The organism is Pseudomonas sp. NPDC087185, from assembly GCF_044744955.1.
Classification (GTDB): Bacteria; Pseudomonadota; Gammaproteobacteria; order Pseudomonadales; family Pseudomonadaceae; genus Aquipseudomonas.
The window spans coordinates 114568-227983 of the sequence record NZ_JBIUZK010000001.1 but is presented as its reverse complement, the minus strand read 5'-3'; the positions used below and the strand labels follow the sequence as shown (position 1 = coordinate 227983).

Genomic DNA, 113416 nt, shown 5'->3' with positions numbered 1-113416 from the left:
ATTACGCCGCCGACTACTGCGCGTACCCCGTGGCTTCGCTGGAGACCGCCAGCCTTGCCTTGCCGGCGACCCTGACGCCGGGCGTCACCCTATAACAACAGGTCACGGAGCCTAGCCGATGAAATCCTATGAAGTGAATTTTGATGGCCTGGTGGGGCCTACCCACAACTACGGCGGCTTGTCCTACGGTAACGTGGCATCGCAGAGCAACAGCCAGCAGGCGTCCAACCCGCGTGAAGCGGCGCGCCAGGGCCTGGCGAAAATGAAAGCGCTGGCCGACATGGGCTTCCAGCAAGGCGTGTTGGCGCCGCAGGAGCGCCCGGACGTTGCCGCCCTGCGCCGCCTGGGCTTCAGCGGCAGCGATGCCGAAGTGATCCAGCGTGCCGCCAAGGAGGCCATGCCGCTGCTGGTCGCCAGCTGTTCGGCGTCGAGCATGTGGGTGGCCAACGCCGCCACCGTCAGCCCCAGCGCCGACACCGTCGATGGCCGCGTGCATTTCACTGCCGCCAACCTCAACTGCAAGTACCACCGCAGCATCGAGCACCCGACCACCAGTCGTGTGCTGGCCGCCATGTTCAACAACGAAAAACACTTTGCCCATCACCCGGCGCTGCCTGCCGTGGCACAGTTTGGCGACGAGGGCGCGGCCAACCACACGCGCTTCTGCCGCCATTATGGCGAGGCCGGCGTCGAGTTCTTCGTCTATGGCCGCAGCGCCTTCGACAGTCGTTACCCTGCGCCGCAGAAGTACCCGGCCCGTCAAACCCTGGAGGCTTCCCAAGCGGTGGCAAGGCTGCATGGCCTGCGTGATGACGGGGTGGTCTACGCTCAACAGAACCCGGCGGTGATCGACCAGGGCGTGTTCCACAATGATGTGATTTCGGTGGGCAACGGCGAGGTGCTGTTCTACCACGAAGATGCTTTCCTGGAGACCGACACGGTGCTTGGACAGCTGCAAGCTAAACTGGCCAGCAAGGGTGGTAACTTCCAGGCCATCCGTGTGCCGCGGGCAGCGGTGGCGGTAGAGGATGCGGTGCGTTCCTACCTGTTCAACAGCCAGCTGCTCAGCCGCGACGACGGTTCGATGTTGCTGGTGGTGCCGGAAGAGTGCCGCAACAACGAGCGCGTCTGGGGGTACCTGCAGCAGCTGACCAGCCAGGGCAGCGCAGTGAAGGAGGTCAAGGTGTTCGACCTCAAGCAGAGCATGCAAAACGGCGGTGGCCCGGCTTGCCTGCGCTTGCGCGTGGCCTTGAAAGAATCGGAACTGGCGGCGGTCAATCCAGGCGTTATCATGACTGCCCCGCTGTACGACACGCTGCTGCAGTGGGTCGACAAGCACTACCGCGACCGCCTGGGCGAAGCGGACCTTGCTGACCCGCAGTTGCTGGTCGAATGCCGTACGGCACTGGATGAATTGACCCAGATCCTGAAGTTGGGTTCGGTCTATCCGTTCCAACGCCAACCTTGAAGAGAGAATTTGTAATGACCGACGCCCTGCGCCTGATCCTCGAAGATGATGACGGCACCCAGCTGGAAACCTCCTGCACCCGGTTTGCGGTGGTCTGGCAAGGCAAGGAAGTGTGGATTCAGCAGGACGGCCGTGGCCAGCTGCTGATCGGTGTCGACGTCGACGAGAACGATGCCGAGTACGCCAACTTGCTGCTGCGCCCGATGGCCACCAACCTGGTCAGCCTGCAGCTGGAGATGGAGCCGGCAGAGGTCGGCGAAGACGATGATCACGTGCATGGCCCCGACTGCGGCCACCACCACTAAGGAAGCGCCTATGCTCGCCCTTGGCAAATTGCTTGAGCTGACCCTGACCGATCACGAGCCGGCCGAGAAGACCCAAGTGACCCCCAAGGGCGCGCGTTTGCGCTGGCTGGGGGAGGGGGCACTCGAAGTGCGCCCACCCGAGGGCGAAGATGGTGGGCTTGACCTGCTGTTGTCGGCCGGTATCCATGGCAACGAAACGGCACCTATCGAACTGCTTGAGCGCCTGCTGCATGGCGTTGCCAACGGCAAGATCAAACCCAAGGCACGGGTGCTGTTCCTGTTCGGCAACCCGGCGGCCATCCGCAAGGGCGAGCGCTTCATCGAGCAGGATATCAATCGACTGTTCAATGGCCGCCACGAGCTCTCCAGTGGTTTCGAAGCCTTGCGTGCCGCCGAGCTTGAACAGTTTGCCCGGGTGTTCTTCAACAAACCGGATCGCACCCGCCTGCATTATGACCTGCATACCGCCATCCGTGGCTCCAAGATCGAGCAGTTCGCCCTGTACCCTTATAAAGAGGGGCGCAAGCATTCCCGTCGCGAGCTGGCTCGCCTGGCGGCGGCCGGCATGGAAGCGGTGCTGCTGCAAAGCAAGTCTTCGATCACTTTCAGTGCCTTCACCTATGAGCAGCTCAATGCCGAGGCGTTCACCCTGGAGCTTGGCAAGGCGCGGCCGTTCGGGCAGAACGAGCAGGTCAACCTGGACAAGCTGGAGGAGCGGCTGATCCAGATCATCGAAGGCACCGAGCCCGAAACCGAAGGTTCGCTGGATGGCCTGAAGCTGTTCAGCGTTGCCCGCGAGATCATCAAGCACAGCGAGGGCTTCCGCCTGCACCTCCCGGCGGACATCGAGAACTTCTCGGAGCTGAGCAAGGGTTACCTGCTGGCCGAGGACCTGGCCGAGATGCGCTGGGTGGTGGAGGAGGAGGGCGCGCGCATCATCTTCCCCAACCCGAAGGTCAAGAATGGGCTTCGCGCCGGGATCCTCATCGTGCCGGATTCGGGCCAGCGCCTGGGTTGAGAGCAGCGGCGCCTGCTAAACGGGCAAATCCCCCTAAGGCAGGCGACACTATTCTGGATCCCATCACTTGATGAAAACCTTTTAATTCACCGTCTGTTCCATTTTCCCTTCCCTTGGGCGGTAATTGGCTTGCCAGTGGCGAAAGGCTGCATTTAGCATCCAGTCATGTCATTTTCATTTGCATGAGCCTGAAAAGCCGTCCCATCGACGCTTTCGATCGCATAAACACACTGCACCGAGATTGCAGGACCGATATAATGCGGCCCTTTGCCGTCGTTTCGTCGACGCGTTTGCCCTCAGGGGCCGCCGTTTCCGTGGAAGAACCTATGAAAAGCGCAGAAATCCGTGAAGCCTTCCTTCGCTTCTTCGAGGAGCAGGGACACACCCGAGTCGCCTCCAGCTCCCTGATTCCGGGCAATGACCCGACCCTGCTGTTTACCAACGCCGGCATGAACCAGTTCAAGGACTGCTTCCTCGGCCAGGAAAAGCGCGCCTACACCCGCGCGGTCAGCAGCCAGAAGTGCGTACGCGCCGGCGGCAAGCACAACGACCTGGAAAACGTCGGCTACACCGCGCGTCACCACACCTTCTTCGAAATGCTGGGCAACTTCAGCTTCGGTGACTATTTCAAGCGTGATGCGATCACCTTCGCCTGGAACTTCCTGACCTCCGACAAGTGGCTGAACCTGCCGAAGGAAAAACTGTGGGTCACCGTCTACGCCAGCGACGACGAAGCCTACGACATCTGGACCAAGGAAGTCGGCGTGCCGGCCGAGCGCATGGTGCGCATTGGTGACAACAAGGGCGCCCCGTACGCCTCCGACAACTTCTGGACCATGGGCGACACCGGCCCGTGCGGCCCTTGCACCGAGATCTTCTACGACCACGGCGCCGATATCTGGGGCGGCCCACCCGGTTCCCCGGAAGAAGACGGCGACCGTTACATCGAGATCTGGAACAACGTCTTCATGCAGTTCAACCGCACTGCCGACGGCGTACTGCACCCGCTGCCAGCGCCGTCGGTGGATACCGGCATGGGCTTGGAGCGCATCAGTGCGGTCATGCAGCACGTGCACTCGAACTATGAGATCGACCTGTTCCAAAACCTGCTGATCGCCGCGGCCAAGGCCATCGGTTGCAGCAACGACGGCCAGGCTTCGCTGAAGGTCGTGGCTGACCACATCCGTTCCTGTGGTTTCCTGATCGCCGACGGCGTGTTGCCGTCCAACGAAGGCCGTGGCTACGTGCTGCGCCGCATCATTCGCCGTGCTTGCCGTCATGGCAACAAGCTGGGCGCCAAGGGCAGCTTCTTCTACCAGATCGTCGCGGCCCTGGCCGCCGAGATGGGCGAGGCGTTCCCGGAGCTGAAGAGCCAGCAGGCGCACATCGAGCGTGTGCTCAAGGCCGAGGAAGAGCAGTTCGCCAAGACCCTGGAGCAGGGCCTGCGCATCCTCGAGCAGGACCTGGCCCAGCTCAAAGGCAACGTGGTGCCAGGCGACGTGGTGTTCAAGCTATACGACACCTACGGCTTCCCGATGGACCTGACCGCCGATATCGCCCGCGAACGCGAGCTGACCATCGACGAGGCCGGCTTCGAGCGCGAAATGGACGCCCAGCGTGAGCGTGCGCGTTCGGCCAGCGCCTTCGGCATGGACTACAACAGCCTGGTCAAGGTCGATACCGCCACCGACTTCCTCGGCTATGACGCCACCGAAGGCCAGGGCAAGATCATTGCCTTGTACAAGGACGGCCAGGCCGTCGACCAGCTGGGTGAAGGCGAGCAGGGCGTCGTGGTCCTGGACCGCACCCCGTTCTACGCCGAGTCCGGTGGCCAGGTCGGTGACACCGGCTACCTGCAGTCGGGCGCCGCGCGCTTTGACGTGCGTGACACCACCAAGACCGGTGGTGCCTTCCTGCACCATGGCGTGGTTGCCAGTGGTGCGCTGGTCATCGGTTCGCCGGTCGAGGCCAAGGTCGATGCCGAGGTGCAGCACGCCACTTCGCTGAACCACTCCGCCACCCACCTGCTGCACGAAGCTCTGCGCCAGGTGCTGGGTGAGCACGTACAACAGAAGGGCTCGCTGGTCGACAGCCAGCGTCTGCGTTTTGACTTCAGCCACTTCGAGGCGGTGAAACCGGAGCAGATCAAGGCCCTGGAAGACATCGTCAACCGCGAGGTGCGCAAGAACACCCCGGTGCAAACCGAGCTGACCGATATCGAAACCGCCAAGCGCAAGGGCGCCATGGCCCTGTTCGGCGAGAAGTACGGTGATACCGTGCGCGTGCTGAGCATGGGTGGCGATTTCTCCGTCGAGCTGTGTGGCGGTATTCACGCCAAGCGCACCGGCGATATCAGCCTGTTCAAGATCATCAGCGAAGGCGGCGTGGCCTCTGGCGTGCGCCGTATCGAAGCGGTTACTGGCGCTGCTGCGCTGGCCTACCTGAACGCTGCCGAAGAGCAGGTCAAGGAAGCCGCGCAGCTGGTCAAAGGTAACCGTGACAACCTGATCGACAAGCTGTCGGCTGTGCTTGAGCGCAACCGCCAGCTGGAGAAGCAGCTGGAACAGCTGCAGGCCAAGGCCGCCAGCGCCGCAGGGGATGATCTCTCCAACGCGGCCGTTGAGGTCAAGGGCGCCAAGGTGCTTGCTGCCCGCCTGGATGGGCAGGATGGCAAGGCCCTGCTGGCGCTGGTCGATCAGCTGAAGAACAAGCTCGGCCACGCAGTGATCCTGCTGGGCAGCGAGCATGAGGGCAAGGTCGTGCTGGTGGCCGGCGTGACCAAGGACCTCTCCAGCCAACTCAAGGCTGGTGACCTGATGAAACAAGCCGCTGCGGCGGTGGGTGGCAAGGGCGGTGGCCGTCCGGACATGGCTCAGGGTGGTGGCGTCGACGTCGCTGCGCTGGACCAGGCCCTGGCGCTGGCCGTGCCGTTCGCAGAGCAGGGACTTTGAGATGAAGGGGCGGGTGGTCTAGTCACTTGCCCCTTCATGTTGGATGGTTTTTTTGGGGCCCTTTGTGGGCTGAGGCACCATTGAAATGGCGTTGATCGTACAGAAATTTGGCGGCACCTCTGTCGGTTCCATCGAGCGGATCGAGCAGGTTGCCGACAAGGTCAAGAAGCACCGTGAGGCGGGCGACGACCTGGTGGTTGTGCTGTCGGCCATGAGCGGCGAAACCAATCGCCTGATCGAGCTGGCCAAGCAGATTACCGACCAGCCGGTTCCGCGTGAGCTGGATGTGATCGTCTCCACCGGTGAGCAGGTCACTATTGCCCTGCTGACCATGGCCTTGATCAAGCGTGGCGTGCCGGCGGTGTCCTACACCGGCAACCAGGTGCGTATCCTCACCGACAGCTCGCACAACAAAGCGCGCATCCTGCAGATCGACGATCAGAAGATTCGTGCCGACCTGAAGGAAGGGCGCGTAGTAGTGGTGGCCGGTTTCCAGGGTGTCGACGAACACGGCAGCATCACCACCCTCGGCCGTGGCGGTTCCGACACCACCGGCGTGGCCCTGGCGGCCGCGCTCAAGGCTGACGAGTGCCAGATCTACACCGACGTTGATGGCGTCTACACCACCGACCCGCGTGTGGTGCCGCAGGCTCGCCGCCTGGAGAAGATCACCTTCGAAGAGATGCTGGAAATGGCCAGCCTCGGTTCCAAGGTGCTGCAGATCCGTTCGGTCGAGTTCGCCGGCAAGTACAACGTTCCGCTGCGCGTGCTGCACAGCTTCAAGGAGGGTCCGGGTACCCTCATTACCATTGATGAAGAGGAATCCATGGAACAGCCGATCATTTCCGGTATCGCCTTCAACCGTGATGAAGCCAAGCTGACCATCCGTGGCGTGCCGGACACCCCGGGCGTTGCTTTCAAGATCCTCGGCCCGATCAGCGCCGCGAACATCGAAGTGGACATGATCGTGCAGAACGTTTCGCACGATAACACCACCGACTTCACCTTCACCGTGCACCGCAACGAGTACGAGAAGGCCCACAGCGTGCTGGAAAACACCGCACGTGAAATCGGTGCCCGGGAAGTGATCGGCGACACCAAGATCGCCAAGGTGTCGATCGTCGGTGTTGGTATGCGTTCGCACGCAGGTGTTGCCAGCCGCATGTTCGAAGCCCTGGCCAAGGAGAGCATCAACATCCAGATGATCTCCACCTCCGAGATCAAGGTTTCGGTGGTCATCGAAGAGAAGTACCTGGAGCTGGCCGTACGCGCGCTGCATACCGCGTTCGAGCTTGATGCTCCTGCCCGACAGGGCGAGTAAGGCGTTGCCTTGAGGGGCGCGGCTTGCCGCGCCCTTCGCGTTTCTGCTCGTTATACAGGCCTTGTCCTGCCGGTGTGACGCGCTTCAAGGCCCTGCGTCGTCGTCCGCGACCAGGTCCGGTTGTTCCCAGACTGTTATCCCTGAATGTTTGCGTAAGGAGAAAGCTATGTTGATTCTGACTCGTCGGTGCGCCGAGAGCCTGATCATTGGAGACGGCGAGATCACCGTGACGGTGCTTGGCGTCAAGGGAAACCAGGTGCGTATCGGCGTCAGCGCCCCTAAGGAAGTGGCCGTTCACCGCGAGGAAATCTACCTGCGGATCAAGAAAGAGAAGGATGAGGAGCCAAGCCTTTAATTCTTTTGAAGTTTTTTTCAAAAAAAGGGTTGCAAACGAGGAAGAGCCTGTTTAATATTCGCCTCGTGTTGCGGTGAGGTGGCCGAGTGGCCGAAGGCGCTCCCCTGCTAAGGGAGTATACCTCATAAGGGTATCGGGGGTTCGAATCCCCCCTTCACCGCCATTATTCGCTTAGGGCGCTGTAAACGGTAAGAACGCTAAGTAGTTGTTTTTAAACGAAAAGTTCTTGCAAAAATGTTTCAGCGACCTATAATGCGCAGCAAGACACGGACTCATAGCTCAGCTGGATAGAGTACTCGGCTACGAACCGAGCGGTCGCAGGTTCGAATCCTGCTGAGTCCGCCATTTTTGAAGTGGCTTTGCTTGCAAGGTTGCTTCAATCAACCAGTGGTAATCTGGTCTAAAACTACCAACCACGGACTCATAGCTCAGCTGGATAGAGTACTCGGCTACGAACCGAGCGGTCGCAGGTTCGAATCCTGCTGAGTCCGCCACTTTTGAAGTGGCTTTGCTTGCAAAGGCGCTTCAACCAATCAGTGGTAATCTGATCTAAAAATACCATCACGGACTCATAGCTCAGCTGGATAGAGTACTCGGCTACGAACCGAGCGGTCGCAGGTTCGAATCCTGCTGAGTCCGCCACTTTCGAAGTGGCTCTGCTTGCAAAGACGCTTCAACCAACCAGTGGTAACCTGGTCTAAAACTACCACCACGGACTCATAGCTCAGCTGGATAGAGTACTCGGCTACGAACCGAGCGGTCGCAGGTTCGAATCCTGCTGAGTCCGCCATACATCAAGAAGCCCGCTCATTTGAGCGGGCTTTTTGTTTTCTACCGCTCACTGATTTATCAGTGATGCCCGCTAAACTCCAAGTAAACCGGCCCGACAACCTTTTGCGCGGTGCATGTGTTTTTTCTTTCGCTCTAGCCGTCGCACAGAAAGCTTCGAGCGTTGTCCTAGCTTTATCGCGCAAACGATTGTTCTGGCCAAAAATTTAAGCGATCTGACAGCTTAGGCAGTGTATGATTGCGCCCGTCAGCCCCGCCGGGGCTTGTGGAATACCACCATGGACTTACCCAGTAGTTACTCCTTAACACGATTCATACAGCTTGATCTGACCGATTGATTCCCCCGGCGTGCTCCGCTGCTGGGAGTGGAGTTCGCCTATGACTGAAGTAGAAGTAAAGAAAGCGCAAGAGAGCCTGCAGGATCGCCTGGCCCAGGTGGTCGAACTGCTGCAGCGCCAGCGCGTGGTGGAAGACCTGACCCATCGTCAGGAAGGCCATCATCACGACCTGGTGGAAAACCTCGTCCACCGTCAGAACCTCGTCGAATTGCAGCGCAAGCTCGACGACCTGCACCCTGCAGACATCGCCTACATCCTCGAAGCCTTGCCCCTGCAAGACCGCCTGACGGTCTGGCAGTTGGTGCGCTCGGATCGTGATGGCGACATCCTGCTTGAAGTCTCCGATTCGGTTCGCCAATCGCTGATCGCCGACATGGATGATCACGAATTGCTCGCTGCGGCCAAGGAAATGGACGCTGACGAGCTGGCCGACCTGGCGCCGGAGCTGCCACGCGACGTCGTTCACGAGCTGATGGAAACCCTCGATGCCCAGCAGCGCGAGCGTGTGCGTTCGGCGCTGAGCTATGACGAGGAGCAGGTCGGTGCGCTGATGGACTTTGAGATGGTCACCATCCGCGAAGACATCAGCCTGGAAGTGGTGCTGCGCTACCTGCGCCGCCTGAAAGAGTTGCCCAACCACACCGACAAGCTGTTCGTGGTTGATTACGACGGCATCCTCAAAGGTGTGCTGCCTATCAAGCGCTTGCTGGTCAACGACCCGGACAAGAAGGTAGCGGAGGTCATGGCGACCGACCCGGTGTCCTTCCACCCTGAGGAAGATGCCTACGACGCTGCGCAGGCTTTCGAGCGTTACGACCTGGTTTCGGCGCCGGTGGTAGACAAGAGCGATCGCTTGATCGGCCGTTTGACCATCGATGAAATGGTCGACCTGATTCGTGAGGAGAGCGAAAGCGAAGTCCTCAACATGGCCGGTCTGCGTGAAGAGGAAGATATTTTCGCTTCGGTCTGGCGTTCGCTGCGCAACCGTTGGGCGTGGCTTGCGATCAACCTGATTACCGCGTTCCTGGCCTCCCGGGTGATCGGCCTGTTCGAGGGGTCGATCGAGAAGCTGGTAGCCCTGGCGGCGCTGATGCCGATCGTGGCAGGGATTGGTGGCAACTCCGGTAACCAGACCATCACCATGATTGTTCGCGCCATGGCGCTGGACCAGGTATCGCCGGGCAATACCAGCCGCCTGATGCGCAAGGAGTTGGCGGTGTCGCTGCTCAATGGGCTGATCTGGGGGGGCGTTATCGGGATAGTAGCGTTCTGGCTCTATGGCAGCTGGTCTTTGGGTGTGGTGATGACCGCAGCGATGACCCTGAACCTGTTGCTGGCCGCGCTCATGGGGGTGTTGATCCCGATGACCCTGGCAAGATTGGGGCGTGATCCGGCCATGGGTGCCAGCGTGATGATCACGGCGGTGACCGACAGTGGTGGCTTCTTTATCTTCCTGGGTCTGGCGACGCTGTTCCTGCTCTGACAAGGTTATCGCATGGGGCTGCCAGGCAGCTTCCAGAGCGATTGCAGGTGTCTAGCCCTGAAATAGGTTTACACCTGTTCAGGTACGCCGACAGGCCTCAAAACGCCCGATGCACCGCATCGGGCGTTTTGTTTTTCAGGGTCATATGAGGCCGTTCTGTGCTTTAAAGCTGCACTGCCTCGTCAACCATCTGCCTCGCTTGCTCCGGATCCTCAGGGCTGCTCAACAGCAGCTCCATCTTGAGGATTGCGTAAGTTGGGATAGCGGTAGAAGTGATGGGCCTGTCTGTAGGTGTCTAGTCCTGAAATAGGTTTACACCTTTTCAGGTAGGCCGATAGGCCTCAAAACGCCCGATGCACCGCATCGGGCGTTTTGTTTTTCAGGGCCATATGAGGCCGCTCTGTGTTGTAGATTTGCACCGCCTCATCGACCATCCGCCTTGCTTGCTCCAAGTCTTCAGGACTGTTCAATAGCAGCTCCGTCTTGAGGATTCCGTTGACTCGCTCGGCCAGTGCGTTCTGGTAGCAGTCATACCCATCTGTCATCGAGCACTGAACCCCATGCCGCTGATGAAGTGACTGGTATAGCGCCGAGCAGTATTGGATACCTCGATCGGAATGATGGACGAGTGGCTGGCGACGACCTCGCTTCCGTAATGCCTGCTTGAAAGCTTGCGCCACCGATTCGGCATGCAGGCTTTCATGGACGTGGTGGCCAACAATTTTCCTAGAGTACGCATCCGTTACCAGGCTCAGGTACAGCGGGCCATTACGTGCGGGCAGGTAAGTAATGTCGGCAACCCAAACATGCTCCGGCCTTGTCGGAACGATCTGACTTGGGCCAGGCTTGAGAAGGTTGGGATGGCGATAGAAGTGATGAAAGCTCTGTGTCGTCTTGTGGTAGGCGCGCTTAGGTAGCACTAGCAAACGACGCTCTCCCAAGACCTGGAACAGCCTATCTCGGCCAACCTGGAAGCGTCTGTCAGGTTGGCAATGCAGCAGATAGTGCAGCTTGCGTGTACCCAGCCGAGGCTGGCGCATCCGGACTTGCTGAACAAACTCAACCACCCGATCTGCCTCAAGCGCTTTGCTGTCAGCGGCCCGGTTGCGCTTGTAGTAAGCCTGTCGACTGATGCCTAGAAACTGACAAGCCCTGGCAATGCTCAGTCCTGCGACTTGACCTTGCGAGAGGACTTGCCGGATCGCTTTTTTACGACCGAGACACCATAGTCATTTTTCAGAACATCAACGACCGTCTCGAAAAACTGAGCCTTCTGGCTCATCAGCTCAAGCTGCTGCTCAAGCTCTTTGATCCGCTGCTCTGGAGTAAGCGTTTTGGGGTCAGACATCGCGCAGCTCCTCTCGTCTCGGATCTACGCCCCCTGGCTCCAATCCTGCCGACCGTGCTTACGCAACCATACCAGAACTGTCGACCGACCCTGGATGCCATACCGCACCTGGGCCTGCTTGTAGGTCAGTTCGCCTTTTTCAATCTGATCAACCACCGCCAATTTAAAAGACAGTGAGTAATCTCGCTGTGTGCGCTTTACACCTTGCTCCATCTGACTCTCCGGAAATTCGGGATGGGAGGTGTAAACCTTATTCAGGACGGGACAGGGCAATGAAAAAAGCCAGCTTACGCTGGCTTTTTTTGTGCTCGCTACACGCCTCAGGAGGCGTCGGCGGCCATTTCCACATCGTGAGCGATGAGGGCGACCAGCGCATTCTGCTGGCGGTGGGACAGCTGGCGGAAGCGCTGCAGCAACTCGCGCTCATGCAGGGACAGCTCAGGGCTGTCCAGGCGCATGCTCAGCTCGTCACCCAACGCACCTTCCTGGATAAGGCTCTGCTCCAGGCGCGCGATGATTTCGGAGTTCATGCTGCGGTGATGGTTGCGCGCTACCTCGGCAATGCGCTCACGCATCCCGTCTGGCAGGCGGACGACGAACTTGTCAGCGGTGCGGCTCGAATAAATAGCCTGTTTCATTGGGCGCATATAAATTGACCGGTTTTTGGTTCAGGGGAAGCGGTTCTCAAATTGGCCGCACGGGATGGTGGTACGACCGTGGCGACGACAAAATGTTCAACCGACAGGAAAATTTGGTGCTCATCTTGCCTCAAGGTCGCCGTTTCCTTGGCGTCAATTCTGTGACAAATAGTGATCCCGATAAAGGCTTTTTGCCAGTACCAATTATCAGAAATGAGCACTGGTTTGAAAAGTTTTGCATTACCAGGTTCACCATGCCGTCAGACCTTTGCCGTCAAAAACCTGTAAAACGCAGCAAAGGTCACAGAAAAACCCTAAAATGCGTGGGTTTCCTTTCATAGAGCATAGTGGCTATGCAACATGACGCAAGCAGCCAACAAAAAGCCTCAGGCCACCTGATATTTCTGATAGGACCTTCAGGTTCGGGAAAAGATTCCCTGCTCGACGCAGCTCGCCAGGACCTGATGGCGGCCGGGGTGCTGATCGCTCGCCGGGTCATTACCCGCTCCGCCGAGGCGAAGGGCGAAGCGGCGCAGGGCGTCACCCCGGAACGTTTCGCGGCAATGCGCGCAGCTGGCGAATTCGCCATGCACTGGCAGGCCAATGGCCTGCAGTACGGCATCCCTGCACAGGTAGATCACTGGCTTGCGCAAGGGCGATCGGTGTTGGTCAATGGCTCCCGGGCCTATCTGCCTGAAGCACGCAAGCGTTACCCCGACCTGTTGGCAGTGTGCCTGCAGGTCAAGCCCGACGTCTTGCGCGAACGCCTGCTCGCCCGAGGCCGAGAGACGATAGATGAGGTTGAACAACGCCTGGCGCGCAGCGCCCGGCTGCAGGTCGACCCCGACGTGACGGTGCATTGGTTGGATAACTCGGGGTCGCTGGTGGCGGCAGTGAGCGCGTTGCTCGATCTGCTTCGCCAGGAGGGGCTGCTCGTTTGAATGCATCAGAAACGCCCTACATGCAAAAAGCCTGAGAGATGCATGACAAACGGCAGCCTGCTGGTTAACATGCTCGCCGTCCAGCTGTGCAGCGTTCGCTGCCGGTTCTTGTGTCTCAGTAGCTCAATTGGATAGAGCATCCCCCTCCTAAGGGGAAGGTTGGCAGTTCGAACCTGCCCTGGGACGCCATATTTCTGCTACTTGCAGTTACCCGCCTTGCGATACCCCGCCGCCTGTGCCTCGGCCTCAGAGCCAAAAGCCACCTGATTCTTCTGCGCAACCTGGCTGTACCCTGGGCAACCACTGGCCAGGTGATAGACATGGCTGTTGATGTTGCCAATGATTGCGCCATCGATCGACGCGCTTGCCAGGGTGGGTTTGGCCACATCCTTGACCCCGGTTTTCGGGGCCGCGGGTGCGACGCCGTCGGCAGCGCCCACAGGCTTGTAGCCCAGTGTCCACGCCCGCTCGCCCGTCACGAAGGGGTTGGAGTGGCCCATGATCGCGGCAATGCGCTGGTCCCGCTGTTTTTCCCACGCCGACACCGGGTGCTGCTTGTCCCAGGCCATCAGCAACTGTTGCTGCTGGCGCGACATGCTCAGCTTGTAGCGGTCGAACATGTAGAACGTGGTGCGTGCAACCAGGCCTTTTACCTCATCACGCGGTTCGGCAACCTTCTGCTGGAAGTCGACCTTGGTGGTGCACTGGCCGTATTGCGGGGCGACGCCCGACACCATGCCGTAATTGAAGTTGCTGCGGTCACCGTTCACTTCACCCACGGATGGGTAGAGGTTGAACAAGTCGGCTTCCATGGCGCGGAAGGTCGGGTCTTCACTGACGCAATGCTCGCGTCCGCCGTCCTGCCAGCACTGGCGCTGATGGCCAAAGGTCCAGGCCGGCACGATGTGCTCCCACTCGGTCCGCTCGGCACGGGTCTGCAACTTGCGGGTTTCGTAACCGCAGGACTTGGCATCGACTCGGCCACCGGACTTGCCTACCCAGGCCCATTTGCAGCCACAGTACAGCTCGCCCATGGGGCTGTCGGCCTGGTCGAGGTAGATTTTCTGTTTGGCGACGAACTTGGCTTCGGTAAAGGTCGCGGGTGGGTTGGCGAAGGCACTGGGGATGGCAGCGAGGGCGAGGGTTACGACGTACAGCAGTTTCTTCATGAGAAAACATCATCGGATTTCTGGGGGCCGCGATTATACGGCGTGCCAGCGTCGATTAATGCCCTATCATTTTGGCACCACGCCTACAGACTCAGATGCTTCAGCCCCCCATAGCGTCGCCATGCCAACGCCCAGGGGCGGCAACGTGTACTCGATTGACTTGCTGCAAGCCTGCTGGGGGCCGGTGTGCTGATCGGGCGCAAAAGCCTGGTGCAGCCTTACCTGGACAGCGGCGAGCGGGTGGTGGCAATCGATCAGCCGGAGCCGCTCGGCCTACCATCGCGCCATGGCGGCTGCCGGGTGCGGTTGGCAACCCGCAGGTAGCAGCGGTGGAAGAGGCGCTGTTGCAGGTGGGGTGAGGCCACCCCGGTGCAGGGGTGGCCTTGTACTCAGAGTTGGCCGGTCTCCAGGGCCTTCTCGCGTTCATCCGTGCCCTGTGAAGCCGCAATGTCCGTACCCTGGCGAACTTGCTCGGCACGCACTGCCTGCTCCTGCACTTTTGCCTGGGTTTTCAGCGCAATGTCTTCCTTGATGCGCTGGGCGATCTGCTCGCCGATCTTGGCTTTTTGTTCCGGTGGCAGCGCCTCGAATTCCTCTGGCGTCATGCCCAGTTCAGCGAGCACTTTTTCCTGGATTTTCTGCTCGGGGGTCTTGGCCATGTACTCGCGGAAATCCTGCACGGCGCTGCTGGTTTCCTGGGTGCTGGCGCCGGCCTGCTGGCGTGCGGCAATGTCGGGGTTCTGTAGCAGCACCTTGAGCTTGGCGAAGGCTTCTTCGCGGGCGTCCTCGGCATTCTGCTGTGACGTGCTGCCTTGGTTGTTCTGTTGCGCCGTGGTGTTGCTGGCGGCCAGCGGCGCACGCAGGGGCAGCACCTGCGCCAGAGGCTGTTCAATGTTGATGCGGTTCTGCTGCTGGAGCGCGGGCTGCCAGCCTAAGCCATTAAGTGTGATCACGGTGTCTCCTCCTTCTCCCTGGAAGTCTTGAATGGGCCAGGGACAGGGGCAAAAGCCATGCCAGCCAGCTAAACCGGGAAAATAGGGCGTCTGGGCTATTCCGGTAACCGTGCGTACGGAATATGCTCGCCCGGCAGGGGAACGATCTTGCCGCTTACGGCAATGACGAGCACAGTCGGCAGCACCTTGACCGGGCGCAGTTGCTGGACAACAGGGAGAGCGTCCATGAGTCAGGAATCAAGGCCGGTGCCGCCCGGCTTCAGTGAACAACAGCTGCATATGCTGTTCGAGTTGATCAGCGATGGTATCTGGGACTGGAATGCCAATACCGGCTACGTCTATCGCAACCCCGGCTGGTACGCCATGCTCGGCTACGCCAGCCATTCCATGGCCAACAGCGTGCTGACCTGGGAGAGTGTGATCCACCCCGAGGATTACCCGCGGGTGATGGCGCATTTCGAGGCCTACATCAACCAGCGCAATGAGCGCTACCTCATCGAATACCGCTGCCGCTGCCAGGATGGCAGCTACGTGTGGATCGAGGACAGCGGCCACATCATCGCCCGCAACGAAGATGGCTCGGTGGCGCGCATGCTGGGTGCGCACCGCAACATCGATGCCGGCAAGCGCCTGGTGGCCCAGCTCGAGCAGAAGAACCAGTCGCTGGAGGCCCAGGTGGCCGAGCGCACGCGCGAGCTGTCCTGGGTCAACCAGCAGCTGCAGCGCCAGCTGGACGAAAACCGTGAGCTGGCCGAGCGCGATGCATTGACCCGCATCGCCAATCGCTACCGGCTGGAAAAGGCGCTGCAACAGGAGTGCAGGCGCGCCCAGCGGTTCCGTGAGCCGTTGGCGGTGATCGCCATGGACGTGGATGACTTCAAGCCGATCAACGACCGTTTTGGCCACGCCCAGGGCGATGCAGCTTTGGTTCACGTCGTCGAGTGCTTGCGTCCGTGCCTGCGCGACCAGGACCTGCTGGCGCGCTGGGGCGGTGACGAGTTCGTCATGGTGTTGCCGCAGACCACGCTGGTTGAGGCACTGCAGGTGGCAGCCCGGTTGCGCCAGGCGATGGTGCAGGTCGAGCAGGTTGGCGAGTGCCGCCTGACTCTGAGCTACGGCGTGGTGCAGTGGCAGGAGGGTGAAGACCAGCATGACCTGCTGGGGCGTGCTGACAAAGCCTTGTACCGAGCCAAGGGGGCGGGCAAAAACAGCATCTGCGAGTGAGTGGACGCCGGCGCTGAATGAAAAAAGACCCGCGGCGCCTAAGGGGCGCCACGGGCCAAATCGGCCTTGGCCGCTTCAGTGTCAGATGTGCAGGGCGTGGCCCAGCGCGCGCAATGCCGCTTCCTGCACCGCCTCGCCCAGGGTCGGGTGGGCGTGGATGGTGCCTGCGATATCTTCCAGGCGGGCGCCCATTTCCAGGGACTGGGCAAAGGCCGTGGACAGTTCCGATACTGCTGCACCCACCGCCTGCCAACCCACGATCAAGTGATTGTCACGGCGTGCCACCACGCGCACGAAGCCAGTTTTCGACTCAAGGCTCATGGCCCGCCCGTTGGCGGCGAACGGGAACTGCGCGACGATGCAGTCCAGCCCTTGTTGACTGGCCTGTTCCGGCGTGGTGCCGGCCACCACCACTTCCGGGTCGGTGAAGCACACTGCGGCAATCGCGCTGGGCTCGAAGCGCCGCGCCTTGCCGGCAATGATTTCGGCAACCATCTCACCTTGCGCCATCGCGCGGTGGGCCAGCATTGGTTCGCCGGCCACGTCACCGATGGCCCAGACGTTGCGCATGCTGGTCTGGCAGCGTTCGTCGATGGCGATGGCGGTACCGTTCATTTTCAGTTCCAGGCTTTCCAGGTTGTAGCCCTGCGTGCGCGGGCGACGGCCCACCGCCACCAGTACCCGGTCGGCCTCCAGGCGCAACTGCCCGCCCTGGCCGTCGCGGGCCAGCAGGCAGCCGTTGGCATAGCCCTCGACGCTGTGCCCCAGGTGTACGGCGATGCCCAGCTTCTTCAGCGATTCGGCCACCGGTGCGGTCAGCTCGCTGTCGTAGGTCGGCAGGATGCGCTCGCGCGCTTCCACCACGCTGACCTGCGCGCCCAGCTTGCGATAGGCGATGCCCAGTTCCAGCCCGATGTAGCCGCCGCCCACCACCACCAGGTGGTTGGGCAGCGTCTGCGGGGCCAGGGCTTCGGTGGAAGAGATGATCGGGCCGCCCAGCGGCAGCATCGGCAGTTCGACGCTGTTCGAGCCGGTGGCCAGCAGCAGGTGCTCGCACTGGATGCGCTGGCCATCGACGTCGACGTGCTTGCCGTCGAGGATCTTCGCCCAACCGTGGATCACCTTGACCCCGTGCTTTTTCAGCAGCGCGGCGACGCCGGTGGTCAGGCGGTCGACGATGCCGTCCTTCCAGGCCACGCTCTGGGCGATGTCCAGGCGCGGCGAGGAAACGCTGATACCCAGCTCGGAGGGTTCGGTGAAGCGCGAAGCCTGGTGGAACTGCTCAGCCACATGGATCAGCGCCTTGGACGGAATGCAGCCGATGTTCAGGCAAGTGCCGCCCAGCGCCTGGCCTTCCACCAGCACGGTGGGGATGCCCAGTTGCCCGGCGCGGATGGCAGCCACGTAGCCACCGGGGCCGCCACCGATGATCAGCAGGGTGGTGTCGATAGTCTGTTGCATGCTTACTCCACGAACAGGCAGGCGGGTTGCTCAAGCAGGCCGCGCACGGCCTGGATGAACAGCGCGGCATCCATGCCATCGACCACCCGGTGGTCGAACGAGCTGGACAGGTTCATCATCTTGCGGATCACGATCTGGCCATCGACCACCATCGGCCGCTCGACCATGCGGTTGACGCCGACGATCGCTACCTCCGGGGTGTTGACCACCGGTGTGCTGACGATACCGCCCAACGCACCGAGGCTGGTCAGGGTGATGGTCGAGCCGGACAGTTCCTCGCGGCTGGCCTTGTTGTTGCGCGCGGCATTGGCCAGGCGGCCAATCTCGCTGGCATTGCCCCACAGGCTGCCGGCCTCGGCGTGGCGCAGCACCGGCACCATCAGGCCGTTGTCGCCTTGGGTGGCGATGCCCACGTGCACCGCGCCATGGCGGGTGATGACCTGGGCTTCGTCGTCATAGGTGGCGTTGATCTGCGGGAAGTCACGCAGCGCCACGACCAGGGCGCGCACCAGGAACGGCAACAGGGTCAGCTTGCCGCGGCTGTCACCGTGCTTGCTGTTGAGTTGCTGGCGCAGGGCTTCCAGCGCTGTGACGTCGATTTCCTCGACATAGCTGAAGTGCGCCACGCGGCGTTTGGCATCCTGCATGCGCTGGGCGATCTTGCGGCGCAGGCCGATCACCTGCACCTGCTCGCTGTCGGTGCGCTTGGCATAGCCGCCAGGTGCCTGGCCGGCAGGGCTCTGCGGTTTGCTGATGAAGGCATCGAGGTCTTCGTGCAGGATGCGCCCGGCGGGGCCGCTGCCATGCACGTAACGCAATTCGATACCCGCATCCAGGGCGCGCTTGCGCACGGCGGGGGAGGCCAGCGGCTTTTCGTCGGCCTGGCGCGGCACGATCGGGGCGGCACTGTGCGACGTGGTTGCCGGGCAGGCAACCGGTTGTGCTTCGACACGGGGTTCCGGTTTGGCGGCGACCGGTGCGGCCTGCGGCTCGACCGGCTTGGCCTGCGGCACATCCACGTGGTTGCCGCTGCCTTCGACTTCGATGCGGATCAGCTCGCTGCCTACCGCCATCACTTCACCTGGCTGGCCACCGAGGGCCAGCACCTTGCCGCTGACCGGCGAAGGGATTTCAACGGTGGCCTTGTCGGTCATGACGTCGGCCACCACCTGGTCTTCGGCGATCACATCGCCGACCTTTACAAACCACTCGACCAACTCGACCTGCGCGATGCCTTCGCCAATGTCCGGCATCTTGATGACGTGCGTGCCCATTCAGACCTCCATGACCCGTTTCAATGCCGCACCTACCCGCGAAGGGCCTGGGAAGTAAGCCCATTCCTGTGCGTGGGGGTAGGGGGTGTCCCAGCCGGTGACGCGCTCGATGGGCGCTTCGAGGTGGTGGAAGCAATGCTCCTGCACCAGCGACACCAGTTCGGCACCAAAGCCGCAGGTACGGGTGGCTTCGTGCACGACCACGCAGCGGCCGGTCTTTTTCACCGAGGCGACGATGGTGTCCAGGTCCAGCGGCCAGAGGCTGCGCAGGTCGATGACTTCGGCGTCGACGCCGGTCTCTTCGGCGGCCACCTGGGCCACATAGACGGTGGTGCCGTAAGTCAGCACGGTCACGTCGTTGCCGGGGCGGGTGATGGCGGCCTTGTCCAGCGGCACCGTGTAGTAGCCGTCCGGCACCGCGCTGTGCGGGTGCTTGGACCACGGGGTTACCGGGCGGTCGTGGTGGCCGTCGAACGGGCCGTTGTACAGGCGTTTGGGTTCGAGGAAGATCACCGGGTCGTCGGATTCGATCGAGGCGATCAGCAAGCCTTTGGCGTCATACGGGTTGGACGGCATTACCGTGCGCAGGCCGCACACCTGGGTGAACATCGCCTCCGGGCTCTGGCTGTGCGTCTGGCCGCCGTAGATGCCGCCACCGCACGGCATGCGCAGGGTCAGCGGGGCGATGAACTCGCCGGCCGAGCGATAGCGCAGGCGGGCCATCTCGGACACGATCTGGTCGGAAGCGGGGTAGAAGTAGTCGGCGAACTGAATTTCCACCACCGGCCGCAGGCCATAGGCGCCCATGCCGACGGCGGTGCCAACGATGCCGCTCTCGGAGATCGGCGCGTCGAACACGCGCGATTTGCCGTACTTGTTCTGCAGGCCTTCGGTGCAACGGAACACGCCGCCGAAGTAGCCGACGTCCTGGCCGTAGATCACCACGTTGTCGTCGCGCTCAAGCATGACATCCATGGCCGAGCGCAGGGCCTGGATCATGGTCATGGTGGTGGTGGCCATGGCGGTTTCCGGGTTGATGCTGTTGTTGTGGTCGTTCATCTCAAACCCCCAGTTCCTGGCGCTGACGGCGCAGGTGGTCGGGCATTTCCTTGTACACATCCTCGAACATCGAGGCCGCGCTCGGGATGTGGCCGTTGGCCAGGGTGCCGTACTGTTCGGCTTCCTTCTGTGCGGCAATCACTGCGGCTTCGAATTCGGCGGTGACGGCTTGGTGTTCTTCCTCGGACCAGTGGCCGATCTTGATCAGGTGCTGCTTCAGGCGGGCGATCGGGTCGCCCAGCGGGAAGTGGCTCCAGTCGTCGGCAGGGCGGTATTTGGACGGGTCGTCGGAGGTCGAGTGCGGGCCTGCGCGGTAGGTGACCCACTCGATCAGGCTCGGGCCAAGGCCGCGGCGGGCGCGTTCGGCGGCCCAGCGCGAGGCGGCGTACACGGCGACGAAGTCGTTGCCGTCGACGCGCAACGAGGCGATACCACACCCCACGCCACGGCCGGCGAAGGTGGTCGATTCACCGCCGGCGATGGCCTGGAAGGTGGAGATCGCCCACTGGTTGTTGACCACGTTGAGGATCACCGGGGCGCGGTACACGTGGGCGAAGGTCAGCGCGGTGTGGAAGTCCGATTCGGCGGTGGCGCCGTCACCGATCCAGGCCGAGGCGATCTTGGTATCGCCCTTGATGGCCGAGGCCATGGCCCAGCCGACCGCCTGCACGAACTGGGTCGCCAGGTTGCCGCTGATGGTGAAGAAGCCGGCCTCGCGCACCGAATACATGATCGGCAGCTGGCGGCCCTTGAGCGGGTCTCGCTCGTTGGACAGTAGCTGGCAGATCATCTCCACCAGCGACACGTCGCGGGCCATCAGGATGCTCTGCTGGCGGTAGGTGGGGAAGCACATGTCGGTGCGGTTGAGCGCCAGCGCCTGGGCGCTGCCGATGGCTTCTTCACCCAGGCTCTGCATGTAGAAGGACATTTTCTTCTGGCGCTGGGCAACCACCATGCGGCTGTCGAAGATGCGCGTCTTGAGCATGGCGCGCATGCCTTGGCGCAGCACCTGGGGGTCGATGTCCTCGGCCCAGGGGCCAAGCGCATCGCCATGCGCGTCGAGCACGCGCACCAGGCTGCCGGACAGGTCGGCGGTGTCGGCAGCGTCGACATCGATCGGGGGTTTACGGACTTGACCCGCGTCGTTGAGGCGCAGGTAGGAAAAATCGGTCTGGCAGCCTGGCCGGCCGGTGGGCTCGGGCACATGCAAACGCAGGGGGGCGTACTCGTTCATGCTTTTTACGCTCGCTCGGATGTTGTTTTTGTGAGCTCTGAAGCGGCCGCCGCTGACTACCGGCTTGTGACTGGCAGGTCAGCGTCAATTACATAGTAGTGACACGGCAGGAGAATTTTTCTCTCAAGTTGATTGCCTTTATCCAGGCGTGCAGATAAACATTCCGCATAAACACAAAAAACCGGTGAATTTGTCTCATGCGCAAACTCGATCGTACCGATATCGGCATTCTCAACAGCCTGCAGGACAACGCCCGCATCACCAACGCCGAGCTGGCGCGGTCGGTGAACCTGTCGCCGACGCCCTGTTTCAACCGGGTCAAGGCCATGGAAGAGCTGGGGGTGATCCGCCAGCAGGTGACCTTGCTGTCGCCGGAAGTGCTGGGGCTGGATGTGAATGTGTTCATTCATGTCAGCCTGGAGAAACAGGTGGAGCAGGCGCTGCACCGCTTCGAGGAAGAAATTGCCGAGCGGCCCGAGGTGATGGAGTGCTACCTGATGACCGGCGACCCGGACTACCTGCTGCGGGTGCTGTTGCCGAGCATTCAGGCGCTGGAGCGGTTTCTCGATTACCTGACGCGGTTGCCGGGGGTGGCCAACATTCGCTCGAGTTTTGCGTTGAAGCAGGTGCGGTACAAGACCGCCTTGCCGCTGCCTTCCAATGGGATGACCCTGCGGGAATGATAGTTGCTCATTCCGGCCTGTTCGCGGGACAAGCCCGCGAACAGGCCGGCACCGCCCCTTCACCGGGTGCTTGATATTTTAAACACCCCCAGCCTATGTTGTGGTCAGCCTATAACAACAAGGACAAGCGTCATGACCACCGCAGCCCCGCGCTCGCTCGCCGAGCACCTCCAGGGCATCGACCAGATCGAATGCGTCACCCCCGACCTCAATGGTGTGCCCCGCGGCAAGGTGATGACCGCCGAAGGCTTCCTTGAAGGCCGCCGGCTGCAGATGGCGCGCGGCGTGCTGCTGCAGTGCATCATGGGGGGTTACCCGCCGGCACGCTTCTATGGCAGCGACGACGGTGACCTGGCGCTGGTGGCAGAAGCTTCGCAGATCCATCGCCTGCCTTGGAGCGACGAAGGCCTGGCCCTGGCCATCTGTGATGCCAACGAGCTCGATGGCCGCCCTTCAGGCCTGTCCACCCGTGGGCTACTGAAGGCGGTGATCGGCCGTTACGCCGCCTTGGGCCTGGCGCCCGTGGTGGCGACCGAGCTGGAATTTTTCGTCTTCGCGCCCAACAGCGACCCGCTGCAACCTTTTCAGCCACCACTGGGCAAGGACGGCCGCCGTGAACTGGGCCACTCGGCCTTCAGTGTCAGCTCCAACAACGGCCTGCGGCCGTTCTTCCAGGAGGTCTACGCGTGCATGGCCGCACTGGGCCTGCCGCGCGATACCTTCATGCACGAAATGGGCGTCAGCCAGTTCGAGATCAACCTGCTGCATGGCGACCCGTTGCTGCTGGCCGACCAGACGTTCCTGTTCAAGCACCTGCTCAAGGAGGTGGCGCTCAAGCATGGCCTGACCGTGGTGTGCATGGCCAAGCCGCTGGCGCATACGCCAGGCAGTTCGATGCACATCCACCAGAGCCTGGTGGAGATCGCCACGGGCAGAAACGTGTTCAGCGATGATCAGGGCCAGCCGACCGAGGCCTTCCACCACTTCATCGGTGGCCTGCAGGCCTGCATGGCTGACTTCACTGCGCTGTTCGCGCCCAACGTCAATTCGTACCAGCGGCTGTGCCATCCCTATGCTTCGCCGAACAATGCCTGCTGGTCCGAGGACAACCGCGCCGCAGGCTTGCGCATCCCGGCCAGTGCGCCGGTGGCTCGACGTGTCGAGAACCGCCTGCCAGGCGCCGACGCCAACCCCTACCTGGCCATCGCCGCCAGCCTGGCCGCCGGCCTGCATGGCATCGAGCAGCGCCTGCAGCCGGCGCCGGCCATCCAGGGTGAGTTCGAGGTGCCCGAGCCGTTGAGCCTGCCGTGTACGCTGCACGCGGCGCTGGAGCGCCTCAAGCGCAGCGCGCTGGCACGGGAACTGTTCGGCAACGAGTTCATCGAAGGCTACGTTGCCAGCAAGACCCTGGAACTGACCGATTTCTTCGACGAGATCACGCCGTGGGAGCGTAGGGTGCTGGCGGCCCAGGCCTGATCGCGACATGACCGCTACTGGACGCGCCCCTGTTCGGCTATTTCGCTGGCGGGGGACTGCGCCGCGGCCCATTTGCTTTTATGCTTGCCAGGCCAACGCCACCTGACCAGGGAGCCCGAGGGGACGTATGCGAAACATCTGGAAGCCGTTTCAGTCGCTGTATTTCGCTGCCTTGATGATGCTGATCGGCTCGGGCCTGCTCAGTACCTACCTGGCATTGCGCCTGGCGGCCGAGCATGTCGACAGCCTGTGGGTCGGTGCGCTGATGGCGGCCAACTATTTCGGCCTGGCCGTGGGCGGCAAGGTCGGCCACCGGCTGATTGGTCGGGTAGGGCATATCCGCGCCTATACCACCTGCGCCGGCATCGTCTGTGCGGCGGTGCTTGGCCATGGCATGACCAGCTGGCTGCCGGCCTGGGTCGGGCTGCGGATGATCGTCGGCCTGGGGATGATGTGCCAGTACATGGTCATCGAGAGCTGGCTCAACGAGCAGGCCGACGCCAAGCACCGCGGTGCGGTGTTCAGCGGCTATATGATCGCCTCCTACCTGGGGCTGGTGCTTGGCCAGCTGATCCTGGTGGTGCACCCCGAGCTTGGCCCTGAGCTGCTGATGCTGGTCGCCATGTGCTTCGCCCTGTGCCTGGTGCCGGTGGCGATGACCCGGCGCATTCACCCCGCACCGCTGCGCCCGGCGCCGATGGAGCCGAAGTTCTTCATCAAGCGTGTGCCGCAGTCGTTGAGCACGGTGCTCGGTTCGGGCTTGATCGTCGGTTCGTTCTACGGCCTGGCGCCGCTGTATGCCTCAAGCCAAGGGCTGACCACCGAGCAGATTGGTCTGTTCATGGGTAGCTGCATCTTTGCCGGCCTGCTGGTGCAGTGGCCGTTGGGCTGGCTGTCCGACCGCTACGACCGGGCGGTGCTGATTCGCAGTGTGGCGGTGGGCCTCGCGCTGGCGGCGGCGCCGCTGGCCATCCTGCCTAGCGTGCCACTGGAGTTACTGTTCGGCATCGGGTTCCTGATCTCGCTGCTGCAGTTCTGCCTGTATCCGCTGGCGGTGGCGTTCTCCAACGACCATGTGGAAAGCGAGCGGCGTGTCTCGCTGACCGCGATGCTGCTGGTCACCTACGGCGTCGGGGCGTGCATCGGGCCGCTGGCGGCGGGGGTGCTGATGAAGGTGCTGGGTTCGCAGATGCTCTACGCCTTCTTCGTGTTCTTTGCGCTGGTGCTGGTGTGGCGCATCCGGCCTAAGGCCGTTACCGGCCTGCACCAGGTGCAGGATGCACCGCTGGGCCACGTGGCCATGCCGGCGGCCGGTTCGCCATTGTCGGCGGCACTCGACCCGCGGGTCGATGAGCAGACCGTGCAGGAGGTGATGCAGGCGCCAGTGGCGGCTGAGGATACCGAGGTGGAAGAGAAGGCAGAGCAACCTGCAGAGTCAGGGGCAGCGCGGCCTTAGTCGGCGTAGCCGGTGTGAAATGAAAACGCCACCCATTGGGTGGCGTTTTCACATGCAGCAAGCGATCAATAGTCGTCTTTGTCGAACCGCCGCGCTTCACGCTGCAGCTGGTACACGAAGCTTTCGATCTTGCGCTGCGCCTGGCCATTGAGGTTGTGGAAGCGCACACCCGCGAAGGTGGTGTTGATGCGTTCTTCGTGGTGCAGGTGGCGCAGCTCGACCATGGTGTCGACTAGGCCCAGCGGGTTGCCGGCCTTGAAGCGCTCGTACACCTGGCCCAGTTGCAGGCGGTCTTCGACATTGCCTTCAAAACGCAGCTTGCAGCCGGTGGCGGAAATGTCCAGCAGCTTGCCGCGCAGGGCGCCGTTGCCCTTGAGGTGGGTGCCGTCGAGGATCACATCGACCAGCTGCGACAGCTTCAGCGCAGCGCGGAAGGCATTGCGGCGCTGGTGGTAGGTCATTTCTTCCGGCATTGCACCGCGGTAGGAGCGGTGGCCGTCGACCTCGGTGATCTTCAGCTCGTGGTTGCATTCCCAGGCGATGCGCACACCGTCGTGGAAGCCTTCGACGCGGAACGCTTCGCCGTTCTCGATGAATTTTTCGCCATCGCGCGGGATCATCTCGTCCAGTGCCAGGGTGTTGCTGTCACGGTCCACATGAACCACGTAGCTCTGGAACCGCTGGCTGCGCTCATGGAAGGTGATGATCAGTGGGTCGTGGCTTTCCTGCAGCTGGCGCAGGTTGGCCGCGATCTCCAAAGGAGTGTTCAGCACCTTTGGTGGCTGCGGCGCATCGGTTTCATTGAACACGGGTTATCAATCTCCAGGCAAAAACGACACACGCAAGTAACGGCATTTTGCCAGTATGTTCCGTGCCTTGATACAACTAATCACACTTGGCTGAGCGCCCGGGGCTTGGCCAGTGGTGAGGTGGCGCCACGGCTGTCATAGAGCGACGGCGAATCGCCGCCCATGAGGATTCTGATCTGGTTGGCCGTGACGTGCTGCTGCACCTGGATGATCCGGCCGTTGGTCTCGTTGACCTTCTGGCAGGCGTCCATCAACTGGGTCAGTACATCGAGCTGTTGCATGATCACTTCACCGTTTGGCGATTGCGCAGCCACAGCCTGCACCCCGGCACGGTCGGCGCTGAGGCCGAGGCTGGTGAGCAGGTTGTTGCGGCGGATGCCTTGCTGCTCGAGCAGGACGATCAGCGACTGCTTGCGGGCCAGGATGCCCTCCAGCGGCGTCATGTCGCGGCCGTGCAGGGCGACTGCCTCCTGCTGAAGCAGGTCGAGCAGTTCCTGGGTCGGGGCGATGTCGTCTTCGATCAGTTGCAGCAATGTGATGTCGTGCATGGCTAACTCTTGGCTTTTATAGCGTCCGTGAAGTCAGCGCGCCGAACGGTCAGCGCTGGGCTTCGAAATCGAGCAGTTTGCTGGCGACCCGGCCGGCATCGACCTGGTAGCTGCCATCTGCGATCGCCTGTTTCAACTGCGCCACGCGGGCATTGTCGACAACGGGCTGGTCGCGCAGCTTGTCGCTGATCTTCTGCAACTGCTGGGCCTCTTGGCTGAGATGTACTGCTTCTCCGCTGGCGCTGGCGCTTTTCGGCGCGTCACTGGTTTCGCCGGGTTTGTCGGCGTTGCCTGGCGCGGCAGTGCCGCGAACGCCGCCTGTGATGGACGGAGAGTTATTCAAACGACTGAAGTCGATGACCATGATCAGAAACCTCTGGGTATTTGGACGCTTGCCTTGTTTTCGGCCATCCCGAAAGAAACTTTAGGCACAAATGCATAGCCGCCTGTCGGCAAGCCCGCGAACCCGTTTCTGGCACAGTTTAGGAAAAGCAGTTGCACACCGCCAGCTCAAATTACATGGCAACCTCGACCTGTCCGGGGCCCGTGACCCGGGCCTTCACCACCCGTTGCGAATTGAGGTTGCGCACCCGGATCTGCTCGCCCTGGCCGCCCTTGCTCAAGGCCTCGCCGGGCATGCGCACGCTGAGGCTGCCGCTGCGGGCGGTGATCACCACATGGTCGCCCTTGCGCACCACTTCGGCCTGCTCCAGGTGCTGCGGGGTGAGCACCTGGTCGATGACGGTGGGGCGCAGCATCTTCATGCCCACGGCCTGGTCCAGTTCGGTGAGAAAACCCTGGGTGAGGGTGCCAACGTCGCGTTCGCGCAGGGCCACGTCGCCTTCACCCACGATGTTCTGCCGCTTCAGTGGGCGGGTCACCACCACCACGTCGCGGAACAGCCGCACGGTTGCCGGCACGAAGATCGTCCACGGCGCGCTGCCATCGCAGCGTACCCGCACGGTCACCCGGCCCAGGGGCTGCGCCGGGCTTTCCAGCGAAGCGTCCAGCGGCTGGCTGCACAGCGGCATGCGCAGGCGCGGGTCGAGCGGGTTTACCTGGATCTCGTAGCGCCCGGCGGTCTGGGTGGTTGCCAGGTAATCCTCGACGGTGAATTCAAGAAACCCTTGGGTGACACCGATAAGCTGTTCAGGCAAGGTAACCGCGTCCGCCAGCGTACGCGCGCCGGGTGCCAGCAGGCAGAGCACGGCCAGCGAGCCGCTCAGCAGGCGCGTCAGTCGTCGGAAAATTGTCGTTTTCATGTGCATGGCGCTCAAAAAAGCAAAGCCCGTGCCGACTTGCTATCTGAGTGGCTACGAAAAGCGCTTTGAAAAGGCAGAAACCATAAGGAGTCAGGCATGGCGGGGGTAATGGATTCAGTCAACCAGCGCACACAGCTGGTTGGGCAGAATCGCCTGGAATTGCTGCTGTTCCGCCTCAATGGCGAACAGCTGTACGGGATCAACGTGTTCAAGGTCCGCGAAGTGCTGCAGTGCCCGGCGCTGACCGTGATGCCCAGATCCCATCCGGTGGTGCGCGGCGTGGCCAACATTCGCGGGGCGACCATTCCGATCCTCGACCTGTCGATGGCCACCGGTTTGCCTGGGCTCAAGGAAGAAACGCGCAACAGCTTCGTGATCATCACCGAGTACAACACCAAGACCCAGGGCTTCCTGGTGCACTCGGTCGAGCGCATCGTCAACATGAACTGGGAAGCGATCCATCCGCCACCCAAGGGCACCGGCCGCGACCACTACCTGACCGCGGTCACCCGGGTGGATAATCGCATGGTCGAAATCATCGACGTGGAAAAGGTGCTGGCCGAGGTGGCGCCATCGTCCGAGTCGGTGTCGGCCGGCGTGGTCGATGCCGAAACCCAGGACAAGGCCGTGCTGCTGCGGGTGCTGACCGTCGACGATTCGTCGGTGGCGCGCAAGCAGGTCAGCCGTTGCCTGCAGACCGTGGGTGTGGACGTGGTGGCGCTCAACGACGGCCGCCAGGCCCTGGACTACCTGCGCAAGCTGGTGGACGAGGGCAAGAAGCCGGAAGAAGAATTCCTGATGATGATTTCCGACATTGAAATGCCGGAAATGGACGGCTATACGCTGACGGCGGAGATTCGCAGCGATCCGCGCATGCAAAAGCTGCACATCTGCCTGCATACTTCGCTGTCCGGGGTATTCAACCAGGCAATGGTGAAGAAAGTCGGTGCCGATGACTTCCTGGCCAAGTTCAAGCCGGACGACCTGGCCCAGCGCGTGGTCGACCGGATCAAGGCAACGCATTGAAGCGGCCGGGGGCGCAACCCCCGGCACCAGTGATTGAAAAGAGGCCGCAGTAGTGTCTACGGGTAATTTGGATTTCGAACAGTTCCGGGTCTTCCTGGAGAAAGCCTGTGGCATCCTGCTGGGCGAGAATAAGCAGTACCTGGTCTCCAGCCGTCTCAACAAGTTGATGGAGCAGCAGGGCATCAAGAGCCTGGGTGAACTGGTGCAGCGCATCCAGGCCCAGCCGCGTGGCGGCCTGCGCGAGCAGGTGGTGGACGCGATGACGACCAACGAAACCCTGTGGTTTCGCGACACCTACCCGTTCGAAGTGCTGAAGAACAAGGTCATCCCGGAGTTCATCAAGAACAACCCGGGCCAGCGCCTGCGCATGTGGTCGGCCGCCTGCTCGTCGGGGCAGGAGCCGTACTCCATTTCGATGGCGATCGACGAGTTCGAGCGCAGCAACCTCGGCCAGTTGAAGATGGGGGCGCAGATCGTTGCCACCGACTTGTCCGGCTCGATGCTGAACAACTGCAAGACGGGCGAGTACGATAGCCTGGCAATCGCCCGCGGGCTGTCCCAGGAGCGTCTGCAGCGCTACTTCGACACCAAGGGGCCGGGGCGCTGGGCGGTCAAGCCGGCCATCCGCAGCCGCGTCGAGTTCCGCTCGTTCAACCTGCTCGACAGTTATGCGGCGCTGGGCAAGTTCGACATCGTGTTCTGCCGCAACGTGCTGATCTATTTCTCGGCACAGGTGAAGAAGGACATCCTGCTGCGTATTCACAGCACCCTTAAACCGGGTGGGTACCTGTTCCTCGGCGCCTCCGAGGCGCTCAACGGGTTGCCGGACCATTACCAGATGGTGCAGTGCAGCCCGGGCATTATCTACCAGGCCAAATAAGGCGCTGGTGAGAAGGCCGGTATCGCCAGATGCCGGCCTTTTTTTGCCCGTGCGTTTGACGTCAATTTTTTGTTTTGCCGCTTTTGCCGCCCGGCAATTGCCGCTTTCCTTTCGCCAGGCGGAAGCACTTTGCCGCTTTTCTGGCATCACCCCGCCAACGCTGCCCGCTCCAGCCCAACGTTTTCGGGCTTTCAGGATATTGGCACAGCCTTTGCTATAGCTTGGCCAAAGAGTTTCCGGTCAACCTTCGAAGGTTTCCCCGACATGAGCATCAGTTTCGACAAAGCGCTTGGCATCCATGAAAAGGCCCTGGGCTTCCGCGCCCAGCGCGCCGAAGTGCTGGCCAACAACATCGCCAACGCCGACACGCCCAACTACAAGGCGCGTGACATGGACTTCTCTTCGGTGCTCGCTGCCGAAAGCCAGAAGCAGCAAAGCACGGGTCGCTTCGCAATGGACCGTACCAACAGCCGTCACATCGAGGCTGAAGGCCTGGCAATGGCCGACGACACGCTGCAGTACCGCACGCCAACGCAGCCGTCGATCGACCAGAACACCGTGGACGCCCAGATCGAGCAATCGAACTACACGGAAAACGCCATCGGCTTCCAGGCCAGCTTCACCCTGCTCAACAGTAAATTCAAAGGGCTGGTTTCGGCCCTGCGCGGAGAATGACCATGTCCCTGTCCAGTGTCTTCAACATTGCCGGTAGCGGCATGAGTGCGCAGAACACCCGCCTCAACACTGTCGCCTCCAACATCGCCAACGCCGAGACCGTCTCGTCGAGCATCGACCAGACCTACCGTGCGCGCCACCCGGTGTTCGCCACCACGTTCCAGAATGCCCAGGCCGGCGGTAGCCAGTCGCTGTTCGAAGACCAGGGCGAAGCGGGGCAGGGTGTGCAGGTCAAGGGCATCATCGAAGACCAGAGCAACCTGGAAGCGCGCTACGAGCCGAATCACCCGGCGGCGAACAAGGACGGCTACGTCTATTACCCGAACGTCAACGTGGTCGAGGAGATGGCCGACATGATCTCCGCCAGCCGGGCGTTCCAGACCAACGCCGAGCTGATGAACACCGCCAAGAACATGATGCAGAAAGTCCTGACCCTGGGTCAGTGATAAGGAATCCAGACCATGGCAGTCGATAGCACCAGCGGTGTGAACCTCAACGACGTCCTGACCGCGTCAGGCGTCGGTGGCACCACCAAGAAGACCACCGATACCGCGTCCAAGACCGGTACCGACACGCTCGGCAAGGACGCGTTCCTGCAGTTGCTGGTCACCCAGATGCAGCACCAGAACCCGCTGGACCCGCAGGACAACGGCGAGTTCGTGGCACAGTTGGCACAGTTCAGCAGCCTCGAAGGCATCACCACGCTGAACGAATCGGTCAGCAGCATCACCAACGCCATGGCCTCGTCCCAGGCCCTGCAGGCCTCGTCGCTAGTCGGCCGCTCGGTGGTCGTGCAGAACGACAAGGCCGTGGTCGACACCGCCGAGAGCTTCAATGCGCAGTTCGTGGTACCGCAGGCGATCAGCGAAGCGAAGGTCACCATCAAGGACAAGGACGGCAACACCGTCAAGACCATCGAGCTGGGCGAGCAGAAAGCCGGTTATGCCGACTTCATCTGGGACGGCACCAACAACAGCGGCGAGAAGGTCGACCCAGGCACCTACACCTTCACCGCCAGCACCACCGTGGATGGCCAGTCGGTGCAGATGAACACGCTGCTGCCGGCCAAGGTGACCAGCGTCAGCTTCAATGCCACCGGCGAAATGGTGCTGAACCTCGCGGGTGTCGGCAAGGTTTCCCTCTCCGACGTACAAACCATCGGTATCTAAGGCCCGCTAGCGCGGCACAGGAGCGAATTCATGTCTTTCAATATCGGCCTTAGCGGTCTGTACGCAGCCAACAAGCAGCTGGACGTTACCGGCAACAACATTGCCAACGTCAACACCACCGGTTTCAAATCGTCGCGCGCCGAGTTCGCCGACGTCTACGCTGGCGCCAACCGCCTGGGCGTGGGCAAGAACCAGATCGGCAACGGTGTGCGCCTGGCGGCGGTCTCGCAGCAGTTCACCCAGGGTGACGTCAACACCACTGGCAACGTGCTGGACATGGGCATCCAGGGCCAGGGCTTCTTCGTCCTGTCCGACAACGGCTCGCGCGTCTATACCCGTGCCGGTGCCTTCCAGGCCAACAAGGATAACTTCGTGACCACTTCGGACGGCCTGCGCCTGCAAGGCTATGCCGCCGATTCGACCGGCAAGATCCAGAAAGGCGTGCTGACCGACCTGCAGATCGATACCTCGGCACTGCAGCCCAAAGCCACTAGCCTGATCGATCAGGGCATCAACCTGAACTCGTCAGCCGCCGACATTCCGCTCGAAGTCTATGACGACAGCACGCCGCCGGTGCTGGTGCCCAACAAAGTGTTCGACCCCTCTGACGAAACTACCTACACCAAGTCGTTCCCGACCAAGGTGTACGACAGTCAGGGTAACGAGCACACCATGGAGCAGTTCTACCGCAAGACCGGCACCAACGAGTGGACCATGTACACCCTGGTCGACGGCCGCAACCCGTTCGACCCAAGCTCCACCACGCCGCTGACCGGCACCATCAGCTTCAACAGCGATGGCTCGGTGAAAACCATGGCGGCCGACAACACCGGCCACCCGGCGGGTTCTTCGTTCACTGTGACCAACAACACCTTCACCCTGAACGGTTGGGTGCCTGCAGTGGAAGACTCGTCGGGTAATTGGGCGTCCAATGGTGCCATCGGCAATACCGACGGCATGAAGCTGTCGATGAACAGCACCACGTCCTACAACACCGAGACCGCGCGCATGTCGCAGTCCCAGGACGGTTACGCCACTGGCATTCTGTCGAGCCTGAGCATCGACTCCACCGGCGTGCTGTTCGCCAGCTTCAGCAACCAGCAGTCGCGTGCCATCGGCCAGGTGGCCCTGGCCAGCTTCGCCAACGAGCAGGGCCTGCAGCAGATCGGCGGCACCCGCTGGACCGAGACCTACACGTCGGGCATCCCCGGCATCGATGCGCCGAAGACCGGTACCTTGGGCGGCGTCGAGTCCAACGCGCTGGAAGGCTCCAACGTCAACCTGACCCAGGAACTGGTCGAGCTGATCAAGGCGCAGAGCAACTACCAGGCGAACGCCAAGACCATCTCCACCGAAAGCACCATCATGCAGACCATCATCCAGATGACCTGATGGTTGCGGGTTGATGGCGTGAAGACGAACCCCTTTGACGTGAAGGGGTTTGTCGTTTTTGCAGGAGCGTTTATGAAAAGGTTGCTCGTTGTGTTGCTCGCTGCCTTCTGCCTCTATCAGGCGCAGGCGGGCACGGCGCCCTGGTGGCGCTGGGAAAGCCAGGCGGATGGGCGACTGGTGTGCTCGCAATGGCCGCCGGGGGAGGGCTGGAAGAAATTCGCTGGGCCCTACAACAATGGCGGTTGCCGCGACCGATGAATGCGGTGCCGGCCTCTTCGCGGCTGAAGCCGCTCCTGCAGGTCAAGCGCAGGCTTCGGGCACGCCGAGGTCCCTGCAGGAGTGGCTTTCGCCGCGAAGAGGCCGGGGCCGACGATGCAGGGCTTTGCCGCTACCGGCAACTCGGCGCCGGATAACCGGCGTTCGCTTCCCTGGCGATTCCTTCAAATGCCCGTATTCAGGGGCTTTTTCGCGATTTCAGAAAGTTGGTTCGGAACTTGCTTTAGTGCCTGCACAGCAACGGCGAGCGGCAAACGATCGCCAGTGCAGCGGAGGATGACTGTGGACAAGATGCTTTACGTGGCCATGACCGGCGCCAGCCAGAACGCGCTGGCGCAGAAGGCCCACGCCAACAACCTGGCGAACATTTCCACCAATGGTTTCCAGCGTGACCTGGAGCAGGCGCGCTCGATGCCGGTGTTCGGCGACAGCTTTCCGTCGCGGGCGTTTGCCATGACCGAGCGGCCCGCCACCGACTTCAGCGAAGGGCCGATGGTCGAGACCGGGCGTGACTTGGACGTGGCCGTGTCCGGCCAGGGTTTCATCGCCGTGCAGGCGCCGGATGGCAGCGAAGCCTACGTGCGCACCGGCAGCCTGAACATCGATGCCCTCGGCGTGCTGCGCGCCGGCAATGGCATGCCGGTGATCGGCAATGGTGGCCCGATCGCCATCCCGCCAGAACAGAAAGTCGAAGTTGGCTCCGATGGCACCATCAGCATCCGCTCCATGGGTGAAGACCCGCGGGTAATGGCCGAGGTCGACCGCATCAAGCTGGTCAACCCGGATACCAAAGGCCTGAACAAGGGCCTCGACGGGCTGATCCACACCAGTAATGGCCAGCCAGCGGCGGCCGACGTCAACGTCAAGGTGGTGTCGGGCTTCCTGGAAGGCAGCAACGTCAACGCCGTCGAAGAGATGACCTCGGTGCTGGCGCTGTCACGCCAATTCGAACTGCACGTGAAGATGATGAACGCGGCCAAGGAAGGCGATGAAGCCATGGCGCGTGTTTTGCAAATCGGCTAACCACACTTGAACGGGTGCCGTAAAACAGGCGCACGAGGAGAATACTGATGCTTCCGGCTCTTTGGGTCGCTAAAACCGGCCTGTCCGCCCAGGACACCAACCTCACGGTCATTTCCAACAACCTGGCCAACGTTTCGACCACCGGTTTCAAGCGCGACCGCGCCGAATTCCAGGACCTGCTGTACCAGATCAAACGCCAGCCAGGCGCGCAGTCCACCCAGGACAGCGAGCTGCCGTCGGGCCTGCAGGTCGGTACCGGTGTACGCATCGTCGGCACCCAGAAAAACTTCCAGACCGGCAGTCTGCAGACCACCGAGAACCCGCTGGACATGGCGGTCAACGGCCGTGGCTTCTTCCAGATTCTGCAGCCGGACGGCACTGTTTCGTACACCCGTGACGGTACCTTCCACCTGAACTCCGACGGCCAGATCGTCAACGCCGACGGCCTGGCGCTGGAGCCGGCCGTCGTCGTGCCGAACGACGCCCAGACCTTCACCGTCGGCCAGGACGGCACCGTGTCGATCACCACCGCCGGCAACCCGGCTGCGCAGGTCATCGGCAACCTGCAGACCGCCGACTTCATCAACCCGGCCGGCCTGCAGGCGATCGGCAACAACCTGTTCCTGGAAACCGCTGCCAGCGGCGCGCCACAGGTCGGTACTCCGGGCCTGAACGGCTTCGGCACCACCCTGCAGCAGACCCTGGAAAACTCCAACGTCAGTACCGTGGAAGAGCTGGTGAACATGATCACCACCCAGCGTGCCTACGAGATGAACTCCAAGGTCATCTCCACCGCCGACCAGATGCTGTCGTTCGTCACCCAGCAGCTGTAAGCCCAAGGCTCTAGTCCCTGTTACACCGTGAGGTAAGCGTCATGAATCGTCTGTTGTCCGTATTCGCCCTGGGGGGGGCGGTGTTGCTGGCTGGTTGCGTCGCGCCGACGGCCAAGCCCAACGACCCGTACTACGCGCCGGTACTGCCGCGCACCCCGTTGCCGGCAGCGGCCAACAACGGTTCGATCTACCAGGCCGGTTTCGAGCAGAACCTGTACAGCGACCGCAAGGCGTTCCGCGTGGGTGACATCATCACCATCACGCTCAACGAGAGAACCTCGGCCAGCAAGAACGCCGGTTCGCAGATCCAGAAGGACAGCAACGCCAACCTCGGCCTGACCTCGCTGTTTGGCGCAACGCCGAGCACCAATAACCCGTTCGGCGGCGGCAACCTGTCGCTGGAAGCGGGTTACAGCGGTGAGCGCGCCACCAAGGGCGACAGCAAGGCCACCCAGGGCAACACCTTGACCGGCTCTGTCACCGTGACCGTCGCCGAGGTGCTGCCCAATGGCATCATCGCCGTGCGCGGCGAGAAGTGGATGACCCTGAACACCGGCGAGGAGCTGGTGCGCATCGCCGGCCTGATCCGCGCCGACGATATCGCCACCGACAACACCGTGCCGTCCACCCGCGTGGCCGATGCGCGCATCACCTATTCGGGCACCGGCTCGTTCGCCGATGCCAGCCAGCCCGGTTGGCTGGACCGCTTCTTCCTCAGCCCGCTTTGGCCTTTCTGAGTACGGATGAACATGTTCAACGTCAGGCAGCTGATTGCCGCAACCTTGCTTCTGTCCTGTGCGTTCGGTGCCCAAGCCGAGCGCCTGAAGGACATCGCCAGCATCTCTGGCGTGCGTTCCAACCAGTTGATCGGTTACGGCCTGGTGGTGGGGCTCAACGGCACGGGTGACCAGACCACCCAGACGCCGTTCACCCTGCAGACCTTCAACAACATGCTGTCGCAGTTTGGCATCAAGGTGCCGGCAGGTTCCGGCAACGTGCAGCTGAAAAACGTCGCTGCAGTGTCGGTGCATGCCGACCTGCCGGCGTTCGCCAAGCCCGGCCAGGTGGTGGACATCACCGTGTCGTCGATCGGTAACTCCAAGAGCCTGCGTGGCGGCAGCCTGCTGATGACCCCGCTCAAGGGTATCGACGGCAACGTCTATGCAGTCGCCCAGGGTAACCTGGTGGTCGGCGGCTTCGACGCCGAAGGCCGCGATGGCTCGAAGATCACCGTCAACGTTCCGTCGGCCGGTCGTATCCCCGGTGGAGCCTCGGTCGAGCGTGCCGTGCCGAGCGGTTTCAACCAGGGCAACAGCCTGACCCTGAACCTCAACCGGCCCGACTTCACCACGGCCAAACGCATCGTCGACAAGGTCAACGAGCTGCTCGGCCCGGGTGTCGCCCAGGCGGTGGATGGCGGCTCGGTGCGCGTTAGTGCGCCGATGGACCCGACCCAGCGCGTGGACTACCTGTCGATCCTCGAGAACCTCGAGATCGACCCGGGCCAGGCTGTGGCCAAGGTGATCATCAACTCGCGTACCGGCACTATCGTCATTGGCCAGAACGTCAAGGTGTCGCCGGCGGCGGTGACCCACGGCAGCCTGACCGTGACCATCACCGAAGACCCGATCGTCAGCCAGCCGGGGCCGTTCTCCAATGGCCAGACCGCCGTGGTGCCGCGCTCGCGGGTCAATGCGCAACAGGAAGCCAAGCCGATGTTCAAGTTCGGCCCGGGCACCACGCTGGATGAAATCGTCCGCGCGGTGAACCAGGTCGGCGCGGCGCCCAGCGACCTGATGGCGATCCTCGAAGCCCTGAAACAGGCCGGCGCCTTGCAGGCCGACCTGATCGTCATCTGAGGACGCCACGCATGAATTCGAAAAGCCTGGTTTCCAGTACGGCCGACAGCGGCGCCTACACCGACCTCAACCGCCTGAGCTCGCTCAAGCACGGCGACCGCGACAGCGACGGCAACGTGCGCAAGGTGGCCCAGGAGTTCGAGTCGCTGTTCATCAGCGAGATGCTCAAGGCCTCGCGCAAGGCCAGCGATGTGCTGGCCGACGACAACCCGATGAACAGCGAGACGGTCAAGCAGTACCGCGACATGTACGACCAGCAGCTGGCCGTGAGCATGTCCCGCGAGGGTGGCGGTATCGGCCTGCAGGACGTGCTGGTGCGCCAGTTGTCGAAGAACAAGAGCGCGCCGGTCAACACCAGCCCGTTCCCGCGCATCGAAGGCAATGCCCCGACCCTGTGGGGCAACAAGGTCGCCGAGCCGGTGCATGCCGCCCAGTCGGGCAGCCGCAACGACGTTGCCGCGCTCAACTCGCGCCGCCTGGCCTTGCCGGGCAAGCTGACCGACCGTTTGCTGGCCGGCATCGTGCCGTCGGCCACCAACGCCGCTGCAACCACCAACACCGCCGCTGTGCCGGCCCGCGAGGGGCAGCAGGTTGCGCAGAGCTTTGCCGTGCCCGAGCGTGGCCTGCGCATCACCGGTCGCGCCGTGGCGCAGCCGCCGCTGGCGCCGAACAAGGCCTTCAGCGACAGCGACGCATTCGTCGCCACCATGCTGCCGATGGCCGAGCAGGCCGCCAAACGCATCGGTATCGACCCGCGTTACCTGGTGGCGCAGGCGGCCCTGGAAACCGGCTGGGGCAAGTCGGTGATGCGCAACAGCGATGGCAGCAGCAGCCACAACCTGTTCGGCATCAAGGCCAGCGGTAATTGGCAGGGCGACTCGGCGCGGGCGATCACCAGCGAGTTCCGTGACGGCCAGTTCGTCAAGGAGACTGCGGCGTTCCGTTCCTACGATTCCTACCAGGACAGCTTCCACGACCTGGTCAGCCTGCTGCAGAACAATTCCCGCTATCAAGATGCGGTGAAGGCAGCCGATAAACCAGAACAGTTCGTGCAAGAGTTGCAAAAGGCCGGGTACGCCACCGACCCGAATTACGCCAGCAAGATCTCGCAGATCGCAAGACAGATGCAGTCGTACGAGCAATACGCAACGCTCGGTACCACAACGAAACTTTAAGGGCATGGAACCATGGCGAGTCTGATCAACATTGGTATGTCGGGGCTTGGCGCCGCGCAATCGGGGATGTACACCCTCGGTAACAACATCGCCAACGCCGACGTCGAGAGCTACTCGCGCCAGCAGAACGTGCAGAAGACCAAAGGCGGCCAGCAGGTCGGCCAGGTCTTCATCGGCAGCGGCACCACGCTGGCCGACGTGCGCCGGGTGTACAACGCGTTCCTCGAGAACCAGCTGCGTACCACCACTTCGCTGAGCAGCGAGGCTTCCTCGTACCTGGACCAGATCACGCCGTTGGATACCGCCCTGTCCAGCAGTGACACCGGCATCACCGCTGCGCTGCAGAGCTTCTTCACCGCCATGCAGGACGCCGCCGCCAAGCCGACCGAGGATGCCTCGCGCCAGCTGCTGCTGACCAGCGCACAGTCCCTGGCCAAGCGCTTCAATACCCTGTCTGCGCAGCTGAACCAGCAGAACAGCAACATCAACAGCAACATGGCATCGATGGCCGATCAGGTGAACAGCCTGACCAAGACCATCGCCGACCTCAACGACCAGATTTCCCGTGTCAGCGCCGTGTCCGGCCAGCCCAACGACCTGCTCGACCAGCGCGACGGTGCGGTGCGCGAGCTGAGCAAGCTGATCGGCACCGACGTGGTCGAGCGTGACGGCAACTACGACATCTACCTGAAGAACGGCCAGGCGCTGGTGCTGGGCAAGACCACCCAGACCCTGGGCGTGCAAGCCAGTGCCACCGACCCGACCCGCATGAGCCTGATTCTCAACCGCGGCTCGACCAAGATGGACATCACCAGCAGCGCCACCGGCGGCGAGCTGGGCGGGCTGATCCGCTACCGCAGCGAAACCCTCGACCCTGCGCTCAACGAGCTGGGCCGCGTGGCACTGGTGGTGGCCGACGCCATCAACAGCCAGCTGGCCCAGGGCATCGACAAGAACGGTGAGTTCGGCGCCACGCTGTTCGGTGACATCAACAGCCTCAAGGCCATCAGTGAGCGCAGTGTGCCCAAGCAGGGCAACAGTGCCGGCTCCGGCAACCTCGATGTGACCATCAAGGACACCGGCAAGCTGTCCACCAGCGACTACCAGGTGACCTTCACCAGCGCCACCGGCTACAGCGTGCGCAAGCTGCCGGAAGGCACCGACATGGGCAGCTTCGACCTCACCGACAACCCGCCGCCGGTGATCGACGGTTTCACCCTGTCGCTCAATGGCGGTGGCCTGAGCGCGGGTGACAGTTTCAAGATCACCCCCACGCGCAACGCCGCGGCCAGCATCGACACCGTGCTCACCGACCCCAAGCGCCTGGCGCTGGCCTCGCCGCTGACCGCCACCAATGGTGCCGGCAACAAGGGCACGGGGGTCATCACCCAGCCGACCCTGACCTCGGAGATGGACATCTACGATGCCGCCCAGCGCACCCAGTTGCAGAACGGCCTGAAGTATTCGACCCCGGTCAAGTTGGTGTTCGGTGACGACACCACCTCGCCCCAGGCGTACAAGATGTACGACGCCAAGGGCACCGAGATCGGCAGCGGCACCATCGTGCCGGGCCAGGAAAACAAGCTGCAGCTGTCGGTGCCGATGGTCGATGCCAATGGCAACTCGCTGGGCAGCAACTTCACGTTCGAGATGAGCGTCTCCGGCGCCCCGAAGAATGGCGACAGCTACACCGTGGCGCTGACCGGCGCAGGCTCGGCGGATAACCGCAACGGCCAGTCGGTCATCGACCTGCAGACCAAGTCCACCGTCGAAGTCGGCGCCGACGGCAAGGGCATCAGCATCTCCGATGCCTACGCCAAACTGGTCTCCAATGTCGGCGGCAAGGCCGGCCAGGCGCAGATGGACAGCGATGCCACTACCGCGCTGCACACCTCTGCGCTGGACAGCCGTAACGGCTTGTCGGGTGTGTCTATCGATGAAGAGACCGGCAACCTGATCAAGTTCCAGCAGTACTACACCGCGTCGTCGCAGATCATCAAGGCGGCCCAGGAAACCTTTGCCACCCTGATCAACAGTCTTTAAGGAGCCGTAGATCGTGAGCGTACGCATCTCTACTTCGCAGTTCTACAACACCAACAGCGCCAACTACCAGAGCAACTTCGCCAAGACGGTGAGGACCCAGCAGGAGGCCAGCGATGGCATCCGTGTGCGCTCGGCCAAAGACGACCCGGTGGGGGCTGCGCGGTTGCTGCAGCTGGAGCAGCAGCAGAACATGCTGAAGCAGTACAGCGGCAATATCGTCAATGTGCGCAATGCGCTGGGGACTGCCGAGAGCACCCTGAACGCTATCGGCAACGTCCTGCAGCGCGTCAACGAGCTGGCCGTCAGCTCCGGCAACGCCTCGTTCACCGATTCCGATCGCAAAGCCAATGCCGACGAGCTCGCCTCGCTGGAAGACCAGCTGTTCTCGCTGATGAACAGCAAGGACGAGAACGGCAAGTACATCTTCTCGGGCTCCAAGGGGGATACCCCGCCGTACGTGCGTAACGCCGATGGCACCTACAGCTACCAGGGCGACCAGGGCAAGTTGAACCTGCAAGTGGGTGACATGCTCAGCCTGGCGGCCAACGAGACCGGCTACGACGCCTTCGAGCAAGCGCTCAACACCAGCCGCAGCGAGACCAAGCTGACCGCGCCGGCCACCGATGATGGCCGCGTCAGCCTGTCCAACGGCCAGGTCTCGGGCAGCGCGACCTATAACGACCGCTTCCGCGGCGGCGAACCCTACACGGTCGAATTCGTCAGCAGCACCGAGTTCAAGATCACCGACGCCGGTGGCAATGACGTCACCCTGGAAGCCAGCCAGGGCGGCAAGTTCGACCCCAATGGTGCCAACACCACCATCAGCTTCCGCGGTGTCGACCTGCGCCTGGACATCAGCTACAAGGATGGCGACAAGGGCAACGAAGATGCCGTGATCGCCGGCCACACCTTCACCTTGAGCTCCAAGGCCGACGAGGTTTCCGGTACCCGCAGCCCGGGCAACACCTCCTCGGAGCAGGTGACAGGTGCGACCATCACCGACCAGGATGCCTACAAGGCGGCGTTCCCGGCCGGCGGCGCAGTGCTCAAGTTCACCGGGACCAATACCTTCGAGCTGTATGCCTCGCCCGTCAGTGCCGACAGCCGTCCCGTGGCCTCGGGCACGCTGGGTGGGCCGAACGGTACCACTGCCACGGCGGCGGGCGTGAGCTTCGAGCTGTCCGGCGCGCCGGTTGCGGGCGATTCGTTCTCGGTCAAGGTCGATACCCACCAGACCCAGAACGTGCTCGACACCATCAGCCAGCTGCGCAAGGCGTTGAGCACGCCACAAGACAGCGATCCGGTGGCCAAGCAGAATTTCAAGGCCGCGCTGGATTCGGCCATCGGCAACGTCGGCAGCGCCATCAACCAGGTGTCCTCGTCGGTCAGTGCCATCGGTGGCCGCGGCCAGGCGCTGGATGTCCAGGCCGAGACCAACGAAGCACTGAGCACCGAGAACACCAAGACCCAGAGCTCGATCCGCGAAAGCGACCCGGCCGAGGTGATGGTGCGCCTGCAGATGCAGACCAACATGCTGCAAGCGTCGCTGCAGGCCTACGCCAAGGTCGCCGGGCTTTCGCTGGTCAACTACATCTGATTCACCTGGCCCTTCCCCGGGCCATTCACAAGGGCACCCCGGCAGCGGCTGACAACGCCAGGTCAGGGTGCCCTTGTTTCGTTATCGGTTTGCAACCGGCCCGTTCCCCAGGCGAACCGCGCCACCGCTATCAAGGTCGTCATCGTGACTGAGCAGCCTCTCGTCAGCATCGCCATTCCAGCTTTCAATGCCGAGTTCTTTCGCGGCACCCTGGCCAGTGCGTTCGCCCAGGATTACCCGAACCTGGAAATCATCGTCTGCGATGACAGTGCCGACGGTGAGATCGAGGCCATCTGCGAGGCTTTGAGCAAGGATGGCGAGGTGCGCTTGCGCTATGTGCGCAACCCGTTGCGCCTGGGTTTTGCGCGCAACCTGCAGGCTTGCCTGGCGCAGGCGAGCGGTGAACTGATCAAGTTTCTCTGCGACGACGACCTGCTGCTGGACAGCTGCATCAGCCGCCAGGCCAGGGTGCTGACGCAGTGGCAACAGGTCAGCATGGTCATCGCACAGCGGCTGATCTGTTCCGCTGATGACATCCTGCTGCCGTCCCGCGCACTCAATAGCGTGATCGCGCCGCAGAGCGCCGTGCTGATCGGCACGGACTTGCTGGCCAGTATTGCCGACAACGTGCCCAACCTGTTTGGTGGGCTGAGCCACGCGCTGTTCCGTCGCGCTCAGGTCGAGGATTTTCTGGCGCAACTGGTGCTCGACGGCCAGGGCTTCGCGGCACGTCTGGACCTTGCCTTGTACGCCTGCCTGTTGCGCCGGGGGCACCTTGCCAGCCTGGAGCAGGTATTGAGTGTCGAGCGCATTCACGCCGGCCGGCTCAGCCATCATGTCAGCATGACCGAGGCCTACAAGGTCGAGACCGAGTGGCTGCAGCAGATGCTGGCGGCGCGCACCGGTGAGTCGGCGCCTGCCAACGGATGGGTGCGTTACCTGCCACTGGCTGCCTACACCGCCGAGCCCGATCAGGTCTGGGAAGAGTTCGATATCCGACGGTTCTACGCCGGGCAAGTGGCCAACTTCATACAGCAGGTCGGCAGCCACGCGCTGAGCTTTGCCGAGCTGTACAGCGAGTGGCTGGAATGTCGAAACCTGTCGGCCGGGCAACTGCGCTTGCTGCCCAAACGGATCGAGCAGTGGCCTGTTCAGCCCCGTATCGTGCCGATCGTGTCGTGCCAGGCTGGCGATGAGCGGGCCCTGCGCAGCACCTTGGACAGCTTGGCCGTGCAGTCCTACCCCACGGCCCAGGTGCTGGTGCTCGCACCACAAGGGTTCGATACCGTGGATGCGCCTGGCGTGCAGTACCTGACCTTGCACGGCAGTGGCTACGGGCAAATCAATGAGTGGCTGGCCAGCCCGACGACCGCCGACTGGATTGTGCTGATGCGTGCCGGTGACCAGCTGCAGCCACATGCCCTGGTGATCATGGCCGAGCGCATGGCGCTGCGTGCCGAGAGCCTGTGCCTGTACACCGACGAGGACACCTTCGACGGCCTCGCACCCGGCAACCCGATCTTCAAGCCCGATTTCAACCTCGACCTGATGCGCAGCGTGCCCTACGTGGGCCGGATGTTGGCGTTCGACCGTGCGGCGCTGCACGCGTTGGGCGGTTTCGATACCCAGTTCGAGCGTCTGGCGCCGCACGACCTGCTCTGGCGGATGGTGGAAGCCCATGGCCTGCATGTGGTGGAGCATATCGCCGAAATGCTGGTGCACTGCCAATACGGCTATGCCGACTGGCTCGGCGACCCGCTCGGGCAATTGGAGGCACCGCGGGTGGTCGAGGCGCACCTGCAACGCCTTGGGGTTGATGCGACGGTGGAAGGCACGGGCAGTAACCTGGTTTCACACGTGACCTACCGGCACGAGGGCGTGGCGAGCGTATCGATCCTGATTCCTGCCGGTACGCATCTGCAGGCGCTCAGGCGTTGCGTCGAGTCGTTGTTCCAGCACACCGACTACGGCCATTTCGAAGTGCTGGTGATCGCTGACGGGGAGGAACCCGCCGACCTCGGTGACTGGCTGACGGCCATGCGTGGCCTGGGCGGTGACCAGTTGCGCATCATCGACGTGCAGGCGCAGGGCAGGGCGGCGGCCTTGAACCAGGCCAGCCAGTACGCGCGAGGCGACTACCTGCTGCTGTTCGACCCGGGTTGTGCGGTGTTCGAGAAGCACTGGCTTGGTACGCTGATGAGCCAGGCCCAGCGCCCTGAAGTCGGTGTTGTCGGCCCGATGCTCTGCGCGGGTGATGGCAAGATCGTCTCGGCCGGCTTGGTGCTTGGCCTCAATAACGGCACGGCCGGTATGCCGTTTCTGGGCAGCAAACTGGGCGCCGAGGGCTACATGGGCCGCCTGCGCCTGGTGCAGAACTGGAGCGCCTTGAGCCTCGACTGCCTGGTGGTGCGTCGTGAGCTCTACCAGGCGTTGGCTGGCCTGGACTGCAATGCCCTGCAGGCGGGGCTATTCGACGCCGACCTGTGCCTGCGCACCCGTGACAAAGGCTACCTGGTGGTCTGGACGCCGTTTTCCCGCGTTGCCAAGTTGTCTGGCGAAGTGGCAAGCGCCCCGTCTGATGAGGTGGCGCAAGCCGACAAGGATACGTTCCATGAGCGCTGGCTGGCGCGGCTGGCGCGTGATCCGGCCTACAACGACAACCTCAGCCTGCGGTTGGCCAATTTCAACCTCGAGCCAGGGTTGCGCGCGGGCTGGGACCCATTCATCGCGCGGGCGATGCCGTCGGTGCTGGCCTTGCCGACCAACACCACTGCGATCGGCCATTACCGGGTGATTCAACCGTTCACCGAACTTGAGCGCGCAGGCTGGATCCAGGGCCGGATCAATCATACGACGCCAGGGTTGATCGAGCTTGAGCGAGAAAAGCCCGATGTGATGATCCTGCAGTGCCGCTACACGCCGACGAACCTCAAGGAAATGGCGCGCTTCAAGCGGTTTTCCAACGCGCGGCGCATCTACGAGCTGGACGATTACATCATCGAACCGCCGAAAAAGAACGACCATGCCCGTAACCTGCCCAGCAACATTGCCGAGCTGGTCGCCCAGGGCATTGCGCTGTGTGATCGCGTGGTCTGCTCCACCCAGCCCCTGGCCGATGCGCTGTCGAGCATGCACCACGATATCCGTGTAGTGCCCAACATGCTGTCGGCGCAGTTGTGGGCGGGGGTTGCCAGCCAACGCCAGACCAGCGCCAGGCCGCGGGTCGGCTGGGCTGGGGGCACCAGCCACCGGGGTGATCTGGAGCTTCTGCAGGAGGTGGTCAAGACCCTGGCCAACGAGGTCGACTGGGTGTTCTTCGGCATGTGCCCGGAGGCCCTGCGCCCCTACGTGAAAGAATTCCACGGGGCGATTCCGATGGCGGATTACCCGCGCAAGCTGGCCAGCCTCAACCTGGACCTGGCATTGGCGCCGTTGGAGCAGAACCTGTTCAACGACTGCAAGAGCAACCTGCGCCTGCTGGAATACGGGGCATGCGGGTTCCCGGTGATCTGCACGGACGCCAAGGCCTATGCCGGCTATCTGCCCTGCACCCGGGTCAAGGACAACACCACCGAACAGTGGCTGGATGCAATCCGCATGCACCTGGCCGACCCGCAGGCCAGCTACCGCCAGGGCGATGCCCTGCGCGAGGCGGTGCTGCACGACTACATGCTGATGCCGCACCATTTGCAGCATTGGGCCAACGCCTGGCTGGCGGACTGAACGTTGGCGCCGGCTCACGCCTGCGCCGCATTGACAACTGAACAGGTGCTTTATGATGGAAACCGCAATCGGCTCGCGCAAAGATGTGACCGTTGTACTGCTGGGGCAGGGGCAAGCGGAAAGTCGTGCCCGCGCACTGCACTACTATCGTCAGGCCGGTGTGCCTTGCGTAGCCCTTGAGCCGTTGTCCGGTTCGCTGACCGAACCCTTGCTGCACGTGCTCGGCAACCTGGCGACAGCGTTCGTGACCTTGGCCCTGGATACCGATTTCGTGCTGGCCGGTGCGCTGGACGGTGCGGCGACTTGCCTGGCCGCACAGCCCTTGGCAGTGGCCAGCCAAGGCTATGCCCTGGGTTACGCCGCAGGCAACGGGGAGGTCAGCTACTGCCGGATGGGGTCGGCGTTCGCTGCGCTGGGCGACAGTGCGGGCCGTGGCAGGCTTGAGCAATACGCCAGTGCCGGGCAGCAGGCCTGGCGCGCGGTCATGCGCGTGTCGACCCTGCAGGCCGCATTGGCTACGCTGCCAAACGAACTTGACGACGCGGCATGGCGTGTGGCCCTGTCGTACGCCGTGCTGGCCCAGGGGCTTGTGGCCCACTTGGCGCAGACCGACGTGGTCGTCGAGCAGGCGCCTGCCGCGCTCAGCCCGGTGGCCCGCGAGGAACGCCTGACCCAGCTGGTGCGCACGCTGCGCCAGTGGGACACCGAGCAGTACCAGCTGTGTGCCGACGAGGATGGCTTCGCGGTGCTCAACCTGTTCGTACGCAACAGCTATGAGCCAGACGCCGCGTTGATTTTCACTTCCCGCTGGAGCAGCGTGATCGATGAGCCGGAGCGTATTTTCGAACCCCGCCAGGATGTCGCGCTGCCCTACTACAACGGTGCCTTGTTCGCGCAGCTGACGACACTCGAATTCCTCTGCCACGCCTGGCCCACCAGCGCGCAGCACCAGCATGCGCTGGAAGGCATCTGGGTGCGCCAGCGTGCCCTCCTGCTGGAGCACCCCAACGACACCGCCGAGAGTCAGCAGCATCGTTACTGGCAAGCGCTTGCGCTGGGCCTGTTCAATGTCGAGGTGTGCCAGCGCCTGCTGTCGATGCTGAGCGGCGGCGACGACACCGCGCGTGCCCGCGAGCTGGTGGACTGGCTGGCGCGTCTTGAGCAAGTTCCAGGTGGCGACCTGCAGCAGCGCCTGCAAGGCACCGCATCTGGCCAGGTGATCGACGCCATTGCCGCCGGTACCCCGGATCAAGTCGGCCGCCAGCGCGCACTTGCGCATCTGGCCAAGCATCCGGCTGCACAGATTGCGTTCGTGGTGCTCGACCTTGGCAACGACGACCTGGCACTGCAAGCCACGTTCGACAGCTTGCTCAACAGTGGCCTGCGCAATTTCAAACTGTTGGTGCTCAAGGCCGGCAAGCCGCCTGCCATCACCACGCCGCGCGATACCCTGCACTTCATTCAGGTCAGCGAAAGCAACTGGGTGACCCACCTCAACCAGGCGGTTCGCCAACTGCCGAGCGAGTGGCTGCTGTTGCTCCAAGCCGGCGACGAGTTGCTGGCTGGCGGCTTGCTGCGCCTGTCGGTGGAGTTGAGCGAAGCGCCAGGCTGTCAGGCCATTGCGGCCAATGAAGTGCAGCGTGACGGCGACGGGCGTCTGCACAGTGTCGTACGTCCGGGTGCCGACCTTGACCTGCTGCGTAGCCAGCCGGGGCTGATGTCGCGGCATTGGCTGGTACGCCGTCAGGCGGTGCTCGACCTGGGCGGCTACAGCGAAACGAACCGTCAGGCCCTCGAGCTCGACCTGCTGCTGCGCCTGGTCGAGACCCAGGGGCTTGGCAGCCTGGCACACATGGATGACTTCCTGGTGGTCGCTGATCAGCCTTCACCGGCACTGGCCGAGCAAGCGCAGGCGGTTCTCGGCCGGCACCTGACGCAGCTGGGCTATCGCAGCCAGGTCAGCGACCAGGGCGACGCTGGCCTGGCGGTCGACTTCCGTCATGACAGCACACCGCTGGTCAGCATTCTGTTGGCTTTCGAGGGCGATACGGCGCAGTTGCAGGCCTGCCTGTCGGCCTTGCTGCAGCGCACCCGCTACCCGCGCTATGAAATCCTCGTGGCCTGTGCCCATGGCCAGTTCGACCTGGACGGTGCGTATGGCAAAGCCTTGAGCGGGCGCGTCCAACTGCTGGCCGGTGAGCCAGGTGCTTCGCGTGAACAGCTGTTGAACCTGGCCGCCAGCCACGCGCGCGGCGAGTATCTGGTGCTGCTGTCCGAACGTTGCAATGTGCTCACGCCGGCTTGGATCGAGGGCCTGCTGAACGAAGCCCAGCGCCCTGAAGTCGGCATTGTCGGGGCGCGCCTGCAGGCCGCTGACGGTACGCTGGCGCATGCAGGTTATGAGCTGCTCGCCGGCCCGCAGGTGTTCTCGCCGTGGCAGGGGCTGTCGGTCGAAGAAGCCGCCAAGGCTCATTGGGCATCGTCCGTTCGCAGCTGTGCGGCTGTGTCCGCCGATTGCCTGATGGTGCGTAAAGCGGTGTTCGACCACTGTGGCGGTCTGCAGGCGCTGCAAGGTGCCGACATCGACTTGTGCCTGGCCGTCCGCGAGGCCGGCCTGATGGTGCTGTGGACGCCTCGTTCGCAACTGCTGGCCGCTGCTGCCGGCGTAGCTGCCGCCAGCGCGAGTGATGCACTGGCTGCGCGGTGGCCGGCGGCGTTTGCAGGCCAGCTGCCATTTGCCGGTGGTGATGCGCCAGCTGCCCGGTTGCAATGGCTGTCGCAGCTGGCATAGCTCACGTAGCTGGCTCGGGTTTTGCACTAGCTGGGCCAATGGCCCAGCTTTTTTATGCCGGGCGGCGACTTATTGACAGGTCAGGGCTGCCTTCTCTTGCCCTGGATTGGGGCTAGCGATGGCAAAGAAAGTGGCTGTTCTGCAGTCGAATTACATACCCTGGAAAGGCTACTTCGACCTGATCCGAAGTGTCGATGCGTTCGTGTTCTACGACGATGTGCAGTACACCCGTCGCGATTGGCGCAATCGCAACAAGATCAAGACGGCCCAGGGTGAGCACTGGCTGACCGTGCCGGTGAAAAACAAAGGGCGCTTCGATCAGCTGATCAACGAGGTGGAGATCAGCGACCCGAACTGGGCCGAGCAGCACTGGAAGACCATCGCCATGAGCTACCGGCGTGCGCCCTGTTTCGCCGAAATGGAAGGCAAGGTTCGCGCCCTCTACGAACACGCTGGCGGCATGACTCACCTGTCGGCCATCAACCAGTCGTTCATCGCCGGCCTGTGCCCGCTGCTGGGCATCCACACGCCCCTGTACCGCTCCGAAGACCTTGGCCAGGCAGAAGGCCGCAATGAGCGGCTGATCCACTTGTGCCAGGCGGTGCAGGGCAGTGATTACCTGTCTGGCCCGGCGGCCAGCTGTTACCTGGACGAAGCCGCTTTTGCCGCTGCAGGTCTCGGGCTGTCGTACATGAGCTACGCAGATTACCCCGAGTATCCGCAGTTGTTCGGCGAGTTTCAGCATGCGGTGAGTGTGATCGACCTGCTGTTCAATACCGGCGCCGATGCCATGGCGTTTCTGCAGCGACAGGCTGCCTGACGCGGCCTGGGCCGTGACTGCCCGATTTGTGACCTGAACGGAGTTCACCGATGTCGAATCCTGCGCAGCCAGACCTGCTATTGCACGAACAGGCGCTGGCGCGTTTGCGGCTGATGTTTGCCAAGCCGGAACATCCCTACTACATCTATGCGCCCGATTACCGCGAGACGTCTTCCGGGATCGTGTCGCTGCACTACCTCTGCCACTTGCTCAATCTCAATGGCCGTGAGGCCTACCTGTGCGGCACACAGATCGTCAACCCAGAGCTCAAGACGCCAGTGCTCGAGCCGGCAACCGCCGAGCGCCATCGGGTTGCGGGCAAGGTGCCGATCGCGGTGTACCCGGAAGTCACGTCGGGCAACCCGCTCAACCTGCCGGTGGTGGTGCGTTTTCTGTTGAACTTCGAAGGGTTCATCTCCGGCAAGAGCATGAATGCCAGGGCCGATGACCTGTTCTTCTATTACGCGCCGCGGCTGGCCGAGCATCATGGCAACCCTGGCGGCGATCTGCTGTGCCTGCCGACCGTCGATATCCAGATGTTCTGCGCCGACCCTTGCGACAGCGTGCGTCAAGGCCGCTATCTGTACCAGAACCGCCACCCGCTGGAGCGGGTCGACTATGGGCAGCTGCCCGCCGACATCCAGCTGCTGAGCATTGCCAAGGCACTGACGCTGCCGGAACTTGCCGCCGTGCTGCGCGAGGCAGAAGTGCTTTACACCTACGAATGGTCGATGACCTGCGTGATTGCAGTGTTGTGCGGTTGCCCGGTGATTTTCATGCCAGGCCAGGGCATCGACCGGACCTTCCTGGAAAACAGTTTCTTTGGTTGCATCGGCTTTGCCATGCTCGATGAGCCCGATGCGCTCGAGCTGGCCAGGGCCAGTCTTGACCAGGCGTTGCCGCGTTACGTCGAACGCACGGCGCCGTTCTGGCAGCAGCTTGAAGTGTTCATCGCCAAGACCCAGCTGGCCGCGCGGCGGGAGGCTGCCGGCAACCGCTTGGGTATGCTCGATTGGTTACGCCAGCGCTACCCGCAGCCCGAGCAGTTGCGCGTGCTCGATGAGCGGCTGGCATCGCCGACCGCGCCAAGCCTTGACGTACTGGTGCTCGATCACGGTGATCCACTGGCCTTGGCCGCTACCCTGGACAGCCTGGCGCGCGGCCTGTACCGGCGCGCCGAAGTGACAGTGCTGGGCCGACAGTCGCCGGGCCGTGCCGGGGTGCAGTGGTTGCCGGGCGATCCGCAGCAGCCTGTGGCCGCCATCAATGATTGGTTCAGTTCGGCTGACGGTACCTGGTTCATGCTGGTCGAGGCGGGGGCCAGCTTCAATGCCAGCGGCCTGCTGATGAGCGCGGTCGAGTTGTCGGAGGCGCCGGCCAATTGCCTGGCGATGTATGCCGATGAGGCACTGCGCCGCGAAGATGGCACGGTCGAGCTGGCGTTGCGCCCCGGGCTCAACCTGGACCTGTTGCTGGCTTACCCTGCCGGTCTGTCGCGCCATTGGTGGTACCGACGCGAGGCGGTGCTCGGTTTGCATGGCTTCGATCATGCGGGCGGGCGCGCTTTCGAGCTCGAGTTCCAGCTGCGTCTTCTGGTGGAACGTGGCCTTGGCTGCGTGGCGCATGTCAGCGAGCCGCTGCTGATTGCCGACACGGTGGCTGCCGAGCACTGCATCGACCAGCAAGCCGTTATCCTTGCCCACCTGCATGAGCGCGGCTACACCGCTGCCCGGGTGATTCCCGCGCAGGTGGCTGCGGGAAGCTACCGCATTGATTACGGCCACCCGCAGAAGGCGTCGGTCAGTATCCTGATCTATCTGGAAGGGCAGTTGGCGCAGTTCCAGCGCTGCCTGGAAAGCCTGCTGGCGCACGCACCCGCTGTCGACTACGAGGTGCTGCTGATCGAGCCGGGTAACCAGGACCCCGCCTTGCTGGCATGGCTGGAGCTGCTCGGGCTGCTGGAAGGGGTCCGGCTGCAAGTGTTTCGCTTCATGCCCGGCCAGCCGCGCGCCGCCATGTGCAATGCGGCGGCGCAGGACGCCACAGGCGACTACCTGGTTTGGCTCGATGCCCGCAGCAGCGTCCTCGAACGCAACTGGCTGGAGGCGTTGCTCAACCACGCCCAGCGCCCTGAAGTGGGTGCGGTGGGCGGCAAACTGCTCGATAGGGACGGCAACGTGCGCCAGGCCGGCCTGGTGCTGGGGCAGGGCGGCACGGTTGGCCCGGCGTTCCAGGGGTTGCCGGCGCAGGCGTTGGGCTACATGGGCCAGTTATGGCTCGAACGCAACTGCCAGGCTGTCGGGGTGCAATGCCTGATGGTGCGGCGCGAGCTGTTCATCGAGGCCGGGGGCTTCGATGCCGATCCGCTGCTGGCGCCCTGGATCGACGCCGACCTGTGCCTGCGACTGTCGCGCGGTGGCTACCTCAACGTCTGGACGCCCTACGCGCGGTTGTTGTTGGACGAGCAATCGCAGCCCATGCCCAGCGCCGAGCAGGCAGATGCCCTGTACGCGCGCTGGCTGCCCCAGCTGGCGCACGACGCTGCCTACAACGGCAATTTCTCGCTGCGAACCGGTGAGAGTTTCAGCCTGGACAGCAACGGTTTCAGCTGGCGGCCCCTGCAGGGCCGTGCGCCAAGCGTACTCGCCTGCGCGGCCGACCAGCAGCTGGCGGGGCGCACGCGGCTGATCCTGCCATTCAAGGCATTGCGCGAAAGCGGCAGTATCGAGGGGGTAGTGACCGCAGGTGTGCTGACCCCCGTGGACGTCGAGCGTGTGCAGCCGGCGAGCGTCATTTTGCAGCGTCCCCTTGCGGACGCGGGGCTGTTGGCCATGCGCCGCCTGCGGGCCTTCTCCCAGGCCTTCAAGGTCTATGACCTGGACGGTTACCTGCCGGAAATGAGCCTGCCTGGGGAATGGGGCGCCGAAGAGATCGTACAGCGCATGCGCCAGGGGCTGATGCAGGCCGACCGGGTACTGGTCGCCAGCCCTGCGCTGGCCGAGCTGCTGCGCGGCGAGCATGACGACGTGCGCTTGCTCGAAGCCGCACTGCCCGATAGCTGGGGTGCCCTTCGCGGTCAGCGGGGCAAGGGTACCAAGCCGCGTCTGGGTTGGCTGGGTGGCAAGGATTCGGACCTGCTCGCCGAGGTCGTGCCGGCATTGGCCGGCGAGGTCGAGTGGGTGGTGCTGGGTGACTGCCCGACGCCATTGCGGCCGTTCCTGGCCAAATGGCAGCCGGAAGTCGACCACCCGCACCTGGCGTCGGCCCTGCTGGGGCTGGACCTTGACCTTGCGCTGGTACCGATGGCCGAGACGCTAGGCAATGCGTGCTCCGGCGACCTGCGCATCCTCCAGCATGCGGCCTGCGGTCACCCGGTGATCTGCAGCCGGGTGAGTGGTTTTGTCGGCGGTGACTCGCTGCCGCTGACGCGGGTCAACAATCTGGCCGCCGACTGGATAGCGGCGATCCGCATGCACCTGCAGGATCGTCAGGCATCCGCGTGCCTGGGCGATACCTTGCAGGCCAGGGTGCGTGAGGACTGGCTGCTCAAGGGTGAGCGGCTGCAAGCATGGCGGCGTGCCTGGCTGGCGGATTGAGCCACGCGGCATCTGAATTCGAACCACGGCGGATCTTGATCCGACTCAACGCTGGAACTGGGCAAACATGAACAACACTCTCGATACCTTCATCGGCGCGTACAGCGACAGTTTTGGCTACGCCTATGACAACAACATCATGCTCAACTGGTACCCGCGGCGGATCATGGAGTTGTGCGGCCAGGAGCTCGACCTGCTCGAACTCGGCATCGGTCATGGGTTCTCCACCAATCGGTTTTCCCGGTACTTCCGTTCGCACACTGTCATCGACGGTTCGCCGTCGGTGATCGCGCAGTTCCAGGCCCAGTACCCGGACAGCCCCGCGCAGATCGTCGAGGCCTATTTCGAACACTTCGACACAGACCAGCGCTTCGACCTGATCGTCATGGGTTTTGTCCTTGAGCATGTCGAAGACCCTCAGGTGGTACTGCGCAGGTTCAAGCAATTCCTCGCTCCGGGAGGGCGCTGCTTTGTCCTGGTGCCCAATGCGCAGTCGCTGCACCGGCGCTTCGGCCATGCTGCCGGGTTGCTCGATGACATGATGGTATTGGGCAAGGGCGATCACGAACTGGGCCACCTGCGTGCGTATTCGTTGCAGACCCTGACCGAGGAGCTTGAGCAGGCTGGCCTGCGTGTGCTGCGCAAGGAAGGGCTGTTCCTCAAACCGTTCATGACGTCGCAGATGAAAGCCCTGGACCTGAGTGATGCAATCACCACCGCCATGTGCACTGTGGCGATCGATTATCCCGAGCTCAGCTGCGCGTTGATGCTGGAAGCGACGGTCGACACGCTATGAAAAGCCTGGTGATCGGCAGCACCTCGACCATCGGCAAGGCCGTCGCCCGGTCATTGTCACGCCTGGGGCCGGTCAAGCTGGCGGGGCGTCGCGAGGCCGACATCCTGTTCGATCTGAGCCAGCCCGTGTTACCCGCAGGTGGCGAGGCGTTCGATGTGGTGGTGCATGCTGCTGCCGATTTCGGCGGCGGGGCGCCTGATGACCTGATTCGCACCGAGCAGGTCAACGCTGTGGGCGCCCTGGAGGCCTGCCGCCTGGCCGAACACTGCGGGGCGCGGCATTTCATCCTGCTGTCTTCGCGTTGGGCGGCCCATCAGCCGGGCGATCCTTATTACGGTATCTACGCAGTGTCCAAGCGCCATGCCGAAGAATTGGTCAGCCTGTATTGCCAGGCGCGTGGCATGGCCTTGACCATCCTGCGCATCAGCCAGGTCTACGACAGCCAGGCGCAGTGCCGCGTGCACCAGCCGTTGCTGTACGCCATCGCCGACAGTGCCGCTGCCGGCGAACCGGTGCATCTGTACGGTAGTAACGACGCGCGGCGCAGCTACCTGCACGTCGATGACCTGGCAGAAATGTGCGCGCGGGTTGCCGAGCACTGCGTCGAGGGCCTGCATAACTGCGGCCATCCGCAGGACCCGCGGTTGTCCGAGATTGCCGAGGCGGCCTTCGCGGCCTTCGGCACGCTGACGGACGTGCGCTTTGTGCCAGAGAAAAACGATATTCCAGACCTGCCGGCCTTTGTCTGCTCCAGCGACTTGTTCGCGCGCATTGGCTACACCCCCCGGGTCGATATCCGCACCGGCTTCGAGCTGATCAAGGCGCATCGGGAGATACACACATGAGAACGGTCATGGTAACCGGCGTCGGCGCGATCATGGGCTATGGCCTGCTGAAGTCGCTGCGCGAGGCAGACCCGTCGCTTCGCCTGGTAGGCACCGACATCTACGACGATGCGGCGGGCCGGGCCTGGTGCGATGTTTTCGAGCAGGCACCCCTGACCGCCGAGAAGCGTTACGCCTCGTGGTTGCTGGAGGTGATCGCCAGGCATGAGGTCGACCTGTTGATTCCGGGCATCGAGCAGGACGTGCACTGGCTTTGCGATAATCGTGCCTTGCTGCAAGGCACCCCGTGCCAGGTAGCGCTCAATGACCCGCAGTTGATCGACCTGTCTCGCGACAAATGGGCAATGGATCAGGCCCTGATGGCGATGGAGGAACCCTGCCGTATCCCCAGTGTGCTCAGCGGTGACTTCCACGCGCTGAAACAGGCACTCGGCCTGCCGTTTCTGCTCAAGCCACGCAAGGGTTATGCCTCCAAAGGGCTGGTGTGGGTGCACCAGGAACAGGACTTCACCGGCAATGCCGGGCAGTTGGGCGACGTGCTGATGGCCCAGCCGGTCATCGGCAGTGCCGCACAGGAGTTCACCGTAGCCGTATTTGGCGATGGCCAGGGGGCGACGGGGCCGATGATCACCCTACAGCGCAGCTTGGCGTCGGACGGTTCCACGGCCAAGGCACGGGTCTGCCAGCACGCTTCGCTGGATGAGGTGGTGGCCCGGTTGTGCCGTGCATTCAAGCCGGTCGGCCCGACCAACCTGCAGTTTCGTCGTGATCACGATGGCAGCTGGAAGTTGCTGGAGATCAACCCGCGAATTTCTTCGACCAGCTCGATTCGCCGAGCCTTTGGCTACAACGAGGCGGCGATGTGCCTGGCGTTCTACCTCGACCACCAGACGCCGCCTGCTCCCGCTGTCAGGACGGGTTTCGCCGTCCGCTTCATCGAGGACTTGATCATCCATGATCGGGATCATTTCTGACGTCCATGGCAATTACAGCGCGCTGCGCAGCGTGCTGGCCAGGCTCGATGCCCTGGGGGTGTCGCGGATCATCTGCCTGGGTGACACCGCCGGTTATTACTGCCAGGTGAACGAGTGCTGCGATGCGTTGCGCGAGCGCGAGGTCTTTTCGGTCATGGGCAATCATGACTGGTACCTGGCCAGGCAGGAGCGCTGCCCACGCTCCAACAGTGCCAATGCCTGCCTGGATTATCAGGCGGGGGTGATCAGCGAGCAGAACCTGGCGTGGCTCGACAGCCTGGCGTTACAGGCCGTCGAGCAGGGCATTAGCCTTGTGCATGGCGGCTGGAACGACCCGCTCGATGAATACCTGCGGCCCTCCCAGGCCTATTTCGATGCGCTGCCGGGTAGTTGTTTCGCGTCCGGGCATACCCATGTGCAGTACCTGTGGCAGGGGCAGGGCAAGGTCTACTGCAACCCCGGCTCGGTTGGCCAGCCGCGTGACGGCGACCCGCGCGCCGCGTTTGCAACCTGGGATGGCAAGGCGTTCGAGCTGCACCGCGTCGAATACGACATCGCGCAGGTTCAGCAAGCCATGGCCAGGGCCGGATTCACGCCGTACTTCTATGAAAACCTCGATAAAGGCACCCAGATAGGTGGAAGGATCAGCTCCATCGAGGGGCTTTGAGCCGCCAGCCTGTACCGCCTTCCACCGACCTACTGCGGAATGACAGCAATGAGCACCGACAAGATCTTCTTCAATCGCCCGCACATGACCGGCAAGGAGCTGTACTACATTGCCGAAGCCAAGTTCGGCAACATGCTCGCCGGCGACGGTACGTTCACCAAGCGCTGCCACCAGTGGCTGGAAGCGCACACCGGTTGTGCCAAGGCGCTGCTCACCCACTCCTGTACCGCTGCCCTTGAAATGACCGCGCTGATGCTGGATATCCAGCCGGGCGATGAAGTCATCATGCCGTCCTACACCTTCGTTTCCACCGCCAATGCCTTCGTGCTGCGCGGCGCGGTACCGGTGTTCGTCGATATCCGTGCCGACACCCTGAACCTCGATGAGCGCCTGGTCGAGGCCGCCATCACCCCGCGTACCAAGGCCATCGTGCCCGTCCACTACGCCGGGGTCGCCTGTGAAATGGACAGCATCATGGCCATCGCCCGCAAGCATGGCCTGCATGTCGTCGAAGATGCCGCCCAAGGGGTGATGTCGACCTACAAGGGCAGGGCGCTGGGCAGTATCGGCGACCTGGGGGCGTTCAGCTTCCATGAGACCAAGAACGTGATCTCGGGCGAGGGCGGGGCATTGCTGGTCAATACCCCGGAACAGGTGCTGCGGGCCGAGATCATTCGCGAAAAAGGGACCGACCGAAGCCGCTTCTTCCGTGGCGAAGTGGACAAGTACACCTGGCAGGAAGTGGGCTCGTCGTTTTTGCCCGGGGAGCTGATTGCGGCGTTCCTCTGGGCGCAGCTGGAAGAAGCGCAGGCGATCACCGACAACCGCCTGGCGACCTGGGATGCCTACCATGCCTCCCTGGCCGGCCTTGAGCGGCAAGGGTTGCTGCGCCGCCCCATCGTGCCGCAGGACTGCCAGCACAATGCGCATATGTACTATGTGCTGCTCGCCCCGGGTATCGATCGTCAGGCCGTGCTCAGTGCGCTCAAGCAGCATGAAATCTATGCCGTGTTCCATTATGTGCCGCTGCATTCGTCGCCGGCCGGTGAGCGTTATGGGCGCACGCACGGCGCCATGGAAGTGACCGACTACAGTGCCGAGCGCCTGTTGCGGCTGCCATTGTGGTGGGGCATGCCCCAGGCCACCCAGCAGCGCGTGGTGGAGATTCTGAGCGATACCTTGAACCGGTTCTGACGCCCTTGGGCGGGCGCAACGCGCAACGCCGGTCTATTCGACAAAAAGAGCGTGACCTGGCAGTCAGAACGCGCATCTTCACTGTATATTGTCGAAAACCGGGAGCCGCTGCGCTGCACCTGGAAAACACACAGGGATCGGTGTCTACCGTATCGCCTGGTGTTTTGCCGTTGCGCAGGCAGTGGGTACTTCGCTGTTATTGAATTGGGAAGCCATATGATTGGCATTAAAAGCATCGCCAGCTACGTGCCTACCGAAGGGGTGGACAACTACGCCCAGGGCGCGAAGTTTGGCAAAGACCAGGATTTCATTTTCGGCAAGATCGGTTCGACCTTCTTGCCGCGCAAGGACACCGCTCAGGAAACCTCCGACCTGTGCGTCGAGGCCGCCAGGAATCTGTTCGCTGCCAACCCCTCGCTGGACCCGGCATCCATCGACGCCGTGATCGTCGTGACCCAGAACGGTGACGCCGAAGGCCTGCCGCACACCGCCGCGATCGTCCAGCACAAGCTCGGCCTGTCGACGGCCATCGCTGCCTTCGATATTTCCCTGGGCTGCTCGGGCTATGTCTACGGCCTGTACGCGATGAAGGGCTTCATGGAAGCCGCCGGCCTGAAGAACGGCCTGCTGATCACCGCCGACCCCTATTCGAAGATCGTCGACCCCGAAGACCGCAACACCACCATGCTGTTTGGCGATGCCGCCACTGCTACCTGGATGGGCGAGGGTGCCACCTGGCAGCTGGGCAAGTCGCTGTTCGGCAGCGACGGTGCTGGCGCCGAGCACCTGCGCACCACCGACGGCAAGTTCTTCATGAATGGCCGTCAGGTTTACAACTTCGCGCTGGTCAAGGTGCCTGCGCACCTGCAGCAGCTGCTCGAGGCCAGCGACCTGCAATCCGACGACATCGACCTGTACTGCCTGCATCAGGGCAGCGCAGCGATCGTCGATGCCGTGTCGGCGCGCTTCGGTGAAGGTGAGCACAAGCAGAAGTTCGTCAAGGACATGGTCGAGACCGGCAATACCGTGTCATCGAGCATTCCGTTGCTGCTGGAAAAGCACGTGCTCGGCTCGCAGCACAAGCGTGTGGCCCTGAGCGGCTTCGGCGTAGGCCTGTCGTGGGGTTCGGCGATCATCGAACGCCGTGGCTGACCGTTCATCGCCGTGATAGACGCCGCCGCCTTCAGGCGGCGTTTTCTTTTCTAATCTACAGGGGCGAGGTGCCTGTAATCTGGCGTCAACTCCTTGATTTCATTGGGCTGGCAGGATGCCAGTAAAAATTTTCCAAAATCCCCTAAAGCAACCCGCCCTGACGACGATAACTATTACGAAGGTTCTCTGTGCCACACCCGGCGAATTGCCAAGGCCGGAAGCCGCAGTACCCAATCCAACGAGGAATTCGTCATGGCTTTGACCGTTAACACCAACACCACCTCTCTGGGCGTTCAGAAAAACCTGAACCGTGCTTCCGATGCACTGAGCACCTCGATGACCCGTCTGTCCTCCGGCCTGAAAATCAACAGCGCCAAAGACGACGCCGCCGGCCTGCAGATCGCTACCCGCATGACCTCGCAGATCCGCGGTCAGACCATGGCTATCAAAAACGCCAACGACGCCATCTCCATCGCCCAGACCGCTGAAGGCGCGATGCAAGAGCAGACCAACATCCTGCAGCGTATGCGTGAACTGGCTGTTCAGTCGCGAAACGACAACAACAGCGAAGACGACCGCGCCGCTCTGGACAAAGAATTCCAGTCGATGCTGAAGGAAATCGACCGTATCGCCGGTTCGACTCAGCTGAACGGCAAGAACCTGCTGGACGGTACCGCTGGCGACATGACCTTCCAGGTCGGTTCCAACACCGGTAGCGACAACCAGATCACCATCAGCCTGAGCGACGCGCTGAACACCGCCGGCGCTCTGTCCGGTCTGGCTAGCCAGAACATCACCGGTGCCGACAGCTCCTCGGCCGAAGCCACCTTCACCGCCGCCATGAGCGCAATCGATGACGCCCTGAACGCCATCAACAGCACTCGTGCCGACCTGGGTGCCGTACAGAACCGTCTGACCAGCACCATCAACAACCTGCAGAACATCAACGAAAACGCCGAGGCCGCTCGTGGCCGCGTTCAGGACACCGACTTCGCTGCTGAAACTGCCCAGCTGACCAAGCAGCAGACCCTGCAGCAAGCTTCGACTTCGGTTCTGGCCCAGGCCAACCAGCTGCCATCCGCTGTACTGAAGCTGCTTCAGTAATCGTTGATGGTAATCGGCGGGGGAGTGCATGATAAGGCGCTTCCCCGCCTTTTCGTTACGAGGTGGTAGATATGGACATGAGCGTCAAGCTGAATCTGTCCTACCCGGCTGTTCGTTCGGCCGAGCAGGTGGGTGACAAGCCGGTTGCCCGGTCGGCAGATACGCCTCGCGGCAACGGTGATACGCTGGAACCCAAGGCAGTGACTGCTGCCGAAAAAAGCAGTGATGCCGAAAAGGTGAAAAACGCCGTTTCGGAAATTGAAAAGTTCCTCAGTTCCTCCCGGCGCAACCTGCAGTTCTCGACGGATGAAGAATCCGGCAAGATCGTGGTCAAGGTCATCGCCAGCGAGACGGGTGAGTTGATTCGCCAGCTGCCTTCGGAAGAGGCGTTGCGAATCGCCAATAGCCTGAGTGATGTAAACAGTCTTTTGTTCGACGCCAAGGTGTGATCGGCGGCGAAGTTTTCAAGCGGGAATGATGTCTGTCTTGCAGGAGCAGGGCCTGACGTTCCAGAAAGAGGGATAACTGTATGGCGAGCACACTGGTATCTAGTATCGGCCAAGGTACAGGTCTGAATATCACCGACATGGTCAGCGCATTGGTCAATGCCGACACTGCGGCCAAAAAGGCGCAGATCACCCGGCAGACCAGCAACAACAGCGCGATGATTTCGGGTGTGGGCTCGCTGCGCAGTGCCCTCACGGCGTTCCAGGACGCCATGAAGAAGCTCAACGATACGACTGCCCCTGCGTTCAACGCCTATTCGGCGAAGTCCGCCAATGAGGCAGTAGTCAAGGTGACTGCCAGCAACACCGCCGTGGCGGGCAGCTACGATATCGTGGTCAATCAGCTGGCCACGGGCTCCAAGGTTGCCAGTGCCCCGTTGGACGCTGGTGCTGCGTCTGCGATTACCGCAGGCAAGATGACCATCGAGCAGAACGGCAACACTTACGAAATCGACGTGGCCGGTGGCTCCACGCTGCAGACCGTGCGCGACCAGATCAACAAGGAACTGAGCGTCCAGGGTATCTCCGCCAACATCGTCAACGGCGAGGGTGGTGCGCGCCTGGTGCTCAGCTCGACCACCACCGGTGCAAACACCGACCTCAAGGTCAGTGGCATTCCCGAGCTGGAAATCGACGGCACGGAGAAGATGAGCGATACCGGCGCAGGTTTCATCACCGCCATCGCGCAGGACAGCGAGCTGACCATCGATGGTTTGACGGTAAAAAACAGCAAGAACACCATCAGCGATGCGATCAGTGGCATCACCCTTGAGCTGACGGGTGTCAGCACCAAGTCCGGCACCACCGGCACGCCGACCAGCGTGACGGTTGCCCAGGACAACGACGGCCTGAAGAAAAACGTCCAGGCGTTCGTCGATGCCTACAACACGCTGCAGAAGACCATTACCGCCCTGACCACCAGCACCCGTGACGAGGATGACAACCTCTCGCTCGGCCCGCTGAGCAACGACCCGACTACTCGCTCGCTGGTCAACGATATTCGCAAGGTGCTGTCCGAGGTAGGTTCGGGTGACCAGTTGACCACCCTGAGCCAGCTGGGTATCAACACCACCAAGGACGGCACCCTGGAATTCAACGCCACCAAGTTCACCTCGGCGATGAATGACAAGAAGCTGGGTTCGCAGGTGCAGGAGCTGTTCACCGGCAGCAATGGCATCATCGAGCGCATGAACAAGGCCATCGACCCTTACAACGCCACTGACGGCAGCCTGGCCACGCGCAAGGCCAACCTCGACAAGGTGGCGAAGAACCTGTCGGACCAGCAGCTGGCCCTGGATCGTCGTACCGAGGCACTGACCGAGTCGCTGACCAAGAAGTACGTGGCGATGGACACCATGGTCGCCAAGCTCAATGCCCAGGCTGACCAGATCAAATCGGTCTTCGATGCGCTCAACGCCCAGGCCAAGAACTCCTGATCGGCCCTGAGTGACAAAAGCCCGGCTGCGTCCATGCGACGCGCCGGGCTTTTTGTTTTGGCCCTAAAGTTTTTTGACGGGCCGGCGATACACAGGGTACAAGCAACCTTTTTCGCTGCAACGAGGTAGATCCATGAACCCGATGTTGGCCCTTCGGCAGTACCAGAAAGTCAATGGCGTGGCCCAGACCTCCGAGGCCAGCCCGCACCGTCTGGTACAGATGCTCATGCAGGGCGGTCTTGATCGCATGGCTCAGGCCAAGGGCGCCATCGCGCGCAAGGACGTTGCCCAGCGGGGCATCTTGATCGGCAAGGCCATCGATATCATCGGCGGCCTGCGCGAAGGCCTCGACCTGGAAAACCACGCCGACAGCCTGGCCGAGCTGGACAGCCTGTACACCTACATGAGCCGACGCCTGATTGAGGCCAACGTGAAAAGCGACCCGGCCATCATCGATGAAGTCGCGCGCCTGCTGATCACCGTGAAGGAAGGTTGGGACGCGATCGGCGACCAGTCGCCGGCCCCCTGAACAAGGAGGATGCCATGAGCGATGTAATCACCCGTATCGAACAGACGCGCCAGTTGCTGCTGGCCGCATTGGCCAGCCGCGACTGGGATGCTGTGGGTGAACTGGACCTGGAATGCCGCCTGCGCATCAATGATGTGCTCACCGAGGCACAGGGCCAGGAGGCGGATGTGCGTGATAGCCTGGAGCAGTTGCTGGACGTTTACCGGCAACTAATCGATGTTGCAAGTGGTGAACGTCAATCAGTAGTCGACGAGATGATGCAAATCCGTCAGGCGAAAAACGCCGCCAAGGTATACCATCTGTTCACGTGACCACAGATGTCCTAAAAGTCGTGCGCCATTAATTTGACTGTATGTGTTTTTTTGACTTTACTAGTGGCTGTTTTCGTATTTCAGACGTCCGACCACTGACCATTCAGTCAGAATGATGTCGAGCACGCCTTCGGGCGCCGATATGACTAGGGAAGTTGCTATTGCATGTGGCGTGAAACCAAGATTCTCCTGATCGATGACGACAGCGCCCGCCGCCGCGATCTGGCGGTGGTTCTGAACTTTCTCGGCGAAGAAAACCTGCCCTGCTCCAGCCAGGATTGGCAGCAGGTGGTGGAGTCGTTGTCTTCGAGCCGCGAAGTACTCTGCGTGCTGATCGGAACCGTAAATGCGCCAGGCAACGTGCTTGGGTTGCTTAAGACAGTGGCCGGATGGGATGAGTTCCTTCCGGTGTTGCTGATCGGCGAAATTTCTTCCGCGGATTACCCGGAAGAGCTGCGCCGTCGCGTGCTGTCCAACCTCGAGATGCCGCCGAGCTACAGCCAGCTGCTCGATTCGCTGCACCGTGCCCAGGTCTACCGCGAGATGTACGACCAGGCTCGTGAGCGCGGTCGCCAGCGCGAACCCAACCTGTTCCGCAGCCTGGTCGGCACCAGCCGTGCCATCCAGCATGTGCGGCAGATGATGCAGCAGGTGGCCGACACCGACGCCAGCGTGCTGATCCTCGGCGAGTCCGGCACCGGCAAGGAAGTGGTGGCGCGCAACCTGCACTACCACTCCAAGCGCCGCGAAGCGCCATTTGTTCCGGTCAACTGCGGGGCGATCCCGGCCGAGTTGCTTGAAAGCGAATTGTTCGGTCACGAGAAGGGGGCTTTCACCGGCGCCATTACCAGCCGTGCCGGGCGTTTCGAGCTGGCCAACGGCGGTACCTTGTTCCTCGACGAGATCGGCGACATGCCGCTGCCGATGCAGGTCAAGCTGCTGCGCGTGCTGCAGGAGCGCACCTTTGAGCGCGTGGGCAGCAACAAGACCCAGAGCATCGACGTGCGCATCATCGCCGCGACGCACAAGAACCTCGAGAGCATGATCGAGGACGGCACCTTCCGCGAAGACCTGTATTACCGCCTGAACGTGTTCCCGATCGAGATGGCGCCGTTGCGTGAGCGCGTGGAAGACATCCCGCTGCTGATGAACGAGCTGATTTCGCGCATGGAGCACGAAAAACGCGGTTCGATCCGCTTCAACTCCGCCGCGATCATGTCGCTGTGCCGGCATGGCTGGCCGGGCAACGTGCGCGAGCTGGCCAACCTGGTCGAGCGCATGGCCATCATGCACCCGTACGGGGTGATTGGCGTGTCGGAGCTGCCGAAGAAATTCCGCTACATCGACGACGAGGACGAGCAGCTGGTCGACAGCCTGCGCAGCGACCTCGAAGAGCGTGTGGCGATCAACGGCCACGCGCCGAACTTCTCCAGCCACGCCATGCTGCCGCCTGAAGGCCTGGACCTCAAGGACTACCTCGGCAGCCTGGAGCAGGGTTTGATCCAGCAAGCGCTGGACGATGCCAACGGTATCGTGGCGCGGGCGGCTGAACGTTTGCGTATCCGCCGTACCACGCTGGTGGAGAAGATGCGCAAGTACGGCATGAGCCGTCAGGGTGGTGAGGAGCAGGCGGAAGACTGACGCCAGGCAGGCCCGCCCCTCATCGCCGGCAAGCCGGCTCCCACAGAAACTGCATTCCTTTCGAGCCAGTGCAGTGGCTGTGGGAGCCGGCTTGCCGACGATGAGGCCGGTGCCGGCATCATAAATCCCCTATCCCCGGCACGGCTATTGCTACACCGCTGGCACCACACCGTTTTTATGACGGTCAGCCACGCGAGAGAGCACGATGCCCCAGGCCGCCCACTTTTCCCGAGCCCCTGATCCGCAGGGGCGTACCCCGGTCGAACAGGAGAGTCGACAGGGGCTGGAGCAGGCATTTGCCCTGTTCAACCAGGTTTCCACGCAGCTCAACCAGTCCTACAGCATGCTCGAAGCGCGCGTCAGCGAGCTCAAGGGCGAGCTGGCGGTGGTCGGTGCGCAGCGCATGGCCGAGCTCAACGAAAAGGAGCGCCTGGCCAACCGCCTGCAGAACCTGCTCGACCTGCTGCCCGGCGGCGTGATCGTGATCGATGACCAGGGCCTGGTGCGCGAGGCCAACCCGGCGGCCTGCGAGCTGCTCGGCGAGCCATTGCTTGGCCAATTGTGGCGCCAGGTGATTGCCCGCTGCTTCGCCCCGCGCAAGGATGACGGCCATGAGGTTTCGCTGCGCGATGGCCGGCGCCTGTCGATTGCCACCCGTTCGCTGGATGCCGAGCCTGGCCAGCTGGTGCTGCTCAACGACCTGACCGAAACCCGTCGCCTGCAAGACCAGCTGGCCCGGCATGAGCGCCTGTCGTCGCTGGGGCGCATGGTCGCCTCGCTGGCCCATCAGATCCGCACGCCGTTGTCGGCGGCCATGCTCTATGCCAGCCACCTGGCCGATGCCGAGCGCGAGCTGGCGCCAGAGACCCGCCAGCGCTTTGCCGGCAGCCTCAAGGAGCGTTTGCACGAACTGGAGCACCAGGTGCGCGACATGCTGGTGTTCGCCCGCGGCGAGCTGCCGCTGGGTGACCGGCTGACCCCCAAGGGCCTGTTCCAGGCCTTGCAGCAAGCTGCCCAGCCGCACGTGCAGGGGCATGCCGTGCGCTGGCAGTGCGACAGTCACCTCGGTGAGCTGCTGTGCAACCGCGACACCTTGGTCGGTGCCTTGCTCAACCTGATCGAGAATGCCCTGCAGGCCAGTGATGGCGCTGCCCGGCTCAAGGTGCACCTGTTCCGTCGTGGGCACACCCTGCACCTGAGTGTCAGCGACGCCGGCAGTGGCATCGACGCTGACCTGCTGGGCCGTCTGGGTGAGCCGTTCCTGACCACCAAGGCTACTGGCACGGGCCTGGGCCTGGCGGTGGTCAAGGCGGTGGTGCGTGCGCACCAGGGCACGCTGCAGTTGCGTTCGAAAGTGGGGCGCGGCACTTGTGTAACGGTGGGGCTGCCGTTGATCGTCGGGCAGCCCGCGGAGGCCGTGTAATGGCCGTCAAGGTGTTGCTGGTCGAGGATGATCGCGTATTGCGCCAGGCGCTGGGCGATACCCTGGAAATCGGTGGCTTTGCCTACTGTGCCGTGGGCAGTGCCGAAGAGGCGCTTCAGGCAGTGGAAAGCGAGGCATACAGCCTGGTGGTCAGTGATGTGAACATGCCGGGGATGGATGGGCACCAGTTGTTGGCGCAGTTGCGCCGCCACCACCCGCAACTGCCGGTGTTGCTGATGACCGCTCACGCGGCTGTGGAGCGCGCCGTGGAGGCCATGCGCCAAGGTGCTGCTGATTACCTGGTCAAGCCGTTCGAGCCCAAGGCCCTGCTCAGCCTGGTCGAGCGGCATGCCGTGGGGCGCCTGGGCGCGGCCGAGGACGAGGGGCCGGTGGCCCGTGTGCCCGCCAGCCGGCAATTGCTGGAGCTGGCCGCGCGCGTTGCGCGCAGCGACTCGACCGTGCTCATCTCGGGGGAGTCGGGCACCGGCAAGGAAGTCCTCGCGCGCTACATCCACCAGCAGTCGCCGCGGGCCGCGCAGCCCTTTGTGGCGATCAACTGCGCGGCCATCCCCGACAACATGCTTGAGGCCACGTTGTTCGGTCACGAAAAAGGCGCCTTCACCGGTGCCATCGCCGCCCAGGCCGGCAAGTTCGAGCAGGCTGAAGGCGGCACGCTGCTGCTCGACGAAATTTCCGAAATGCCCCTAGGCCTGCAGGCCAAACTGTTGCGCGTGCTGCAGGAGCGCGAAGTGGAGCGCGTCGGTGGGCGCAAGCCGATCGCCCTGGATATCCGTGTGCTGGCCACCAGTAACCGAGACATGGCGGGCGAGGTGGCGGCTGGGCGCTTCCGCGAAGACCTGTACTACCGCCTTTCGGTATTCCCCTTGGCCTGGCAGCCGTTGCGCGAGCGCAGTGGCGATATCCTGCCGCTGGCCGAGCGCTTGCTGGCACGGCACGTGGCGAAAATGAAGCATGCACCGGTGCGCCTTTCCCCGGCGGCGCAGGCCTGCCTGCAGGCGTATGCCTGGCCGGGCAACGTGCGCGAGCTGGATAACGCCTTGCAGCGCGCGCTGATCCTGCAGCAGGGCGGGGTGATCGAGGCGGCGGATTTCTGTCTGGCAGGCGCCATTCCCTTGTCGGCGGTAGCCAAAGCCCCCGCTTCGCCCGTCGCCGTTGAGGAGGCAGCCGACGCTGGCGGCCTGGGTGATGACATGCGCCGCCACGAGTTCCAGATGATCATCGACACCCTGCGCGCCGAGCGCGGCCGCCGCAAGGAGGCTGCCGAGCGGCTGGGTATCAGCCCGCGAACCCTGCGCTACAAACTGGCCCAGATGCGCGATGCGGGGCTTGATGTGGAAGCCAGCCTGTTCGGCTGATCACGCAAATTAAAGGTGAATGGGGCGGGCTGGCACTCTTGTTGCTAGTTCTGGGCTATCCGCCGCATGAGTGTCAAAAAAATGCGGCCGCCGGAGAGAGAAGGTCATGAGCCAAGGTGTTGAATTCAATCGTCTGATGCTGGACATGCGGGCCATGCAGGCCGATGCCATGTCGTTGCCCAAAGCCACTGCTGCGCCTGAACTGGCGCCGGGCCAAAGCAGCTTTGCCGACATGCTCGGCCAGGCCATCGGCAAGGTGCATGAAACCCAGCAGGCGTCGACCCAGCTCGCCAATGCCTTCGAGATCGGCAAGAGCGGTGTTGACCTGACCGACGTGATGATCGCCTCGCAAAAAGCCAGTGTGTCCATGCAGGCGCTGACCCAGGTACGCAACAAGCTGGTCCAGGCGTACCAAGACATCATGCAGATGCCGGTTTGAGGACGGAAGTAAGTCATGGCTGAAGCAGTCGTCGAAAACGCCCCCGCCAAGAGCGGCCCGCCAGCGTCCAAGCCGCCGCTGTTCGGCATGTCGTTCCTGGAAAACATCTCGCAGATGCCCATGCTGCGTCAGGTCGGCCTGTTGGTCGGTCTGGCAGCCAGCGTGGCGATCGGCTTTGCCGTGGTGTTGTGGTCGCAGCAGCCCGATTACCGGCCGCTGTACGGCAGCCTGGCGGGCATGGACACCAAGCAGGTCATGGACACCCTGGCCGCTGCCGACATCCCCTACAATGTCGAGCCCAACTCCGGTGCGCTGCTGGTCAAGGCCGACGACCTCTCCCGTGCGCGCCTGAAACTGGCAGCGGCCGGGGTGGCGCCAAGCGACGGCAATGTCGGCTTCGAGCTGCTCGACAAGGAGCAGGGCCTGGGCACCAGCCAGTTCATGGAAGCCACCCGTTATCGCCGTAGCCTCGAAGGCGAGTTGGCCCGTACCGTCTCCAGCTTGAACAACGTCAAGGCCGCACGCGTGCACCTGGCGATCCCGAAAAGCTCGGTGTTCGTGCGTGACGAGCGCAAGCCAAGCGCTTCGGTACTGGTCGAGCTGTACCCGGGCCGCGCTCTGGAAGCCGGCCAGGTAATGGCCATCGTCAACCTGGTTGCCACCAGTGTGCCCGAGCTGGACAAGTCGCAGGTCACCGTGGTCGACCAGAAGGGCAACCTGCTCTCCGAGCAGCTGCAGGACACCGCGCTGACCATGGCTGGCAAGCAGTTCGACTACAGCCGCCGCATGGAGAGCCTGCTCACCCAGCGTGTGCACAACATCCTGCAGCCGGTGCTGGGCAACGACCGCTACAAGGCTGAAGTGTCCGCCGACCTGGACTTCAGTGCGGTGGAATCCACCTCCGAGCAGTTCAACCCGGACCAGCCGGCACTGCGCAGCGAGCAGTCGGTCAACGAACAACGTGCCAGCAGCTCGGGCCCGCAGGGTGTGCCAGGGGCGCTGAGCAACCAGCCGCCCTCGGGTGCCTCCGCGCCGGAAAACGCCACTGCCGGAGCGCCAGCCGCCGGCGCCATCCAGCCAGGCCAGCCGCTGGTGGATGCCAACGGCCAGCAGATCATGGACCCGGCCACCGGCCAGCCGATGCTCGCGCCATACCCGGCCGACAAGCGTCTGCAAACCACCAAGAACTTCGAACTGGACCGCTCGATCAGCCACACCCGCCAGCAGCAGGGCCGTCTGACCCGCCTGTCGGTGGCAGTGGTGGTCGATGACCAGGTCAAGCTCGATGCCAGTGGTGAGGCCACGCGTGCGCCATGGGGCGCCGAAGACCTGGCGCGCTTCACTCGCCTGGTGCAGGACGCGGTGGGCTTCGATGCCAGCCGTGGCGACAGCGTGACGGTGATCAACGTGCCGTTCGCCGCCGACCGTGGCGAAGAGATCGCCGACATCGCGTTCTACCAGCAGCCGTGGTTCTGGGACATCGTCAAGCAGGTGCTGGGCGTGGTGTTCATCCTGGTGCTGGTGTTCGGTGTGCTGCGCCCGGTACTCAACAACATCACTGGCGGCGGCAAGCAAGCTGCTGCGACGGACAGCGACATGGAGCTGGGGGGCATGATCGGTCTGGATGGCGAATTGGCCAACGACCGCGTCAGCCTGGGTGGCCCGACAAGCATTCTGTTGCCAAGCCCGAGCGAGGGTTACGAGGCACAGCTGAACGCAATCAAAGGCCTGGTGGCCGAAGACCCGGGCCGTGTGGCCCAGGTCGTGAAAGAGTGGATCAACGCCGATGAGTGACAACCGAGCCGTTACCGCCAAGCTGAGCCGCACCGACAAGGCGGCGATCCTCCTGCTCTCGCTGGGTGAGACCGACGCTGCCCAGGTGCTGCGCCACATGGGCCCGAAGGAAGTGCAGCGGGTCGGCGTGGCGATGGCGCAAATGGGCACCGTGCACCGCGAGCAGGTACAGCAGGTGATGAGCGAGTTCGTCGAGATCGTCGGCGACCAGACCAGCCTGGGCGTGGGCTCCGACGGTTATATCCGCAAGATGCTCAACCAGGCCCTCGGCGAAGACAAGGCCAACGGCCTGATCGACCGCATCCTGCTCGGTGGCAATACCAGCGGCCTGGACAGCCTCAAGTGGATGGAGCCGCGTGCCGTGGCTGACGTGATCCGCTTCGAGCACCCGCAGATCCAGGCCATCGTGGTTGCCTACCTGGACCCCGACCAGGCCGGCGAAGTGCTGAGCAACTTCGACCACAAGGTGCGCCTGGACATCATCCTGCGCGTGTCCTCGCTCAACACCGTGCAGCCAGCGGCGCTGAAGGAGCTGAACCAGATCCTCGAGAAGCAGTTCTCGGGCAACTCCAATGCCGCGCGCACCACCTTGGGCGGCATCAAGCGCGCTGCCGACATCATGAACTTCCTCGACAGCTCCGTGGAAGGTGCACTGATGGACTCGATCCGCGAAATCGACAACGACCTGTCGGAGCAGATCGAAGACCTGATGTTCGTCTTCAACAACCTGGCCGACGTCGACGATCGCGGCATCCAGGCGCTGCTGCGCGAAGTGTCCTCCGACGTGCTGGTGGTGTCGCTCAAGGGCGCCGACGAGCGGGTCAAGGACAAGATCTTCAAGAACATGTCCAAGCGTGCTTCGGAACTGCTGCGCGACGACCTCGAGGCCAAGGGCCCGGTGCGCGTCAGTGACGTGGAAACGGCGCAGAAGGAAATCCTCACCATCGCTCGACGCATGGCCGAGGCCGGCGAGATCGTGCTCGGTGGCAAGGGCGCCGAGGAAATGATCTAAGGGGCAGCCCCTCCGAGCGCTGCTGGCCCCCCCTGTGGGGGCTGGCAAGTCCGTCGCCCTATCGAACAGGGTTCTGAGTACCTGAGAACATGTCCAGCAAAGAACATCACCCCAGCGACCTGATTCGTGCCCGTGACCTGGAAGGCGTCGATGTGTGGGCATTGCCCAGCTTCGACCCCGAGCCGGAGTTGGTGCCCGAACCTGAACCCGAGATCATCGAGGAAGAAGTCGAGGAAGTACCGCTGGAAGAAGTCCAGCCGCTGACCCTCGAAGAGCTCGAGGCGATCCGCCAGGAGGCCTATAACGAAGGCTTCGCCACCGGCGAGCGCGAAGGCTTTCACAGCACCCAGCTGAAGGTGCGCCAGGAAGCCGAGGAAGCGCTCAACGCCAGGCTGGCCGATCTGGAGCAGCTGATGGCGCACCTGCTTGAGCCGATCGCCGAGCAGGACACGCAGATCGAAAAAACCCTCGTGCACCTGGTCGCGCACATGGCCCGACAGGTCATCGGCCGCGAACTGCACGGCGATTCCAGCCAGATTACCCAGGTGCTGCGCGAAGCCTTGAAGCTGCTGCCGATGGGCGCAGACAACATCCGCATTCACCTCAATCCGCAGGATTTCGAGTTGGCCAAGGCGTTGCGCGAGCGCCATGAGGAAAACTGGAAGCTGCTCGAGGATGACGCCCTGTTGCCGGGCGGTTGCCGCATCGAGACCGCGCACAGCCGCATCGACGCGACCATGGAAACCCGGATCGAAAAGGCCGTGGCCCAGCTGTTCGACCAGTTGCACGACCAGTCCCTGCACCCGTCAGCGCCGGATCTGTCCATCGAACTGGGCGCCGCCGATGCGCCTTGACCGCACCAGCTTCGGCAAGCGCCTGGGCAGTTATGCCGAGGCGATCGAGCTGCCGGTGCAGCCGGTGGTCGAAGGCCGCCTGCTGCGCATGGTCGGCCTGACCCTGGAGGCCGAAGGCCTGCGCGCGGCCGTGGGCGGGCGCTGCCTGGTGATCAACGACGACAGCTACCACCCGGTGCAGGTCGAAGCCGAGGTGATGGGCTTCTCCGGCACCAAGGTGTTCCTCATGCCGGTCGGCAGCATCGCCGGTATTGCTCCAGGCGCACGGGTAGTGCCGCTGGACGACAGCGGCCGCCTGCCGATGGGCATGAGCATGCTTGGCCGGGTGCTGGACGGCGCCGGCCGCGCGCTGGATGGCAAGGGCGGGATGAAGGCCGAGGATTGGGTGCCGATGGATGGCCCGATCATCAACCCGCTCAACCGTGACCCGATCAGCCAGCCGCTGGATGTCGGCATCCGCAGTATCAATGGCCTGCTTACCGTCGGTCGCGGCCAGCGCCTGGGCCTGTTTGCCGGTACCGGCGTGGGTAAGTCGGTGCTGCTGGGCATGATGACCCGCTTCACCGAAGCCGAAATCATCGTGGTCGGCCTGATCGGCGAGCGGGGGCGCGAGGTAAAGGAATTCATCGAGCACATCCTCGGTGAAGAGGGCCTGAAACGCTCCGTCGTGGTCGCATCGCCGGCCGACGACGCGCCGCTGATGCGTTTGCGTGCCGCCATGTATTGCACGCGCATTGCCGAATACTTCCGCGACAAGGGCAAGAACGTCCTGCTGCTGATGGACTCGCTGACCCGTTTTGCCCAAGCCCAGCGTGAAATCGCCCTGGCCATCGGTGAGCCGCCGGCCACCCGTGGCTATCCGCCGTCGGTGTTCGCCAAGCTGCCCAAGCTGGTGGAGCGGGCCGGCAACGGTGAGCCGGGCGGTGGCTCGATCACTGCGTTTTATACGGTGCTGTCCGAAGGCGACGACCAGCAGGACCCGATCGCCGACTCGGCGCGCGGCGTGCTCGACGGCCATTTTGTGTTGTCCCGCCGGTTGGCCGAGGAAGGCCATTACCCAGCCATCGACATCGAGGCCTCGATCAGCCGGGTCATGCCGCAAGTGGTTGACGCCGACCACCTGCGCCAGGCGCAGAAGTTCAAGCAGTTGTGGTCGCGCCTGTCGCAGAGCCGCGACCTGATCAGCGTCGGTGCTTATGTGGCCGGTGGTGATCCGGAAACCGACCTGGCCATTGCCCTGCAGCCCAAGCTGGTGGATTTCCTGCGCCAGGGGCTGGACGAAAATGTCGGCATGGGCCAGAGCCGTCAACAGCTGGGGTCGATCTTCATGCCTCCGGCGAACGGCGGATAAACCATGAGCATGCCCAGCCGTGCCGCGCGCCTTGCACCCGTGGTGAACATGGCCGAGGAGGCCGAGCGCAAGGCGGCTCAGCGCGTAGGGCATTTTCAGCAGTTGGCGGCGCAGGCTCAGGCCAAGCTTGCGGAGCTGGAGTCGTTTCGTGAGGGTTACCAGGCGCAGTGGATCAGCCGGGGTGGCCAGGGCGTGAACGGCAGCTGGCTGCTCAACTATCAGCGTTTCCTGGCGCAACTGGAAACCGCCATGACCCAGCAGCGCCAAAGCCTGACCTGGCACCAGAACAACCTGAAGAATGCCCGTGGCACCTGGCAGCAGGCCTATGCCCGGGTGGAGGGGCTGCGCAAGCTGGTGCAGCGCTACATGGACGAGGCGCGGCGGGCGGAAGACAAGCGCGAGCAGCGCTTGCTGGATGAGTTGTCGCAGCGCTTGCCACGGCAGGGGCATCTGTAACCACGATTTGCGACTCTTTGCGCCGCCTGCTAAACCTTGAAGAGTTGCATTCGCCATCATCGAAGGAATCGCTAGCATGGCAGTCGAAACTGATTTTTCGCAGGACGGGAAAAAGCTCACGATCAAGGTCAAGGGGCGCTTCGATTTCGGCAAGCATCAGGAGTTTCGCGATGCCTACGAACGCCAGGCGGCCAGGCCCGACTCGGTGGTCGTCGACCTGAAAGACACCACCTACCTGGACAGTTCGGCGCTCGGCATGTTGCTGCTGCTGCGTGACCACGCCGGCGGCGACGACTCGGATGTGCGCGTGGTGCATGCCAGTTCCGACGTGCGCAAGATCCTGGCGATCTCCAATTTCGAAAAACTGTTCGATATCAGTTGAGCGCCCAGATGCCGGCTGAACAGCCGCTCACCGTGCTGGTTGCCGAGGATGGGGCTACCGACCGCCTGTTGCTGGCGCAAATCGTCCGGCGCCAGGGCCATCATGTGTACACTGCGGAAAACGGCGAACAGGCGGTGGCGCTGTTTGCCGAAAAACGCCCGCAACTGGTCCTGCTCGATGCCTTGATGCCGGTGATGGACGGTTTTGAAGCGGCGCGCCGGATCAAGGCCCTGGCCGGCGAGGCGCTGGTGCCGATTATCTTCCTCACCTCGCTGAACGAAGAGGAGGCCCTGGTGCGCTGCCTTGAGGCGGGCGGTGACGACTTCATGGCCAAGCCCTACAGTGCGGTGATTCTCGCTGCCAAGATCCGCGCCATGGACCGTTTGCGCCGGCTGCAGGCCACCGTGCTGGAGCAGCGCGACTTGATTACCCGGCATCACCATCACCTGCTCACCGAGCAGCGCGTGGCCAAGGCGGTGTTCGACAAGGTCGCCCATTCCGGCTGCATCACGGCGCCCAATATTCGTTATCTGCAATCGCCCTATGCGCTGTTCAACGGCGACTTGCTGTTGGCGGCATTCACCCCGGCAGGCAACATGCACGTGCTGCTCGGCGACTTTACCGGGCATGGGCTGCCTGCCGCCGTCGGTGCCATGCCCCTGGCGGAAGTGTTCTACGGCATGACGGCCAAGGGCTACGGCCTGGCGCAGATGCTGCGTGAGATGAATGCCAAGCTCAAGCGCATTCTGCCGGTGGACATGTTCTGCTGCGCACAACTGCTCAGCCTGAGCGTGCAGCGTGGCACCGTGGAGATATGGAACGGCGGCATGCCCGACGGCTACCGGCTGTCGGCGGACGGCGAAGTGCTGTCGAGCCTCCCCTCGCGCCACCTGCCGCTGGGCATACTGCCCCCGGAGCGCTTCGACGACAGTACCGAAGTACTGCCACTGGCGGCAGGCGAGCGGCTGTTGCTGCTGTCCGATGGCGTGGTGGACACGGCGGACGAGCAGGAATGCCTGTTTGGCGTCGAACGCTTGCGTGCGGTGCTGGCCGCCAACCGTGAGCCGGTGCACCTGTTCGATGAAGTGATGAAGGCCCTGGAGCGCTTTGGCGGGCGGCCCCGGGATGACATCAGCCTGTGCGACATTCGCATGTTCACCGCCGAGGAGCGGGTGCCGGCGCCGACCATCTATTCTGACAGTGGGCGCTCCAGCCCACTGGACTGGTCGCTGGGGTTCGCGTTGAACGGCGAAAGCCTCAAACGCTTCAATCCGGTGCCCTACCTGGTGCAGTTGTTGCAGGAGATCCATGGCTTGCGGCCGCGAACCGGTGCCCTGCACAGCGTGCTCAGCGAGCTGTATTCCAACGCCCTGGAGCACGGTGTGCTGGGCCTGGATTCGCGGCTCAAGCGTGATGTGCACGGGTTTGCCGACTACTATCAGGAGCGCGGTAGGCGTCTGGCTGCATTGGTTGAAGGATTTGTCCGAATTGACCTGAAAGTGGAACCGCTGGCCGCCGGTGGGCGTCTGATCATCGAGGTCCGCGACAGCGGGGCCGGGTTCGATGTGCAGCAGGTGCTGTCGCGACCTTCTCGCGAAGACGGCTTGAGCGGCCGCGGGTTGAACCTGGTGCGACGCCTTGGCAGCAGCGCCGGCTGGCGTGAAGGCGGCCGTTGCGCCTGGGTGCAGTTCGACTGGTAAGTCGCCTGGTGAGCGGTTTGGCGGCTGAGGCATAATCCGGCTTGATCAAGGAGTGAGCAAGTGACTGACATGCATATTGACCACAAGGTGCTCAGTGACCTGCAGGAGGTCATGGAAGATGGCTACCTGCAGCTGCTGGAAACCTTTCTGGAAGACTCCGAGCGGCGCCTGAGCCAGTTGCACGGCGCCCGTAACGCCGATGAGCTCGGCATGGCCGCGCACAGCTTCAAGGGTAGCAGCAGCAACATGGGTGCTGTGGGCCTTGCGCAGCTGTGCCATCAGCTCGAAGAGCGGGTCAAGGAGCGGCCGCTGTATGGCATCGAAGACCTGATCAATCGCATCGACCAGGAGTACCTGGAGGTGCAGCGATTCTACCGGGGTGAGCGCGAGCGGGTTTCCGCAGGCTAGGCCGTGTAGTTGGCGCGACTTTTGCCTGTCTGTGCCCAGACGATATTTTTGTTTCTGGCGCGGAGACCCTTCAATGCCTGTCGCACCCAACCCTTTGTTGCAAGCCAACGCCCTGACCAAGCCGTCGCGCGCAGGTTCCACCCTGGTGGACAAGCCGCTGCAGGCGGCAGGCGGGCAGGGCGGCGGCTTCGATCAGGTGATGGCCAAGCAGGGCCGTGACAAGGTACCGGCACGCGACGACAAGGTTGCCCAGGCCAAGCCGAAAGACAAACCCGACGCCGCCCCGGGCGGCAAGAAAGACGCTGCCGACAAACCGGCGGTTGCCGATGACGGCAACAAATTGCCAGCAGACGATAAGGCGCAAGCCAGTGCCGATGCGGCCGCGGGCAGCGATTCGAGCTCGCTGGACGCCAACCTGGTCGCCGGCCAGGTCACCGATGCGCAGCCGGGCGCGCAGTTGCTGCAGGCCCAGGCCGAAACGGTGGCGCCGGTGCTGCAGGCCGCGGTTCAGTTGCCGCCAGCGCCCATCACCGAGCAATTGCCGGAAGACCCGGCAGCCGAGGCCTTCGATCCCGACGCCGACCCGCTGGCCCATTTGCCAGCCCTGCGCCTGGCCCTTGAGCAAAGCGCCCAGGCCAAAGGCACGACCTCGGCCCATGCCGCCGATGCCGCCAAGCCTCAGGCCGACGATGGCCAGCCCGCCGTCAATCCGTTGGCGACCCTGATGGACAAGGTCGAAGCCGAGGCGGGGCAGTCCGAGACCGGCGACAAGGCCTTTGGCGCCTTGCTCGAAGACGGCCTGAAAGACACCAAGAGCGCGAGCAGCGATACCCGTGTCGACGATTTCGCCAACCGCCTGGCCAGCCTGACCCAGGCCGCCACGGCCAAGACCGCCAATGCCGTGCCGGTGAGCAGCAGCCCGCTGCACCAGCCGCTGCCGATGAATCAGAACGCCTGGACCGAGGGCCTGGTCAATCGGGTCATGTACCTGTCCAGCCAGAACCTCAAGTCGGCGGATATCCAGCTGGAGCCGGCCGAGCTCGGGCGCCTGGACATCCGCGTCAACGTGGCGGCGGACCAGTCCACCCAGGTGACGTTCATCAGTGGCCACGCCGGTGTGCGTGATGCGCTGGATAGCCAGGTGCATCGTTTGCGCGAGCTGTTCGCCCAGCAGGGCCTGGCGCAGCCGGACGTCAACGTGGCGGACCAGTCACGCGGGCAGCAGCAGCAAGCGCAGCAGGATGGCTCGCAGCTGTCCGGGGTGGCCGCGCGGCGGGCGCAGAATGGCGCTGGGGCCGAGCAGGGTGAGCTGGCCGATGCCTCCCGGCCGGTCGAGCAGCAGGTGGTCATCGGCGACAGTGCGGTCGATTTCTACGCGTGATTGCCTGCTGGCTGTCATGGCTCCATCGCCGGCAAGCCGTCGCCCACAGGTAGAGCGATGCGCTCTGGCTATGCGGGATATTGGTGGGAGCCGGCTTGCCGGCGATAGGGCCGCTGCAGGCAAAACACGCAATCTGGCATAACACTTGCTCAAGCCACGTCATCCTCCTTTGAAACCCCGATGGACGACGGATTATTGGCATGGCGAAGAGCGACGCAGTGAAAGACCCCGCCACTAAAGGCAAACTCAAGCTGATCCTGCTGTTGGTGCTGGCCCTGCTGCTGGCGGTCGGCCTGTCGGTGGGCGCTACCTGGTTCTTCATGCACAAGAGCGAGCCAGCCCCGGCGACCGACCCGGCGGCGGCCAACGTCAAGCCGGCGGCGCTGTATGAGCCCCTGGCCCCGGCCTTCGTGGTCAACTTCAACCAGAACGGCCGCCAGCGCTACATGCAGGTGAGCATCACCCTGCAGGGCCGCAACCAGGCTGACCTGGATGCCCTCAAGGTGCACATGCCGGTGATCCGCAACAACCTGGTGATGATGTTCTCCGGGCAGGGCTTCGACACCCTGGCCGGCAGCCCGGTAGGCCAGGAGATGCTGCGTCAGAAAGCCACCGCGGTGGTGCAGGAAGTGGCGCAGAAGGAAGTCGGCAAGCCGGTAGTCGACCAGCTGCTGTTCACCAATTTCGTATTGCAGTAGGAGTCCGCAATGGCCGTACAGGACCTGCTGTCCCAGGATGAGATCGATGCCCTGTTGCACGGCGTCGATGATGGGCTGGTACAGACCGAGAGCGCTGCCGAGCCCGGCAGCATCAAGAGCTATGACCTGACCAGCCAGGATCGGATCGTGCGCGGTCGCATGCCGACCCTGGAAATGATCAACGAGCGCTTCGCCCGCTATACCCGCATCAGCATGTTCAACCTGCTGCGCCGCTCTGCGGACGTGGCGGTCGGTGGCGTGCAGGTGATGAAGTTCGGCGAGTACGTGCATTCGCTGTACGTGCCGACCAGCCTCAACCTGGTCAAGATCAAGCCGCTGCGCGGCACGTCGCTGTTCATCCTCGACGCCAAGCTGGTGTTCAAGCTGGTGGACAACTTCTTCGGCGGTGACGGCCGTCACGCCAAGATCGAAGGCCGCGAGTTCACCCCGACCGAGCTGCGCGTGGTGCGCATGGTGCTGGACCAGTGTTTCGTCGACCTCAAGGAAGCCTGGCAGGCGATCATGCCGGTCAACTTCGAGTACATGAACTCCGAGGTCAACCCGGCCATGGCCAACATCGTCGGGCCGAGCGAGGCGGTGGTGGTGTCGACCTTCCACATCGAACTGGACGGCGGCGGTGGCGACCTGCACGTGACCATGCCGTACTCGATGATCGAGCCGGTGCGCGAAATGCTCGATGCCGGTTTCCAGTCCGACCTGGACGACCAGGACGAGCGCTGGGTCAAGGCCCTGCGCGAAGACGTACTGGACGTCTCCGTCCCGCTGAGCGCCACGGTTGCCCGCCGCCAGCTGAAGCTGCGCGATGTGCTGCACATGCAGCCCGGTGACGTGATCCCGGTGGAGCTGCCCGAGCACCTGGTACTGCGCGCCAACGGCGTACCGTCATTCAAGGCGCGCCTGGGCTCGCACAAGGGCAACCTGGCGCTGCAGATCATCGACCCGATCGAACGCCGCTGACGGCGTGCCGGTCGCTCACTACGAATTGAATGCCTGTCGAGGACATCATGGCTAACGAAAACGAGATCACCTCCCCAGAAGACCAGGCCCTGGCCGACGAATGGGCCGCGGCGCTGGAAGAAACCGGTGATGCCGGCCAAGCGGACATCGATGCGCTGCTCGGTGGCGACAGCGGCAATTCCGGCGCCGGCAGGCTGGCGATGGAAGAGTTCGCCAGCTCACCCCGGCCCAAGGAAAACGTCAGCCTCGAAGGGCCGAACCTGGACGTGATCCTGGATATTCCGGTGAACATCTCCATGGAAGTCGGCAGCACCGAAATCAACATCCGCAACCTGTTGCAGCTCAACCAGGGGTCGGTGATCGAACTTGATCGCCTGGCCGGCGAACCGCTCGACGTGCTGGTCAACGGCACGCTGATCGCCCACGGCGAAGTGGTCGTGGTCAACGAGAAGTTCGGCATCCGCCTGACCGACGTGATCAGCCCCAGCGAACGTATCAAGAAGCTGCGCTGAGTGAAGGGCACGATGCGGGCCATCACGGCCCTGGCCACGCTGCTTGCCAGTGAAGTGGTGATCGCCGCTGCCGCCCCGGCCATGCCCGCCACGCCTACGGCCGCTGCGCCCGGCAGCCTGGGTGGGCAGCTGGCGCAGATGGTGTTGGGCTTGCTGCTGGTGGTCGGCCTGATCTTCTTCCTCGCCTGGCTGCTGCGCCGCATGCAAGGCGCAGCGCCCAAGGGGGGGCAGGTAATCGAGATCGTCGGCAGCCGTGCCCTTGGCCCGCGTGACCGGCTGCTGCTGGTGCAGGTCGGCAACGAGCAGATTCTCATCGGCCATACCCCCGGCAGCATCGAGGCCCTGCATGTCATGGCCGAGCCCGTGCACGTGCCCGCCAGCGCCCGCCAGGCGACGCCGGAATTCGCTCAGCGGCTGATGGAGCTGATGGGCAAGGATCAGAAGGACAAGAAGTGATGAGTCGCGCCTTGCGCACCCTGTTGAGCACCTTGCTGCCCATCGCGCTGCTGCTCGCCGCGCCACTGGCGCTGGCCGCCGACCCGCTGTCGATCCCGGCCATTACCCTGTCCAATGGGCCGGACGGGCAGCAGGAGTATTCGGTCAGCCTGCAGATCCTGATGATCATGACGGCGCTGAGCTTCATTCCAGCGTTCGTCATCCTGATGACCAGCTTCACCCGCATCATCATCGTCTTCTCGATCTTGCGCCAAGCCCTGGGCCTGCAGCAGACGCCGTCGAACCAGGTGCTGACCGGCATGGCGCTGTTCCTTACCCTGTTCATCATGGCGCCGGTATTCGACCGGGTGAACCAGGACGCCGTGCAGCCGTACCTGAAAGAGCAGATGACCGCCCAGCAAGCCATCGACAAAGCGCAGGGGCCGCTCAAGGACTTCATGCTGGCGCAAACCCGGCAAAGCGACCTTGACCTGTTCATGCGCTTGTCCAAGCGCACCGACATCGCCGGGCCCGACCAGGTGCCGCTGACCATTCTGGTGCCGGCGTTCGTCACCTCGGAGCTCAAGACCGCGTTCCAGATCGGCTTCATGATCTTCATCCCATTCCTGATCATCGACATGGTGGTCGCCAGTGTGCTGATGGCCATGGGGATGATGATGCTGTCGCCGTTGATCATCTCGCTGCCGTTCAAGATCATGTTGTTTGTCCTGGTCGATGGTTGGGCGCTGATCATGGGCACCCTGGCCGGCAGTTTCGGCGGCGTCTGACGCCGCCAAGGAGAGCGTTGCATGACCCCTGAAGTTGCCGTCGACCTGTTCCGCGATGCGCTCTGGCTGACCACCCTGATGGTGGCTGTGCTGGTGGTGCCGAGCCTGTTGATCGGCCTGGTGGTGGCGATGTTCCAGGCCGCCACGCAGATCAACGAACAGACCTTGAGCTTCCTGCCGCGCCTGCTGGTGATGCTGGTGACCCTGATCGTTGCCGGGCCGTGGCTGGTGCAGAAGTTCATGGAGTACATCACCGGCCTGTACACCAGCATCCCGCAGTTGATCGGTTGAAGCGGCCATGCTGGAGCTGACCGACGCGCAGATCGGCACTTGGGTCGCCACCTTCATGCTGCCGCTGTTTCGCGTGACCGCAGTGCTGATGACCATGCCGATCTTCGGCACTCGCATGTTGCCGGCGCGTATCCGCCTTTACGTGGCGGTGGCTATCACCGTGGTGATCGTACCCGCGCTGCCGCCTTTGCCCGAGTTCGACCCCTTGAGCCTGCGCGGCTTGATGCTGTGCGGCGAGCAGATCATAGTCGGGGCGTTGTTCGGGTTCTCGTTGCAGTTGCTGTTCCAGGCCTTCGTCATCGCCGGGCAAATCGTCGCGGTGCAGATGGGCATGGCCTTCGCCTCCATGGTCGACCCGGCCAACGGCGTCAATGTGGCGGTGGTCAGCCAGTTCATGACCATGCTGGTAAGCGTGCTGTTCCTGGTGATGAATGGCCATCTGGTGGTGTTCGAGGTGCTGACCGAGAGCTTTACCACCTTGCCCGTGGGCCATGCGCTGGTGGTCGACCACTTCTGGGAAATGGCCGGGCGCCTGAGCTGGGTGTTCGGTGCCGGGTTGCTGTTGATCCTGCCGGCGATCGCCGCGCTGCTGGTGGTCAACATTGCCTTTGGCGTGATGACCCGTGCCGCGCCGCAACTGAACATCTTCTCGATCGGCTTTCCGCTGACGCTGGTGCTGGGTATCGGCATCTTCTGGGTCGGCCTGGCCGATATTCTGTCCCATTACCAGGCATTGGCCAGCGAAGCGCTGCAATGGCTGCGTGAATTGGCGAGGGCGCGCTGAGCATGGCTGAGAGCGAGAGCGGTCAGGACAAGACAGAAGACCCCACCGACAAACGCAAGCGCACCGCGCGCGAAAAAGGTGAGATCGCCCGCTCCAAGGAGCTGAACACGGTGGCGGTGACCTTGGCCGGTGCGGGGGCCTTGCTGGCCTTCGGTGGGCACCTGGCTGAAACGTTGATGACCCTGATGCGCATGAACTTCTCGCTGTCGCGTGAGGTGCTCACGGATGAGCGTTCGATGGGCATGTTTCTGCTGGCGTCGGGCAAGATGGCCATCTGGGCGGCGCAGCCGATTCTGGTGCTGCTGTTCTTCATCGCCCTGATCTCGCCCATCGCCCTGGGCGGGTTCATCTTCTCGGGTAGCCTGCTGCAGCCGAAATTCAGCCGCATGAACCCCTTGTCGGGGATCAAGCGCATGTTCTCGCTGAACGCGCTGACCGAGCTGCTCAAGGCAATGGCCAAATTCCTGATGATCCTGATCGTGGCGATGGTGGTGCTCAGCAACGACCGCCAGGCGCTGCTGGCCATCGCCAACGAGCCGCTGGAGCAGGCGATCATCCACAGCGTGCAGGTGGTGGGGTGGAGCGCGCTGTGGATGGCTGCCGGGCTGTTGATCATTGCGGCGGCGGATGTGCCGTTCCAGCTGTATCAGACGCACAAGAAGCTGAAGATGACCAAGCAGGAGGTCAAGGACGAGTACAAGGACAGCGAAGGTAAGCCCGAGGTCAAGCAGCGCATTCGCCAGTTGCAGCGCGAGGCGTCGCAGCGACGCATGATGGCTGCGGTGCCCGAGGCGGATGTGATCATCACCAACCCGACGCACTACGCGGTGGCCCTGCAGTACGACCCGGAAAAGGGTGGGGTGGCGCCGTTGCTGCTGGCCAAGGGTACGGATTTCATTGCCTTGAAGATTCGCGAGATCGGGGTGGAGCACAAGGTGCAGATTCTTGAGTCGCCGGCACTGGCGCGGGCGATCTATTACTCCACTGAAATCGAGCAGGAGATCCCGGCGGGGCTGTACCTGGCAGTGGCGCAGGTGCTGGCGTATGTGTTCCAGATCCGGCAGTACCGGTCGGGCAAGGGCAAGCGGCCGGAGCCGTTGAAAGAAGATTTGCCGATTCCGCCGGATTTGCGCCGCGACAGTTGACTTGCCCGCGAAGAGGCCAGTGCTGGCAATAAAAAATCAAAGTTGGAAAGCTTCTTGCAGAGCCACGCCCAAGCGCCCCTTGGGCGTCAAAGTTTTGCATGAAGAGGAATCGCGGTGGATCGCACTCAGTTAATCAACAACGCACGCACCAACCTGGCCGGTCTCGGCCGGGGCAACCTCGGTGTGCCGCTGTTGCTGCTGGTGATGTTGGCAATGATGATGTTGCCGATACCGCCGTTCCTGCTCGACGTGTTCTTCACCTTCAACATCGCCCTGTCGATCGTGGTCCTGCTGGTCTGCGTCTACGCCCTGCGCCCGCTCGACTTCGCCGCGTTCCCCACCATCCTGCTGGTCGCCACGCTGCTGCGCCTGGCGCTGAACGTCGCCTCCACGCGGGTGGTCATGCTCCACGGCCAGGAGGGGCATGGCGCCGCCGGTAAGGTGATCCAGGCCTTCGGCGAGGTGGTGATCGGCGGTAACTACGTGGTGGGTGCGGTGGTGTTCGCCATCCTCATGATCATCAACTTCGTGGTTGTGACCAAGGGCGCCGGGCGTATTTCCGAGGTGAGCGCGCGCTTCACCCTCGACGCCATGCCCGGCAAGCAGATGGCCATCGACGCCGACCTCAACGCCGGCCTGATCGACCAGGCCCAGGCCAAGGCGCGCCGCGCCGAAGTGGCCCAGGAAGCCGAGTTCTACGGTTCGATGGACGGTGCCAGCAAGTTCGTCCGTGGCGACGCCATCGCCGGCCTGCTGATCCTGTTCATCAACCTGATTGGCGGCATGCTGATCGGCATGCTGCAGCACAACATGTCGTTCAGCGATGCCGGCAAGGTCTACGCCCTGTTGACCATTGGTGACGGTTTGGTGGCGCAATTGCCATCACTGCTGTTGTCCACCGCCGCCGCGATCATGGTCACCCGTGCCTCGGGCTCCGAGGACATGGGCAAGCTGATCAACCGGCAGATGTTCGATTCGCCAAAAGCGCTGGCGGTGTCGGCGGGTTTGATGATCGTCATGGGGTTGGTGCCGGGCATGCCGCACGTCGCCTTCCTCAGCCTCGGCCTGCTGGCCGCGGGTGGCGCCTACCTGGTGTGGAAGAAGCAGCAGAAGGCCAAGGCCGAGGCACTGCAGGAAGTGCAGCGCCAGCAGGACCTGCTGCCTTCGCCGCAGCGCGCGCTGGATACCAAGGAACTCGGCTGGGACGATGTGACGCCGATTGACATGATCGGCCTGGAGGTCGGCTACCGGCTGATCCCGCTGGTCGACCGCAACCAGGGTGGCCAGCTGCTGGCGCGCATCAAGGGCGTGCGCAAGAAGCTTTCCCAGGACCTGGGCTTCCTCATGCCCACCGTGCACATCCGCGACAACCTGGACCTGCAACCCAGCGCCTATCGCCTGACGCTGATGGGCGTGATCCTGGCCGAGGCCGAGATCTACCCGGACCGCGAACTGGCGATCAACCCAGGCCAAGTGTTCGGCACCCTCAACGGCATTGCCGCACGCGACCCGGCATTCGGCCTGGAAGCGGTGTGGGTCGACATCGGCCAGCGGGCCCAGGCGCAGTCGCTTGGCTACACCGTGGTCGATGCCAGTACCGTGGTCGCCACTCACCTCAACCAGATCCTGCAGAAGCACTGCCACGAGCTGATCGGCCACGAAGAGGTGCAGCAACTGCTGCAGGTGCTGGGCAAGGCTTCGCCTAAACTTGCAGAAGAACTGGTGCCAGGTGTCATTTCCTTGTCGGGGCTGCTCAAGGTCCTGCAAGCGTTGCTCGCCGAGCAAGTGCCGGTGCGAGACATCCGCAGCATTGCCGAGGCGATCGCCAACAATGCCGGCAAGAGTCAAGATACCGCCGCGTTGGTGGCGGCAGTGCGCGTCGGATTGTGTCGCGCCATCGTGCAAAGCATTGTCGGCGTTGAGTCCGAGCTGCCTGTGATCACCCTTGAGCCAAGGTTGGAACAGATTTTGCTCAATAGTCTGCAAAGGGCCGGGCAAGGTCAGGAAGACGGTGTTCTCCTGGAACCGAGCATGGCCGAAAAGCTGCAGCGTTCGTTGATCGAAGCGGCCCAGCGCCAGGAGATGCAAGGCCAACCGGCCATTCTCCTGGTCGCCGGCCCGATCCGTGCCATGCTGTCGCGCTTCGGCCGCCTGGCTGTACCGAATTTGCATGTTCTGGCGTATCAGGAAATACCGGATAACAAGCAAGTCACCATCGTTGCCACCGTGGGCCCCAACGGCTGAGGTAGTGGGTTATGCAAGTTAAGCGTTTTTTCGCCGCCGATATGCGTCAGGCCATGAAGCTGGTGCGTGATGAGCTGGGCTCCGACGCCGCCATCATCGGTAACCGCCGCATCGCCGGCGGTGTCGAACTGACGGCCGCGCTGGACTACAAGCTGTCCGCGCTGGCCCCGCGCGTGCCCAACCCTGAGCTCGAAGAAGAGCTGCGCAAGACCCAGACGCGCATCGCCACAGCCCAGGCCGAACTGGACAACCGCAGCGAAGCCACTGAAGGCGACCGCCAATTGTTCGCCGGGCAGTCGTTGACCGCATCGGAGCCGTTGATCGAACCGCATGTGGACGTGCCAGCGGCTGCCGCCCCCGCCGCCCCTGCGCCGGTCGACCCGCGCCTGTTCGATGCCATGCGCTCGGAACTGTCGGGCCTGCGCGAGCTGCTCGAGGTGCAGCTGGGCTCGCTGGCCTGGAACCAGCTGCAAGGCAGCAAGCCGGCGCAGGCCAACCTCTGGCGCCGTCTGCAGCGCATCGGCCTGTCCGGGCCGATCGCCCGCGAGCTGCTCGACCTTACGGCTGAAATAGAAGAGCCGCGCCAGGCCTGGCGCATGCTGCTGGCGCACCTGGCGCGGATGATCGAAGTGCCTGGGGTCGAGCCGATCGAAGAGGGCGGCGTGATCGCCATGGTCGGCCCTGCCGGCATGGGCAAGACCACCACCCTGGCCAAGCTGGCAGCGCGCTATGTGCTCAAGTACGGCCCGCAGAACCTGGCCCTGGTGAGCATGGACAGCTTCCGCATCGGTGCCCAGGAGCAGCTCAAGACCCTGGGGCGTATCCTCAATGTGCCAGTGACTTACGTCGACCCGGGCCAGTCACTGGCCCAGGCGCTTGAGCCGCTGCTGCGCAAGCGCGTGGTGCTGATCGATACCGCCGGCCTGCAGGCCAGTGATCCGGCCCTGCGCATGCAGCTGGAAAGCCTGGCCAGCCGAGGCATTGCCTCGAAGAACTATCTGGTGCTGGCCACCACCAGCCAGAAGCAGGTGCTGACCGCCGCCTACCACAGCTACAAACGCTGCGGCCTGGCCGGTTGTATCCTGACCAAACTCGATGAAACGGCGAGCCTCGGCGATGTGCTGAGCCTGGCCATCAGTCATGAACTGCCCGTGGCCTACCTCACCGATGGCCCGCGCATTCCTGACGACCTGCACCTGCCGCGGGCGCACCAGTTGGTGACCCGGGCAGTGAATGTGCAGTTGCAGGACGAGCCCAGCGAAGAGGCCATGGCCGACATGTTCGCTGATCTCTACCACAACCCACGACGAGCGGGTTGATGATGAAGCGTGTGCAAAATACCTACACCAAGGGGGCGGTGGTATTGCCCCTCGTGTGGCTTGGGTCCAAGCGAGACAAGGTAAACAACGAACATGGGTAGCATGCATCCCGTACAGGTGATCGCCGTAACCGGTGGCAAAGGTGGCGTCGGCAAGACTAACGTTTCAGTGAACCTGTCCCTGGCACTGGCCGAACTCGGCCGCCGGGTCATGCTGTTGGACGCCGATCTGGGCCTGGCCAATGTCGACGTGTTGCTGGGCCTCACCCCGAAACGCACCCTGGCCGATGTCATCGAAGGGCGCTGTGAGCTGCGTGATGTGCTGTTGCAGGGGCCGGGCGGTGTGCGCATCGTACCGGCGGCCTCCGGCACCCAGAGCATGGTGCACCTGGCCCCGGCCCAACATGCCGGGCTGATCCAGGCCTTCAGCGAGATCGGCGACAACCTCGACGTGCTGGTGATCGACACCGCTGCGGGTATTGGTGACTCGGTAGTCAGCTTCGTCCGCGCGGCGCAGGAAGTGCTGCTGGTGGTGTGCGACGAACCCACCTCCATCACCGACGCCTACGCACTGATCAAGTTGCTCAACCGCGATTACGGGATGAACCGTTTCCGCGTGCTGGCCAACATGGCGCAGAGCCCGCAGGAAGGGCGCAACCTGTTCGCCAAGCTGACCAAGGTCACCGATCGCTTCCTCGACGTCGCCCTGCAGTACGTCGGCGCCGTGCCGTACGACGAGTGTGTGCGCAAGGCGGTGCAGAAACAACGGGCGGTCTACGAGGCCTTCCCTCGTTCCAAGTGCGCGCTGGCCTTCAAGGCCATTGCGCAGAAGGTCGACAGCTGGCCATTGCCGGCCAACCCGCGCGGGCACCTGGAGTTCTTTGTCGAGCGCCTGGTGCAGCCCACCAGTGCAGGGCCAGTCCTATGAGTGCGAGCGGTTTCAAGATGTACAGCAAGGCGTCCAAGGACGCCCAGTATGAACTGATCGAACGCTACGCCCCGCTGGTCAAGCGCATTGCCTATCACCTGCTGGCGCGCTTGCCGGCCAACGTGCAGGTCGAAGACCTGATCCAGGCCGGCATGATCGGCCTGCTGGAAGTCGCCAACAAATACGACGCCAGCAAGGGTGCGAGCTTCGAAACCTACGCCGGCATCCGCATCCGCGGTGCGATGCTCGACGAGGTGCGCAAGGGTGATTGGGCGCCCCGTTCGGTGCACCGCAACACCCGCATGGTCAGCGACGCAATGCGCGCCGTTGAAGCCAGAACCGGCCGCGACGCTAAAGATCATGAAGTTGCTGCCGAACTTCAATTGAGTCTCGATGATTACTACGGGATTTTGAACGATACCCTGGGCAGCCGCCTGTTCAGTTTCGACGACCTGCTGCAGGACGGCGAGCACGAAGGGCTGCACGAGGATGGCGCCAGTGGCCAGGTCGAGCCGTCACGCGACCTGGAAGACGAGCGCTTCCAGGCTGCCCTGACCGATGCCATCGCCAACCTGCCGGAACGCGAGCGGCTGGTCCTGGCGCTGTACTACGACGAAGAGCTGAACCTCAAGGAAATCGGTGAGGTGCTAGGGGTCAGCGAGTCGCGTGTCAGCCAGTTGCACAGCCAGTGTGCCGCGCGCCTGCGCAGCCGCCTGGGGGAATGGCGGGCGCGTTGAGCCCGGGTGTCGTTGCAGTCGTTTTCACGTTGTACCGAATTGATTGAATGCGCGCTCGGGGCCGAGCGCGTTTGAGACTGCTTGGAGGTCTAATTGAACAAAGACATGAAAATCCTCATCGTTGACGACTTCTCGACGATGCGGCGGATCATCAAGAACTTGCTGCGTGATCTGGGCTTCACCAACACCGACGAAGCGGACGACGGCACCACGGCGCTGCCGATGCTCGAAAGCGGCCATTACGACTTCCTGGTGACCGACTGGAACATGCCGGGCATGTCGGGTATCGACCTGCTGCGCAAAGTGCGTGCGCACGACCGCCTGAAGGGCATGCCGGTGCTGATGGTGACCGCCGAAGCCAAGCGCGACCAGATCATCGAAGCGGCCCAGGCCGGCGTCAATGGTTACGTGGTCAAGCCGTTCACCGCTCAGGTGCTCAAAGAAAAGATCGAGAAGATCTTCGAACGCGTCAACGGCTGAGTCCGGTCAGGGGGCGCCATGGAATCAACACAAACGTCTTTGGGTGAGTTCGAATCTACCCTGAAGAAGCATGCCCAGGAGCTGGTCGAAAGCCTGGAACGGGGGCGGTTTGGCGAGGCGGTGCAGCTGATTCATCAGCTCAACCAGACCCGCGACCGTGGCCTGTACCAGGAGGTCGGCAAGCTGACCCGCGAGCTGCACAGCGCGATCGTCAGCTTCCAGATCGACCCGCGCATGCCGCAGGCCGAGGAAGTCTCGCAGATCACCGATGCCACCGAGCGTTTGTCCTATGTGGTCAAGCTCACCGAAGGCGCCGCCAACCGCACCATGGACCTGGTCGAGGAGAGCACGCCGGTGCTCAACGCGCTGGCGGCCGAGGCGCAGAACCTCAGTGTCGACTGGCAGCGCTTCATGCGCCGCGAAGTGGCCGCGCCGGAATTCCGTGAGCTGGTCAAGCGCGTCGACAGTTTCCTGACGCACAGCGCCGAAGGTAACCGCAAGGTCTCTGGCCACCTCAATGACATTCTGCTGGCCCAGGACTATCAGGACCTGACCGGGCAGGTGATCAAGCGGGTGACCACACTGGTGACCGAAGTCGAAAGCAATCTGCTCAAGCTCGTGCTGATGGCCAGTCAGGTCGACCGTTTTGCCGGTATCGAACATGATCACCAGCAGCTTCGCGCTGAAAAAGATGAAGAAAAATATCCGGCTCGGGGTGAAGGTCCGCAGATTCATGCCGATAAGCGTGAAGACGTCGTGTCCGGTCAGGACGATGTCGATGATCTGCTGTCCAGCCTGGGTTTTTGAGGAGCACGTTTAATGAGCTTCGGCGCCGATGAAGAAATCCTTCAGGATTTCCTGGTAGAAGCCGGCGAAATTCTTGAGCAATTGTCCGAGCAACTGGTCGAGCTGGAAAGCCGACCCGATGATGCCGACCTGCTCAATGCGATCTTTCGCGGTTTCCACACTGTAAAAGGGGGCGCCGGCTTCCTCCAGCTCAACGAGCTGGTGGAGTGCTGCCATATCGCCGAGAACGTGTTCGACATCCTGCGCAAAGGTGAGCGTCGGGTCGACGCGGAACTGATGGACGTGGTGCTCGAAGCACTCGACACGGTCAACAGCATGTTCGGCCAGGTGCGCGAGCGCAGTGCCGTGACCCCGGCCACGCCCGAGCTGCTGGCGGCTTTGTCGCGCCTGGCCGAGCCGGGTGGCGCCGAAGCCCCTGCGCTGGAGGACGTGGCTGCGCCTGCGCCGGCCGAGCCTGCCGCCGAGGCGGACATCACCGACACCGAATTCGAACAGCTGCTCGACTCGCTTGACGCGGTCAAGGCCGAGGCAGCGGCTGCAGAGCAGCAACTGCAGGGCGAAACGCTCACCGGCAGCGCTGACGAGATCACCGATGCCGAATTCGAGTCGCTGCTCGACCAGTTGCATGGCAAGGGCCAGTTCTCGGCTGAAGTCGTTGCCAGCGAGCCGGTCGCCGTGGCTGCCAGCGCGCCGGCCAGCGACGAGATCACCGACGAAGAATTCGAGTCGCTGCTGGACCAGCTGCACGGCAAGGGCACGTTCCAGGCCGATGCATTGTCGGCTGCCACCCCGGCGGTGGTGAGCGAAGCGCCGGCTGCCGTCGCTGGCGATGAGATCAGTGAACACGAGTTCGAAGCACTGCTGGATCAGCTGCACGGCAAAGGCAAATTCTCCGGCGATACCGTCACCGCCGAAGCACCCGCTGCCGTGGCCGCGCCTGTCGTCGCCAAGCCGCAAAGCCAGCCCGTGGCCAAGCCGGCACCTGCCGCTGCGGCCAAGCCCGCCGCGCCAGCCCGCGCTCCGGCCCCCGCTGCTGAGAAGCACGCAACCAGCGAAGCGGAAACCACCGTGCGCGTCGACACCGCGCGCCTGGACGAGATCATGAACATGGTCGGCGAACTGGTGCTGGTGCGTAACCGCCTGGTGCGCCTGGGCCTGAACAGCGGCGACGAGGCCATGTCCAAGGCCGTGTCGAACCTCGACGTGGTCACCGCCGACCTGCAGACTGCGGTGATGAAGACCCGCATGCAGCCGATCAAGAAAGTCTTCGGTCGCTTCCCGCGCCTGGTCCGCGACCTGGCACGTCAGCTCAAGAAAGAAATCAACCTGGAGCTGGTCGGTGAAGAGACCGACCTCGACAAGAACCTGGTCGAGGCCCTGGCCGACCCACTGGTGCACTTGGTGCGCAACGCGGTCGACCATGGCATCGAGATGCCGGACGAGCGCGAAGCCTCGGGCAAGGCCCGCACCGGCCGCGTGGTGCTGTCGGCCGAACAGGAAGGCGACCACATCCTGCTGTCGATTTCTGACGACGGCAAGGGCATGGACCCCAACATCCTGCGTGCCAAGGCCGTGGAAAAGGGCCTGATGGACAAGGACGCCGCCGAGCGCCTGAGCGAGTCGGACTGCTACAACCTGATCTTCGCCCCGGGCTTCTCGACCAAGACGGAAATTTCCGACGTGTCCGGCCGTGGTGTCGGCATGGACGTGGTGAAGACCAAGATTTCCCAGCTCAACGGTTCGATCAACATCTTCTCGGCCAAGGGCCAGGGCTCGAAGATCGTCATCAAGGTGCCGTTGACCCTGGCGATCATGCCGACCCTGATGGTGATGCTGGGCAACCAGGCGTTCGCCTTCCCGCTGGTCAACGTCAACGAGATCTTCCACCTCGACCTGTCGCGCACCAACGTGGTCGACGGCCAGGAAGTGGTGATCGTGCGCGACAAGGCGCTGCCGCTGTTCTACCTCAAGCGCTGGCTGGTCCAGGGCCAGGTGCACGAAGAACAGCGCGAGGGCCACGTGGTGATCCTCTCGGTCGGTACGCAGCGTATCGGCTTCGTGGTCGACCAGCTGGTGGGCCAGGAAGAGGTGGTGATCAAGCCGCTGGGCAAGATGCTGCAGGGCACCCCAGGCATGTCCGGCGCCACCATCACCGGTGACGGCCGCATTGCGCTGATCCTCGACGTACCGAGCATGCTCAAGCGTTACGCGGCGCGGCGTATTTGATTTTCGGTGGCGCGCCCTGGCGGGCTGCGCCACCTAATGGAGTGTTTATGGCAGTCAAGGTCCTGGTGGTGGATGATTCCGGTTTCTTCCGCCGCCGCGTTTCGGAGATCCTCTCGGCGGACCCGACGATCCAGGTTGTGGGTACCGCGACCAACGGCAGGGAAGCGATCGACCAGGCACTGGCGCTCAAACCCGATGTCATCACCATGGACTATGAAATGCCCATGATGGATGGCATCACGGCGGTGCGGCACATCATGCAGCGCTGCCCGACGCCGGTGTTGATGTTCTCCTCGCTGACCCACGAAGGCGCCCGCGTTACCCTCGATGCGCTGGATGCCGGGGCGGTGGACTACCTGCCGAAAAACTTCGAAGACATCTCGCGCAACCCGGACAAGGTCAAGCAGATGCTGTGCGAAAAGGTCCATACCATTTCGCGCAGCAACCGCCGTTTCGGCGGTTACGCAAGCCCGGCAGCGGTCGCAGCGCCTGCTCCTGCCAGCACGGCTCACGCCCCGGCCAGCAGCCTCGCCAGCCATGCGCCGGCCCGTGTGCCTGCGCCAACCCGCGCGCCGGCAGCGGCGCCCGCCGCTGCGCATTCGCCAGCGCCCAAGCGCAAGCCTTACAAGCTGGTGGCCATTGGCACGTCCACGGGTGGGCCGGTGGCGCTGCAGCGGGTGCTGACCCAGCTGCCGGCCGGTTTCCCGGCGCCGATCGTGCTCATCCAGCACATGCCGGCGGCGTTCACCAAGGCCTTTGCCGAGCGCCTCGACAAGCTGTGCAAGATCACCGTCAAGGAAGCCGAGGACGGCGATTTGCTGCGCCCAGGCCTTGCCTTGCTGGCCCCTGGCGGCAAACAGATGATGATCGATGGCCGCGGCACGGTGAAGATCCTGCCCGGCGACGAGCGTTTGAACTACAAGCCGTGCGTGGACATTACCTTCGGCTCGGCCGCGAAATCCTACGGCGACAAGGTGCTTTCGGTGGTGCTCACTGGCATGGGCGCCGACGGCCGTGAAGGTGCGCGCCTGCTCAAGCAGGGCGGCAGCACCGTGTGGGCCCAGGACGAAGCCAGCTGCGTGATCTATGGCATGCCCATGGCCATCGTCAAGGCCAACCTGGCCGACGCGGTGTACAGCCTGGATGAAATTGGCAAGCACCTGGTCGAGGCCTGTGTCTGATGGACGTCCTTAGCCTGATCGGCCTGATCCTGGCCTTCGTCGCCATCGTCGGCGGCAATTTCCTCGAAGGCGGCCACGTCGGTGCGTTGCTCAACGGCCCGGCGGCGCTGATCGTGCTCGGCGGCACCCTGGCGGCGGCGCTGTTGCAGTCGCCGCTGTCGTCGTTCAAGCGTGCCCTGCAGATTCTGCGCTGGATCATCTTCCCGCCCCGTGTCGACCTGGCCGGTGGCATCGACCGGGTGGTGAACTGGAGCCTGACCGCGCGCAAGGAAGGCCTGCTGGGCCTGGAAGGGGTCGCCGACAGCGAGCCCGACCCGTATGCGCGCAAGGGCTTGCAGCTGCTGGTCGACGGTGCCGAGCCCGAGGCCATCCGCAGCATCCTCGAAGTTGACTTCCTCACCCAGGAGGGCCGCGACATCCAGGCCGCCAAGGTGTTCGAGAGCATGGGCGGCTACGCGCCGACCATCGGTATCATCGGTGCGGTGATGGGCTTGATCCACGTGATGGGCAACCTGGCCGACCCATCGCAGCTGGGCAACGGCATCGCCGTGGCCTTTGTCGCTACCATCTATGGGGTGGCCAGCGCCAACCTGATTCTGCTGCCGGTCGCCAACAAGCTCAAGGCCATCGTCATGCGCCAGTCGCGCTACCGCGAAATGCTCCTTGAGGGCCTGTTGTCGATTGCCGAGGGTGAAAACCCGCGCTCGATCGAGCTGAAGCTGCAAGGCTTCATGGAGTAAGCCATGCGTCGCCGTCGCCATACCGAGGAACACGAGAATCACGAACGCTGGCTGGTGTCATACGCCGACTTCATCACCTTGCTGTTCGCCTTTTTCGTGGTCATGTACTCGATTTCCTCGATCAACGAGGGCAAGTACAAGGTCATTTCGCAAGCACTGCTGGGGGTGTTCAACGACCCGGAACGCAGTATGAAACCGATCCCCATCGGTGATGAGCAGCCGCTCAGCGTCAAGCCGGCCGAGCCGCTGATCAAGGACAGCGAGCAGACCGATGCGGGCCTGGCGCAGAACAGCGTCGACCCGCTGAAAACCATCAGTGACGACGTGCGCGATGCCTTTGGTGACCTGATCAAGTCTGACCAGATGACCGTGCGCGGTAACGAGCTGTGGGTGGAAATCGAACTCAACTCATCGCTGCTGTTCGGCAGCGGCGATGCCATGCCCAGCGACAAGGCGTTCGACATCATCGAAAAGGTGGCGAACATCCTCAAGCCGTTCGCCAACCCGGTGCACGTCGAGGGCTTTACCGACAACCTGCCGATCCGCACGGCGCAGTACCCGACCAACTGGGAGCTGTCCTCGGCACGGGCGGCGAGTATTGTCCGCCTGCTGGCGATGGAAGGGGTGAACCCTGGGCGCATGGCCTCGGTGGGTTATGGCGAGTATCAGCCGGTGGCCAGCAACGACAGCGCCGAGGGCCGAGCGCGCAACCGCCGGGTGGTGCTGGTGATTTCGCGCAACCTTGAAGTGCGCCGCAGCCTGACCGGTTCCGGCAGTGCCAACGCTACTCCGGACGCTGCCTTGCGCCGTGCTGGCACACAAAGTGCACCGGCAACGCCAGCAACGGGGGCGGGGCAATAACTCGTCAATTCTCTGTCACCGCTTACCCTGTGAGAGCCGGCTTGCCGGCGATGCAGGCAGCGCGGTGTGTGGCACCGGCGTTGCCGGTGATCGCTGGCAAGCCGGCGCCCACAGGGTTCAGCGGCATCAATGAATCAAGAGTTGTCCTATGAGAGTCTGGGCAGTAGCCAACCAAAAAGGCGGGGTCGGCAAGACCACCACCACTATCGCCCTGGCCGGCCTGCTGGCCGAGGCGGGCAAGCGCGTGGTCGTCGTCGACCTCGACCCGCACGGCTCGATGACTAGCTATTTCGGGCACAACCCCGATGCCCTGGAGCACAGCTGCTACGACCTGTTCCTGCACAAAGGGCAGGTGCCCGAGGGCTTGCCCGGGCAATTGCTGCTGCCCACCAGCCACGAGCGTATCTCGCTGTTGCCCTCGAGCACCGCACTGGCAGTGCTGGAACGCCAGTCGCCGGGGCAGAGTGGCCTGGGCCTGGTAATCGCCAAGAGTCTGGCGCAGCTGTGGCAGGACTTCGACTTCGCCCTCATCGACAGCCCGCCGTTGCTGGGCGTGCTGATGGTCAATGCCCTGGCCGCCAGCCAGCAGTTGGTGATCCCGGTGCAGACCGAGTTTCTCGCAGTCAAAGGCCTGGAACGCATGATCGGCACGCTGGCCATGATCAACCGTTCGCGCAAGCAGGCGTTGCCGTACCAGATCGTGCCGACCCTGTTCGACCGCCGTACCCAGGCCTCCCTGGGCACGCTCAAGGTGCTGCGCGATACCTACGAACAGCAGGTCTGGCAGGGCTACATTCCGGTCGACACACGCCTGCGCGATGCCAGCCGCAACGGCGTCACGCCGTCGCAGTTCGATGGCAAGAGCCGTGGCGTGATTGCCTACCGGGCGCTGCTGAAGCACCTGCTGACCTACAAGACTGCCGTGCAGGTGACGTCATGAGCGTGAAGACCGGCACCCGGCCCCAGCTGGCCCTGCAATCCTACCTTGATGGCCTGCTGCAGGAAGCCACCGAGGCCGAGGACCTCCTCGATTTACCCGCACCGGCGGCCAGCGACGAGTTCGCCGCCGCCGTGCGTGAAGAGCAGGCCCGTGAAATGCGCCAGCAGGCTGCCGCCGCCAGCATCGAGCTGAAGCCCTTCGCCGAACCGCAATTGAAGGTGCTACCCGCCGTACTGCCTGTCGAAGAGCCGGTGGTGACGGTGGTCGAGGCCGAAGTGGTCGCTGAAGCGAGCATTCCGGTACTGACCGAAGTGCAGGCGCCCGAACCGGTCGCGCCGTTGGTCGACGTGCACCTGCCCGCGCCGAACGTGCCAGCCCCGCCGGCCACGGTTGATGGCCGCCCGCTGTGGGCGGCCGAGCCCTTCGAGTGCCTGCTGTTCGACGTCGCCGGCCTGACCCTGGCGGTGCCGCTGGTGTGCCTGGGCTCGATCTACAGCCTGGAAGGCCAGGAACTGACACCGCTGTTCGGCCAGCCGGACTGGTTCCTCGGCATCCTCACCTGCCAGGCGGGCAACCTGAAGGTGTTGGACACCGCGCGCTGGGTGATGCCCGACCGCTACCGCGATGATTTCCGCCAAGGCCTGCATTACGTGATTTCTGTCCAGGGCTATGAATGGGGGCTGGCGGTGCACCAGGTCAGCCGCTCGTTGCGCCTGGACCCGTCCGAGATCAAATGGCGCAGCCAGCGTGGCCAACGCCCGTGGCTGGCCGGCACGGTGATTGAACACATGTGTGCGCTGCTGGATGTCGCCGAACTGGCCGAGTTGATCGCCAGTGGCGCGGTCAAGCAGCTGCACGCCAAACACAAATAACTGCGAACACACCGCCATGGGCGGTATTTGAGGGCTAGGGGAATGAAAAAGTCGTCTGCACAAGGTTCCGAAGATCCGATCCTGCAGTGGGTAACCTTCCGTCTGGACAACGAGTCCTACGGCATCAACGTCATGCAGGTGCAGGAAGTCCTGCGTTACACCGAGATCGCCCCGGTACCGGGTGCCCCAAGCTATGTGCTGGGCATCATCAACCTGCGCGGTAACGTGGTGACGGTGATCGATACCCGCCAGCGTTTCGGCCTGATGCCTTCGGATGTGACCGATAACACCCGTATCGTCATCATCGAGGCCGACAAGCAAGTGGTCGGCATCCTGGTCGACAGCGTGGCCGAGGTGGTCTACCTGCGCCAGTCGGAGATCGAGACCGCGCCGAACGTGGGTAACGAAGAGTCGGCCAAGTTCATCCAGGGCGTGTGCAACAAGAACGGCGAGCTGCTGATCCTGGTCGAGCTGGACAAGATGATGACCGAGGAAGAGTGGTCCGAGCTGGAGAACATCTGAGTTGATTTTCGAGGTTGCTGTCATCTTCCTGGCGTTGCTGTGGGCGCTGAGCCTGTGGTTCTTCCTCAACTACAGCAAGCGCCAGCGCGAACTGGCCAGCCAGCAGGCCCAGGGCGATGCCGTGCGCGACCAGCGCATCAAGGACTTGGCCAAGCGCCTGGATGACTACCAGAACGGCACCGTGCGCATGGGGGAAGCCATCCACGAGCTGCGCGCGGCGATGGCCACCCTGCCGGACCGGCTGGAGCGCCTGGAGCAACGCGACCCGAGCAGCGTCACTTACAGCCAGGCGGCCAAGCTGGTCGGGATGGGCGCCAGTGTGTCGGAGTTGACCGAAACCTGTGGGCTGACCCAGGCCGAGGCGGAGCTGATGAGCAAGTTGCACCGCTCGGAGTGAAAAACAGGCGACCCACAGGTCGCCTTTTTTTCGTGCCTGTTTCAGGTGTTGGCCCATGAATGCATGCCGCCGACCCTGGCCAGGCGGTTGAGTGGCAGGCGTTCGCGTTGCAAGGCATACAAGGCATCGTGCTCGACGTACAGGAGGGTGTTGATGCGTGGCATCAAGTACAGGTTGCAGAGCTGGCGAACAAGAAACAGATCCGGCAGTGTTCGATCTATTACCGCATTGAGCATGGCGGGGCCGGTCAATTCGCTCAGGCGGTGGGCGTACTCGTAGAAGCCTCTAGGGTCTTCGGCCAGCGTGGGCCGGGCCTTATAGAAGTCGCCATCGGCGAGATAGCGCGCGTGCATCTCTTCGGAGATGGCCAACAGTGTCGGGTTGCCTGCGTGGCTGCCGATCATGCTGGAGTTGTACAGGGTGTTCATGCCCAGCTTTTCATTTTTCATGGGCGGGTGCAGTAACAACCCATCATCGGTGGTTTTCAGTTCGATGGTATCGATGGCGGCGTCAGTCTGTGGCGTGCCTTCTACTTCGCGTTGGCTGAGCAATGCATCGTCGACGTCCATGTACAAGCCACCTTCACTGTGCAGCATCGGGTAGCGCAAGACGTCCGAAGCGGAGGCGAAGTTGGTGGTCACGCCGCCGTTGCCATCGAGGGCCGCCTGGTATTGGGCGTAGTATTTGCTGTTGGCGAAGGTCGTGAAGAACGGCTGCTCTTCGAGCGCGAGTACCTGCAAGCCGGGCACTTTGGCGCTCAATTCGGCGAGGTTATGGGTGAACGCTTGTGGGTCAGCCTTGGACAGAAACATCCGATAGTGGTAAGGGCTATTGCGCAACTTCCCGGCATTGGCGGTCAACGTGTCCAGCAGTTCGCGGCTGAGCCTCTTGTTGCCAACCCACAATGAAGAGATGAGCTTTGGAATGGGGTGGGCACCTGCGGCCAGCGGGCCTGGGATTTGCAATGGCAGCCGCACGTCGATACCGAGGGCGCGCAGGCTGGCCGTGCGCATCGCATCGGTGGCGCTGCGCTCGGCGGGGTTGGCAACGCGCATGTTGCCCGTCTCCGGCTCGGCCTCATAGAAGGTCGGGCTTACCTCATTCGTACCTTCTTCGGTGATGAACAGATCGGACTGCATGTCATAGACCAGGTCGAGTTGTTCCGGATAGTCAGGAGTGCGTTCCACGTAGCCGACAAGGCTATCGAGGTTGCCGTCGTACCGGGGATACCGTCTCAGCGAGTTTGCCACGGCCGCATCGCCACCTTGCAGCGGCGCAATGGGTGCTGGACGGTGGAAGTAGGGGGCTACATCCAGGTCTGGCAAGTGGGGGGGGCTGACCGGGCTTAGCGGGTACCCCCACTGATCGTTGAATCGGCGTGGTGCGACGAAGCCGTCTTGCTGGGCAATGAATAGCGCATCTGCCTTGGCTGCGGACTCGATGGCCAATGGCGTTGCATTCAACAGGCCATAGGTGATGTTGCCTATGCCCTGTTGCTTGTCTTGCAAGGTCTTACCGTTGATCGCCTGATCAAGGCCGAGCCCCAGTTGGACGATACCGCCCAATGCCAGCAACGGCGCCAGGCCAGGCACTACGAAGGTCAAGGGCGCCAGCAGGTTCAGGGCCGTATTGAGGTAGCCCGTCCACCGGGACTTGATGGTGTCGCTGTTACGGGTGATCAGGAAGTCGGCATCGTCGTAACAACGTTGACGCTGACGTTCGGCCATCGCCTGGAACAGGTCACCGGTGATTTTAGGGTTGTACTTGCGGGGACGGTAGTTGACATAGGTACGCGGTGGCCAAATACCGTCGTCATTGAAAAAGCCATGTTCCGGGGGCAGTCTGTGGCTGTGCGGAAAGGCGCCCAAGCCTTCCAATGCGGTGTCCAGGCCGCTGAAGTCGATACCTTGGGGGCCGTCGGCCAGGCGGAAATGCTGTTTCAGTGCCTGGCGTGCGGCGCCATCCTTGCACTGCTGGCCAACCCAGTCCTTGAGCAGGTCTTCACTGGCGAACTCCAGCAGTGGCGAGCTGTTGCCAGGCGCGTACAGCAGTGTCAGGTCGGTGCTGGCATCGTTGATGTACAACAGATCGGTGGCCGCATAACCATAGATGCTCAATGTGCTCAGGCGTAGGCCCTTGCCGCGGGGGATCAGCTCGGCTGCACGCCACGCCAGCTTGCGTGCGCCGTCACTCAGGCTGCCTTCGGCGACCTGCTTGTTGCAGGCAGCGATGAAATTGAGTTTGCAGCACAGGCGATAGTCCGGCAGATGCTGATGCCAGTAGGTGTCGAGCGAGGCCTTGTAGCGGGTGTGAAAGTCCAGCGCCTCCACATGGCTTTGCAGGGCTTCGGCGCGAACGTCGAGCAGTGTCGAGTGATCATAACGTGCAGGTTCGGTGCGCTTGAACAACCCGTTGAACACTTCATACCAGGCGCCGTTATCGTAAATGGGCTGCGCAGGCAGTTTGTCGACGATGGCAATCGGGCCATCGCCAGGAAGCTGCCCGGCCCAGGGCTGCCTGAACAGCCCGCCGAAAAAATCGTTGTTGGTTTCGCCTTGCCAGTCCGTCAGTACGGCTTGGGTCAGGCTGAGTCGCTGGGCGACCACAGCCTGGTAACTGGCTACCCCCGCTGCATGAACATTCAACGTGACCACGTCGATCTGGTCAGGGTCGAGGCTAACCCCTTGTGTCGACAGCCAATCGCCTATCGCGCGTTTGGCCTCACGGTCAGGCCGGGGCAGGGTGGCCAGATGGTTGCGTACCAACTGTACGCCGGCAGCATTGATGTGGGGGGTAGGCATGTCCGTCTCCGTGGTGGGGCAAAAGCCACAGAGTCGATCAGTGGGTTGCGAGCAGGGGGGTAAATAAAGCTATCCGCGGCGATTCAGCCAAGTGGCCGGGCAAGCCGGGGCACCACTTGGGTAACGTCACGCTCCTCTTCGGGCGTGTCGTCGAAGCCATACGGCACCTTGCCGCGCAGTTGCCAGGCGAAGGCGATGATTTCGGCGATGGTCAGGTACAGCGCCTCGGGGATCTGCTCGCCCAGTTCCAGGCGCGCCAGCAGGCGCACCAACTCGGCGTTCTCGTAGATTGGCACCTCGTGCTCGCGGGCGATTGCCAGGATGGCCTCGGCCAGGTCGTCGTCACCTTTGGCGCTGAGGGTAGGGGCCTGTTGGCCGTCGTAGCTCAGGGCGATGGCCTGGCGCGGTGGCGTGTTGCTCATGCGGTTTCGTCCACCCAGCGTTGTTCCACGCGTGTGCGCGGCCCTTGTGGCGGGATGCCGGGGTGGCACTCCAGGTCGCCGACATCCACGCCGCGCGCCAGCAGGCGCTCGCGCAGGTCACCGAGCTGGCTATCGATCAGGCGCGCGGTCTGTTCACGTTCGGCCCACAATTGGCCGGACAAGCGCCCCTGGCTCAACTGTGCCTGGACCTGCAAGGGGCCGAGCGGGGCGAGGTCGAACGCCAGGTCGATGCGCCACAAGGCTTGCAGCGGGTCTTGCTGTTCGCGCTGGCGATCGGCCTGTTGTTGCGGGGTTTCCTCACGCTGCAGCTTGGCCTGCAAGGGGATGAACTCCTGCCCATGGCGCACCGGGATTTCAGTCTGCCAGGTGGTCTGGAGGTTGCCGTTTTCCAGTGTGCCGGATTGTTGCAGGCTGCTCAGGGCATGGCTCTGCAGGCGCGAAATGGCGGCGGCGGCCAGGCGCAGCAGCTGTTGCAGGTCGCCTTCGTGCTCCATGGCTTGCAACAGCCGCGAGGGCAGCGGGAAGCCGCCGGGTTGTTGCCGCGGGCTGACCCGGTCGAGCATGCCCAGGGCGCTGCGGGCCATGGCGGGCAATGCCTGGGCCAGGGTGGTCGAGGCCAGGACGGGTACTGCCTGGGCGTTTACCGAGGCCTGGGCCACCAGCCTGACCAGTTGCGCCTTGAGGTCGGTGGCCACGCTGGTGCTGAGGCCGCCGAGCAGTTTTGCTTCGAGGAAGGCGCCGCTGTTGTTCAGCGCCTGGGCGAGCGTTTTACCATCACCCAACTGGCGAGCGTCGGGCAGGCTGGCCAGCAGGCGTTCGGCACTGGCGCGCAGTTCGCCGTTGCCGCTCGGGTCGCGCGCTACTTGCTGCAGGGCGTTGAGCAAGCCCGGCAACGAAGCCTGCCGGCCTTGTTGGGTGAGCAACTGCTGGGTGATGTTCAGCTGCTCCTGACGGCCGCTGAGCGGCACGAAACGCAGCGACTGGTCGCCCTGTACCAGAGCGCTGAGCAGGCTGCCTACCGGCAAGGGGCGCGGGCTGTCGATGGTCAGGATGGCGCCTGCCTGCGCGCTGTTGAGCAGGCTCACCAGGGAGCGAAAGCTGGCGGCGTCGCCCGGCAACGCTTGCTGGGTCAGCACCTTGCCTTGCAACAGCGTACCGACCGGCACCTTGCTTGTATCCAGTTGGGTAAGGGTGGTGACGGTGCTCGCGTTGGCCTGCTGGACCATGACCGCCAGGCGGTTGCCTTGCGGCTGGCTGACGGTGATCTGGCTGCCTTGGGGCAGAGGTTGGCTGCTGGTGGCTTGCAGCTGGGTCTGGTTGCCGTTGGCCAGCATCAGGCGCAGTACCAGCTGGAACTCGCTGCCCGACTGGCGCAGCGTCAATACCTCGGCCTGCGCGGTCTCACCCGGCTTGAGCAGCCCGGGTTGCGCTTGCGTCAGGTTCAGCAGTTCACCGGTCAGCGCCGCCTTGATCGCCTGCGGGTTTACGACGGTTTGTGCGCCGAGACTATTGATTTCAGTCATGATTGTATACAACCTGTCGAACCCGCCCCCTTGGCAGCGCGGCAGTGCATGTAATAATGCCGCCCGTCCGCCACTGCCAGTATAACGGCAGCGAGGCGGGCGACTTGAGCCGTAAACTGGATAAGGCAGAACCGTGACCCTTCACCTTCAAGCCGCGGGCCTTGCCTGCGAGCGCGACTGGCGCCTGCTGTTCGAGCACCTCGATTTCGAGCTGCGGCCAGGCGACATGCTGCAGATCAGCGGCCCCAACGGCAGTGGCAAGACCAGCCTGTTGCGGCTGCTGGCCGGGCTGATGCAGCCGACTGCCGGGCAGATCCTGCTGGGCGGCCTGCCATTGGCCGAACAGCGCCATGCCCTGGCCAGTATCTTGTTGTGGATTGGCCATGCCGCCGGCATCAAGGACCTGCTGACCGCCGAGGAGAACCTCGCCTGGTTGTGCGCACTGCACCAGCCGGCCAGCACTGAATCGATCTGGGCAGCCCTGGCGGCCGTCGGCCTGCGCGGCTTCGAAGATGTTCCATGCCATACCTTGTCCGCCGGCCAGCAGCGCCGTGTGGCGTTGGCCCGGCTGTACCTGGACAGCCCGCCGTTGTGGATCCTCGATGAGCCGTTCACCGCGCTGGACAAGCAGGGCGTGGCGCAACTCGAAGCGCACCTTGCGGCGCACTGCGAGCAGGGCGGTACGGTGGTGCTGACTACCCATCACAGCCTTGATCGCAAGCCCTCCGGCTACCGTGAATTGAACCTGGGGCAATGGGCGGCATGAGCGTATTCATCCTGTTGCTGCGCCGCGAAGCGCGGCTGTTGTTCCGCCGCCCGGCCGAGCTGGCCAACCCGCTGGTGTTCTTCGCCATCGTGGTGGCGCTGTTCCCGCTGGCGGTTGGCCCGGAAAGCCAATTGTTGCAAACCTTGTCGCCTGGCCTGGTCTGGGTCGCGGCCTTGCTGGCGGTGCTGTTGTCGCTCGATGGCCTGTTCCGCAGCGATTTCGAGGACGGTTCGCTGGAGCAGTGGGTGCTCTCGCCGCACCCGCTGCCCGTGCTGGTGCTGGCAAAGGTGCTGGCCCACTGGATCTTTTCCGGGCTGGCGCTGGTATTGTTGGCGCCACTGCTGGCGTTGATGCTGGGCCTGCCGAGCCATTGCCTGCCGGTGTTGCTCGGCTCGCTGCTGCTGGGCACCCCGGTGCTGAGCCTGCTGGGCGCGGTCGGCGCGGCGCTGACGGTCGGCCTCAAGCGCGGCGGGTTGCTGCTGGCGTTGCTGATTCTGCCGTTGTATATCCCTGTATTGATCCTGGGCAGTGGTGCGTTGCAGGCGGCATTGCAGAATATGCCGGCCACCGGCCATCTGCTCTGGCTTGCCAGCCTCACGGCCCTGGCGGTGACACTGGCACCCTTTGCGATAGCGGCCGGCCTGAAGATCAGCGTCGGCGAATAACGAGTCCTGGGCTCTCAAGCCCGGCTAACACCCTGGATGTACCCTGATGAAAATTAGCTGGACGTGGTTCCACAAGCTGGGTTCCCCCAAATGGTTCTATGCCATCAGCGGCCGCATGCTGCCGTGGCTGGCCGTCTCCGCCATTCTGCTGCTGGTCACCGGGGTGGTCTGGGGCCTGGCCTTTGCCCCTGAGGATTACCAGCAGGGCAACAGTTTCCGCATCATCTATATCCATGTGCCGGCAGCCATGCTGGCGCAGTCCTGCTACGTGCTGCTGGCGGTCGCCGGGGTGGTGGGGCTGGTGTGGAAGATGAAGCTGGCCGATGTCGCCCTGCAGTGCGCAGCGCCCATTGGTGCCTGGATGACCGCCGTGGCGCTGGTCACCGGGGCCATCTGGGGCAAGCCGACCTGGGGCAGCTGGTGGGTCTGGGACGCGCGCCTGACGTCGATGCTGATTTTGCTGTTCCTGTACTTCGGCATCATCGCCCTGGGCCAGGCCATCAGTAACCGCGACAGCGCAGCCAAGGCCTGCGCGGTGTTGGCCATCGTCGGGGTGATCAACATTCCAATCATCAAGTACTCGGTGGAGTGGTGGAACACCCTGCATCAAGGCGCCACGTTCACCCTGACCGAAAAACCCGCGATGCCTGCTGAAATGTGGCTGCCGTTGTTGTGCACGGCACTGGGCTTCTATTGCTTCTTCGGCGCGGTGCTGCTGTTGCGCATGCGCCTTGAAGTGCTCAAGCGCGAAGCGCGCGCCAGTTGGGTCAGGGAAGAAGTGTTGAACAGCCTGGGCAGGAGGGCCGCGTGATGAGCTTTTCTTCATTCGGCGATTTCCTCGCCATGGGCCACCATGGCCTGTACGTGTGGTCAGCCTATGGCCTCTGCCTGGCGGTGCTGGCGCTCAATGTTGCCGCGCCACTGCTGGCCCGCCGTCGCTATCTGCAAGAAGAGGCGCGCCGTTTGCGCCGGGAGAACAACCAGTGAATCCGCAGCGCAAGAAACGCCTGTTCCTGATTCTCGGCCTGCTGGTCGGGGTCGCGGTTGCCGTCGGCTTTGCCTTGAGCGCCCTGCAACAGAACATCAACCTTTTTTACACACCCACGCAGATCGCCAATGGCGAAGCGCCGCTGGACACGCGCATTCGCGCCGGCGGCATGGTCGAGAAAGGCTCGCTGCAGCGCTCGGCCGATTCGCTCGACGTGCGTTTCGTGGTCACCGATTTCAACAAGTCGGTGCCGATCACCTACCGCGGCATCCTGCCGGACCTGTTCCGCGAAGGGCAGGGGATCGTCGCCTTGGGCAAACTCAATGCCGAGGGTGTGGTGGTGGCCGATGAAGTGCTGGCCAAGCACGATGAGAAGTACATGCCGCCAGAAGTCACCAAGGCGCTGAAGGAAAGCGGCCAGGCCGCCTCCGGTGGGGAGGCCAAGCCATGAACGCTGCCCTGGTGATACCCGAACTCGGCCAACTGGCGATGATCCTGGCGATCTGCTTCGCGGTCGTGCAGGCCACGGTGCCGCTGCTCGGCGCCTGGCGCGGTGACAGCCTGTGGATGAGCTTGGCGCGCCCGGCGGCCTGGGGGCAATTCGCCTTCCTGGCGTTTGCCTTCGCCTGCCTCACCCACGCTTTCATGACCGACAATTTCTCGGTGGCCTACGTGGCCAGCAACTCCAACAGCGCCTTGCCCTGGTACTACAAGTTCAGCGCCGTGTGGGGCGCGCACGAAGGCTCGTTGCTGCTCTGGGCGCTGATCCTGGGTGGCTGGACCTTCGCCGTGTCGGTGTTCTCGCGCCAGTTGCCGCAAGTGATGCTGGCACGGGTGCTGGCGGTGATGGGCATGATCAGCGTGGGCTTCCTGAGCTTTTTGATCATCACCTCAAACCCGTTCCAGCGCCTGTTGCCGCAAGTGCCGACCGATGGCCGTGACCTCAACCCGCTGCTGCAGGACTTTGGCCTGATCGTCCACCCGCCGATGCTGTACATGGGCTACGTGGGCTTTTCGGTGGCCTTCGCCTTCGCCATCGCCGCGTTGCTGGGCGGGCGTCTGGATGCAGCCTGGGCACGCTGGTCGCGGCCCTGGACCATCGTCGCCTGGGCGTTCCTCGGCGTCGGCATCACCCTGGGGTCGTGGTGGGCCTACTACGAACTGGGCTGGGGCGGCTGGTGGTTCTGGGACCCGGTGGAAAACGCCTCGTTCATGCCTTGGTTGGTGGGCACGGCGCTGATCCACTCGCTGGCGGTGACGGAAAAACGCGGGGTGTTCAAGAGCTGGACCGTGCTGCTGGCGATTGCCGCGTTCTCGCTGAGCCTGCTGGGTACCTTCCTGGTGCGTTCCGGCGTGCTGACCTCGGTGCATGCCTTTGCCGCCGACCCGTCGCGCGGTGTGTTCATCCTGATTTTCCTGCTGTTCGTGGTCGGCGGCTCGCTGACCCTGTTCGCCCTGCGCGCGCCGGTGGTCAAGAGCCAGGTCGGCTTTGCCCTGTGGTCGCGCGAGACGCTGCTGCTGGCCAACAACCTGGTACTGGTGGTGGCGGCCTCGATGATCCTGCTCGGCACCCTCTACCCGCTGGTGCTCGATGCCCTGACTGGGGCCAAGCTGTCGGTGGGCCCGCCGTACTTCGACGCGCTGTTCCTGCCGTTGATGGCGCTGCTGATGATTGTCCTCGGCGTCGGTGTGGTAGTGCGCTGGAAGGACACCCCCGGCAAGTGGCTGGCCAGCATGATGACCCCGGTACTGATCGCCAGTGCGGTGCTGGCACCGGTGGCCGGCTTCATTATCGACGACTTCGACTGGCCGACCCTGACCGCCTTCGCCCTGGCGGCCTGGGTGGTGCTCAGCGGGCTGCGCGACATCGTCGACAAGACCCGTCACAAAGGCCTGGCCAAAGGTGTGCGTGGCCTGACCCGCAGCTACTGGGGCATGCAGCTGGCGCACCTGGGCCTGGCGGTGTGCGCCCTGGGCGTGGTGCTGTCGAGCAACAACAGCGCCGAGCGTGACCTGCGTCTGGCCCCGGGCGAAAGCGTCGAGCTTGGCGGTTACCAGTTCCTGTTCCAGGGCGCCAAGCACTTCGAAGGGCCTAACTTCATCTCCGACAAGGGCACCATCGTGGTCAGCCGCGACGGCCGTGAGGTGACCACGCTGCACCCGGAGAAGCGCCTGTACACCGTTCAGCAGTCGATGATGACCGAGGCCGGCATCGATGCCGGCTTCACCCGCGACCTCTACGTCGCCCTTGGCGAGCCGCTGGAAAACGGCGCCTGGGCCGTGCGCGTGCATATCAAGCCTTACGTTCGCTGGATCTGGCTGGGCGGTCTGCTGACCGGCCTGGGCGGTTTGCTGGCGGCCTTCGACCGGCGCTACCGCGTCAAGGTCAAGACCCGGGTGCGTGATGTCCTGGGCGTGTCTGGAGCAGCTGCATGAAGCGTTGGATCATGGTGGTGCCATTGGCGGTATTCCTGCTGATGGCGGTATTCCTCTACAAAGGGTTGTTCCTCAAGCCCGACGAGCTGCCTTCGGCGATGATCGGCAAGCCATTCCCGGCGTTCTCGCTGGCTTCGACCCAGGGCGACCGCACCCTGACCCAGGCCGACCTGCAGGGCCGGCCAGCGTTGGTCAACGTGTGGGCCACCTGGTGCCCGTCGTGCAAGGTCGAACACCCGTACCTCAACCAGCTGGCCCAGCAGGGCGTGGTGATCCACGGCGTCAACTACAAGGATGACAACGCCGCTGCCGTGAAGTGGCTGGCCGACTTCCACAACCCGTACCAGCTGGATATCCGTGACGAGCAGGGCAGCCTGGGCCTGGACCTGGGCGTGTATGGCGCGCCGGAGACCTTCCTGATCGACGCCAAAGGCATCATCCGCTACAAGCACGTGGGCATCGTCGATGCCACCGTATGGCGCGAGCAACTGGCGCCGCTGTACCAGGGCCTGGTCGACGAGGCCACGCCATGAAGCGCTGGTTGGCAGCCGCCGTACTGGGTTTGAGCCTGGCCGGCATGGCCAGGGCGGCCATCGATACCTATCAGTTCCGCGACGACGCCGAGCGCGAGCGCTATCAGCAACTGACCAAGGAACTGCGCTGCCCCAAGTGCCAGAACCAGGACATCGCCGACTCCAACGCACCGATCGCCGCCGACCTGCGCCGCGAGATCTTCCGCATGCTCGGCGAAGGCAAGAGCAACCAGCAGATCGTCGACTTCATGGTCGACCGCTATGGCGACTTCGTGCGCTACAAGCCGGCGCTCAGTGGGCGTACCTGGCTGCTGTGGTTCGGCCCGGGCATCCTGCTGGTCGGTGGCTTCGCGGTGTTGGCTGTGATTGTCCGCCGGCGCCGTGGCGCGGCTACCCAAGGCTCGTTTGAGCTGTCCGTCGAAGAACGCGAACGTCTCGCCAAACTGCTGGAAAAAGAACAGAACCATGACTGAATTCTGGCTTAGCGCGGGCCTGTTGCTGCTCGCCGCCCTCGGCTTCTTGCTGATCCCGATCCTGCGTGGCCGTGGCCGCCAGCAGGAAGAAGACCGTACGGCACTCAACGTCGCCCTGTACCAGGAGCGCGTCGCCGAACTGGCCGCCCAGCAGGCCGCCGGCGTGCTGGACGACACGCAACTGGCCAACGGCCGCGATGAAGCCGCCCGTGAGCTGCTGGCCGACACCGAAGGCGCCGAAGCGCCACGCCAGGGCCACCTGGGCAGGGTATTGCCATTGCTGGCCGCGGTGCTGGTGCCGGTGATGGCACTGGGGCTGTACCTGCATTTCGGTGCCGCCGACAAGGTCGAGTTGACCCAGGAGTTTGCCTCTGCACCCACGTCGATGGAAGAAATGACCTCGCGCCTGGAACGTGCCGTGCAGGCTCAGCCGGACTCTGCAGAAGGCTTGTACTTCCTCGGCCGTGCCTACATGGCCGAGCAGCGCCCGGCGGATGCCGCCAAGGCCTACGAGCGTGCAGTGGCCCTGGCCGGCCGTCAGCCCGAACTGCTGGGCCAATGGGCCCAGGCTCAGTACTTCGCCGCCAACAAGCAATGGAGCCCTCAGGTGCAGGCGCTGACCGACGAGGCGCTCAAGGCAGACCCGAACGAAGTCACCAGCCTTGGCCTGCGCGGCATCGCCGCATTTGAAGGCGAGCGTTATCAGGAAGCCATCGATTACTGGAAACGCCTGCTGGCGCAACTGCCCGAAGGCGACGCCTCGCGCGCGGCTCTGCAAGGCGGCATCGACCGTGCGGCCGAGCGGCTGGGTGGCACAGTCGGCAAACCCGCAGCCCCGGCGGCGCGCCTGAAAGTACGCGTGGAGCTGGCGGCGGCGCTCAAGGACAAGGTCAAGCCCGACGACACCGTGTTCATTTTCGCGCGCGCCAGCAACGGCCCACCCATGCCGCTGGCGGCCAAGCGGGTGACCGTGGCGCAACTGCCACTGGAGGTCGAGCTGTCCGATGCCGATGCGATGATGCCGCAGATGAAACTGTCCGACTTTGCCGAAGTCCAACTGGTTGCACGTGTATCGCGCGCTGGCCAGCCCACCCATGGCGAGTGGATCGGCCAGGGCGCACCACTGGCCAATACGACCCAGGCCATTCAGCACCTGACCATCGACAGCCCTGACCCGTAAGAGAACCCTGCCATGCGAAACGCCGTCCGCCTGACCCTGATTACCCTGGCCCTGGGTTTGTCCGCGTGTACGGTGCGCGAGCCGTATGAGCAGCCGGCACCGCCGATCGAGACGGTGCCGCCGCACAAGGGGCCTGTGGTCAAGCCGCTGCCCGGCGGCCAGCCTTCGACGCAGCCGAGCAAGCCGGCGGCCATTCCGAAACCGATGCCGCGCACGTCCGCAAGCTTCGCGCCGCCACCGGGCGGCGCCAGCCATTGGGACCCCAAGCTGGGTGTGTATGTGCTGGAGAAGAAACCCAACACCTTCTACCGGCAGCGCACCTACTACCGCTACGAAAATAGCGGCTGGAGCTGGTCGCTGAGCCCGGATGGCCCGTGGCAGGAAACCGACAGCAGCGGTGTGCCGGGCGGGCTGGGCCGGGCGTTCGCGCAGTAAGGTCGCGTGAACCGATACAGTACAGTTGAGCCACGATTTACAGATTGACTGTACCGCCCAGTGACTCCGCATAATGCCCCTTCGAATTGAGCCGGAGGGGTGCATGAGCAAGACAGTCCTGGTACTGGTGGAAACCGTCGACGATTACCTGCCCCTGCTGGAGCAGGCCGGCTATCGCCTGATCCGCGCACCGTCCCCCCAACTGCGCGCCGACGCCATCCAGCGCCATGGCGCTGAGATCGATGCCGTGCTGACCCGCGGCCCGCTGGGCCTGACCGCTGCTGAAATCGCAGCGCTGCCCAAGCTGCAAATCATCTGCGTGATCGGCGCCGGTTACGAACAGGTCGACCTGGCTGCCGCCGATGCCCGTGGCATCACCGTCACCAACGGCGCTGGCGCCAATGCCGCCGCCGTGGCGGACCACACCCTGGCCATGCTGCTGGCGCTGCTGCGTGACATTCCCCGCGCCGATTCCAGCACCCGCCGTGGAGAGTGGCACCGCGTCATCAGCCCCTCGGTGAGTGGCAAGCGGCTCGGCATTCTCGGCTTGGGCGCCGTAGGCCTGGCCATCGCCAAGCGTGCCAACCTCGGTTTCGACATGAATATCAGTTACCACAGCCGCACGCCGCGCCAGGACGTGCCCTACACCTGGTACGACAACCCGCAGCACCTGGCCGACGCTGTCGACATTCTGGTCGTGGCCACCCCAGGCGGTGCCCACACGCGCCATCTGGTCGATGCACAGGTGCTCCAGGCGTTGGGCGCCGAGGGCTACCTGGTGAATATTGCCCGCGCCAGCGTGGTGGATACCCAGGCGCTGGTCGATGCGTTGCAGCGTGGCCAGCTGGCAGGCGCAGCGCTGGACGTATTCGATGACGAACCGGCCGTACCCGATGCCCTCAAGGCCCTCGGCAACACCGTACTCACGCCCCATGTCGCCGGCCAGTCGCCGGAGGCGGCGCGCGATACGGTCGCCCTGGTGTTGCGCAACCTGCAGGCATTCTTTGCCGGCGAGCCAGTGCTTACGCCGGTCAAGCCGTAACCTTCGCTTTCGATTCTGCCCGGCGCCGCCCGGGCCACAAGGAGTGTTTGCATGCAACTCGAGATTTTCCAGGTCGATGCCTTTTCCGCCGAACCCTTCGGTGGCAACCCGGCAGCTGTGATTGCGCTCGACAGCTGGTTGCCGGACGATGTGCTGCAACGCATCGCCGAAGAGAACAACCTTTCCGAAACCGCCTATTTCGTGCGCAACGGTGAAACCTTCGACCTGCGCTGGTTCACCCCGGCGGTGGAGGTCGACTTGTGCGGGCATGCCACCCTGGCTTCGGCCTATGTGCTGTTCGAGCAACTGGGAGAGCCGGCTGAAGTGCTGCGCTTCAACACCCGCAGCGGCGAACTTCGGGTCAGCCGAGGCGCTGATGGCCTGCTGGCGATGGACTTCCCGGCCAAGCAACCAGTGGCTGTGGACGTGCCCGCCGGGTTGTTGAAGGCGCTGGGGTTGAGCGCTGCGCGTGCGGTGTATCAGTCTGACGACTATGTGGTGATGATCGACGATGCCTCGCTGCTCGACCCGCTGCAGCCTGATTTCGCTGCGTTGCGTGCCTTCGATGTGCGCGGTATCGCCGTGACTGCTCCTGGCCGGGGCTACGATTTCGTCACCCGTTGGTTTGGGCCCAGGGTTGGCGTGAACGAAGATCCGGTTACCGGTTCCGCTCACACCTCGCTGGCGCCGCTGTGGGCCGCGCAGTTGGGCAAGCAGGCGCTGACCTGCGAGCAGGGTGGCGCGCGCAAGGGCCAGTTGCACTGTGAAGTGCCGGGCAATGGCCGGGTGATCATCAGTGGGCGGGCAGCGTTGTACCTGCGTGGCAGCGTGTTCATCTGAGTGACCGGGTGGGGCCGCGGGGCTGGGAGCCAGGGCGATCTATACTTGCCCTCCCGACACCTCGCGAGGCGCCCCACCATGACCCTGGATAAGCACGGCAGTTGCCTTTGCGGTGAAACCCGGCTGCACGTCACCGTCGACAACACCCACATCAGCGCCTGCCATTGCAGCATGTGCCGCAAATGGACCGGCGGGCCATTGCTGGTGGTGCATTGTAGCCAGCCGCCGCGGTTCGAAGGGCGCGAAGCCTGCGTCTACGACTCCTCTGACTGGGCCCAGCGTGGTTTTTGCGGGCGTTGCGGTACGCACCTTTACTACCGCCTCAAGGCCAGCAACTTCTACGCAGTGCCCGTGGGCCTGCTGGACGGCGATGAGGCCTGGGATTTCGACCTGCAGATCTTCGTCGAACAGAAACCCGCCTGGTACTGCTTCGCCAACCAGACCACCGAGTTGACGGGGCAACAAGCTTTCGAGCAACTCGGTTGAAAGCTCGTTTGCCTGGCACCCCGCACAACGGTGCGCCATCACGGCCCGCCACGCGGGCTTGCCAAACCTGCGCATTCCTGAGAAAAGGGCGGCCTTGAATTTCACCGTTGGAGCCTGCCCATGAGCAGCGAACTGCACATCACTGACCTCGTCGAAGGCGACGGTAAGGCCGCCGTCAAAGGCGCCTTGATCACCACCCAGTACACCGGCTGGCTGGCCGATGGCAGCGAGTTCGATTCGTCCTGGTCGCGGGGCAAGCCGTTCCAGTGCGTGATCGGCACTGGCCGGGTGATCAAGGGCTGGGACCAGGGCCTGATGGGTATGCGTGTGGGCGGCAAGCGCAAGCTGCAGGTGCCGGCGCACCTGGGTTATGGCGAGCGCAGCGTGGGTGCGATCCCACCCAATTCGGACCTGACATTCGAGATCGAGTTGCTCGAAGTGTTGACGCGGGATGACTGACCAGCCCGCGTCATGAGGCCCTACTGGTACAGGGAGGCGTCGGCCAAGGCAGAGGCTGCGAGGCCCTTGGCGGCTTCCCAGTCGTACTCGCTGTGTACCCGCGACAACGCCACGAAGTGCGGCCCGGAGTAGAACATTTCGTACTGCAGGTGACGCGAGCCGAACTCCGAGCCGATGGCGTCCCAGGCCAGTTTCATCAATTGCACCCGTTCCAGCGGCGTAGCCACCGATGAATACTGGGTCTGCTCGATCAGCTCACGGGCCTGCGGGTTTGCCAGGTCGTCAATGCCGGACGGGAGCATGATCACGCCGCCCCCCGCCAGCTTGCGAATGGCTTCGATGAATTTCGGGTACACCGTCTGCGCGACCGCCTGGCACATGTACAGGTGTTTCTTGTCGGGGATCAGGTACTCGCCATGCTTCACTGGGCAGTGCACCAGCGCCTTGAACAGCCCCTCGATCATCAGCGTGTTGCAGGCCAGTTCGCCAAGGATCTCCCGCACCGCGGGGAAGTCGCTGACCCCGGTGATTTCGGTCATGCGCTGGGCCAGGCCGGTGAGGAAGTGCAATTTGGCCGTGAGCCGCGCCAGGCTCTGGGTGTCCATCAGCACTTCGGCTGCGGTGCTGTGGAATTGCTGGCGGCACATGGCCGTGTCGCGGTAGACGAATACCCGCTCCCAGGGCACCAGCACATTGTCGAAGTAGATCAGTGCATCGTTCTCGTCGAAGCGGCTGCTCAGCGGGTGATCGAAGCTGTTCTTGCCCTCGGCATAGGAGTTGCGCGAGAGAATCCTGATGCCCGGCGCATTCAGCGGCATGGCGAACGACAGCGCATAGCGGTCATCGATGCCGGCTTTGAGCGGGTTCTGCACACCGACCAGCAGTTCGTCCGCCAGCACCGCTGCGGTGCCGAGCATCTTGGCGCCCTTGACGATGATGCCGGCGTCGGTTTCCTTGACCACGCCCAATGTGTGGTAGAGGTTGCGCTCGTGTTCACCCGGGCTGCGCGAGCGGTCGCCTTGTGGGTTGACGATGGTGTAGGTGAGGTACAGGTCGCGATCACGGGCGTACTGGTAATACCCCTTGAGTGCGGCGGCGCGGTCCGGCGAATAGGCCTCGAACACCTCCAGGTGGGTCATCATGCCTGCCAGCGCCGCCGAGACGTGATCGGGGCTTCTACCCAGCCAGCCCATGCTCTGCCGCGCCCAGGCCAATGACGCATCGCTACGGCCGACCAGTTGCTCGGCACGCTGCGGCAGCTCCCAGGCCTTGCTGACCTGCAGCCCTTGTTCGGTCTCGAAGGTCATTTGCGCCAGGTTGCCGGCCTGGTAATCGTAGAGTTGCGCCACCGAGGCGACCGCCCCACGGAAGGCCGGGTGCTCACTGTGGTGGGTGATGCATTCGCCATTGATGAAGACATGGCGGCCGTCGTTCACAGCGCTCAGGTACTGCTTGCCGGTTCGAGACATCGACGCTCCTTGCGTAGGTGCAGTGTTCATAGCTGAAGGAATTCCAGAGGCAGTCCGAGTTCGGCGCGGGCGACATAGGTGGCGAAGGTTTCCCACTGAGCGCCGACGTGGCCGCGGTACATGGACACGTCGCTGTAGTAGCGCAACAACCTCGAATCGCAGCGAGCCTGCGAGGTCCCGGCCGTGCGGAACAACAGCTCGACCGCCTCGCAGGCCTGTCGGCCAGCCTGCTGCAGGGTGCCCCAGGCCCTGACGTTATCGGCGACAGAAATGCCTCGCCCACATTCGCTCCAGCGCAGGGCCAGGCGCTGGTGCTGCTCGCACACCTGCAGCAACGTGGCCTCGGCTGCATCGGTCAGGACGATGGCCTGGCCGTAGGCACGTTGGTAGTTCGGGTCTTCAGCCCGTTTGCGCTGTGGCGCGAACGGCTGTGGGGTGGCCTGGATCAGCGCCTTGTATTCATCCAGCGCGGCGCGCGCCGCGCCGATCACCGGTGCCAGCAGGTTGGCGTGATACGGCAGCATGAGGTAACCGAGGTACAGCGGGTTGCCGTGCAGCCGTGTGCCGTGCGTGCCCGAGGTGACATCCTGGCCGGCAAAGAAGCCCGAAAATGCCGTCACCATCCGGTCAGGCACGAACACGTCATCCAGGCGGATGCTGTTCGAGCCACTGGCGCGCATGCCCAGGGTTTCGCTGCCGCCCCAGTCCTTGAGGATGGTGTAGTCGGCGCGCGGCACCAGGCAGTTGAGGTGAGGCGCGGCGGTACCCGCGTCGGTGTCGACCACGGTGACGATGACGTGGGTCGAATAGGTAATGCCGGT

107 protein-coding genes, 6 tRNA genes and 1 pseudogene (2 of these 114 running past the window's edge) are annotated in these 113416 nt (G+C 63.2%); 97 read left to right on the top strand and 17 right to left on the bottom strand.

Annotated elements, in window-relative coordinates; translation table 11 throughout:
- From astD to mgtE, 13 genes are all read left to right on the top strand, one after another.
- On the top strand, positions 1-95 hold the 3' end of the coding sequence (gene astD, locus ACIPIJ_RS01010; RefSeq protein ID WP_401071880.1) for a succinylglutamate-semialdehyde dehydrogenase. Its footprint begins 1369 nt before the window's first position; only the last 95 of its 1464 coding nucleotides appear in the window; the start codon falls outside the window, past its left edge; the stop codon is at positions 93-95.
- A gap of 23 nt (positions 96-118) precedes the next feature.
- Positions 119-1468, top strand: coding sequence for an N-succinylarginine dihydrolase (astB, locus tag ACIPIJ_RS01005; RefSeq protein WP_401071878.1), 1350 nt, complete (start codon positions 119-121; stop codon positions 1466-1468).
- A 14-nt stretch (positions 1469-1482) separates the two neighbouring features.
- On the top strand, positions 1483-1773 hold the full coding sequence (locus tag ACIPIJ_RS01000) for a topoisomerase II (protein WP_401071876.1): 291 nt from the start codon (positions 1483-1485) through the stop codon (positions 1771-1773).
- A gap of 10 nt (positions 1774-1783) precedes the next feature.
- Positions 1784-2791 (top strand): succinylglutamate desuccinylase, encoded by a 1008-nt coding sequence (astE, locus tag ACIPIJ_RS00995; protein WP_401071874.1) that lies wholly within the window; start codon positions 1784-1786, stop codon positions 2789-2791.
- Between the two features lie 326 nt (positions 2792-3117).
- Positions 3118-5742 carry an alanine--tRNA ligase gene (alaS, locus tag ACIPIJ_RS00990; RefSeq protein ID WP_401071872.1) on the top strand — a complete coding sequence of 875 codons (2625 nt, stop codon included), beginning with the start codon at positions 3118-3120 and terminating at the stop codon, positions 5740-5742.
- An 85-nt stretch (positions 5743-5827) separates the two neighbouring features.
- Positions 5828-7063, top strand: coding sequence for an aspartate kinase (locus ACIPIJ_RS00985; RefSeq protein ID WP_401071870.1), 1236 nt, complete (start codon positions 5828-5830; stop codon positions 7061-7063).
- A 166-nt stretch (positions 7064-7229) separates the two neighbouring features.
- Complete coding sequence (csrA, locus tag ACIPIJ_RS00980) at positions 7230-7418, top strand: carbon storage regulator CsrA (RefSeq protein WP_003254503.1); 189 nt, start codon at positions 7230-7232, stop codon at positions 7416-7418.
- 72 nt (positions 7419-7490) lie between these two features.
- Positions 7491-7581 (top strand) — tRNA-Ser (locus ACIPIJ_RS00975).
- Positions 7582-7686: 105 nt separating this feature from the next.
- A tRNA-Arg gene (locus tag ACIPIJ_RS00970) sits at positions 7687-7763 on the top strand.
- Positions 7764-7835: 72 nt separating this feature from the next.
- Positions 7836-7912: transfer RNA gene (locus ACIPIJ_RS00965), tRNA-Arg, on the top strand.
- 71 nt (positions 7913-7983) lie between these two features.
- A tRNA-Arg gene (locus tag ACIPIJ_RS00960) sits at positions 7984-8060 on the top strand.
- 71 nt (positions 8061-8131) lie between these two features.
- Positions 8132-8208 (top strand) — tRNA-Arg (locus ACIPIJ_RS00955).
- Positions 8209-8585: 377 nt separating this feature from the next.
- Positions 8586-10028, top strand: coding sequence for a magnesium transporter (mgtE, locus tag ACIPIJ_RS00950; RefSeq protein WP_401071868.1), 1443 nt, complete (start codon positions 8586-8588; stop codon positions 10026-10028).
- Positions 10029-10369: 341 nt separating this feature from the next.
- Here the strand turns inward: mgtE and ACIPIJ_RS00945 are convergent.
- Both ACIPIJ_RS00945 and ACIPIJ_RS00940 read right to left on the bottom strand, forming a co-directional pair.
- Positions 10370-11589 (bottom strand): annotated as a pseudogene (locus tag ACIPIJ_RS00945) (IS3 family transposase).
- Positions 11590-11696: 107 nt separating this feature from the next.
- Positions 11697-12023, bottom strand: a complete 327-nt coding sequence (locus tag ACIPIJ_RS00940; RefSeq protein WP_003254499.1) for an Arc family DNA-binding protein — start codon at positions 12021-12023, stop codon at positions 11697-11699.
- A gap of 344 nt (positions 12024-12367) precedes the next feature.
- Between ACIPIJ_RS00940 and phnN the strand changes: the two genes are divergently transcribed.
- A complete protein-coding gene (phnN, locus tag ACIPIJ_RS00935; protein WP_401071866.1) occupies positions 12368-12955 on the top strand; it encodes a phosphonate metabolism protein/1,5-bisphosphokinase (PRPP-forming) PhnN in 588 nt (195 codons plus the stop codon).
- Between the two features lie 112 nt (positions 12956-13067).
- Positions 13068-13144, top strand: a tRNA-Arg gene (locus tag ACIPIJ_RS00930).
- An 8-nt stretch (positions 13145-13152) separates the two neighbouring features.
- On the opposite strand, the gene ACIPIJ_RS00925 is transcribed toward ACIPIJ_RS00930, so the two are convergent.
- A complete protein-coding gene (locus ACIPIJ_RS00925) occupies positions 13153-14124 on the bottom strand; it encodes an endonuclease (protein ID WP_401071864.1) in 972 nt (323 codons plus the stop codon).
- A 389-nt stretch (positions 14125-14513) separates the two neighbouring features.
- Entirely contained in the window at positions 14514-15077 is a 564-nt protein-coding gene (locus tag ACIPIJ_RS00920; protein ID WP_401071862.1) for a hypothetical protein, read from the bottom strand.
- 225 nt (positions 15078-15302) lie between these two features.
- On the opposite strand from ACIPIJ_RS00920, the gene ACIPIJ_RS00915 reads away from it, so the two are divergent.
- Complete coding sequence (locus ACIPIJ_RS00915) at positions 15303-16301, top strand: diguanylate cyclase domain-containing protein (RefSeq protein WP_401071860.1); 999 nt, start codon at positions 15303-15305, stop codon at positions 16299-16301.
- An 81-nt stretch (positions 16302-16382) separates the two neighbouring features.
- Here ACIPIJ_RS00915 and lpdA read toward each other — a convergent pair whose 3' ends face one another.
- From lpdA to ACIPIJ_RS00895, 4 genes are read right to left on the bottom strand one after another with little or no spacing between them, the layout of a single operon-like run.
- Positions 16383-17762 carry a dihydrolipoyl dehydrogenase gene (gene lpdA, locus ACIPIJ_RS00910; protein ID WP_401071858.1) on the bottom strand — a complete coding sequence of 460 codons (1380 nt, stop codon included), beginning with the start codon at positions 17760-17762 and terminating at the stop codon, positions 16383-16385.
- A gap of 2 nt (positions 17763-17764) precedes the next feature.
- On the bottom strand, positions 17765-19036 hold the full coding sequence (locus ACIPIJ_RS00905) for a dihydrolipoamide acetyltransferase family protein (protein ID WP_401071856.1): 1272 nt from the start codon (positions 19034-19036) through the stop codon (positions 17765-17767).
- Positions 19037-20095, bottom strand: a complete 1059-nt coding sequence (locus ACIPIJ_RS00900) for an alpha-ketoacid dehydrogenase subunit beta (protein WP_401071854.1) — start codon at positions 20093-20095, stop codon at positions 19037-19039. It abuts the gene before it with no gap.
- Position 20096: 1 nt separating this feature from the next.
- On the bottom strand, positions 20097-21329 hold the full coding sequence (locus ACIPIJ_RS00895; RefSeq protein ID WP_401071852.1) for a 3-methyl-2-oxobutanoate dehydrogenase (2-methylpropanoyl-transferring) subunit alpha: 1233 nt from the start codon (positions 21327-21329) through the stop codon (positions 20097-20099).
- A 197-nt stretch (positions 21330-21526) separates the two neighbouring features.
- Between ACIPIJ_RS00895 and bkdR the strand changes: the two genes are divergently transcribed.
- The 3 genes from bkdR (at position 21527) to ACIPIJ_RS00880 (ending at position 24944) form a co-directional block, all read left to right on the top strand.
- On the top strand, positions 21527-22012 hold the full coding sequence (bkdR, locus tag ACIPIJ_RS00890) for a Bkd operon transcriptional regulator BkdR (RefSeq protein WP_012315571.1): 486 nt from the start codon (positions 21527-21529) through the stop codon (positions 22010-22012).
- Between the two features lie 234 nt (positions 22013-22246).
- The gene (locus ACIPIJ_RS00885; protein ID WP_401073383.1) at positions 22247-23488 is read left to right on the top strand and encodes a glutamine synthetase family protein; all 1242 of its coding nucleotides are present in this window, start codon (positions 22247-22249) and stop codon (positions 23486-23488) included.
- A gap of 127 nt (positions 23489-23615) precedes the next feature.
- On the top strand, positions 23616-24944 hold the full coding sequence (locus tag ACIPIJ_RS00880; protein WP_401071850.1) for an MFS transporter: 1329 nt from the start codon (positions 23616-23618) through the stop codon (positions 24942-24944).
- A 65-nt stretch (positions 24945-25009) separates the two neighbouring features.
- Here the strand turns inward: ACIPIJ_RS00880 and ACIPIJ_RS00875 are convergent, their stop codons facing one another.
- From ACIPIJ_RS00875 to flgA, 4 genes are all read right to left on the bottom strand, one after another.
- Positions 25010-25753 carry a flagellar brake protein gene (locus ACIPIJ_RS00875; protein ID WP_401071848.1) on the bottom strand — a complete coding sequence of 248 codons (744 nt, stop codon included), beginning with the start codon at positions 25751-25753 and terminating at the stop codon, positions 25010-25012.
- Positions 25754-25833: 80 nt separating this feature from the next.
- Entirely contained in the window at positions 25834-26301 is a 468-nt protein-coding gene (locus tag ACIPIJ_RS00870; protein WP_401071846.1) for a flagella synthesis protein FlgN, read from the bottom strand.
- 49 nt (positions 26302-26350) lie between these two features.
- Positions 26351-26665 carry a flagellar biosynthesis anti-sigma factor FlgM gene (gene flgM, locus ACIPIJ_RS00865; RefSeq protein ID WP_401071844.1) on the bottom strand — a complete coding sequence of 105 codons (315 nt, stop codon included), beginning with the start codon at positions 26663-26665 and terminating at the stop codon, positions 26351-26353.
- Positions 26666-26816: 151 nt separating this feature from the next.
- A complete protein-coding gene (flgA, locus tag ACIPIJ_RS00860; RefSeq protein ID WP_401071842.1) occupies positions 26817-27569 on the bottom strand; it encodes a flagellar basal body P-ring formation chaperone FlgA in 753 nt (250 codons plus the stop codon).
- A 90-nt stretch (positions 27570-27659) separates the two neighbouring features.
- Here flgA and ACIPIJ_RS00855 point away from each other — a divergent pair, with 90 nt between their 5' ends.
- The 64 genes from ACIPIJ_RS00855 (at position 27660) to ACIPIJ_RS00540 (ending at position 96056) form a co-directional block, all read left to right on the top strand.
- Positions 27660-28589 carry a chemotaxis protein CheV gene (locus tag ACIPIJ_RS00855; protein ID WP_401071840.1) on the top strand — a complete coding sequence of 310 codons (930 nt, stop codon included), beginning with the start codon at positions 27660-27662 and terminating at the stop codon, positions 28587-28589.
- A 52-nt stretch (positions 28590-28641) separates the two neighbouring features.
- Complete coding sequence (cheR, locus tag ACIPIJ_RS00850) at positions 28642-29469, top strand: protein-glutamate O-methyltransferase CheR (protein ID WP_012315563.1); 828 nt, start codon at positions 28642-28644, stop codon at positions 29467-29469.
- Positions 29470-29733: 264 nt separating this feature from the next.
- Complete coding sequence (gene flgB, locus ACIPIJ_RS00845; RefSeq protein WP_401071838.1) at positions 29734-30144, top strand: flagellar basal body rod protein FlgB; 411 nt, start codon at positions 29734-29736, stop codon at positions 30142-30144.
- Between the two features lie 2 nt (positions 30145-30146).
- Positions 30147-30590 carry a flagellar basal body rod protein FlgC gene (gene flgC / locus ACIPIJ_RS00840; RefSeq protein ID WP_012315561.1) on the top strand — a complete coding sequence of 148 codons (444 nt, stop codon included), beginning with the start codon at positions 30147-30149 and terminating at the stop codon, positions 30588-30590.
- Positions 30591-30605: 15 nt separating this feature from the next.
- Positions 30606-31313 (top strand): flagellar hook assembly protein FlgD, encoded by a 708-nt coding sequence (gene flgD / locus ACIPIJ_RS00835; RefSeq protein ID WP_401071836.1) that lies wholly within the window; start codon positions 30606-30608, stop codon positions 31311-31313.
- 30 nt (positions 31314-31343) lie between these two features.
- Positions 31344-32705, top strand: a complete 1362-nt coding sequence (gene flgE, locus ACIPIJ_RS00830; protein ID WP_401071834.1) for a flagellar hook protein FlgE — start codon at positions 31344-31346, stop codon at positions 32703-32705.
- A gap of 72 nt (positions 32706-32777) precedes the next feature.
- A complete protein-coding gene (locus ACIPIJ_RS00825) occupies positions 32778-32963 on the top strand; it encodes a hypothetical protein (protein ID WP_401073381.1) in 186 nt (61 codons plus the stop codon).
- A gap of 300 nt (positions 32964-33263) precedes the next feature.
- Positions 33264-34004 carry a flagellar basal-body rod protein FlgF gene (flgF, locus tag ACIPIJ_RS00820; protein ID WP_401071832.1) on the top strand — a complete coding sequence of 247 codons (741 nt, stop codon included), beginning with the start codon at positions 33264-33266 and terminating at the stop codon, positions 34002-34004.
- Positions 34005-34051: 47 nt separating this feature from the next.
- On the top strand, positions 34052-34837 hold the full coding sequence (flgG, locus tag ACIPIJ_RS00815) for a flagellar basal-body rod protein FlgG (RefSeq protein WP_387527584.1): 786 nt from the start codon (positions 34052-34054) through the stop codon (positions 34835-34837).
- 41 nt (positions 34838-34878) lie between these two features.
- A complete protein-coding gene (gene flgH / locus ACIPIJ_RS00810) occupies positions 34879-35574 on the top strand; it encodes a flagellar basal body L-ring protein FlgH (RefSeq protein WP_401071830.1) in 696 nt (231 codons plus the stop codon).
- A 12-nt stretch (positions 35575-35586) separates the two neighbouring features.
- Complete coding sequence (locus ACIPIJ_RS00805) at positions 35587-36696, top strand: flagellar basal body P-ring protein FlgI (protein ID WP_401071828.1); 1110 nt, start codon at positions 35587-35589, stop codon at positions 36694-36696.
- 11 nt (positions 36697-36707) lie between these two features.
- A complete protein-coding gene (flgJ, locus tag ACIPIJ_RS00800) occupies positions 36708-37871 on the top strand; it encodes a flagellar assembly peptidoglycan hydrolase FlgJ (RefSeq protein ID WP_401071826.1) in 1164 nt (387 codons plus the stop codon).
- A 12-nt stretch (positions 37872-37883) separates the two neighbouring features.
- Positions 37884-39914: a flagellar hook-associated protein FlgK gene (flgK, locus tag ACIPIJ_RS00795; protein WP_401071824.1), complete on the top strand. Its 2031-nt coding sequence runs from the start codon at positions 37884-37886 to the stop codon at positions 39912-39914.
- A 13-nt stretch (positions 39915-39927) separates the two neighbouring features.
- Positions 39928-41511 carry a flagellar hook-associated protein 3 gene (locus ACIPIJ_RS00790; RefSeq protein WP_401071822.1) on the top strand — a complete coding sequence of 528 codons (1584 nt, stop codon included), beginning with the start codon at positions 39928-39930 and terminating at the stop codon, positions 41509-41511.
- Between the two features lie 144 nt (positions 41512-41655).
- Positions 41656-45234, top strand: a complete 3579-nt coding sequence (locus ACIPIJ_RS00785) for a glycosyltransferase (RefSeq protein ID WP_401071820.1) — start codon at positions 41656-41658, stop codon at positions 45232-45234.
- 55 nt (positions 45235-45289) lie between these two features.
- Positions 45290-48025 (top strand): glycosyl transferase, encoded by a 2736-nt coding sequence (locus ACIPIJ_RS00780; RefSeq protein WP_401071818.1) that lies wholly within the window; start codon positions 45290-45292, stop codon positions 48023-48025.
- Positions 48026-48143: 118 nt separating this feature from the next.
- On the top strand, positions 48144-48845 hold the full coding sequence (locus ACIPIJ_RS00775; RefSeq protein WP_401071816.1) for a WbqC family protein: 702 nt from the start codon (positions 48144-48146) through the stop codon (positions 48843-48845).
- Between the two features lie 50 nt (positions 48846-48895).
- Positions 48896-52441: a glycosyltransferase gene (locus ACIPIJ_RS00770; RefSeq protein WP_401071814.1), complete on the top strand. Its 3546-nt coding sequence runs from the start codon at positions 48896-48898 to the stop codon at positions 52439-52441.
- Positions 52442-52508: 67 nt separating this feature from the next.
- The gene (locus tag ACIPIJ_RS00765; RefSeq protein ID WP_401071812.1) at positions 52509-53237 is read left to right on the top strand and encodes a class I SAM-dependent methyltransferase; all 729 of its coding nucleotides are present in this window, start codon (positions 52509-52511) and stop codon (positions 53235-53237) included.
- Positions 53234-54082: an NAD-dependent epimerase/dehydratase family protein gene (locus tag ACIPIJ_RS00760; RefSeq protein ID WP_401071810.1), complete on the top strand. Its 849-nt coding sequence runs from the start codon at positions 53234-53236 to the stop codon at positions 54080-54082. Before ACIPIJ_RS00765 ends, ACIPIJ_RS00760 begins: the two co-directional genes overlap by 4 nt.
- Complete coding sequence (locus tag ACIPIJ_RS00755; RefSeq protein WP_401071808.1) at positions 54079-55056, top strand: ATP-grasp domain-containing protein; 978 nt, start codon at positions 54079-54081, stop codon at positions 55054-55056. Before ACIPIJ_RS00760 ends, ACIPIJ_RS00755 begins: the two co-directional genes overlap by 4 nt.
- On the top strand, positions 55037-55723 hold the full coding sequence (locus tag ACIPIJ_RS00750; protein ID WP_401071806.1) for a metallophosphoesterase family protein: 687 nt from the start codon (positions 55037-55039) through the stop codon (positions 55721-55723). Before ACIPIJ_RS00755 ends, ACIPIJ_RS00750 begins: the two co-directional genes overlap by 20 nt.
- A 48-nt stretch (positions 55724-55771) precedes the next feature.
- On the top strand, positions 55772-56917 hold the full coding sequence (gene rffA, locus ACIPIJ_RS00745) for a dTDP-4-amino-4,6-dideoxygalactose transaminase (protein ID WP_401071804.1): 1146 nt from the start codon (positions 55772-55774) through the stop codon (positions 56915-56917).
- 216 nt (positions 56918-57133) lie between these two features.
- Positions 57134-58069 (top strand): ketoacyl-ACP synthase III, encoded by a 936-nt coding sequence (locus tag ACIPIJ_RS00740; protein WP_401071802.1) that lies wholly within the window; start codon positions 57134-57136, stop codon positions 58067-58069.
- Between the two features lie 252 nt (positions 58070-58321).
- On the top strand, positions 58322-59173 hold the full coding sequence (locus tag ACIPIJ_RS00735) for a flagellin domain-containing protein (RefSeq protein ID WP_401071800.1): 852 nt from the start codon (positions 58322-58324) through the stop codon (positions 59171-59173).
- A gap of 71 nt (positions 59174-59244) precedes the next feature.
- Positions 59245-59622: a flagellar protein FlaG gene (locus ACIPIJ_RS00730; RefSeq protein WP_401071798.1), complete on the top strand. Its 378-nt coding sequence runs from the start codon at positions 59245-59247 to the stop codon at positions 59620-59622.
- A gap of 80 nt (positions 59623-59702) precedes the next feature.
- Positions 59703-61115, top strand: a complete 1413-nt coding sequence (fliD, locus tag ACIPIJ_RS00725; protein ID WP_401071796.1) for a flagellar filament capping protein FliD — start codon at positions 59703-59705, stop codon at positions 61113-61115.
- 133 nt (positions 61116-61248) lie between these two features.
- Entirely contained in the window at positions 61249-61644 is a 396-nt protein-coding gene (gene fliS, locus ACIPIJ_RS00720) for a flagellar export chaperone FliS (protein WP_401071794.1), read from the top strand.
- A 14-nt stretch (positions 61645-61658) separates the two neighbouring features.
- Entirely contained in the window at positions 61659-61955 is a 297-nt protein-coding gene (fliT, locus tag ACIPIJ_RS00715) for a flagellar protein FliT (RefSeq protein WP_401071792.1), read from the top strand.
- Positions 61956-62120: 165 nt separating this feature from the next.
- Entirely contained in the window at positions 62121-63596 is a 1476-nt protein-coding gene (gene fleQ, locus ACIPIJ_RS00710) for a transcriptional regulator FleQ (RefSeq protein ID WP_401071790.1), read from the top strand.
- Positions 63597-63801: 205 nt separating this feature from the next.
- Positions 63802-65019: a sensor histidine kinase gene (locus ACIPIJ_RS00705; protein WP_401071788.1), complete on the top strand. Its 1218-nt coding sequence runs from the start codon at positions 63802-63804 to the stop codon at positions 65017-65019.
- Complete coding sequence (locus ACIPIJ_RS00700) at positions 65019-66395, top strand: sigma-54-dependent transcriptional regulator (RefSeq protein WP_401071786.1); 1377 nt, start codon at positions 65019-65021, stop codon at positions 66393-66395. The genes ACIPIJ_RS00705 and ACIPIJ_RS00700 overlap by 1 nt, the downstream gene beginning before the upstream one ends.
- A 106-nt stretch (positions 66396-66501) precedes the next feature.
- Complete coding sequence (fliE, locus tag ACIPIJ_RS00695) at positions 66502-66834, top strand: flagellar hook-basal body complex protein FliE (protein ID WP_346613980.1); 333 nt, start codon at positions 66502-66504, stop codon at positions 66832-66834.
- Positions 66835-66849: 15 nt separating this feature from the next.
- Entirely contained in the window at positions 66850-68628 is a 1779-nt protein-coding gene (gene fliF / locus ACIPIJ_RS00690) for a flagellar basal-body MS-ring/collar protein FliF (protein ID WP_401071784.1), read from the top strand.
- The gene (fliG, locus tag ACIPIJ_RS00685) at positions 68621-69640 is read left to right on the top strand and encodes a flagellar motor switch protein FliG (RefSeq protein ID WP_401071782.1); all 1020 of its coding nucleotides are present in this window, start codon (positions 68621-68623) and stop codon (positions 69638-69640) included. The genes fliF and fliG overlap by 8 nt, the downstream gene beginning before the upstream one ends.
- Before the next feature lie 89 nt (positions 69641-69729).
- Complete coding sequence (gene fliH / locus ACIPIJ_RS00680; RefSeq protein ID WP_401071780.1) at positions 69730-70494, top strand: flagellar assembly protein FliH; 765 nt, start codon at positions 69730-69732, stop codon at positions 70492-70494.
- Positions 70484-71845 (top strand): flagellar protein export ATPase FliI, encoded by a 1362-nt coding sequence (gene fliI, locus ACIPIJ_RS00675; RefSeq protein WP_401071778.1) that lies wholly within the window; start codon positions 70484-70486, stop codon positions 71843-71845. Before fliH ends, fliI begins: the two co-directional genes overlap by 11 nt.
- A 3-nt stretch (positions 71846-71848) precedes the next feature.
- On the top strand, positions 71849-72301 hold the full coding sequence (fliJ, locus tag ACIPIJ_RS00670; RefSeq protein ID WP_401071776.1) for a flagellar export protein FliJ: 453 nt from the start codon (positions 71849-71851) through the stop codon (positions 72299-72301).
- Positions 72302-72377: 76 nt separating this feature from the next.
- Entirely contained in the window at positions 72378-72683 is a 306-nt protein-coding gene (locus ACIPIJ_RS00665) for an STAS domain-containing protein (protein ID WP_401071774.1), read from the top strand.
- Positions 72684-72691: 8 nt separating this feature from the next.
- Complete coding sequence (locus ACIPIJ_RS00660; RefSeq protein ID WP_401071772.1) at positions 72692-74383, top strand: SpoIIE family protein phosphatase; 1692 nt, start codon at positions 72692-72694, stop codon at positions 74381-74383.
- A gap of 60 nt (positions 74384-74443) precedes the next feature.
- Positions 74444-74791 carry an Hpt domain-containing protein gene (locus ACIPIJ_RS00655; protein ID WP_401071770.1) on the top strand — a complete coding sequence of 116 codons (348 nt, stop codon included), beginning with the start codon at positions 74444-74446 and terminating at the stop codon, positions 74789-74791.
- Between the two features lie 73 nt (positions 74792-74864).
- Positions 74865-76172, top strand: coding sequence for a flagellar hook-length control protein FliK (locus ACIPIJ_RS00650; protein WP_401071768.1), 1308 nt, complete (start codon positions 74865-74867; stop codon positions 76170-76172).
- Between the two features lie 200 nt (positions 76173-76372).
- Positions 76373-76870 (top strand): flagellar basal body-associated protein FliL, encoded by a 498-nt coding sequence (fliL, locus tag ACIPIJ_RS00645; protein ID WP_401071766.1) that lies wholly within the window; start codon positions 76373-76375, stop codon positions 76868-76870.
- 9 nt (positions 76871-76879) lie between these two features.
- Complete coding sequence (gene fliM, locus ACIPIJ_RS00640) at positions 76880-77848, top strand: flagellar motor switch protein FliM (RefSeq protein ID WP_054900051.1); 969 nt, start codon at positions 76880-76882, stop codon at positions 77846-77848.
- A 47-nt stretch (positions 77849-77895) separates the two neighbouring features.
- A complete protein-coding gene (fliN, locus tag ACIPIJ_RS00635; protein ID WP_401071764.1) occupies positions 77896-78360 on the top strand; it encodes a flagellar motor switch protein FliN in 465 nt (154 codons plus the stop codon).
- A 12-nt stretch (positions 78361-78372) separates the two neighbouring features.
- Entirely contained in the window at positions 78373-78816 is a 444-nt protein-coding gene (gene fliO / locus ACIPIJ_RS00630; protein ID WP_401071762.1) for a flagellar biosynthetic protein FliO, read from the top strand.
- Positions 78816-79583 carry a flagellar type III secretion system pore protein FliP gene (gene fliP / locus ACIPIJ_RS00625; protein WP_401071760.1) on the top strand — a complete coding sequence of 256 codons (768 nt, stop codon included), beginning with the start codon at positions 78816-78818 and terminating at the stop codon, positions 79581-79583. Before fliO ends, fliP begins: the two co-directional genes overlap by 1 nt.
- 21 nt (positions 79584-79604) lie before the next feature.
- The gene (gene fliQ, locus ACIPIJ_RS00620) at positions 79605-79874 is read left to right on the top strand and encodes a flagellar biosynthesis protein FliQ (RefSeq protein ID WP_401071758.1); all 270 of its coding nucleotides are present in this window, start codon (positions 79605-79607) and stop codon (positions 79872-79874) included.
- Between the two features lie 7 nt (positions 79875-79881).
- Positions 79882-80658 (top strand): flagellar biosynthetic protein FliR, encoded by a 777-nt coding sequence (fliR, locus tag ACIPIJ_RS00615; RefSeq protein WP_401071756.1) that lies wholly within the window; start codon positions 79882-79884, stop codon positions 80656-80658.
- A gap of 2 nt (positions 80659-80660) precedes the next feature.
- Positions 80661-81803 carry a flagellar biosynthesis protein FlhB gene (gene flhB, locus ACIPIJ_RS00610; protein ID WP_401071754.1) on the top strand — a complete coding sequence of 381 codons (1143 nt, stop codon included), beginning with the start codon at positions 80661-80663 and terminating at the stop codon, positions 81801-81803.
- Between the two features lie 114 nt (positions 81804-81917).
- Positions 81918-84047: a flagellar biosynthesis protein FlhA gene (gene flhA / locus ACIPIJ_RS00605; RefSeq protein ID WP_401071752.1), complete on the top strand. Its 2130-nt coding sequence runs from the start codon at positions 81918-81920 to the stop codon at positions 84045-84047.
- An 11-nt stretch (positions 84048-84058) separates the two neighbouring features.
- Positions 84059-85366 carry a flagellar biosynthesis protein FlhF gene (flhF, locus tag ACIPIJ_RS00600; protein WP_401071750.1) on the top strand — a complete coding sequence of 436 codons (1308 nt, stop codon included), beginning with the start codon at positions 84059-84061 and terminating at the stop codon, positions 85364-85366.
- Positions 85367-85459: 93 nt separating this feature from the next.
- Positions 85460-86293, top strand: coding sequence for a flagellar synthesis regulator FleN (gene fleN, locus ACIPIJ_RS00595; RefSeq protein WP_016393812.1), 834 nt, complete (start codon positions 85460-85462; stop codon positions 86291-86293).
- A complete protein-coding gene (gene fliA, locus ACIPIJ_RS00590) occupies positions 86290-87030 on the top strand; it encodes an RNA polymerase sigma factor FliA (RefSeq protein WP_387527675.1) in 741 nt (246 codons plus the stop codon). The genes fleN and fliA overlap by 4 nt, the downstream gene beginning before the upstream one ends.
- Positions 87031-87135: 105 nt before the next feature.
- The gene (locus ACIPIJ_RS00585) at positions 87136-87510 is read left to right on the top strand and encodes a chemotaxis response regulator CheY (RefSeq protein WP_104881405.1); all 375 of its coding nucleotides are present in this window, start codon (positions 87136-87138) and stop codon (positions 87508-87510) included.
- An 18-nt stretch (positions 87511-87528) separates the two neighbouring features.
- On the top strand, positions 87529-88317 hold the full coding sequence (locus ACIPIJ_RS00580; RefSeq protein ID WP_401071747.1) for a protein phosphatase CheZ: 789 nt from the start codon (positions 87529-87531) through the stop codon (positions 88315-88317).
- Positions 88318-88329: 12 nt separating this feature from the next.
- Positions 88330-90543, top strand: a complete 2214-nt coding sequence (locus ACIPIJ_RS00575; protein WP_401071745.1) for a chemotaxis protein CheA — start codon at positions 88330-88332, stop codon at positions 90541-90543.
- A 47-nt stretch (positions 90544-90590) separates the two neighbouring features.
- A complete protein-coding gene (locus ACIPIJ_RS00570; protein ID WP_401071743.1) occupies positions 90591-91724 on the top strand; it encodes a chemotaxis response regulator protein-glutamate methylesterase in 1134 nt (377 codons plus the stop codon).
- Positions 91724-92464, top strand: coding sequence for a flagellar motor protein (locus tag ACIPIJ_RS00565; RefSeq protein WP_401071741.1), 741 nt, complete (start codon positions 91724-91726; stop codon positions 92462-92464). The genes ACIPIJ_RS00570 and ACIPIJ_RS00565 overlap by 1 nt, the downstream gene beginning before the upstream one ends.
- A gap of 3 nt (positions 92465-92467) precedes the next feature.
- The gene (gene motD / locus ACIPIJ_RS00560; protein WP_401071739.1) at positions 92468-93325 is read left to right on the top strand and encodes a flagellar motor protein MotD; all 858 of its coding nucleotides are present in this window, start codon (positions 92468-92470) and stop codon (positions 93323-93325) included.
- A gap of 148 nt (positions 93326-93473) precedes the next feature.
- On the top strand, positions 93474-94265 hold the full coding sequence (locus ACIPIJ_RS00555) for a ParA family protein (RefSeq protein WP_401071737.1): 792 nt from the start codon (positions 93474-93476) through the stop codon (positions 94263-94265).
- Positions 94262-95137, top strand: a complete 876-nt coding sequence (locus tag ACIPIJ_RS00550; RefSeq protein ID WP_401071735.1) for a CheW domain-containing protein — start codon at positions 94262-94264, stop codon at positions 95135-95137. Before ACIPIJ_RS00555 ends, ACIPIJ_RS00550 begins: the two co-directional genes overlap by 4 nt.
- Positions 95138-95179: 42 nt before the next feature.
- Positions 95180-95659 carry a chemotaxis protein CheW gene (locus ACIPIJ_RS00545; RefSeq protein ID WP_016393802.1) on the top strand — a complete coding sequence of 160 codons (480 nt, stop codon included), beginning with the start codon at positions 95180-95182 and terminating at the stop codon, positions 95657-95659.
- A gap of 1 nt (position 95660) precedes the next feature.
- Complete coding sequence (locus ACIPIJ_RS00540; RefSeq protein ID WP_401071733.1) at positions 95661-96056, top strand: DUF2802 domain-containing protein; 396 nt, start codon at positions 95661-95663, stop codon at positions 96054-96056.
- Positions 96057-96097: 41 nt separating this feature from the next.
- Here ACIPIJ_RS00540 and ACIPIJ_RS00535 read toward each other — a convergent pair whose 3' ends face one another.
- The 3 genes from ACIPIJ_RS00535 to ACIPIJ_RS00525 all read right to left on the bottom strand — a co-directional run bounded on the left by ACIPIJ_RS00535 (position 96098) and on the right by ACIPIJ_RS00525 (position 100823).
- Positions 96098-98857, bottom strand: coding sequence for a dermonecrotic toxin domain-containing protein (locus tag ACIPIJ_RS00535; RefSeq protein ID WP_401071731.1), 2760 nt, complete (start codon positions 98855-98857; stop codon positions 96098-96100).
- 83 nt (positions 98858-98940) lie between these two features.
- A complete protein-coding gene (locus ACIPIJ_RS00530) occupies positions 98941-99279 on the bottom strand; it encodes an EscU/YscU/HrcU family type III secretion system export apparatus switch protein (protein WP_401071729.1) in 339 nt (112 codons plus the stop codon).
- A complete protein-coding gene (locus ACIPIJ_RS00525; RefSeq protein ID WP_401071727.1) occupies positions 99276-100823 on the bottom strand; it encodes a flagellar hook-length control protein FliK in 1548 nt (515 codons plus the stop codon). The genes ACIPIJ_RS00530 and ACIPIJ_RS00525 overlap by 4 nt, the downstream gene beginning before the upstream one ends.
- A gap of 133 nt (positions 100824-100956) precedes the next feature.
- Between ACIPIJ_RS00525 and ccmA the strand changes: the two genes are divergently transcribed.
- The 14 genes from ccmA (at position 100957) to ACIPIJ_RS00455 (ending at position 111126) form a co-directional block, all read left to right on the top strand.
- Positions 100957-101589, top strand: a complete 633-nt coding sequence (gene ccmA / locus ACIPIJ_RS00520) for a cytochrome c biogenesis heme-transporting ATPase CcmA (protein ID WP_401071725.1) — start codon at positions 100957-100959, stop codon at positions 101587-101589.
- Positions 101586-102254, top strand: a complete 669-nt coding sequence (ccmB, locus tag ACIPIJ_RS00515; RefSeq protein WP_012315484.1) for a heme exporter protein CcmB — start codon at positions 101586-101588, stop codon at positions 102252-102254. Before ccmA ends, ccmB begins: the two co-directional genes overlap by 4 nt.
- A 46-nt stretch (positions 102255-102300) precedes the next feature.
- Positions 102301-103065 carry a heme ABC transporter permease gene (locus ACIPIJ_RS00510; protein ID WP_401071723.1) on the top strand — a complete coding sequence of 255 codons (765 nt, stop codon included), beginning with the start codon at positions 102301-102303 and terminating at the stop codon, positions 103063-103065.
- A complete protein-coding gene (ccmD, locus tag ACIPIJ_RS00505) occupies positions 103065-103241 on the top strand; it encodes a heme exporter protein CcmD (protein ID WP_401071721.1) in 177 nt (58 codons plus the stop codon). Before ACIPIJ_RS00510 ends, ccmD begins: the two co-directional genes overlap by 1 nt.
- A complete protein-coding gene (gene ccmE / locus ACIPIJ_RS00500; RefSeq protein ID WP_401071719.1) occupies positions 103238-103693 on the top strand; it encodes a cytochrome c maturation protein CcmE in 456 nt (151 codons plus the stop codon). The genes ccmD and ccmE overlap by 4 nt, the downstream gene beginning before the upstream one ends.
- Before the next feature lie 11 nt (positions 103694-103704).
- Positions 103705-105678 carry a heme lyase CcmF/NrfE family subunit gene (locus tag ACIPIJ_RS00495; protein WP_401073379.1) on the top strand — a complete coding sequence of 658 codons (1974 nt, stop codon included), beginning with the start codon at positions 103705-103707 and terminating at the stop codon, positions 105676-105678.
- A complete protein-coding gene (locus tag ACIPIJ_RS00490) occupies positions 105675-106211 on the top strand; it encodes a DsbE family thiol:disulfide interchange protein (protein ID WP_401071717.1) in 537 nt (178 codons plus the stop codon). The genes ACIPIJ_RS00495 and ACIPIJ_RS00490 overlap by 4 nt, the downstream gene beginning before the upstream one ends.
- Positions 106208-106684: a cytochrome c-type biogenesis protein gene (locus tag ACIPIJ_RS00485; protein WP_401071715.1), complete on the top strand. Its 477-nt coding sequence runs from the start codon at positions 106208-106210 to the stop codon at positions 106682-106684. The genes ACIPIJ_RS00490 and ACIPIJ_RS00485 overlap by 4 nt, the downstream gene beginning before the upstream one ends.
- Positions 106677-107864: a c-type cytochrome biogenesis protein CcmI gene (ccmI, locus tag ACIPIJ_RS00480; RefSeq protein ID WP_401071713.1), complete on the top strand. Its 1188-nt coding sequence runs from the start codon at positions 106677-106679 to the stop codon at positions 107862-107864. Before ACIPIJ_RS00485 ends, ccmI begins: the two co-directional genes overlap by 8 nt.
- 12 nt (positions 107865-107876) lie before the next feature.
- Entirely contained in the window at positions 107877-108299 is a 423-nt protein-coding gene (locus ACIPIJ_RS00475; RefSeq protein ID WP_401071711.1) for a hypothetical protein, read from the top strand.
- Between the two features lie 103 nt (positions 108300-108402).
- A complete protein-coding gene (locus ACIPIJ_RS00470) occupies positions 108403-109341 on the top strand; it encodes a 2-hydroxyacid dehydrogenase (RefSeq protein ID WP_401071709.1) in 939 nt (312 codons plus the stop codon).
- A 51-nt stretch (positions 109342-109392) separates the two neighbouring features.
- Entirely contained in the window at positions 109393-110181 is a 789-nt protein-coding gene (locus tag ACIPIJ_RS00465) for a PhzF family phenazine biosynthesis protein (RefSeq protein ID WP_401071707.1), read from the top strand.
- A gap of 78 nt (positions 110182-110259) precedes the next feature.
- Positions 110260-110667: a GFA family protein gene (locus ACIPIJ_RS00460; RefSeq protein ID WP_401071705.1), complete on the top strand. Its 408-nt coding sequence runs from the start codon at positions 110260-110262 to the stop codon at positions 110665-110667.
- A 120-nt stretch (positions 110668-110787) separates the two neighbouring features.
- On the top strand, positions 110788-111126 hold the full coding sequence (locus tag ACIPIJ_RS00455; RefSeq protein ID WP_401071703.1) for an FKBP-type peptidyl-prolyl cis-trans isomerase: 339 nt from the start codon (positions 110788-110790) through the stop codon (positions 111124-111126).
- A gap of 20 nt (positions 111127-111146) precedes the next feature.
- Here ACIPIJ_RS00455 and ACIPIJ_RS00450 read toward each other — a convergent pair whose 3' ends face one another.
- Complete coding sequence (locus ACIPIJ_RS00450; RefSeq protein WP_401071701.1) at positions 111147-112595, bottom strand: 4-hydroxyphenylacetate 3-hydroxylase family protein; 1449 nt, start codon at positions 112593-112595, stop codon at positions 111147-111149.
- Between the two features lie 26 nt (positions 112596-112621).
- Positions 112622-113416, bottom strand: partial view of a hypothetical protein gene (locus ACIPIJ_RS00445; protein ID WP_401071699.1) — the 3' portion only. Its footprint extends 456 nt past the window's final position; only the last 795 of its 1251 coding nucleotides appear in the window; its start codon lies off the right edge, out of view; it ends in the stop codon at positions 112622-112624.

What these genes read in the sequence shown, in the direction of transcription:
- flgK (WP_401071824.1), top strand. Translation starts at nt 37,884, where the DNA reads ATGGCGAGTCTGATCAACATTGGTATGTCGGGGCTTGGCGCCGCGCAA.
- ACIPIJ_RS00470 (WP_401071709.1), top strand. Translation starts at nt 108,403, where the DNA reads ATGAGCAAGACAGTCCTGGTACTGGTGGAAACCGTCGACGATTACCTG.
- ACIPIJ_RS00705 (WP_401071788.1), top strand. Translation starts at nt 63,802, where the DNA reads ATGCCCCAGGCCGCCCACTTTTCCCGAGCCCCTGATCCGCAGGGGCGT.
- ACIPIJ_RS00535 (WP_401071731.1), bottom strand. Translation starts at nt 98,857, where the DNA reads ATGCCTACCCCCCACATCAATGCTGCCGGCGTACAGTTGGTACGCAAC.
- ACIPIJ_RS00455 (WP_401071703.1), top strand. Translation starts at nt 110,788, where the DNA reads ATGAGCAGCGAACTGCACATCACTGACCTCGTCGAAGGCGACGGTAAG.
- fliI (WP_401071778.1), top strand. Translation starts at nt 70,484, where the DNA reads ATGCGCCTTGACCGCACCAGCTTCGGCAAGCGCCTGGGCAGTTATGCC.
- fliN (WP_401071764.1), top strand. Translation starts at nt 77,896, where the DNA reads ATGGCTAACGAAAACGAGATCACCTCCCCAGAAGACCAGGCCCTGGCC.
- flgB (WP_401071838.1), top strand. Translation starts at nt 29,734, where the DNA reads ATGAGCATCAGTTTCGACAAAGCGCTTGGCATCCATGAAAAGGCCCTG.
- ACIPIJ_RS00485 (WP_401071715.1), top strand. Translation starts at nt 106,208, where the DNA reads ATGAAGCGCTGGTTGGCAGCCGCCGTACTGGGTTTGAGCCTGGCCGGC.
- fliM (WP_054900051.1), top strand. Translation starts at nt 76,880, where the DNA reads ATGGCCGTACAGGACCTGCTGTCCCAGGATGAGATCGATGCCCTGTTG.
- csrA (WP_003254503.1), top strand. Translation starts at nt 7,230, where the DNA reads ATGTTGATTCTGACTCGTCGGTGCGCCGAGAGCCTGATCATTGGAGAC.
- ACIPIJ_RS00775 (WP_401071816.1), top strand. Translation starts at nt 48,144, where the DNA reads ATGGCAAAGAAAGTGGCTGTTCTGCAGTCGAATTACATACCCTGGAAA.
- ACIPIJ_RS00465 (WP_401071707.1), top strand. Translation starts at nt 109,393, where the DNA reads ATGCAACTCGAGATTTTCCAGGTCGATGCCTTTTCCGCCGAACCCTTC.
- ACIPIJ_RS00755 (WP_401071808.1), top strand. Translation starts at nt 54,079, where the DNA reads ATGAGAACGGTCATGGTAACCGGCGTCGGCGCGATCATGGGCTATGGC.
- ACIPIJ_RS00565 (WP_401071741.1), top strand. Translation starts at nt 91,724, where the DNA reads ATGGACGTCCTTAGCCTGATCGGCCTGATCCTGGCCTTCGTCGCCATC.
- fliO (WP_401071762.1), top strand. Translation starts at nt 78,373, where the DNA reads ATGCGGGCCATCACGGCCCTGGCCACGCTGCTTGCCAGTGAAGTGGTG.
- ACIPIJ_RS00735 (WP_401071800.1), top strand. Translation starts at nt 58,322, where the DNA reads ATGGCTTTGACCGTTAACACCAACACCACCTCTCTGGGCGTTCAGAAA.
- ACIPIJ_RS00940 (WP_003254499.1), bottom strand. Translation starts at nt 12,023, where the DNA reads ATGCGCCCAATGAAACAGGCTATTTATTCGAGCCGCACCGCTGACAAG.
- fliE (WP_346613980.1), top strand. Translation starts at nt 66,502, where the DNA reads ATGAGCCAAGGTGTTGAATTCAATCGTCTGATGCTGGACATGCGGGCC.
- fliF (WP_401071784.1), top strand. Translation starts at nt 66,850, where the DNA reads ATGGCTGAAGCAGTCGTCGAAAACGCCCCCGCCAAGAGCGGCCCGCCA.
- ACIPIJ_RS00925 (WP_401071864.1), bottom strand. Translation starts at nt 14,124, where the DNA reads ATGAAGAAACTGCTGTACGTCGTAACCCTCGCCCTCGCTGCCATCCCC.
- flgC (WP_012315561.1), top strand. Translation starts at nt 30,147, where the DNA reads ATGTCCCTGTCCAGTGTCTTCAACATTGCCGGTAGCGGCATGAGTGCG.
- fliQ (WP_401071758.1), top strand. Translation starts at nt 79,605, where the DNA reads ATGACCCCTGAAGTTGCCGTCGACCTGTTCCGCGATGCGCTCTGGCTG.
- alaS (WP_401071872.1), top strand. Translation starts at nt 3,118, where the DNA reads ATGAAAAGCGCAGAAATCCGTGAAGCCTTCCTTCGCTTCTTCGAGGAG.
- fliH (WP_401071780.1), top strand. Translation starts at nt 69,730, where the DNA reads ATGTCCAGCAAAGAACATCACCCCAGCGACCTGATTCGTGCCCGTGAC.
- fliT (WP_401071792.1), top strand. Translation starts at nt 61,659, where the DNA reads ATGAGCGATGTAATCACCCGTATCGAACAGACGCGCCAGTTGCTGCTG.
- ACIPIJ_RS00550 (WP_401071735.1), top strand. Translation starts at nt 94,262, where the DNA reads ATGAGCGTGAAGACCGGCACCCGGCCCCAGCTGGCCCTGCAATCCTAC.
- ACIPIJ_RS00900 (WP_401071854.1), bottom strand. Translation starts at nt 20,095, where the DNA reads ATGAACGACCACAACAACAGCATCAACCCGGAAACCGCCATGGCCACC.
- fliS (WP_401071794.1), top strand. Translation starts at nt 61,249, where the DNA reads ATGAACCCGATGTTGGCCCTTCGGCAGTACCAGAAAGTCAATGGCGTG.
- fliA (WP_387527675.1), top strand. Translation starts at nt 86,290, where the DNA reads ATGAGTGCGAGCGGTTTCAAGATGTACAGCAAGGCGTCCAAGGACGCC.
- mgtE (WP_401071868.1), top strand. Translation starts at nt 8,586, where the DNA reads ATGACTGAAGTAGAAGTAAAGAAAGCGCAAGAGAGCCTGCAGGATCGC.
- flhF (WP_401071750.1), top strand. Translation starts at nt 84,059, where the DNA reads ATGCAAGTTAAGCGTTTTTTCGCCGCCGATATGCGTCAGGCCATGAAG.
- astE (WP_401071874.1), top strand. Translation starts at nt 1,784, where the DNA reads ATGCTCGCCCTTGGCAAATTGCTTGAGCTGACCCTGACCGATCACGAG.
- ACIPIJ_RS00740 (WP_401071802.1), top strand. Translation starts at nt 57,134, where the DNA reads ATGATTGGCATTAAAAGCATCGCCAGCTACGTGCCTACCGAAGGGGTG.
- ACIPIJ_RS00880 (WP_401071850.1), top strand. Translation starts at nt 23,616, where the DNA reads ATGCGAAACATCTGGAAGCCGTTTCAGTCGCTGTATTTCGCTGCCTTG.
- fleN (WP_016393812.1), top strand. Translation starts at nt 85,460, where the DNA reads ATGGGTAGCATGCATCCCGTACAGGTGATCGCCGTAACCGGTGGCAAA.
- fliP (WP_401071760.1), top strand. Translation starts at nt 78,816, where the DNA reads ATGAGTCGCGCCTTGCGCACCCTGTTGAGCACCTTGCTGCCCATCGCG.
- ACIPIJ_RS00450 (WP_401071701.1), bottom strand. Translation starts at nt 112,595, where the DNA reads ATGTCTCGAACCGGCAAGCAGTACCTGAGCGCTGTGAACGACGGCCGC.
- ACIPIJ_RS00750 (WP_401071806.1), top strand. Translation starts at nt 55,037, where the DNA reads ATGATCGGGATCATTTCTGACGTCCATGGCAATTACAGCGCGCTGCGC.
- ACIPIJ_RS00555 (WP_401071737.1), top strand. Translation starts at nt 93,474, where the DNA reads ATGAGAGTCTGGGCAGTAGCCAACCAAAAAGGCGGGGTCGGCAAGACC.
- ACIPIJ_RS00490 (WP_401071717.1), top strand. Translation starts at nt 105,675, where the DNA reads ATGAAGCGTTGGATCATGGTGGTGCCATTGGCGGTATTCCTGCTGATG.
- ACIPIJ_RS00780 (WP_401071818.1), top strand. Translation starts at nt 45,290, where the DNA reads ATGGAAACCGCAATCGGCTCGCGCAAAGATGTGACCGTTGTACTGCTG.
- ACIPIJ_RS00580 (WP_401071747.1), top strand. Translation starts at nt 87,529, where the DNA reads ATGGAATCAACACAAACGTCTTTGGGTGAGTTCGAATCTACCCTGAAG.
- fliJ (WP_401071776.1), top strand. Translation starts at nt 71,849, where the DNA reads ATGAGCATGCCCAGCCGTGCCGCGCGCCTTGCACCCGTGGTGAACATG.
- ACIPIJ_RS00665 (WP_401071774.1), top strand. Translation starts at nt 72,378, where the DNA reads ATGGCAGTCGAAACTGATTTTTCGCAGGACGGGAAAAAGCTCACGATC.
- flgG (WP_387527584.1), top strand. Translation starts at nt 34,052, where the DNA reads ATGCTTCCGGCTCTTTGGGTCGCTAAAACCGGCCTGTCCGCCCAGGAC.
- astB (WP_401071878.1), top strand. Translation starts at nt 119, where the DNA reads ATGAAATCCTATGAAGTGAATTTTGATGGCCTGGTGGGGCCTACCCAC.
- flgH (WP_401071830.1), top strand. Translation starts at nt 34,879, where the DNA reads ATGAATCGTCTGTTGTCCGTATTCGCCCTGGGGGGGGCGGTGTTGCTG.
- lpdA (WP_401071858.1), bottom strand. Translation starts at nt 17,762, where the DNA reads ATGCAACAGACTATCGACACCACCCTGCTGATCATCGGTGGCGGCCCC.
- bkdR (WP_012315571.1), top strand. Translation starts at nt 21,527, where the DNA reads ATGCGCAAACTCGATCGTACCGATATCGGCATTCTCAACAGCCTGCAG.
- ACIPIJ_RS00460 (WP_401071705.1), top strand. Translation starts at nt 110,260, where the DNA reads ATGACCCTGGATAAGCACGGCAGTTGCCTTTGCGGTGAAACCCGGCTG.
- rffA (WP_401071804.1), top strand. Translation starts at nt 55,772, where the DNA reads ATGAGCACCGACAAGATCTTCTTCAATCGCCCGCACATGACCGGCAAG.
- flgE (WP_401071834.1), top strand. Translation starts at nt 31,344, where the DNA reads ATGTCTTTCAATATCGGCCTTAGCGGTCTGTACGCAGCCAACAAGCAG.
- ACIPIJ_RS00805 (WP_401071828.1), top strand. Translation starts at nt 35,587, where the DNA reads ATGTTCAACGTCAGGCAGCTGATTGCCGCAACCTTGCTTCTGTCCTGT.
- ACIPIJ_RS00730 (WP_401071798.1), top strand. Translation starts at nt 59,245, where the DNA reads ATGGACATGAGCGTCAAGCTGAATCTGTCCTACCCGGCTGTTCGTTCG.
- ACIPIJ_RS00700 (WP_401071786.1), top strand. Translation starts at nt 65,019, where the DNA reads ATGGCCGTCAAGGTGTTGCTGGTCGAGGATGATCGCGTATTGCGCCAG.
- fliL (WP_401071766.1), top strand. Translation starts at nt 76,373, where the DNA reads ATGGCGAAGAGCGACGCAGTGAAAGACCCCGCCACTAAAGGCAAACTC.
- ccmD (WP_401071721.1), top strand. Translation starts at nt 103,065, where the DNA reads ATGAGCTTTTCTTCATTCGGCGATTTCCTCGCCATGGGCCACCATGGC.
- ACIPIJ_RS00760 (WP_401071810.1), top strand. Translation starts at nt 53,234, where the DNA reads ATGAAAAGCCTGGTGATCGGCAGCACCTCGACCATCGGCAAGGCCGTC.
- ACIPIJ_RS00985 (WP_401071870.1), top strand. Translation starts at nt 5,828, where the DNA reads ATGGCGTTGATCGTACAGAAATTTGGCGGCACCTCTGTCGGTTCCATC.
- ACIPIJ_RS00915 (WP_401071860.1), top strand. Translation starts at nt 15,303, where the DNA reads ATGAGTCAGGAATCAAGGCCGGTGCCGCCCGGCTTCAGTGAACAACAG.
- fleQ (WP_401071790.1), top strand. Translation starts at nt 62,121, where the DNA reads ATGTGGCGTGAAACCAAGATTCTCCTGATCGATGACGACAGCGCCCGC.
- ACIPIJ_RS00660 (WP_401071772.1), top strand. Translation starts at nt 72,692, where the DNA reads ATGCCGGCTGAACAGCCGCTCACCGTGCTGGTTGCCGAGGATGGGGCT.
- ACIPIJ_RS00510 (WP_401071723.1), top strand. Translation starts at nt 102,301, where the DNA reads ATGAAAATTAGCTGGACGTGGTTCCACAAGCTGGGTTCCCCCAAATGG.
- ACIPIJ_RS00855 (WP_401071840.1), top strand. Translation starts at nt 27,660, where the DNA reads ATGGCGGGGGTAATGGATTCAGTCAACCAGCGCACACAGCTGGTTGGG.
- fliR (WP_401071756.1), top strand. Translation starts at nt 79,882, where the DNA reads ATGCTGGAGCTGACCGACGCGCAGATCGGCACTTGGGTCGCCACCTTC.
- flgM (WP_401071844.1), bottom strand. Translation starts at nt 26,665, where the DNA reads ATGGTCATCGACTTCAGTCGTTTGAATAACTCTCCGTCCATCACAGGC.
- ACIPIJ_RS00650 (WP_401071768.1), top strand. Translation starts at nt 74,865, where the DNA reads ATGCCTGTCGCACCCAACCCTTTGTTGCAAGCCAACGCCCTGACCAAG.
- flhB (WP_401071754.1), top strand. Translation starts at nt 80,661, where the DNA reads ATGGCTGAGAGCGAGAGCGGTCAGGACAAGACAGAAGACCCCACCGAC.
- ACIPIJ_RS00895 (WP_401071852.1), bottom strand. Translation starts at nt 21,329, where the DNA reads ATGAACGAGTACGCCCCCCTGCGTTTGCATGTGCCCGAGCCCACCGGC.
- ACIPIJ_RS00870 (WP_401071846.1), bottom strand. Translation starts at nt 26,301, where the DNA reads ATGCACGACATCACATTGCTGCAACTGATCGAAGACGACATCGCCCCG.
- flgA (WP_401071842.1), bottom strand. Translation starts at nt 27,569, where the DNA reads ATGCACATGAAAACGACAATTTTCCGACGACTGACGCGCCTGCTGAGC.
- ACIPIJ_RS00770 (WP_401071814.1), top strand. Translation starts at nt 48,896, where the DNA reads ATGTCGAATCCTGCGCAGCCAGACCTGCTATTGCACGAACAGGCGCTG.
- phnN (WP_401071866.1), top strand. Translation starts at nt 12,368, where the DNA reads ATGCAACATGACGCAAGCAGCCAACAAAAAGCCTCAGGCCACCTGATA.
- ccmB (WP_012315484.1), top strand. Translation starts at nt 101,586, where the DNA reads ATGAGCGTATTCATCCTGTTGCTGCGCCGCGAAGCGCGGCTGTTGTTC.
- flgD (WP_401071836.1), top strand. Translation starts at nt 30,606, where the DNA reads ATGGCAGTCGATAGCACCAGCGGTGTGAACCTCAACGACGTCCTGACC.
- fliD (WP_401071796.1), top strand. Translation starts at nt 59,703, where the DNA reads ATGGCGAGCACACTGGTATCTAGTATCGGCCAAGGTACAGGTCTGAAT.
- ACIPIJ_RS01000 (WP_401071876.1), top strand. Translation starts at nt 1,483, where the DNA reads ATGACCGACGCCCTGCGCCTGATCCTCGAAGATGATGACGGCACCCAG.
- ACIPIJ_RS00570 (WP_401071743.1), top strand. Translation starts at nt 90,591, where the DNA reads ATGGCAGTCAAGGTCCTGGTGGTGGATGATTCCGGTTTCTTCCGCCGC.
- ACIPIJ_RS00475 (WP_401071711.1), top strand. Translation starts at nt 107,877, where the DNA reads ATGCGAAACGCCGTCCGCCTGACCCTGATTACCCTGGCCCTGGGTTTG.
- motD (WP_401071739.1), top strand. Translation starts at nt 92,468, where the DNA reads ATGCGTCGCCGTCGCCATACCGAGGAACACGAGAATCACGAACGCTGG.
- ACIPIJ_RS00825 (WP_401073381.1), top strand. Translation starts at nt 32,778, where the DNA reads ATGAAAAGGTTGCTCGTTGTGTTGCTCGCTGCCTTCTGCCTCTATCAG.
- ACIPIJ_RS00905 (WP_401071856.1), bottom strand. Translation starts at nt 19,036, where the DNA reads ATGGGCACGCACGTCATCAAGATGCCGGACATTGGCGAAGGCATCGCG.
- flgJ (WP_401071826.1), top strand. Translation starts at nt 36,708, where the DNA reads ATGAATTCGAAAAGCCTGGTTTCCAGTACGGCCGACAGCGGCGCCTAC.
- ccmI (WP_401071713.1), top strand. Translation starts at nt 106,677, where the DNA reads ATGACTGAATTCTGGCTTAGCGCGGGCCTGTTGCTGCTCGCCGCCCTC.
- ACIPIJ_RS00545 (WP_016393802.1), top strand. Translation starts at nt 95,180, where the DNA reads ATGAAAAAGTCGTCTGCACAAGGTTCCGAAGATCCGATCCTGCAGTGG.
- ACIPIJ_RS00575 (WP_401071745.1), top strand. Translation starts at nt 88,330, where the DNA reads ATGAGCTTCGGCGCCGATGAAGAAATCCTTCAGGATTTCCTGGTAGAA.
- ACIPIJ_RS00765 (WP_401071812.1), top strand. Translation starts at nt 52,509, where the DNA reads ATGAACAACACTCTCGATACCTTCATCGGCGCGTACAGCGACAGTTTT.
- ACIPIJ_RS00530 (WP_401071729.1), bottom strand. Translation starts at nt 99,279, where the DNA reads ATGAGCAACACGCCACCGCGCCAGGCCATCGCCCTGAGCTACGACGGC.
- ACIPIJ_RS00585 (WP_104881405.1), top strand. Translation starts at nt 87,136, where the DNA reads ATGAAAATCCTCATCGTTGACGACTTCTCGACGATGCGGCGGATCATC.
- ACIPIJ_RS00885 (WP_401073383.1), top strand. Translation starts at nt 22,247, where the DNA reads ATGACCGCCGAAGGCTTCCTTGAAGGCCGCCGGCTGCAGATGGCGCGC.
- ACIPIJ_RS00525 (WP_401071727.1), bottom strand. Translation starts at nt 100,823, where the DNA reads ATGACTGAAATCAATAGTCTCGGCGCACAAACCGTCGTAAACCCGCAG.
- fliG (WP_401071782.1), top strand. Translation starts at nt 68,621, where the DNA reads ATGAGTGACAACCGAGCCGTTACCGCCAAGCTGAGCCGCACCGACAAG.